General features: G+C 50.1%; 104 protein-coding genes and 1 other annotated feature (2 of these 105 only partly in view). Of the genes, 53 read left to right on the forward strand and 51 right to left on the reverse strand.

Features of this window, described 5'->3' with window-relative positions:
- Positions 1-336, reverse strand: the 5' end (the start) of a protein-coding gene (nfo, locus tag E2566_RS08810) for a deoxyribonuclease IV (RefSeq protein WP_107169810.1). It extends 510 nt beyond the left edge of the window; 336 of the gene's 846 nt are visible here — the first part of the coding sequence; it begins with the start codon at positions 334-336; its stop codon lies beyond the left edge, outside the window.
- A 78-nt stretch (positions 337-414) separates the two neighbouring features.
- On the reverse strand, positions 415-1488 hold the full coding sequence (locus E2566_RS08815; protein WP_107169809.1) for a YeiH family protein: 1074 nt from the start codon (positions 1486-1488) through the stop codon (positions 415-417).
- A 118-nt stretch (positions 1489-1606) separates the two neighbouring features.
- Between E2566_RS08815 and yieE the strand changes: the two genes are divergently transcribed.
- The 4 genes from yieE to E2566_RS08835 all read left to right on the forward strand — a co-directional run bounded on the left by yieE (position 1607) and on the right by E2566_RS08835 (position 7941).
- On the forward strand, positions 1607-2479 hold the full coding sequence (gene yieE, locus E2566_RS08820) for a DNA-binding transcriptional regulator YeiE (RefSeq protein WP_107169808.1): 873 nt from the start codon (positions 1607-1609) through the stop codon (positions 2477-2479).
- Between the two features lie 135 nt (positions 2480-2614).
- Positions 2615-4090: an amino acid permease gene (locus tag E2566_RS08825; protein ID WP_107169807.1), complete on the forward strand. Its 1476-nt coding sequence runs from the start codon at positions 2615-2617 to the stop codon at positions 4088-4090.
- 312 nt (positions 4091-4402) lie between these two features.
- A complete protein-coding gene (locus tag E2566_RS08830) occupies positions 4403-6526 on the forward strand; it encodes a TonB-dependent receptor (protein WP_107169806.1) in 2124 nt (707 codons plus the stop codon).
- 425 nt (positions 6527-6951) lie between these two features.
- Positions 6952-7941, forward strand: coding sequence for a 2-hydroxyacid dehydrogenase (locus E2566_RS08835; protein ID WP_107169805.1), 990 nt, complete (start codon positions 6952-6954; stop codon positions 7939-7941).
- A 492-nt stretch (positions 7942-8433) separates the two neighbouring features.
- On the opposite strand, the gene E2566_RS08840 is transcribed toward E2566_RS08835, so the two are convergent.
- Positions 8434-9354: an ABC transporter permease gene (locus tag E2566_RS08840; protein ID WP_233671778.1), complete on the reverse strand. Its 921-nt coding sequence runs from the start codon at positions 9352-9354 to the stop codon at positions 8434-8436.
- Between the two features lie 71 nt (positions 9355-9425).
- A complete protein-coding gene (locus tag E2566_RS08845) occupies positions 9426-10937 on the reverse strand; it encodes a sugar ABC transporter ATP-binding protein (RefSeq protein WP_107169803.1) in 1512 nt (503 codons plus the stop codon).
- A 265-nt stretch (positions 10938-11202) separates the two neighbouring features.
- Between E2566_RS08845 and E2566_RS08850 the strand changes: the two genes are divergently transcribed.
- Positions 11203-12291 carry an oxidoreductase gene (locus tag E2566_RS08850; RefSeq protein WP_107169802.1) on the forward strand — a complete coding sequence of 363 codons (1089 nt, stop codon included), beginning with the start codon at positions 11203-11205 and terminating at the stop codon, positions 12289-12291.
- Between the two features lie 66 nt (positions 12292-12357).
- On the opposite strand, the gene E2566_RS08855 is transcribed toward E2566_RS08850, so the two are convergent.
- The 6 genes from E2566_RS08855 to E2566_RS08880 all read right to left on the reverse strand — a co-directional run bounded on the left by E2566_RS08855 (position 12358) and on the right by E2566_RS08880 (position 17452).
- Positions 12358-12570: a KTSC domain-containing protein gene (locus tag E2566_RS08855; RefSeq protein ID WP_107169801.1), complete on the reverse strand. Its 213-nt coding sequence runs from the start codon at positions 12568-12570 to the stop codon at positions 12358-12360.
- A 220-nt stretch (positions 12571-12790) separates the two neighbouring features.
- Entirely contained in the window at positions 12791-13435 is a 645-nt protein-coding gene (locus E2566_RS08860; protein WP_107169800.1) for a glutathione S-transferase family protein, read from the reverse strand.
- A gap of 177 nt (positions 13436-13612) precedes the next feature.
- On the reverse strand, positions 13613-14458 hold the full coding sequence (fghA, locus tag E2566_RS08865; protein ID WP_107169799.1) for an S-formylglutathione hydrolase: 846 nt from the start codon (positions 14456-14458) through the stop codon (positions 13613-13615).
- 39 nt (positions 14459-14497) lie between these two features.
- The gene (locus E2566_RS08870) at positions 14498-15619 is read right to left on the reverse strand and encodes an S-(hydroxymethyl)glutathione dehydrogenase/class III alcohol dehydrogenase (RefSeq protein WP_165800656.1); all 1122 of its coding nucleotides are present in this window, start codon (positions 15617-15619) and stop codon (positions 14498-14500) included.
- 128 nt (positions 15620-15747) lie between these two features.
- On the reverse strand, positions 15748-16638 hold the full coding sequence (gene ptrR, locus E2566_RS08875) for a putrescine utilization regulator PtrR (protein WP_107169798.1): 891 nt from the start codon (positions 16636-16638) through the stop codon (positions 15748-15750).
- 559 nt (positions 16639-17197) lie between these two features.
- Positions 17198-17452 (reverse strand): hypothetical protein, encoded by a 255-nt coding sequence (locus tag E2566_RS08880; RefSeq protein WP_168444494.1) that lies wholly within the window; start codon positions 17450-17452, stop codon positions 17198-17200.
- Between E2566_RS08880 and E2566_RS08885 the strand changes: the two genes are divergently transcribed.
- From E2566_RS08885 to yeiB, 3 genes are all read left to right on the forward strand, one after another.
- Positions 17340-19028, forward strand: coding sequence for a methyl-accepting chemotaxis protein (locus tag E2566_RS08885; RefSeq protein ID WP_107169796.1), 1689 nt, complete (start codon positions 17340-17342; stop codon positions 19026-19028). The genes E2566_RS08880 and E2566_RS08885 overlap by 113 nt on opposite strands.
- A gap of 306 nt (positions 19029-19334) precedes the next feature.
- Complete coding sequence (gene folE / locus E2566_RS08890; protein WP_005967317.1) at positions 19335-19997, forward strand: GTP cyclohydrolase I FolE; 663 nt, start codon at positions 19335-19337, stop codon at positions 19995-19997.
- A gap of 139 nt (positions 19998-20136) precedes the next feature.
- Positions 20137-21312: a DUF418 domain-containing protein YeiB gene (gene yeiB / locus E2566_RS08895; RefSeq protein WP_107169795.1), complete on the forward strand. Its 1176-nt coding sequence runs from the start codon at positions 20137-20139 to the stop codon at positions 21310-21312.
- 8 nt (positions 21313-21320) lie between these two features.
- Here the strand turns inward: yeiB and sanA are convergent, their stop codons facing one another.
- Both sanA and rimO read right to left on the reverse strand, forming a co-directional pair.
- On the reverse strand, positions 21321-22100 hold the full coding sequence (gene sanA, locus E2566_RS08900) for an outer membrane permeability protein SanA (RefSeq protein ID WP_107169794.1): 780 nt from the start codon (positions 22098-22100) through the stop codon (positions 21321-21323).
- 304 nt (positions 22101-22404) lie between these two features.
- The gene (gene rimO, locus E2566_RS08905) at positions 22405-23718 is read right to left on the reverse strand and encodes a 30S ribosomal protein S12 methylthiotransferase RimO (protein WP_107169793.1); all 1314 of its coding nucleotides are present in this window, start codon (positions 23716-23718) and stop codon (positions 22405-22407) included.
- A 209-nt stretch (positions 23719-23927) separates the two neighbouring features.
- Between rimO and E2566_RS08910 the strand changes: the two genes are divergently transcribed.
- The 3 genes from E2566_RS08910 to E2566_RS08920 all read left to right on the forward strand — a co-directional run bounded on the left by E2566_RS08910 (position 23928) and on the right by E2566_RS08920 (position 26136).
- Positions 23928-24182, forward strand: a complete 255-nt coding sequence (locus E2566_RS08910; RefSeq protein ID WP_133169869.1) for a hypothetical protein — start codon at positions 23928-23930, stop codon at positions 24180-24182.
- Positions 24170-24751, forward strand: coding sequence for an ATPase (locus E2566_RS08915; protein ID WP_133169868.1), 582 nt, complete (start codon positions 24170-24172; stop codon positions 24749-24751). The genes E2566_RS08910 and E2566_RS08915 overlap by 13 nt, the downstream gene beginning before the upstream one ends.
- A gap of 221 nt (positions 24752-24972) precedes the next feature.
- Positions 24973-26136, forward strand: a complete 1164-nt coding sequence (locus E2566_RS08920; protein WP_107169791.1) for a PQQ-dependent sugar dehydrogenase — start codon at positions 24973-24975, stop codon at positions 26134-26136.
- Positions 26137-26167: 31 nt separating this feature from the next.
- Here E2566_RS08920 and E2566_RS08925 read toward each other — a convergent pair whose 3' ends face one another.
- Positions 26168-26785: a glutathione S-transferase family protein gene (locus E2566_RS08925; RefSeq protein WP_107169790.1), complete on the reverse strand. Its 618-nt coding sequence runs from the start codon at positions 26783-26785 to the stop codon at positions 26168-26170.
- A 141-nt stretch (positions 26786-26926) separates the two neighbouring features.
- Here E2566_RS08925 and E2566_RS08930 point away from each other — a divergent pair, with 141 nt between their 5' ends.
- The 4 genes from E2566_RS08930 to E2566_RS08945 all read left to right on the forward strand — a co-directional run bounded on the left by E2566_RS08930 (position 26927) and on the right by E2566_RS08945 (position 31016).
- Positions 26927-27772, forward strand: a complete 846-nt coding sequence (locus E2566_RS08930; RefSeq protein ID WP_107169789.1) for a MetQ/NlpA family ABC transporter substrate-binding protein — start codon at positions 26927-26929, stop codon at positions 27770-27772.
- 82 nt (positions 27773-27854) lie between these two features.
- Positions 27855-28871, forward strand: a complete 1017-nt coding sequence (locus E2566_RS08935) for a methionine ABC transporter ATP-binding protein (RefSeq protein WP_107169788.1) — start codon at positions 27855-27857, stop codon at positions 28869-28871.
- On the forward strand, positions 28864-29523 hold the full coding sequence (locus E2566_RS08940) for a methionine ABC transporter permease (RefSeq protein WP_107169787.1): 660 nt from the start codon (positions 28864-28866) through the stop codon (positions 29521-29523). Before E2566_RS08935 ends, E2566_RS08940 begins: the two co-directional genes overlap by 8 nt.
- A 287-nt stretch (positions 29524-29810) precedes the next feature.
- On the forward strand, positions 29811-31016 hold the full coding sequence (locus E2566_RS08945) for a serine hydrolase (protein WP_107169786.1): 1206 nt from the start codon (positions 29811-29813) through the stop codon (positions 31014-31016).
- On the opposite strand, the gene deoR is transcribed toward E2566_RS08945, so the two are convergent.
- The 3 genes from deoR to E2566_RS08960 all read right to left on the reverse strand — a co-directional run bounded on the left by deoR (position 31013) and on the right by E2566_RS08960 (position 34512).
- Positions 31013-31786 carry a DNA-binding transcriptional repressor DeoR gene (gene deoR, locus E2566_RS08950; protein ID WP_107169785.1) on the reverse strand — a complete coding sequence of 258 codons (774 nt, stop codon included), beginning with the start codon at positions 31784-31786 and terminating at the stop codon, positions 31013-31015. The two genes, E2566_RS08945 and deoR, sit on opposite strands and share 4 nt — an antisense overlap.
- A gap of 31 nt (positions 31787-31817) precedes the next feature.
- Complete coding sequence (gene deoC / locus E2566_RS08955; RefSeq protein WP_107169784.1) at positions 31818-32486, reverse strand: deoxyribose-phosphate aldolase; 669 nt, start codon at positions 32484-32486, stop codon at positions 31818-31820.
- A 337-nt stretch (positions 32487-32823) separates the two neighbouring features.
- Positions 32824-34512 carry an aspartate:alanine antiporter gene (locus E2566_RS08960; protein WP_107169819.1) on the reverse strand — a complete coding sequence of 563 codons (1689 nt, stop codon included), beginning with the start codon at positions 34510-34512 and terminating at the stop codon, positions 32824-32826.
- Positions 34513-34887: 375 nt separating this feature from the next.
- Here E2566_RS08960 and E2566_RS08965 point away from each other — a divergent pair, with 375 nt between their 5' ends.
- A complete protein-coding gene (locus E2566_RS08965) occupies positions 34888-35259 on the forward strand; it encodes an inner membrane protein YbjM (RefSeq protein WP_107169783.1) in 372 nt (123 codons plus the stop codon).
- Between the two features lie 75 nt (positions 35260-35334).
- On the opposite strand, the gene E2566_RS08970 is transcribed toward E2566_RS08965, so the two are convergent.
- Positions 35335-35601, reverse strand: coding sequence for a GrxA family glutaredoxin (locus E2566_RS08970; protein ID WP_107169782.1), 267 nt, complete (start codon positions 35599-35601; stop codon positions 35335-35337).
- Positions 35602-35843: 242 nt separating this feature from the next.
- Between E2566_RS08970 and nfsA the strand changes: the two genes are divergently transcribed.
- The 10 genes from nfsA to E2566_RS09020 all read left to right on the forward strand — a co-directional run bounded on the left by nfsA (position 35844) and on the right by E2566_RS09020 (position 45498).
- On the forward strand, positions 35844-36563 hold the full coding sequence (gene nfsA, locus E2566_RS08975) for an oxygen-insensitive NADPH nitroreductase (RefSeq protein WP_107169781.1): 720 nt from the start codon (positions 35844-35846) through the stop codon (positions 36561-36563).
- A 16-nt stretch (positions 36564-36579) separates the two neighbouring features.
- Positions 36580-37491: a 30S ribosomal protein S6--L-glutamate ligase gene (gene rimK / locus E2566_RS08980; protein ID WP_107169780.1), complete on the forward strand. Its 912-nt coding sequence runs from the start codon at positions 36580-36582 to the stop codon at positions 37489-37491.
- A gap of 280 nt (positions 37492-37771) precedes the next feature.
- Positions 37772-38251: a type III secretion system chaperone family protein gene (locus E2566_RS08985; protein WP_107169818.1), complete on the forward strand. Its 480-nt coding sequence runs from the start codon at positions 37772-37774 to the stop codon at positions 38249-38251.
- A gap of 367 nt (positions 38252-38618) precedes the next feature.
- Complete coding sequence (gene potF, locus E2566_RS08990) at positions 38619-39728, forward strand: spermidine/putrescine ABC transporter substrate-binding protein PotF (protein ID WP_014699624.1); 1110 nt, start codon at positions 38619-38621, stop codon at positions 39726-39728.
- A gap of 366 nt (positions 39729-40094) precedes the next feature.
- Positions 40095-41228, forward strand: coding sequence for a putrescine ABC transporter ATP-binding subunit PotG (gene potG / locus E2566_RS08995; protein ID WP_107169778.1), 1134 nt, complete (start codon positions 40095-40097; stop codon positions 41226-41228).
- A 14-nt stretch (positions 41229-41242) separates the two neighbouring features.
- Entirely contained in the window at positions 41243-42208 is a 966-nt protein-coding gene (gene potH / locus E2566_RS09000) for a putrescine ABC transporter permease PotH (RefSeq protein WP_107169777.1), read from the forward strand.
- Complete coding sequence (gene potI / locus E2566_RS09005; RefSeq protein ID WP_107169776.1) at positions 42205-43050, forward strand: putrescine ABC transporter permease PotI; 846 nt, start codon at positions 42205-42207, stop codon at positions 43048-43050. The genes potH and potI overlap by 4 nt, the downstream gene beginning before the upstream one ends.
- A gap of 207 nt (positions 43051-43257) precedes the next feature.
- Positions 43258-43710, forward strand: a complete 453-nt coding sequence (locus tag E2566_RS09010) for a YbjO family protein (protein ID WP_107169775.1) — start codon at positions 43258-43260, stop codon at positions 43708-43710.
- A 127-nt stretch (positions 43711-43837) separates the two neighbouring features.
- Positions 43838-44974 carry a 23S rRNA (uracil(747)-C(5))-methyltransferase RlmC gene (gene rlmC, locus E2566_RS09015; RefSeq protein WP_107169774.1) on the forward strand — a complete coding sequence of 379 codons (1137 nt, stop codon included), beginning with the start codon at positions 43838-43840 and terminating at the stop codon, positions 44972-44974.
- Positions 44975-45063: 89 nt separating this feature from the next.
- Complete coding sequence (locus E2566_RS09020) at positions 45064-45498, forward strand: hypothetical protein (protein ID WP_133169867.1); 435 nt, start codon at positions 45064-45066, stop codon at positions 45496-45498.
- Positions 45499-45550: 52 nt separating this feature from the next.
- On the opposite strand, the gene artJ (E2566_RS09025) is transcribed toward E2566_RS09020, so the two are convergent.
- The 5 genes from artJ (E2566_RS09025) to artP all read right to left on the reverse strand — a co-directional run bounded on the left by artJ (E2566_RS09025) (position 45551) and on the right by artP (position 49433).
- Positions 45551-46282 carry an arginine ABC transporter substrate-binding protein gene (gene artJ / locus E2566_RS09025; RefSeq protein WP_039300743.1) on the reverse strand — a complete coding sequence of 244 codons (732 nt, stop codon included), beginning with the start codon at positions 46280-46282 and terminating at the stop codon, positions 45551-45553.
- 274 nt (positions 46283-46556) lie between these two features.
- The gene (gene artM, locus E2566_RS09030; protein ID WP_048260655.1) at positions 46557-47225 is read right to left on the reverse strand and encodes an arginine ABC transporter permease ArtM; all 669 of its coding nucleotides are present in this window, start codon (positions 47223-47225) and stop codon (positions 46557-46559) included.
- A complete protein-coding gene (gene artQ, locus E2566_RS09035; protein WP_107169772.1) occupies positions 47225-47941 on the reverse strand; it encodes an arginine ABC transporter permease ArtQ in 717 nt (238 codons plus the stop codon). Before artQ ends, artM begins: the two co-directional genes overlap by 1 nt.
- Positions 47942-47952: 11 nt before the next feature.
- Positions 47953-48684 carry an arginine ABC transporter substrate-binding protein gene (gene artJ / locus E2566_RS09040; protein WP_107169771.1) on the reverse strand — a complete coding sequence of 244 codons (732 nt, stop codon included), beginning with the start codon at positions 48682-48684 and terminating at the stop codon, positions 47953-47955.
- 20 nt (positions 48685-48704) lie between these two features.
- Positions 48705-49433 (reverse strand): arginine ABC transporter ATP-binding protein ArtP, encoded by a 729-nt coding sequence (gene artP, locus E2566_RS09045; protein WP_280527918.1) that lies wholly within the window; start codon positions 49431-49433, stop codon positions 48705-48707.
- Between the two features lie 200 nt (positions 49434-49633).
- On the opposite strand from artP, the gene E2566_RS09050 reads away from it, so the two are divergent.
- On the forward strand, positions 49634-49957 hold the full coding sequence (locus E2566_RS09050; RefSeq protein WP_005967367.1) for a heavy metal-binding domain-containing protein: 324 nt from the start codon (positions 49634-49636) through the stop codon (positions 49955-49957).
- Positions 49958-50011: 54 nt separating this feature from the next.
- Positions 50012-50842 carry an N-acetylmuramoyl-L-alanine amidase gene (locus tag E2566_RS09055; protein WP_107169769.1) on the forward strand — a complete coding sequence of 277 codons (831 nt, stop codon included), beginning with the start codon at positions 50012-50014 and terminating at the stop codon, positions 50840-50842.
- On the opposite strand, the gene E2566_RS09060 is transcribed toward E2566_RS09055, so the two are convergent.
- The 4 genes from E2566_RS09060 to E2566_RS09075 all read right to left on the reverse strand — a co-directional run bounded on the left by E2566_RS09060 (position 50839) and on the right by E2566_RS09075 (position 56337).
- The gene (locus tag E2566_RS09060) at positions 50839-52275 is read right to left on the reverse strand and encodes a DUF2867 domain-containing protein (RefSeq protein ID WP_107169768.1); all 1437 of its coding nucleotides are present in this window, start codon (positions 52273-52275) and stop codon (positions 50839-50841) included. The two genes, E2566_RS09055 and E2566_RS09060, sit on opposite strands and share 4 nt — an antisense overlap.
- A 157-nt stretch (positions 52276-52432) precedes the next feature.
- Positions 52433-53458 (reverse strand): NADH oxidoreductase, encoded by a 1026-nt coding sequence (gene hcr / locus E2566_RS09065; protein WP_107169767.1) that lies wholly within the window; start codon positions 53456-53458, stop codon positions 52433-52435.
- A 138-nt stretch (positions 53459-53596) separates the two neighbouring features.
- Complete coding sequence (gene hcp, locus E2566_RS09070) at positions 53597-55249, reverse strand: hydroxylamine reductase (protein WP_107169766.1); 1653 nt, start codon at positions 55247-55249, stop codon at positions 53597-53599.
- Positions 55250-55437: 188 nt separating this feature from the next.
- Complete coding sequence (locus E2566_RS09075; protein ID WP_107169765.1) at positions 55438-56337, reverse strand: LysO family transporter; 900 nt, start codon at positions 56335-56337, stop codon at positions 55438-55440.
- A 310-nt stretch (positions 56338-56647) separates the two neighbouring features.
- Between E2566_RS09075 and E2566_RS09080 the strand changes: the two genes are divergently transcribed.
- Positions 56648-58312 (forward strand): ATP-dependent endonuclease, encoded by a 1665-nt coding sequence (locus tag E2566_RS09080; protein WP_107169764.1) that lies wholly within the window; start codon positions 56648-56650, stop codon positions 58310-58312.
- A gap of 112 nt (positions 58313-58424) precedes the next feature.
- Here the strand turns inward: E2566_RS09080 and cspD are convergent, their stop codons facing one another.
- The gene (gene cspD / locus E2566_RS09085; RefSeq protein WP_005967383.1) at positions 58425-58646 is read right to left on the reverse strand and encodes a cold shock-like protein CspD; all 222 of its coding nucleotides are present in this window, start codon (positions 58644-58646) and stop codon (positions 58425-58427) included.
- Positions 58647-59193: 547 nt separating this feature from the next.
- On the opposite strand from cspD, the gene clpS reads away from it, so the two are divergent.
- Both clpS and clpA read left to right on the forward strand, forming a co-directional pair.
- Complete coding sequence (gene clpS / locus E2566_RS09090) at positions 59194-59514, forward strand: ATP-dependent Clp protease adapter ClpS (protein WP_107169763.1); 321 nt, start codon at positions 59194-59196, stop codon at positions 59512-59514.
- A 29-nt stretch (positions 59515-59543) separates the two neighbouring features.
- Positions 59544-61817: an ATP-dependent Clp protease ATP-binding subunit ClpA gene (clpA, locus tag E2566_RS09095; RefSeq protein ID WP_107169762.1), complete on the forward strand. Its 2274-nt coding sequence runs from the start codon at positions 59544-59546 to the stop codon at positions 61815-61817.
- A 126-nt stretch (positions 61818-61943) separates the two neighbouring features.
- Here the strand turns inward: clpA and E2566_RS21970 are convergent, their stop codons facing one another.
- The 6 genes from E2566_RS21970 to trxB form a co-directional block, all read right to left on the reverse strand.
- Positions 61944-62216 carry a VOC family protein gene (locus tag E2566_RS21970; protein WP_338091623.1) on the reverse strand — a complete coding sequence of 91 codons (273 nt, stop codon included), beginning with the start codon at positions 62214-62216 and terminating at the stop codon, positions 61944-61946.
- A gap of 495 nt (positions 62217-62711) precedes the next feature.
- Positions 62712-62930, reverse strand: coding sequence for a translation initiation factor IF-1 (gene infA, locus E2566_RS09105; protein ID WP_002211347.1), 219 nt, complete (start codon positions 62928-62930; stop codon positions 62712-62714).
- A 113-nt stretch (positions 62931-63043) separates the two neighbouring features.
- Positions 63044-63748 (reverse strand): leucyl/phenylalanyl-tRNA--protein transferase, encoded by a 705-nt coding sequence (aat, locus tag E2566_RS09110; protein WP_107169761.1) that lies wholly within the window; start codon positions 63746-63748, stop codon positions 63044-63046.
- Positions 63749-63782: 34 nt separating this feature from the next.
- A complete protein-coding gene (gene cydC, locus E2566_RS09115) occupies positions 63783-65504 on the reverse strand; it encodes a heme ABC transporter ATP-binding protein/permease CydC (RefSeq protein ID WP_205942483.1) in 1722 nt (573 codons plus the stop codon).
- Between the two features lie 17 nt (positions 65505-65521).
- A complete protein-coding gene (gene cydD, locus E2566_RS09120) occupies positions 65522-67288 on the reverse strand; it encodes a heme ABC transporter permease/ATP-binding protein CydD (RefSeq protein ID WP_107169759.1) in 1767 nt (588 codons plus the stop codon).
- 236 nt (positions 67289-67524) lie between these two features.
- A complete protein-coding gene (gene trxB, locus E2566_RS09125; protein WP_107169758.1) occupies positions 67525-68487 on the reverse strand; it encodes a thioredoxin-disulfide reductase in 963 nt (320 codons plus the stop codon).
- Between the two features lie 583 nt (positions 68488-69070).
- Between trxB and lrp the strand changes: the two genes are divergently transcribed.
- The 6 genes from lrp (at position 69071) to E2566_RS09155 (ending at position 78176) form a co-directional block, all read left to right on the forward strand.
- Entirely contained in the window at positions 69071-69565 is a 495-nt protein-coding gene (gene lrp, locus E2566_RS09130) for a leucine-responsive transcriptional regulator Lrp (RefSeq protein WP_005967536.1), read from the forward strand.
- A gap of 114 nt (positions 69566-69679) precedes the next feature.
- A complete protein-coding gene (locus E2566_RS09135; RefSeq protein WP_107169757.1) occupies positions 69680-73090 on the forward strand; it encodes a DNA translocase FtsK 4TM domain-containing protein in 3411 nt (1136 codons plus the stop codon).
- A gap of 248 nt (positions 73091-73338) precedes the next feature.
- Positions 73339-73950: an outer membrane lipoprotein periplasmic chaperone LolA gene (gene lolA, locus E2566_RS09140; RefSeq protein ID WP_107169756.1), complete on the forward strand. Its 612-nt coding sequence runs from the start codon at positions 73339-73341 to the stop codon at positions 73948-73950.
- 7 nt (positions 73951-73957) lie between these two features.
- The gene (locus E2566_RS09145) at positions 73958-75301 is read left to right on the forward strand and encodes a replication-associated recombination protein A (protein WP_107169817.1); all 1344 of its coding nucleotides are present in this window, start codon (positions 73958-73960) and stop codon (positions 75299-75301) included.
- 104 nt (positions 75302-75405) lie between these two features.
- The gene (gene serS / locus E2566_RS09150; protein ID WP_107169755.1) at positions 75406-76701 is read left to right on the forward strand and encodes a serine--tRNA ligase; all 1296 of its coding nucleotides are present in this window, start codon (positions 75406-75408) and stop codon (positions 76699-76701) included.
- Between the two features lie 320 nt (positions 76702-77021).
- A complete protein-coding gene (locus E2566_RS09155) occupies positions 77022-78176 on the forward strand; it encodes an MFS transporter (RefSeq protein WP_107169816.1) in 1155 nt (384 codons plus the stop codon).
- Here E2566_RS09155 and E2566_RS09160 read toward each other — a convergent pair.
- Positions 78162-79103, reverse strand: a complete 942-nt coding sequence (locus E2566_RS09160) for a LysR family transcriptional regulator (RefSeq protein WP_107169754.1) — start codon at positions 79101-79103, stop codon at positions 78162-78164. The genes E2566_RS09155 and E2566_RS09160 overlap by 15 nt on opposite strands.
- A 274-nt stretch (positions 79104-79377) precedes the next feature.
- Here E2566_RS09160 and E2566_RS09165 point away from each other — a divergent pair, with 274 nt between their 5' ends.
- Genes E2566_RS09165 through E2566_RS09175 form a run of 3 tightly spaced genes read left to right on the forward strand, consistent with a single transcriptional unit; the run spans position 79378 to position 83408 of the window.
- Positions 79378-80682, forward strand: coding sequence for a cytosine permease (locus E2566_RS09165; RefSeq protein WP_107169753.1), 1305 nt, complete (start codon positions 79378-79380; stop codon positions 80680-80682).
- Between the two features lie 37 nt (positions 80683-80719).
- On the forward strand, positions 80720-81829 hold the full coding sequence (locus tag E2566_RS09170) for a DUF917 domain-containing protein (RefSeq protein ID WP_107169752.1): 1110 nt from the start codon (positions 80720-80722) through the stop codon (positions 81827-81829).
- A 10-nt stretch (positions 81830-81839) separates the two neighbouring features.
- A complete protein-coding gene (locus E2566_RS09175; protein ID WP_107169751.1) occupies positions 81840-83408 on the forward strand; it encodes a hydantoinase/oxoprolinase N-terminal domain-containing protein in 1569 nt (522 codons plus the stop codon).
- Between the two features lie 86 nt (positions 83409-83494).
- Here E2566_RS09175 and pflA read toward each other — a convergent pair whose 3' ends face one another.
- The 4 genes from pflA to ycaO all read right to left on the reverse strand — a co-directional run bounded on the left by pflA (position 83495) and on the right by ycaO (position 89907).
- A complete protein-coding gene (pflA, locus tag E2566_RS09180) occupies positions 83495-84235 on the reverse strand; it encodes a pyruvate formate lyase 1-activating protein (protein WP_005967552.1) in 741 nt (246 codons plus the stop codon).
- Between the two features lie 268 nt (positions 84236-84503).
- On the reverse strand, positions 84504-86786 hold the full coding sequence (gene pflB, locus E2566_RS09185) for a formate C-acetyltransferase (RefSeq protein WP_107169750.1): 2283 nt from the start codon (positions 86784-86786) through the stop codon (positions 84504-84506).
- A 57-nt stretch (positions 86787-86843) separates the two neighbouring features.
- Entirely contained in the window at positions 86844-87704 is an 861-nt protein-coding gene (gene focA, locus E2566_RS09190; protein ID WP_107169749.1) for a formate transporter FocA, read from the reverse strand.
- Between the two features lie 439 nt (positions 87705-88143).
- A complete protein-coding gene (gene ycaO / locus E2566_RS09195) occupies positions 88144-89907 on the reverse strand; it encodes a 30S ribosomal protein S12 methylthiotransferase accessory factor YcaO (RefSeq protein WP_107169748.1) in 1764 nt (587 codons plus the stop codon).
- A gap of 329 nt (positions 89908-90236) precedes the next feature.
- Between ycaO and serC the strand changes: the two genes are divergently transcribed.
- The 5 genes from serC to ihfB all read left to right on the forward strand — a co-directional run bounded on the left by serC (position 90237) and on the right by ihfB (position 95746).
- The gene (serC, locus tag E2566_RS09200) at positions 90237-91322 is read left to right on the forward strand and encodes a 3-phosphoserine/phosphohydroxythreonine transaminase (protein WP_107169747.1); all 1086 of its coding nucleotides are present in this window, start codon (positions 90237-90239) and stop codon (positions 91320-91322) included.
- An 81-nt stretch (positions 91323-91403) separates the two neighbouring features.
- Positions 91404-92693, forward strand: a complete 1290-nt coding sequence (gene aroA, locus E2566_RS09205) for a 3-phosphoshikimate 1-carboxyvinyltransferase (protein ID WP_107169746.1) — start codon at positions 91404-91406, stop codon at positions 92691-92693.
- A 209-nt stretch (positions 92694-92902) separates the two neighbouring features.
- Positions 92903-93580: a (d)CMP kinase gene (cmk, locus tag E2566_RS09210; protein WP_107169745.1), complete on the forward strand. Its 678-nt coding sequence runs from the start codon at positions 92903-92905 to the stop codon at positions 93578-93580.
- 116 nt (positions 93581-93696) lie between these two features.
- Positions 93697-95370: a 30S ribosomal protein S1 gene (gene rpsA / locus E2566_RS09215; RefSeq protein ID WP_107169815.1), complete on the forward strand. Its 1674-nt coding sequence runs from the start codon at positions 93697-93699 to the stop codon at positions 95368-95370.
- A 91-nt stretch (positions 95371-95461) separates the two neighbouring features.
- A complete protein-coding gene (ihfB, locus tag E2566_RS09220) occupies positions 95462-95746 on the forward strand; it encodes an integration host factor subunit beta (RefSeq protein WP_005967571.1) in 285 nt (94 codons plus the stop codon).
- A gap of 115 nt (positions 95747-95861) precedes the next feature.
- Here ihfB and hisIE read toward each other — a convergent pair whose 3' ends face one another.
- The 10 genes from hisIE to E2566_RS09270 all read right to left on the reverse strand — a co-directional run bounded on the left by hisIE (position 95862) and on the right by E2566_RS09270 (position 103453).
- Complete coding sequence (hisIE, locus tag E2566_RS09225) at positions 95862-96425, reverse strand: bifunctional phosphoribosyl-AMP cyclohydrolase/phosphoribosyl-ATP diphosphatase HisIE (protein WP_233671777.1); 564 nt, start codon at positions 96423-96425, stop codon at positions 95862-95864.
- 62 nt (positions 96426-96487) lie between these two features.
- Entirely contained in the window at positions 96488-97264 is a 777-nt protein-coding gene (gene hisF / locus E2566_RS09230; RefSeq protein ID WP_107169743.1) for an imidazole glycerol phosphate synthase subunit HisF, read from the reverse strand.
- Complete coding sequence (gene hisA, locus E2566_RS09235; RefSeq protein WP_107169742.1) at positions 97246-97983, reverse strand: 1-(5-phosphoribosyl)-5-[(5-phosphoribosylamino)methylideneamino]imidazole-4-carboxamide isomerase; 738 nt, start codon at positions 97981-97983, stop codon at positions 97246-97248. The genes hisF and hisA overlap by 19 nt, the downstream gene beginning before the upstream one ends.
- 6 nt (positions 97984-97989) lie before the next feature.
- A complete protein-coding gene (gene hisH, locus E2566_RS09240) occupies positions 97990-98580 on the reverse strand; it encodes an imidazole glycerol phosphate synthase subunit HisH (protein WP_107169741.1) in 591 nt (196 codons plus the stop codon).
- Complete coding sequence (hisB, locus tag E2566_RS09245) at positions 98580-99647, reverse strand: bifunctional histidinol-phosphatase/imidazoleglycerol-phosphate dehydratase HisB (protein WP_107169740.1); 1068 nt, start codon at positions 99645-99647, stop codon at positions 98580-98582. Before hisB ends, hisH begins: the two co-directional genes overlap by 1 nt.
- A gap of 15 nt (positions 99648-99662) precedes the next feature.
- A complete protein-coding gene (gene hisC / locus E2566_RS09250) occupies positions 99663-100736 on the reverse strand; it encodes a histidinol-phosphate transaminase (protein WP_107169739.1) in 1074 nt (357 codons plus the stop codon).
- Positions 100733-102061 (reverse strand): histidinol dehydrogenase, encoded by a 1329-nt coding sequence (gene hisD / locus E2566_RS09255; protein WP_107169738.1) that lies wholly within the window; start codon positions 102059-102061, stop codon positions 100733-100735. The genes hisC and hisD overlap by 4 nt, the downstream gene beginning before the upstream one ends.
- Before the next feature lie 5 nt (positions 102062-102066).
- Positions 102067-102966, reverse strand: a complete 900-nt coding sequence (gene hisG / locus E2566_RS09260) for an ATP phosphoribosyltransferase (RefSeq protein WP_107169737.1) — start codon at positions 102964-102966, stop codon at positions 102067-102069.
- A 49-nt stretch (positions 102967-103015) separates the two neighbouring features.
- Positions 103016-103137: a sequence feature (His leader region), on the reverse strand.
- Positions 103113-103160 (reverse strand): his operon leader peptide, encoded by a 48-nt coding sequence (gene hisL, locus E2566_RS09265; protein WP_106389040.1) that lies wholly within the window; start codon positions 103158-103160, stop codon positions 103113-103115. It overlaps the preceding feature by 25 nt.
- Before the next feature lie 143 nt (positions 103161-103303).
- Complete coding sequence (locus E2566_RS09270; RefSeq protein ID WP_168444499.1) at positions 103304-103453, reverse strand: hypothetical protein; 150 nt, start codon at positions 103451-103453, stop codon at positions 103304-103306.
- 334 nt (positions 103454-103787) lie between these two features.
- On the opposite strand from E2566_RS09270, the gene E2566_RS09275 reads away from it, so the two are divergent.
- From E2566_RS09275 to E2566_RS09285, 3 genes are all read left to right on the forward strand, one after another.
- Positions 103788-104651, forward strand: a complete 864-nt coding sequence (locus E2566_RS09275) for a hypothetical protein (RefSeq protein WP_107169736.1) — start codon at positions 103788-103790, stop codon at positions 104649-104651.
- Positions 104652-104740: 89 nt separating this feature from the next.
- Positions 104741-105043, forward strand: a complete 303-nt coding sequence (locus tag E2566_RS09280) for a hypothetical protein (RefSeq protein WP_107169735.1) — start codon at positions 104741-104743, stop codon at positions 105041-105043.
- A gap of 379 nt (positions 105044-105422) precedes the next feature.
- Positions 105423-106265, forward strand: coding sequence for an SDR family oxidoreductase (locus tag E2566_RS09285; RefSeq protein ID WP_107169734.1), 843 nt, complete (start codon positions 105423-105425; stop codon positions 106263-106265).
- 52 nt (positions 106266-106317) lie between these two features.
- Here E2566_RS09285 and E2566_RS09290 read toward each other — a convergent pair whose 3' ends face one another.
- The 3 genes from E2566_RS09290 to E2566_RS09300 all read right to left on the reverse strand — a co-directional run bounded on the left by E2566_RS09290 (position 106318) and on the right by E2566_RS09300 (position 111062).
- Positions 106318-108270 carry a methyl-accepting chemotaxis protein gene (locus E2566_RS09290; protein ID WP_107169733.1) on the reverse strand — a complete coding sequence of 651 codons (1953 nt, stop codon included), beginning with the start codon at positions 108268-108270 and terminating at the stop codon, positions 106318-106320.
- 400 nt (positions 108271-108670) lie between these two features.
- Positions 108671-109372, reverse strand: coding sequence for a response regulator (locus E2566_RS09295; protein WP_107169732.1), 702 nt, complete (start codon positions 109370-109372; stop codon positions 108671-108673).
- A gap of 85 nt (positions 109373-109457) precedes the next feature.
- Positions 109458-111062: an ATP-binding protein gene (locus E2566_RS09300; protein ID WP_107169731.1), complete on the reverse strand. Its 1605-nt coding sequence runs from the start codon at positions 111060-111062 to the stop codon at positions 109458-109460.
- A gap of 417 nt (positions 111063-111479) precedes the next feature.
- Here E2566_RS09300 and E2566_RS09305 point away from each other — a divergent pair, with 417 nt between their 5' ends.
- The 5 genes from E2566_RS09305 to citE form a co-directional block, all read left to right on the forward strand.
- The gene (locus E2566_RS09305; protein WP_168444500.1) at positions 111480-112850 is read left to right on the forward strand and encodes a 2-hydroxycarboxylate transporter family protein; all 1371 of its coding nucleotides are present in this window, start codon (positions 111480-111482) and stop codon (positions 112848-112850) included.
- A 130-nt stretch (positions 112851-112980) separates the two neighbouring features.
- A complete protein-coding gene (locus E2566_RS09310; protein WP_107171159.1) occupies positions 112981-113865 on the forward strand; it encodes a fumarylacetoacetate hydrolase family protein in 885 nt (294 codons plus the stop codon).
- A gap of 84 nt (positions 113866-113949) precedes the next feature.
- The gene (gene citC, locus E2566_RS09315) at positions 113950-115014 is read left to right on the forward strand and encodes a [citrate (pro-3S)-lyase] ligase (protein WP_107171158.1); all 1065 of its coding nucleotides are present in this window, start codon (positions 113950-113952) and stop codon (positions 115012-115014) included.
- Between the two features lie 23 nt (positions 115015-115037).
- Complete coding sequence (citD, locus tag E2566_RS09320; RefSeq protein ID WP_107171157.1) at positions 115038-115328, forward strand: citrate lyase acyl carrier protein; 291 nt, start codon at positions 115038-115040, stop codon at positions 115326-115328.
- On the forward strand, positions 115328-115343 hold the 5' end (the start) of the coding sequence (gene citE / locus E2566_RS09325; RefSeq protein WP_107171156.1) for a citrate (pro-3S)-lyase subunit beta. 860 nt of this gene lie beyond the right edge of the window; the window shows 16 of its 876 coding nt (coding positions 1-16); its start codon is at positions 115328-115330; its stop codon lies beyond the right edge, outside the window. Before citD ends, citE begins: the two co-directional genes overlap by 1 nt.

Below are 115343 nucleotides of genomic sequence, written 5' to 3' on the forward strand. Positions count from 1 at the left end.
GCTACCGGGGTGAAAATTCAGCAGGCTTAGCCCAAGCTGTTGGCAGCGCGACATTTCATCAATAAACGCGATGCGTGATTTTTCCAGCGCTTCGCTGTCCGGATGACCCAGATTAATCAGATAGCTGTCGTGGGGAAGAATCTGTGCCGATGTATAGGCGTACTGTTCACACGCGGCTTTAAAACGGTCAATAACCTCTGTGCTGAGCGGTGCAGCCTGCCATTGGCGCTGATTCTTGGTAAATAAAGCGAAAGCCGTCGCCTTTATTTCATGTGCGCGAATCACGGCCTGATCGACACCACCTGCTGCGCTAACGTGCGCCCCGATGTATTTCATGTTGGTCTCCTCGATAACGAAGACATTATGGCATCGTCGCTTAGGTTAATGAGACGTTAATGAGTAAATAATTTATCGTTAGCCGAATAAATGCGCGAAGAACAGATTGATTCCCGCTCCACCGATCACCAGCCAGATAAATAAGATCAGTGCCAGCAGCAGCGGTTTTGCTCCCGCCTGACGGATGGCGCTGAATCGGGTTGTCAGGCCCAACGCAACCATCGCCATGGTTAGCAGCACATTATCGAGTTGAACTAAATGGGCGACGAGCGTTGGAGGAAGTAGTTGGAAAGAATTGAAACCAGCTACGGCGATAAACCCCAGCGCAAACCACGGGAACATCAGTGGCATGTTCTTTTCTACATCACTTTTTGGTGTCGCTTTCTTCAGGTACAACCCAAGAATGAGAAGGAAAGGGGCCAGCATCATCACGCGTAGCATCTTGCTGATGACAGCGATGTTTTCCGTTGCGTTATCGACGGCATGTCCTGCGGCAACGGCCTGAGCGACTTCATGTATCGTGGAACCAAAGTACAGCCCGACGATTTGCGGTGTGACCGCAATCCAGTGATGTTCGAGGTTGAGCTGATAGAGCCACGGATACAAAAACATGGCTGTCGTACCAAAAATTACCACGGTGGAAACCGCGACGGCAATCGCATTGCTGGACGCTTTGACTACGGGAGCTGTCGCCATGATCGCCGCCGCACCACAGATACTGCTGCCCGCACCGATGAGAATCACGGTTTCATTGTCGAGCTTCAGCCAGCGCTTTCCTACCCAACAGGCGAGCAAAAATGTCAGCGTGACCACGCTGAGATCGACTGCAATGCCCGTAAAGCCCACGGCAGCAACCTGCTGCAAGCTGAGACGAAAACCATAAAGTATGATACCCCAGCGCAGTAAATGCTGTTTGACCCACTGCACGCCCGGATCGCACAGAGGATGACGCTGCGGATAAACGCTATTCCCCAGCACGATCCCGGTCAGGATGGCCAGTGTCAGCGAACCAGGTCCCCAGTGGGCGATTTTCGGAATATTTGCCAGCCAGAGAAGTGAAAAAGTTATTACACTGATTAACAGCAGGCCGGGGAATCGCCGTTTCGCGCCATCGGGCGGTGCTATCGTTGTTAATACCGTAGGAAGAGCCATGGATTTGCTGCCTATTCTGACCGTACCGAATTGAGAAGCCAGCTTATAATCCACAAGATTAAAAGAGAAATTGATTATATATTTATAACCTATAGATATTTCAGATAAAGAGCGCACTATGCATATCACGTTACGTCAGCTGGAAGTCTTTGCTGAAGTCCTGAAAAGTGGTTCAACAACGCAGGCCTCCGTTGTACTCGCCCTTTCTCAATCGGCGGTCAGCGCCGCTTTGGCGGATTTAGAAGGGCAATTGGGCGTTCAACTCTTCGACCGCGTAGGTAAACGACTCGTGGTTAATGAACACGGCCGTTTGCTTTATCCCAAGGCGCTGGCGTTACTTGAACAGTCAATCGAGATTGAACAGCTCTTCCGGCGTGATAATGGGGCGCTGCGTATTTATGCCAGCAGTACCATCGGGAACTATTTACTGCCTGCGATGATTGCCCGCTATCGCCATGATTACCCTGAAATTCCGCTTGAACTGCATGTCGGTAATACGAAAGATGTCATTACTCGCGTGTCTGAATTCAGTGTTGACTTAGGCTTGATTGAAGGACCTTGTCATCACCCTGATTTGATTACCCAACCCTGGCTGGAAGATGAGCTGGTGGTGTTTTGTTCTCCCGAACACCCACTCAGTCGGGGCGCGGTATCGTTAGCCGCGCTGGCGGATGCACATTGGATCTTGCGTGAACGCGGCTCGGGCACACGCGAAGTGCTTGATCATTTGCTGCTAACGCACCTGTCGCATTTTCATCTGGTGATGGAGTTAGGCAATTCCGAGGCGATTAAGCATGCGGTTCGCCACGGAATTGGCATCAGTTGCCTGTCGCGGCATGTGATTGCCGAGCAGTTGGCGGCAGGCTCGCTGGTAGAATTGAAGGTGCCATTGCCTAAGCTCACGCGTACCTTGTATCTGGTGCACCACCGGCAGAAACATCTTTCAAATGTGTTGCGACGTTTCCTGAGTTATTGCTGTGAAACGGTATAGCGGAGCTATTTTCTGCTGCTAATAATCGGGCGTGAGTTATTAACCTCTCTTATAACTCGACGATCTTAACTATTCAGAGCAAGGCTATTTGCTACAATCCCGCCTCGATTTTTAGCACGAGCATGCAGGATAACAATGGCTCAGCACGATATTCAACAAACTACACAGGGCGCACCGACCCTGCGCCGCGAACTAAAAGCGCGGCATTTAACGATGATCGCGATTGGCGGATCGATTGGAACCGGGTTATTTGTCGCTTCGGGTGCGACGGTTTCACAAGCGGGCCCGGGGGGCGCACTCCTGTCATATGCTCTGATTGGGCTGATGGTTTACTTCCTGATGACCAGTCTGGGCGAACTGGCGGCATTTATGCCGGTTTCTGGCTCGTTCTCTACCTACGGTTCCCGCTATGTTGAAGAAGGTTTCGGCTTCGCGTTGGGGTGGAACTACTGGTACAACTGGGCGGTGACCATTGCGGTCGATCTGGTTGCGGCACAGTTAGTGATGGGATACTGGTTCCCCGAGGTTTCGGGCTGGATCTGGAGCGCCTTGTTTCTCGCGCTGATGTTCCTGCTTAACTACATTTCCGTGAAAGGGTTTGGCGAAGCCGAGTATTGGTTCTCACTGATTAAAGTGACGACGGTCATTATTTTCATTGCCGTTGGCGTAATGATGATTACGGGTATCATGAGCGGTGCGGAAAATGCGGGATTCCACAACTGGCAAATCGGTGATGCGCCGTTTGCGGGAGGATTCTCCGCCATGATCGGTGTGGCGATGATTGTTGGCTTCTCTTTCCAGGGCACGGAACTGATTGGTGTCGCTGCGGGTGAATCTAAAGATCCAGGGAAAAATATACCGCGTGCGATTCGCCAGGTTTTCTGGCGCATCCTGCTGTTCTACATCTTTGCGATTCTGATTATCAGCTTAATCATTCCGTATACTGACCCGAACTTGCTGCGTAATGATGTAAAAGACATTACGGTCAGTCCGTTCACACTCGTGTTTGAGAATGCGGGACTGCTGTCTGCCGCTGCGGTGATGAATGCGGTTATCCTGACGGCGGTGCTGTCGGCGGGTAACTCCGGGATGTACGCCTCTACGCGTATGTTGTTTACACTGGCATCGGAAGGTAAAGCACCACGTATTTTCGCTAAGCTGTCGAAAGGCGGCGTGCCGCGCAATGCGCTGTATGCCACAACGGTGGTAGCGGCGCTGTGTTTCCTGTCTTCTTTGTATGGCAACCAAACGGTTTATCTGTGGCTGCTGAATACCTCCGGCATGACGGGATTTATTGCCTGGTTGGGGATTGCAATCAGCCATTATCGTTTCCGCCGTGGCTACGTGCTACAAGGGCATGACCTGAATCGTCTGCCTTATCAATCGCGTTTCTTCCCACTAGGACCGATCTTCGCGTTTGTACTCTGTCTGATCATTACGTTGGGGCAGAATTATCAGGCGTTTCTGGAAGATAAAATCGACTGGTATGGTGTGACGGCGACGTACATCGGTATTCCGCTGTTCCTGCTGATTTGGCTCGGTTATAAGCTGTATCGTGGAACGGGCTTCATCAAGTATCAGGATATGACGTTCCCAGATCATAAAGATTAATCAGGGTAATGCGGTCAATGCGGGCCGCTTTTTACCTCGATCTCTCCTCACGCCACTGATGAAACTTTTATCAGTGGCGTTTTCTTTCTTCAAACTCATCTTTTTGTATCAAATATTTTGAATGTCTTTGTTGCTGCCTGCGCCATCCTGATTATTTTCTATTCTTTCAATTAAGTGAGTTCTCACTGCGAAAATCGACATTTATAAACGGGAGTTAAACGAAATTAAAAACGCTAATAATTATCATTTACGTTTTTATGCATTCCTTTACACTATTTTTCGCAAAAAAATTCAATAAAATAACGAGGAATCATGAAAGGAAATTCTCTGATTAATCTCAAAAATGCAGTGGCTCTGGCACTAGCGGCAACCGCAGCAAACGCAGCAATGGCGGCAGATAACAATGATGTTCTGGTTGTCACCGCGAGCGGTTATGAGAAAAAATTGACGAATGCGCCAGCTTCCATCTCTGTCGTCAGCGAAGAAGAGCTCTCTCAAAAAAGTTATCACGATCTGGGAGAAGCGTTAAGCGGTGTAGAAGGCGTTGATGTACGTAGCGGAACGGGTAAAACCGGCGGCTTGGACATCAGTATCCGCGGTATGCCTAGTAGTTACACCCTGATCCTGATTGATGGTGTGCGTCAGAATGCCAGTGGCGATGCGACGCCGAATGGCTTTGACACCATGAATACGGCGGTGATGCCGCCATTGTCTGCCATTGAGCGTATTGAAGTGATTCGCGGGCCGATGTCGACGCTGTATGGTTCTGATGCGATTGGTGGTGTGGTCAACATTATCACCAAGAAAGACAGCAAGCAGTGGCGTGGCAGCGTTAACCTGTCGCATACGGTGCAAGAACACCGCAAGTGGGGTGACAGCTCCACGCTGGGGTTCTATACCTCCGGCCCGTTGGTGAATGACCAATTTAGTTTGGCATTGCGCGGTAATGTTGAGCATCGTCAGGCTTCTAGTGTGACCTCATTGAACAGCAATGGTGGTGATACTCGCATACCTTTCCCGACCAAGACTGATAACTACAATGTCGGTGGGAAGCTGAGCTTTAAAACCAGCGATGTGAATACCCTGTGGGTTGACGGTGATGTATCTCGCCAGACTTACGATAATAGCTATAGCCAATTAGGACCTATTGGGGTTACTGGCGGCGGTTATCGCGATGAGTTGCGTTTTGAGCGTAATAAGCTGGCGATAGGGCATGATACCGATCTGTCATTTGGTCGCTGGAGCTCAAACCTGTCATATACCATGACCGAGAACAAGGGACGTCTGCTGACACCACGTGTGTTGATTCCTGCCAACGCAACGCTTTCAGGTCGCGACCGCGAACTGAAAAATACTAATACGATCTTTGATACAATGCTGGTGTCGCCAGTAGGGGACGATCATTTGTTAACTGTCGGTGGACAGTTCTGGGACGCACGCCTTAAAGATGGGATTGTGCTGGCAAACAGTGGCGAGACGTTCGAACAAAAAAGCTGGTCGCTGTATGCGGAAGATGATTGGCAGTTACTTGAACCACTATCTCTGACGCTCGGTGCCCGCTATGAGAAACACGATAGCTTTGGTGGTCACCTGAGCCCGCGTGCCTATCTGGTATGGAATGTTGCAGATGACTGGACGGTAAAAGGTGGCGTGAGTACCGGTTACAAAACCCCTTCTTTGGCGCAATTGCATAACGGCGTGAGCGGTATTGGCGGGAATGGAACAACGAGTACCATTGGTAACCCGAATCTTAAGCCAGAAGAGAGCACCAATTTTGAAACGGGTGTGTATTACGAGAACGCGGCTAATGTGAAGGCGAATATTACCGGATTCGTCAACCATTATAAAAATGCCATTGATTCGGTTGAGATCAGTAATAGCTCAATCGGGACATATCGCAACATTGGCAAGGCCAGAACTCAAGGTGTAGAACTGGCAACGTCCTTCCCGGTATTCGTGCCAGATGTCACCCTTGCGTTGAACTACACCTATACGCATAGCGAACAAATCGGTGGGAACAACCCAGGCGCGGCGTTGACCACGACCGCTAAGCATATGGCGAATGCTCGCTTAAACTGGCAGATCGATGAGCAGTGGAATAGCTGGTTGGCGGCAGAATACCGAGCGAGTACGCCTCGTTTTACCAACAATTATGCGAATTTGAATGACGCTCAAAAGCTGGTATATGACGCGCGTGGCGCTGACCTGAAATCCTGGACGGTGGTGAATCTGGGTACGTCATATAAAGTCACGAAAGATGTTACGCTGAACGGTACAGTGAATAATCTGCTGGACAAGGATTTCTCTCAGGTACAGCGCTATACATCGGGCCGTAACACGTATTATGCCGGTGATTACTTTGGGAGCAGTTCCTTTACGACAGGCTATGTTATGCCAGGCCGTAACTACTGGATGTCAGTCAACGTAACCTTCTGATTGTCATCTTTCCCCGAAACGGATGTTCATTCGTTTCGGGGTGTTAACATGTTGTATCTTTAGACACCCTCGTCCACATTTCTGCTTCATTTCTCTTACGCTAATTCTGCCCACTTTTCACTGCCCATTTATCTTTTCTATTTCGATTATGGTTTACCGACCTATTTTTTGTGATATTTCTGAATATCGCCGATAACAATGTCGATGCGCGAAATTCATTATATTAGGTATTGTTAATTGCTTTAATGCTGACTACGCTTCACGTTACGGAGTGATGGATTTTCGATGAGATAGGTGATGTAACGTTATTAATACGTTCGTTGTTCTGTGTCATACAGAGAATTTAATTCATTAGTTTTGTATGAGAATACCTGTCGTGATTACCGATTGCGGAGTTCTTGATATCTGAAATCGTTAATCAGTGTATGAATAGCAACCAGGGCACGATGATGTTAAAAATTACCTTTTTGGATAAAGGCTCACTGCCGGAAACCATTTTCCTAAAAAAGACAAGTTTTAGGCGTCCACAATGCCGCCATGAATGGATTGAATATAGCTATACCTCTCCTGAACAAGTTATCGCCCGAGCGAAAGATACTCACGTTATCATCACGAATAAAGCACTATTAACGCGGGATACCTTAGTTGCGTTACCTGCGCTGAAGCTGATTGCCGTGACGGCAACAGGAACCGACAATATCGATCTTGCTGCCGCCAAAGAGCTGGGTATTACGGTCAAAAATGTACCGGGCTATTCTACGCAAGCCGTGTCTGAACACGTGATTGCCATGATGTTCGCGCTGAAACATAGCCTTATGGCCTGGTATCGCGATCAACTGAGCGATCGCTGGGCCAGCCAGTCGCAATTTGCTTATTTTGATCATCCGGTCAAGGACATTGCGGGTTCCACGTTGGGCATCATTGGTGCAGGTACGATTGGGCAGGAAGTGGCTCGTCTGGCGCAGGCGCTGGGAATGAAGGTGATTTTTGCCGAACATAGAGGCGTCTCGCAGTGTCGAGCCGGGTATTTACCGTTTGAGGATGTCCTGCGTCTGGCTGATGTCATTTCACTCAACTGTCCGCTAAATGCGAGCACGCAGCATCTGATCAATTCGGAGACGCTTGCGCTGTGTAAGCCAACTGCGTTTATTATTAACACCGCCAGAGGTGGGCTGATTGATGAGAACGCATTAGCTGCTGCATTGCTCGAGCGCAGCATTGCCGGTGCCGCGTTGGACTGCCTGACACAAGAGCCGCCGGAAAAAGAGAATCCCCTGATGGTGGCGGCCAAAACTCTGCCTAATCTTCTGATTACACCACATATTTCCTGGACGTCAGCCTCATCGCTGCAACTGTTGATGGAAAAGACGATTGAAAATATAGATGAGTATGTTCAGCAGAATGGGTACAAATAAGCGATAACTTGATTCAGCCGGGTATGAGGGAATATTGCCCGGCAGCGGGAATATGATATTCATCAAATTTAACTGTTTATCAAAATTTAATGTTTCATAGAGTGTCTCATTCGCGCTATACCCATAAAGAATGAAACTGTTACGTACAGGACGTAAAGTAAAACGTTATTATTCTCGTTCCACTGCAAGTGAGCTGCTCATTGGCGGCGTTCACTACCCGAATCACTTACTTACCTCGGTGGTTCGGGATTAAATGAAAAAGACTCAATCGCCTATCTCCGCTTTTCATCTTCCTTAAAATAGAATTATTCAGGCTATTTCTGTGATTATTCTTATTTTTAATGGGGGTAGTTAATTATTAATAATAATGACCGTACATAACGTAATAGCATGAGTACGGTGATATGTTCTGTGGAAAAACTGAGTAGATCAAGGGCGGAGTGGATTGTGCATCCGCCCACATTCGGGTGAAAGGGGCGGATGCGAGCAGTATCAGCGTTTCTGGATATACGTCATTGCCAGCGCGAGCGCCAGAACCAGACCTTTGATGATATCCATGGCGTAATAAGGAACGGAGAGCATCACCAGTCCATTCTGTAAGACGCCAAGGATGACGGCTCCGAGTAGCGTACCCAGCGCATTCGGTTTGCCGGAACCGGCTAGCGAGAACCCGATGTAGGCTGCGGCAACCGCATCCATTAAATAGCCGCCGCCAGCATTGACCTGTGAAGAGCCGATGCGTGATGCGAGTAGAATACCGCCCAGCGCCGCGAGTAGTGAGGAGAACACATATGCCTGTACTCGATAACGCGCAGTACGAATGCCCGCTAGTCGAGCGGCTTCCGGGTTGCCGCCAATCGCGTACATCCTGCGACCATGCTTGGTAAGGGACAGATAGAGCTGCACCAGCACCGTCACTGCCAGCATGATGACAACAATGACTGGCACTTGGCCCAGTGTGGCAAAGAATTCGGGAATGATGCCTTCCGCCATTTCGCCGCTGGGCAACACCATGTTCTGCGTGATGGAGCCGCCATAACTATATGTCATCGCCACGCCTTGAATGACGAACAGGCTGGCGAGTGTCGCTAGCATATCGGGAATTTTTAGCACAACGATGAGAAAGGCGTTGAATAGCCCGACCAGCGTACATAGCAGGAGCGTCAGAATAATCGCGCCAGTGGTGCCGAATCCATGCCAGACAAAGAGTGAAATAACCAGTGCATTGGCCAGTGACGCTGTCGACCCCACGGAAAGATCGAATCCACCTACGGAGAGCGAGATAGAGACGCCAATCGCAATCACCGTAACAATGGCGATAGAACGCAGAATATTGATGATGTTATACGGATCGAGAAAGTTGTCCGATGCCAGCCCGAAGAGGGCAATCAACGCGACAACCGTGATCAGCATGCCCCACTTATAGAGAAACTCGAAAACGTGGTGACGGAAGGGGAGCGCCCCGTTAGATGAAAGTGGGTGACTCACGCGGGAGTTCCTCCAGTTGAATATAAAAGTAGAGTTTCTTCGTCAATGTCAGCAGCGTTCAACTCTGCGACAATTCTGCCATCCCATAGTACGCAGATGCGATCGCAGAGTCCGACAAGTTCGGAGAACTCGCCTGACGCATAAATAATGCCTTTGCCCTGACGGGCGAGGTTGTCAATCAGCGTGAACAGATCCTGTTTGGCCTTGATATCCACGCCTTTGGTGGGTTCATCAAAAATCAGAACCTGTGCTTCGCTCCGTAGCCATTTGCCGATGGCCACTTTTTGCTGGTTGCCACCCGATAGGCGCGCCAGCTTTTGCGCCGGGCCTGTGGTGCGAACGGCAAGCTGTTCAACGATCTCTTTCGCCCAGCGCAACGCTTTGCCTCGGCTGAATAGACCCCAGCGAGAAAAGCTGTCGGTGGCGGTGATGCTGAGATTCATGGTGACGGATTCATCAATAAAAATGCCTTCTTTACGCCGTTCTTCCGGAACCAGCGCCAGACCTTGCTCTACGGACTGATGGGGCGAATGCGGCTTCCAGGGTTTACCGCGATATTCTCCCTGTACGATCTGGCAGGGTTCTGCGCCGAACAGCGCTTTACACAACTCGGTTTTACCCGCACCCGCCAGCCCGGCAATACCCAGAATTTCCCCTTTGCGCAGCGTGAGTGAAATATTGTGCAGCCGCGTTTCGTCGTGCAAACCGGTGACCTGAAGCAGCGCGTCGCCTGAAGGTGTGGCGCGGCGCGGTGGGAAGATATCGTCAAGTCGATGCCCCAGCATTCTTTCTACAATTTCCTCACCGCTCAGCCCCTGCATCGTGCCGCTGCTGACAAACTCACCGTCCCGCAGAACGGTCAATGTATCGCAGATTTCACTCAACTCATGGATACGGTGGGAAATAAACACGATACCCATTCCCTCTGCCTGTAACCGGCGAACCACCTGAAAGAGGCGCGCGCTTTCCGCTTGATCCAATGGGGCGGTGGGTTCATCTAAAATCAGGAAGCGGCATTCGTGGGATAACGCGCGGGCGAGCAGGATTTGCTGTTTCTCAGCCAGCGAGCAGGCATCCAGCCGTTGACGAACATTAAGGTGAACGCCAAGCTGATCGAGCAGCGTCTGCGCCTGACGGTATATCTGCGACCAGCTCAGCAGATGCCCGTCCTGCGCTAGCGTATCCAGCATAATGTTTTCCGCTACGGACAGCGTGGGAACCAGCGCGACATCGACTTCTTGCTGCACCAGATGAATACCGTACCGCTTGGCATCACGTGGCGAATGGACATCGACGGGTTTGCCGTTAATCAGAATATCGCCTTGATAATGATTGTAAGCACCCGACAAAATCGTCATGAGCGTGGATTTACCCGCACCATTTGCACCAGTCAGGGCATGAATCGATCCCCCTTCCAGAGTGAAATTAACCTGTTTGAGGGCGTGGAAACCAGAAAAGGAGATGGAAATGTTGCGCATTTCCAGCCGGCTTTGGGGGGTAGGCATCATGGTCGGTAACGCTCTTGGCGATCAAAGTCATGAAATAACGGAAAAGAAAGGTAGCATATATCCCGGAGAATTTAATACAGCTTCATGTCTTTGAAAGATGTTGGCTATGAACGAAAAGGCATAAATTAAGAAAAAAAGTTCTTAATCTGCCGTAATTAAGTGAATAAGATGACGTTATCAACAGGGTAGCGCAGAAGATTCATCTACCAGGCAAACATAAAATAGAGCCGTGCTCAAAAGAGAGCGCGGCGAGGAATAGTCAAACATGCACACAACAACCGTTCGCGTTCAGGTGGGGCCCGCCAACTACTTCTCTTTCTCTGGCGCGATCGATAAATTGCTGGAGTTTTATCCGCCAGAGGTATTGAAAAACGCACTGTGGATCTACGGTGAGCGGGCTATCGCCGCGGCGCGACCTTATTTACCCGCTGAGTTCGATGCGCCTTCAGCCCGACGCGTTCAGTTTGGCGCGCATTGCAGCGAGGGGGAAGTGGCAAAACTGGTCGCGCAGGCAGGCGAGGCATGTCAGGTCGTCATTGGCGTCGGCGGCGGGGCGGTGCTGGATACCGCGAAGGTTGCTGCGCGCCATATCGGCGTACCGCTGGTGGCGATTCCTACCATTGCGGCAACCTGTGCGGCCTGGACGCCGCTGTCCGTTTGGTATAATGATGCCGGGCAGGCATTACGCTTTGAAATTTTCACCGATGCCAACCATCTGGTGCTGGTTGAACCGCGGATTATGCTAGCCGCTCCGGTAGAGTATCTGCTGGCTGGGGTCGGAGATACGCTGGCGAAGTGGTATGAGGCTGTCGTTCTCAGCCCCCAACCTGAAACGCTACCGCTTTCTGTCCGTCTTGGTTTACAGACTGCGCTGGATATTCGCAATGTATTGTTGCAACAAAGTGCAGCGGCATTAGAAGCCGTCAAGCGTGGCGAGTTGACGCAGGATTTTCTGGATGTGGTGGATGCGATCATTGCCGGGGGCGGGATGGTTGGCGGATTGGGTGAGCGATATACCCGCGTAGCGGCGGCGCATGCGGTTCATAACGGCCTGACAGTGTTGCCGCAAACTGAACGTTTCCTGCATGGTACCAAAGTAGCCTATGGCATTCTGGTGCAGACTGCCTTGTTGGGCGATCGCGAAACGTTGCGCCAGTTGAAGGCGGCATTCAACGTTTTTGGTTTGCCGACATCGCTGGCTGAATTGGATGTAGATATTCACGACCGCGCTGCGCTTCAGGCCGTGATTGCCCGTACTTTGCAAACGGGGGAGTCTATCCACTATCTGCCATTGGCGCTAAATGAAGAGGTCTTGCTGGCGGCGTTTACTACCGTTGATGCTACCGAAGCATAGCCTAATGGGAAGAGAAGAGGCGGAGAGTCATCTCCGCTCTTAAAGACTATTCTGTATCTTTAAAAACTACTGTGTTTTCTCGTAGGCGAATGAATTTTTGATATAGCTGACGTAGTAGCGGTACTTCGTTTTGCTTGCCATTAACTCTTCATAAATCATGCGTGCTACGCCGCTGTAGAGATAGATGCTCCCATTGAGTAATTCGACTTCTAACTGACTTTTTTCTGCATCGTATCCGACTGAAAACAACTCTGTTGATGAAACTCGTTTTCTCTGCAAAATTAATCACTCCCAACGTATCAATACCGCGTCCTGACGATATACCATCTTTAGAACTTTATAACCACATTGTGTTATAGCTTGGAATATATCGGGGTTAAACAGCAGCATATCGTTATTAGATCATCAATAATCAGTAAACGCTCACAGAATTCTTGCTTCGCCGCTCATCGCGCGGTTTGTCATTCATCGCCAGTGAGACGATGTCTCGATCGTATCGTTAATCTTGAGCGAGTGCCTGCTGAAAACTTGGCTGGTTTTCTATTCGCTCAATGTACTGCTTGATATGTGGGTAACGGCTGAAATCCAAACGCGTCTTCGCCAAAACCAGCGGTACTGCCATTTGTATATCAGCACCGCTGAACGACTCACCGGCAAACCAGTCTTGTTTACTCAAATGTTGTTCGATGAACTGAAGTTGCGTGGTGAGACGTGGAACAATAAAGGCCTGCTCAATACTTTGTACAATTTTGCGTGCTATGGGCCGAATGAAGAACGGCATCGGTGCGGACTCTGTCTTCGCCAACACCAAACGCATCACCAGCAGTGGCATAAGCGAACCTTCAGCAAAATGCAGCCAGAAGCGATAATCCAGCAACGCTTGCCCGCTCTGTGGACGGAGCTTACCGTTGCCGTAAGTCTCAATCAGGTATTCCACAATGGCTCCAGATTCGGCAACCGTCAGTTCGCCATCGGTAATCACTGGCGATTTCCCTAGCGGGTGAACCTGTTTGAGGGCGGCCGGAGCGCTAAACGTTTTTGGGTCGCGCGTGTAGCGAACAATTTCATAGTCAACACCCAGCTCTTCTAGCAGCCAGGTGACACGAGTCGAACGGGATTTTTCGAGGTGATGAACGCGTATCATCCATTTCTCCTTTTTGTTTATCTTGGTTCCGTCATTCAGCACGGGGCAGGTGTGTGATCGTATTTTTTTGCGATTGCGTTCTAACAGCGAAGAGAAACCGCGCTCAGAGTGTACCTGAGCGCGGTTCTCAACGAGATAAGCATAGCACCATTATTCGCACAGCTATCGTGCGAACAACTATTCTTCAAACAGATACTGAGCGTGGAAGCGCAGGTGATCTTCGATGAAACTGGCGATGAAGAAATAGCTGTGATCATAGCCGGACTGTGTCCGCAGCGTGAGCGGCCATGCGTACTGGCTTGCCAATTCTTCCAGTTTCGCTGGTTGTAATTGGTCGGGCAGGAACTGATCGCAATCGCCCTGATCGACCAGTATTGGCAGCGTCTTCTGGCTATTTGCCAGCAAATGACAGCTGTCATACTGCAACCACTGCGTTTCATCCTCGCCGAGGTATGCGGTAAGCGCCTTGCGCCCCCAGGGAACCTGGCTTGGGTTAACGATCGGCGCGAACGCCGATGCCGAGCAAAATTGCTCAGGGTTGCGCAACGCCAGCATCAGTGCGCCGTGCCCGCCCATCGAATGTCCACTGATGGACTGGCGATTATTGACGTTAAAATGTTGCTGAACCAGCGCTGGTAATTCCGTACTGATGTAGTCATACATCCGATAATGTGCCGCCCAAGGTGCTTGCGTGGCATTCACATAGAATCCCGCACCTTGACCCAGATCGTACCCAGCATCGTCTGCTACGCCATCGCCGCGCGGGCTGGTGTCCGGCATCACCAGCACCAGACCCAGTTCGGCGGCAACGCGCTGTGCGCCAGCTTTCGTCGTAAAGTTCTCGTCGTTGCAGGTTAACCCAGACAGCCAGTAAAGTACGGGCGGCGGGGTGTCATCCTGTGTCGGTGGCAGATAAATGCTGAACGTCATTGCGGTGTTCAGCGCCTCTGACACATGGCGGTAGCGCTGTTGCCAGCCGCCAAACATACGGTGTTCTTCCAGCAGTTCCAGTGATGCGTTCATCGCTGTACAGCCTCCTTTTTATTCCTGACAGTGGCGCGATTAATCGAAATGAATCACGGTGCGAATCGATTTGCCTTCATGCATTAAATCGAATGCGGTGTTGATGTCGTCCAGCCCCATGGTGTGGGTGATGAAGTCATTCAGCGGGAATTCGCCTTTCAGGTAACGATCGACAATGCCCGGCAGTTGGCTGCGTCCTTTCACCCCACCAAAAGCAGAACCGCGCCATACACGACCCGTTACCAGTTGGAATGGACGGGTTGCGATCTCTTCGCCTGCGCCAGCGACACCGATGATGATGGATTCACCCCAGCCTTTATGACAGCACTCTAACGCGGAACGCATGACGTTAACGTTACCAATACATTCGAAGGAGAAGTCCACGCCGCCATCAGTCAGCTCAACAATGACATCCTGAATGGGCTTATCGTAATCTTTCGGGTTGATCAGGTCGGTAGCACCCAGTTTGCGTGCCAGATCGAATTTGCTGGTGTTGAGATCGATACCGATGATGCGTCCGGCACCCGCCATTTGCGCGCCGATAATGGCTGACAAACCAATGCCGCCGAGACCGAAAATCGCAACCGTATCGCCAGGTTTAACTTTGGCGGTATTCAGCACGGCACCCATACCGGTGGTTACGCCGCAGCCCAGTAGGCAGACTTCTTCCAGCGGCGCTTCTTTATTCACTTTCGCCAGTGAAATTTCAGGCACGACGGTGTGCTCTGCGAAAGTGGAGGTTCCCATGTAGTGGAAGATGGGTTGGCCATTTTTGGAAAAACGCGTGGTGCCGTCTGGCATCAGGCCTTTACCCTGCGTAGAGCGGATAGCCTGACACAGGTTAGTTTTCCCTGAACGGCAGAATTTACATTCGCCACATTCCGGGGTGTAAAGCGGAATAACGTGATCGCCAACGGCAACGCTGGTTACACCTTCACCAATGGCTTCTACAATCCCGCCGCCTTCATGGCCCAGGATGGCCGGGAATACGCCTTCAGGATCTTTGCCGGATAGCGTATAGGCATCAGTGTGGCATACGCCGGTTGCAACGATGCGCACCAACACTTCACCTTTCTGCGGTGGCATCAGATCCACTTCTTCAACCGACAGTGGTTGGTTTGGCCCCCAGGCGATGGCAGCGCGGGTTTTAATCATTTGCATGGTGATGACTCCTAATAGCATACGGTTATGGGTTGTAAGTTGCATGAGAGGACGCATGGGTTCATCGCTGCGTTGTGCTCTCGTGAAATGTGCTCTCGTAAAAAGGGTTGCTCAGGGAAAATAAGGTGTTATTCCTGCTGAGCGGGTGGTTCAATCATGCTGCACTGTTCAATGATAAGCTTTTTAAGCGCTTCAACGTTGGGGCCGAAAGCGTCACGCCGCCATACCAGCCAGGTGGAAACCGCCGCGATGTCGGGTGGTAATTCATGTATCTGAACGCGTGCGACGGCGGGCAGTGATTCAAGGACGGCATAGGGGAGTATGGCCAATCCGGCTCCGCTGGCCACACAGGCAAGCATGGCATGGTATGAGTGAATTTCTATGATCGTACCGGGCACAACGCCATCTTGTTTGAACCAGTTTTCGAGGATCTTTCTGTAAGAACAGCTAGGACGAAAGGCAAACAGCGTATCCTGGCTGGCATCCCGTGCATGGGCAATCGGTGAGTGCGCAGGGTCGGATATCAGCACGAGTCGCTCCGTAAAACATGCACACCCATTTAGCTCATCATAGACAACAGGACCATCGACTAGCGCTGCTGCCAATGTTCCCGCCCGCACACGCTCGATAATCTCCCCTGATGTTCCAGTATTCAGAGATAAAGAGACATTGGGGTAACGTTGGTGGTAAGCCGCTAATAGTGTGGGTAAGCGGGTCGCCGCAGTGCTTTCTGTCGATCCTAACGCGAAATTACCCGCGGGCTCGCCAGTGCGCGTCATGCTAATCGCTTCCTCGCTGAGCGCGAGAATGCGTTGTGCATAACATAAAAAATTGTGACCAATCGGCGACAGACGCAAACGCTGTTTCTCACGGATAAACAGATCGGTGCCCAACTCCAGCTCTAACTGACGTAGCCGCGTAGTCAGATTTGAAGGCACCCGATGAAGTTGCTCTGCGGCACGCGCGACGGAGCCTGTTTCGGCAACAAGACAGAACATACGGAGCTGGGTCAAATCCATGTCTTTCTCTTTTTGTAATGAACTATTATCTTATTATTCATTTTTTGTGAAGTGTAGCGGTAAGCTATGCATTTCGCAACTGGCTTACACCATGCTGATGTAAAACAACGCAGACCCTGCGGAGGGAAATGTGTCCTGAATGATGAAAATGACGGCCGTAATTATCATCAGGATTAATATCTGGGGGGAGAAAGAGAAGAAAGCGATAAAATGATCGCGGCCTAAATTAATAGCACCGCAAGCAATGATTGCCGCGAAGAAGGACATATTTTCTAAGAAAGAGAGCAGAATGAGAAAATAAGAATAATCACAGAAAAATAAAATCATATTTCCCACTGATAAAACAGTTAGGGAGGGGAAATAAATAGATAATTAAAATAAACAGTTAAATGTATAAGTAAATGATTGTAACCAAGCAATAGCCAAAAACTATCATCATTCTTTTTTTTGATCGCATTTGTTGATGCGAAAGCGTAAAGTGCCTGCCCAAAGTGCCGATAATGATGATGAATGGTAGGAACATCTTATCGTTATTGTAAGGAAGAGTATCTTTTTGTCATTAAAGGAAAATAACTCTAACTAATGAGAGCCTCTGCTCTTCATTAAATGACGTAACACCCGGCGTATTTCCAATTAAAAATGTGCAGCCATGTTGCAGAAAGCGCAGAGGAAAATCGCCAGATAATTTATAGGAGTTTTCTGTGAACTTTTTAAAAAATATCACCATCAGGGCAATGCTTTTAACAATATTGGGGCTGTTTCTGATTGTATGGGGTGGAGCTTCTTTCTTTACTTCCACTTCATTAAGCAGCATGACCAAGTTATTGGAATCCGGTGAAACTCAGCGTAAGAACGTAGAGATGCTGGTAAAAGGCAATGACCAGTATTTTCGTACGGTTACTCGTTTGTTGCGTTCGATGGATTTCCAGCAAACTGGCGAAACAGCGGAAGCAGAGAAAGTATTTACGTCCGCGACTACGGCATTTAAAAATACGTCAGATCAACTGGCTGCGTTTAAAGCGGTTGGGCATGTCGGTGTTGATAAAGAAACGGCAGACAACATGATCGCCGCGTGGACTCGCCTGCTGGATAACGGGTTGACGCCGATGCTGAACGCTGCGCGTGAGAACCGTCAGGAGGAATTCCGTCAACTTTTCCGTACAGCATACCCGCCGTTGAGCGTGGCGTTTGGCAGTAACATGGATAAATATCAGACAGCGATTATTTCATCGTCAGAGACGTCAATGAGAGAGGTCTACGGTCTGGTTGACTGGAGTAACTATATCCTGCTGGGTGCTGCGATTCTTGGGTTGTTCATCCTGTTGTTGACGGATCGCTATCTGGTTCACTATCTGGTCAAGCCGTTGAATATGATCAAAGGGTATTTTCAGGTGCTGGCTGCCGGACAGCTTGGCCACCCGATTGACGAGTTTGGTCGCAACTGTGCGGGACAGCTGATTCCTTACCTGAAAGAGATGCAGGGAAGTCTGGTTAATACCGTTTCCATTATCCGCGACAGTTCAGCATCGATTCATCAGGGCTCAAGCGAAATTAAAAGCGGTAACAACGACCTGTCCGCTCGCACCGAACAGCAGGCGGCCGCTCTGGAGCAGACGGCGGCCAGTATGGAAGAATTGAGCGCGACGGTGAAACAGAATGCCGATAACGTCCATCAGGCGACGAAGCTGGCGCAGGAGGCCTCCGTTGCAGCGAAGAAGGGCGGAGACGTCACCGCAGATGTGATGGCGACGATGGCGAGTATTACAACAAGTTCGAAGAAAATAGCTGACATCACCAGCGTGATTAACGGCATCGCTTTCCAGACCAACATTCTGGCGCTGAATGCGGCGGTAGAAGCCGCCAGAGCCGGTGAACAAGGTCGTGGTTTTGCGGTGGTTGCGGGTGAAGTTCGTAATCTGGCACAGCGCAGTGCTCAGGCGGCGAAAGAAATTGAAAGCCTGATTACAGAATCAGTTCAACGCGTCAATATGGGATCAAATCAGGTCACACAAACGGGTGAAGCGATGGATTCCATCATTTCCGCAATTACTCGTGTGAACGATCTGATGGGGGAAATTGCCTCGGCGTCGGATGAACAGAGCCGCGGTATTACCCAGATTGGTCAGGCGGTTACCGAGATGGATGGCGTCACGCAGCAGAACTCCGCACTGGTACAGGAATCTGCGGCGGCCGCGGCGTCGCTGGAAGATCAGGCTCGTCAGTTGACCGAAGCCGTATCGGTGTTCCAACTGTCTGCAACAGATGGACATCGTCGTCCTCAGCAACGTTTGGCAGAGAAAGCGCCAACTGCGCAGAAGCCGATGTTACTCGCAGCCGCAGCCGCTGGCGGTAAGAAAGGCAACGCTAACGACAACTGGGAAACCTTCTGATCATGTCATGACAAACGGCGTCGGAAGCGTGACAGCTGCAAAAGTCAGGCGATTTATCGTTAAAAGCACTGAGCGTATTTTCTCAGTGCTTTTTTATTTATCGCTAAATAGTCGTTTTTCTGTACGTATTCTTTGACCCCCGTTACTGCGCACAGACACATCCGCCGTGTTTGATAACTTGAATCTATTTCAACAATCATGACATACAATCGCTGGATAATCGTTACTCTCTCAACTAGAGTGTTGACGGCACTAGGGTCTGACTAAGACCTCGATAGATAGAGTTACACCTGCAGGAGAATAATAATGTCATCACTAAGTAAAGAAGCCGTTATGGTGCACGAAGCGCTGCTGGCACGCGGTCTGGAAACGCCGCTGCGCGGGGCGTTGTTGGATCGGGATACGCGTAAGCAACGTATTGCCGAGCATATGACGGAAATTATGAATTTGTTGAGTCTCGATCTGAGCGATGACAGCCTGGCTGAAACACCGACGCGCATCGCCAAAATGTACGTTGATGAAATATTCTCCGGTTTGGATTACGCCAACTTCCCTAAAATCACCATCATTGAAAACAAAATGAAGGTCGATGAAATGGTTACCGTGCGGGATATCACGCTGACCAGCACCTGTGAACACCATTTCGTGACGATCGATGGGAAAGCGACGGTCGCCTATATTCCGAAAGATGGCGTCATCGGGTTATCGAAGCTTAACCGCATCGTCCAATTTTTCTCGCAGCGCCCTCAGGTGCAGGAGCGTTTGACGCAGCAGATTTTGGTCGCGCTGCAAACGCTGTTGGGAACAAACAACGTTGCCGTCTCGATTGATGCTGTGCACTACTGCGTGAAGGCGCGTGGTATTCGAGATGCGACCAGTGCCACGACCACGACATCGCTCGGCGGGTTGTTTAAATCCAGTCAGAACACGCGTCAGGAATTTTTACGCGCGGTACGCCACCATAATTAAGCTCGCCCTTATTGGCGATGATGAAGCAAATAACATGCTGTCATCGCCAAATGGAGCGCTGCCAAATCAGCAAGTCTCTTCGCTTTTTCTCTATTTGTGCATACAATCGCTACTTCGATGATTTTAAAATGTAATTTGTATGCCTTCTCATTCACTATCGTCATCACATTCCGCTTCTTCACGGATCGTTACGCTGGATTTTGCACGCGGCGTCGCCATTTTAGGCATTTTATTGCTGAATATTACGGCGTTTGGTTTGCCCCATGCCGCATACCTAAATCCCGCCTGGCAGGGAAAGCCTGCGTTATCTGACGCTTTGGCATGGGCCGCGATGGATTTGCTTGCTCAGGTGAAATTTCTGACGCTGTTTTCTCTTCTTTTTGGTGCCGGGTTGCAACTGCTGTTATCTCGGGGATGCCGTTGGATACACGCACGGCTATTTTGGTTGCTAGTCATCGGTTTTATTCATGCCATTTTTCTGTGGGATGGCGATATTCTGTTTGACTATGCCCTGATCGGGCTGGTGTGTTACCACATCATTAGTCATGCGACGAGTAGTCGACAACTCATTATCATGGGCTCGCTTCTCTATATGGTGGAAATTGTCGTCCTGTTTGTGTTGAACCATATCTTGACGCTGCAACCGGGGCGATTCTGGTTGCCAAGCGTGGCGGATATCACCTATGAAACTTACTGGCGGACATTAGGTGGGCCCGAAGCATGGAAAAATCGTTTTGATCTCTTAACGGAAAGCCTTTTGTCGTTGGGGATGCAATATGCTTGGGTATTAGCGGGAACGATGTTGTTGGGGGCCGGATTGATGCGCAGCGGCTGGCTGAAAGGTGAGTTCAGTACCGCCCACTATCGCAAGGTTGCCCTATGGCTGATTCCGCTGGGCGTGGCAATTAACAGTATTGGCGTAGTGGGTCAGTGGCTGGTGGGTTGGGAATATCGCTGGAGCGGCTTGTTATTGCAGATTCCGCGTGAGCTGAGTTCACCAGTGCAGGCGGTAGGGTATCTTGCGCTGTGTTATGGTTTTTGGGCCACACTGTGTCAATGGCGAATAACGTATTGGATTACGGATATCGGGCGTATGGCGTTAACCAACTATTTGTTGCAGACGCTGATTTGCGTGGCGCTGTTTAACCAACTGGGCCTGTTTATGGCCTTTAGCCGCCTGCAACTGCTGGCACTGGTTCCTGCTATCTGGGCCGTCAATTTGGTCTTTTCCCACTACTGGTTACGTTATTTCCGTCAAGGGCCGCTTGAATGGTTATGGCGTAAACTCACCAATGCACTAGGGAAAACGGCGTAGGGAATACGTTACGGTGTGGTCTTCTCGTCCTGCTGCTTGGGGGCTGGTGCAGTTCTCATCAGTTGGTCAGGTTTAGCCTGACTCACTGGTGGAGTGAATACCTGTTCCGGCAGAACGGCAGGGTAGTCTGGCGCATCTTCTGGAATCTTATGCTCTGCTGGAATCGGTACCTGTGGTCCTAAAAAACGTGGCTCGCGTTTGAGAATATACAGATCGAACAGTGCGCCCAGACGCGCACCAAATTCACGAATTCGCACGGTCATCATATTTTTGGGGGAAGGCACGGCGTAACACTGTGCCTGAATGCCGAGGTGCAACGCGATGAATAATGCACGTTCACAGTGAAAACGCTGGGTGATGATGGTGAAATCGTTGGTATCAAATACTTTGCGCGTTCTGACGATGGAGTCCAGCGTGCGGAACCCCGCGTAGTCCAGCACAATATCTGAAGGCGGAACGCCAGCAGAGATCAAATCGCGGCGCATCGTCATCGGTTCATTATAACTTTGCAGCGCGTTATCACCACTTAATAACAGATAGCTGACCTTACCGCTGTTATAAGCGTTAATCGTTCCTTGCATGCGGAATAGGTAATACTGATTGAGCACGCCGGTACGGTAGTATTTTGCTGTTCCCAGCACCACGCCGACCTGGCGCTTCGGCAAGGTCTGAAGTTCATCATAAATAAAAGGCGCGGTTTTCCAACTGATCCAGCGATCGAGCGCAAAAGCAGAGAGCAGCAGTACGCCAATGAGGGCTAACAAACCGAATGTCAGGCGTTTCCACATGCTTATGCCTCGGGTAAGGCGAATAGACTCATCATGTCCCAAGGCTACTTTACCTGACAGGGGGACGCAAGACGCAGGCGAGAAACGGGTGGTTTATTGATTGAATTTTCAGCGTTCGGAGGGCGATGGTGTGAAAATAAAACGCCAGCCTTTCGGGCAGAAAAGCTGGCGTGATGGATAATACTGGTTACTTAGCCCGTTGTTAGGGGAAACACAGGGGGAGGTTCCCGCAGGGAGGCCTCACCCCTGTGGTCGCCCCGTGTATCTCGATCTTTAAACGATCAGTATAGGCGTAATGGACGCGTTAAACTCGGCTACCCCACAGATCGTATTCGTCTGCATGCTCGATTTTTACTTTGACGATGTCACCGACTTTCACGTCAGTTTCGCCGTTCAGGTAAACTGCGCCGTCAATTTCAGGGGCATCGGCCATGCTGCGGCCAATTGCACCTTCTTCATCGATTTCGTCGATCAGCACCAGCACTTCACGACCAATTTTGTCCTGCAAACGTTGGGTGGAGATCGCCTGCTGCAATTGCATGAAGCGGTGGAAACGTTCTTCTTTAACGTCTTCCGGCACCTGATCGGGCAATGCATTTGCCGACGCACCCTCGACTGGGCTGAATTTGAAACAGCCCACGCGGTCGAGTTTGGCTTCCTGTAGGAAATCGAGCAGCATCTGGAAATCTTCTTCCGTTTCGCCAGGGAAGCCGACAATAAAGGTCGAACGCAGCGTTAAGTCTGGGCAGATTTCACGCCAGCGCTTAATGCGTTCCAGCGTTCTTTCTACCGCTCCCGGGCGTTTCATCAGTTTTAGAATTTTCGGACTGGCGTGCTGGAGCGGGATGTCCAGATAAGGCAGGATTTTGCCTTCAGCCATTAATGGGATCACATCGTCTACGTGCGGGTAAGGGTAGACGTAGTGCAGACGCACCCACACGCCTAACGACGCCAGTTGTTCACACAGGCTGACCATGCTGGTTTTGACCGGTTGCCCGTTCCAAAAGCCAGTGCGTTGCTTCACATCTGCACCGTACGCCGACGTATCCTGAGAAATCACCAGCAGTTCTTTTACGCCGGCATCAACCAAACGTTTCGCCTCATCCAGCACCGAACCAATTGGACGGCTATCGAGATCGCCACGCATAGAAGGAATGATGCAGAACGTACAACGGTGGTTACAGCCTTCTGAAATTTTCAGGTACGCGTAATGACGCGGCGTGAGTTTTACGCCCTGCTCGGGAACTAAACTGGTAAACGGATTGTGCGTCGGTTTTGGGACATATTGATGCACGTGTGACAGCACTTGCTCATAGCTGTGCGGACCGGTAATTTCCAGAACTTTGGGGTGCACTTCGCGTATTTGATTTTCTTTGGCACCCAAACAGCCAGTTACGATGACTTTACCGTTCTCATTCAACGCTTCGCCGATGGCTTCCAGCGACTCTTGTACGGCGCTGTCAATAAAACCACAGGTATTGACGATCACCAGTTCAGCGTCGTCATAACGTGGCACGACCTGATAACCTTCAGTACGCAGTTCGGTCAGAATCCTCTCGGAGTCGACGAGGTTTTTCGGGCAACCGAGGGAAACAAAGCCGATACGTGGTTGTTGCATATTATTCGCTCACAAAATAAACAGAAAATAAAAACCGGAGGATTCTACACCATAGTTGATTGTCCTTACAGTCAGTGGTGTAAAACTCAGCATTTTATCGCTATTAGGGGGGCGTTTTCGTGGAAGGCGCTTCGCAAAGAGGCGCTAAATAACAAATGTGCGTAGAACGTTATGGTATACTTTTTCATCATTACCATGATTCAGGAGGCATGATGATGCAGCGAATTAAAGTTGTGCGAAAGCACCAGCGCAAAAGCAAAATTGATGATAATCGAACCTTGATGCAGGTCGGCGTCCGTGCCTCAAAGCAGGCGATTAAAGAAGCGTTAGATTCCGGGGTATCAATCGCTTATATCAAGGATGGGCGACTGGTCAGCCAAGCCCCTGATGGCACGCTCTCGGAAATTAAACCTGTAAACGGTCAGCCGCCTCTCAAGCTTAGGGAACTACTTTGCCGAGCTTGAGATTGGTTGCAGGCCCGAATGGGTCGGGTAAAACGACACTGACGAAAGAACTGCGAGAAACGTATGCGGTTCCTCTGGGGCAATACCTTAACCCCGATGATATTGCAAAACACATTGATCTACCGGCATTACTGAGCGGAAAAATTGATAAGACGCTGTTGCCTGATGAATCTGCTGCCAGACTGGCGCAGAAGATTTCTTTAGGTCTGAGAGAGGACTGGATTCGCGATCGACTTTCTTTTACCTATGAATCAGTGATGAGTCACAAAAGTCATCTTGAGTTTGTAACGTTGGCGAGAAAAAACGGCGATAAACCCTACCTCTACTACGTTTGTACATCAGACCCAGCACTCAACGGGGAGCGAGTTACTCAGCGTGTTGCATTAGGTGGACACAGTGTGCCAGAGGAAAAAATTTTTAGTCGTTATCAGCGTAGCTTGGCAGTGCTTTCTGAGATGATTAAGCTCTGTCATCGTGCTTACTTTTTCGATAATTCAACGACGACGCTGACATTTCTTGGTGAGGTGACGCCGGATGGCTTCCTTAGATGTCGTCGAAGAGTCGTTTGATAACGTGCAGCCTATGTGGTTGTACAAGAATGTGATGTCGTCGTGGGATGAAAACAAAATCAGGATGATTCAGCCGAGATAATCTAACTTATTCATTTCCGCTGCTTTAGCGTCTGGCCCTTCTGAATTTCTTCAATAAATGTAAACCTTGCTCCGTTTTTTTGCACAAACATCGCCTGCCACCTAAATTTACAGGACTTTTGTTGGATGGAGACAACGCTATGCCCGCTTGCTTGATGCCCCGTAATTCTGCTTCACACACCGTGTTAAAACGATTTTCTGTGGCGCCGCACTGGCTGCTTAGCGCAACGCTGCTATTTTCCAGCCAGCTATTGGCAGCGGAACCAAAGGTGACGGAATTGCAGGATAAGTTGGATCACCCATGGTCATTAGCGTTTTTACCGGAAGAACAGGGGATTCTGATTACAGAACGTGCTGGGAATTTACGCTTATGGAAAGCGGGCAGCGTGCTGTCTGCACCGATAACGGGTGTACCGAAGGTTTTTGCGAAATCACAGGGTGGATTACTGGAAGTCGCGCTATCACCGGAATTCGCGCAAAATCGGCGCATCTACCTGAGTTTTGCCGAAGAAGGAAGTGATGGTAAAGCAGGCACCGCTGTCGGTTATGGCAAACTTTCCGCAGATAATAAGCGATTAGAAAATTTCACGGTCTTCTTCCGTCAGGAACCGAAGCTGTCGACGGGTAACCATTTCGGCGGCAAACTGGCCTTTGATCAACAAGGGCATCTGTTTATTGCACTGGGCGAAAACAACGAGCGCCCGACCGCACAGGATTTGGATAAGCTACAAGGCAAGATTGTTCGCCTGACGGCGGATGGCAAGGTGCCGTCCGATAACCCGTTTGTGAATACGCCTAACGCACGGCCGGAGATCTGGTCTTACGGGCACCGCAATCCACAGGGGTTAGCGATTAATCCGTGGTCTGGCGTACTGTGGGAAAATGAGCATGGTCCGAAAGGCGGCGATGAAATCAACATCCCTAAAGCGGGCGCCAATTACGGCTGGCCGATTGCGACACACGGCATTAACTATTCCGGGTTGAAAATTCCAGAAGCGAAAGGAAAAGAGATCGCAGGGATGGTTAACCCTGATTTTTACTGGGAAAAATCACCGGGCATCAGCGGAATGGCATTCTATAACAGCGATCGTTTTCCTCAATGGAAGAATTCGGTTTTCATCGGTGCTCTAGCGGAGAAGAACCTGATTCGCCTGACGCTTGATGGTAACAAGGTCACCTCACAAGAGCGTTTGCTGGGCGATCGCGGTGAACGCATCCGCGATGTAAGGTTGGGGCCTGACGGCTATCTCTATTTGCTGACCGATCACGATAACGGCAAGTTGCTGAAAGTCGGATTGGAGTAAGTAATCAGGCACCTCACGGTGCCTGTTTCACTTAAGACAGCGGGATCATAACGTGTTTTTGATAAGCCGGGCGTTCGGTGAGTTGCTGATACCAGCGTTCCAGATGAGGATGTGCCTGCCGTTCAATTGGCATATTCAGCCAGCCGTAGACAACGCAGCCTAGCGGAATATCGCCAACGCCAAACCGATCGCCGGATAGCCACGGCTGATTAGCCAGAACGGCATCGACAATACCGAACAGCCGTTCGCACTCAACGATGCCTTTCTGTATCAACGCCATATCGCGTTTTTCTGGCGCGATGCGTACCATATTAATGAACACCGGACCGAAAGAAGACGCAAGCGAACTCGTCCAGTCCATCCATTTTTCGGCACCTGCTCGCTTGCCTGCATCGGCAAAGTACAGCGAATCTTGACCGTATTGCGCTGCTAAATAACGCACGATGGTATTAGATTCCCACAGTACTAGTTCGTCGTCCTGCAAGCAGGGGATAAGACCATTAGGGTTCATCGTCAGATAATCAGCATCCTGGTTACGACCAAATTGTCCGCCAGCCGCAATATGTTGATAAGGCAGCGCAAGTTCTTCTGCACACCACAAGACTTTCTTTACGTTGGTCGAATTATCACGACCCCAAATCGTTACCATATCTACCTCTTTCTTCGTTAAGTCATGCACGGCTATCCGCGACCGCCGATGAGAATAATGATATGCCTTTTTAGTCTTTATGATTTAACTTGTCATTCTTAATAATGACAGCAAGTTACATTCAGACAGGAAAGTTACACAATGAAATTGACGCATTCTGTTCGTGCCGCTCTGGGGATCACCCTGCTTGCCGCGGGCATGCAGTTGGCGATGGCTAACAGCGATCCGCAGACGATCACCTTTGGCGTGGCTCCGGGGCCGTATGGCGACATGGTGAATCTGGCGATCAAACCTGAGCTGGTGAAAAAAGGCTACAAGGTCGTGGTGCGTGAATTCAGTGATTACGTTCAGCCCAATTTGGCGTTGGCCAACGGTAGCATCGATGCCAACCTTTTCCAGCATACGCTCTATTTAGAAAAATTTGCCGCCGATAAAGGGTTAAAAATTTCGCCGCTGATCATCGTACCGACGGCCAGCATGGGCTTCTACTCGAAGAAAATCAAATCGCTGGATGAGCTGAAAAAAGGAGACGTGGTCACGCTCTCTAATGACGCCACCAATCTGGCGCGTGGTCTACGTTTCCTGCAATCGATGGGGCTGATTACGATTAAGGCTGATATCGATCCAACCAAAGCGTCTGAGAAAGATATTCTTGAGAACCCACGTGGGCTGGTTTTCAAACCGATGGAGGCGGCACAACTGCCGCGTACGCTGGATAGTGTGACGGCATCGCTGGTGAACGGTAATTTTGCGCTGGCATCCGGTATGAAACTGTCGTCGGCCATCAAGCTGGAAACGCTGGATGAGAACCTGAAAAATATTATTGCTGTGCGTACTGACGATCTCGATAAGCCATTTGTTAAAGATACCAAAGCGATTGTTGAATCACCTGCGTATGCTGCGGTGATCAACGATCCGGCATTGATGTATAGCCAGTTCCAAAAGCCTGAGTGGATGCAGGCGAAAACGCCAGCGCCTGCACAGTAAAGCTTCAGGTTGTACAACATACCATTTGGCCGGTCTATGACCGGCTTTCTTCTTTTCCGCTCTGGTCAGGAGTTTGCGGATAATGATCCAGTTAGAAGAGGTAAGCGTTGACTTCTCACACGGGAAGCAACCAGAAAATCGTGCGGTAGATAACGTATCGCTGCACATCCAGCGCGGAGACATTTACGGCATTGTCGGCACCAGCGGCGCGGGGAAAAGTACCCTGCTGAGAACCATTAATCTCTTGCAGCGTCCGACGTCAGGTCGTGTGCGCATCAACGATGTGCTCATCAGCGAATTAGCGGGGCAGCCGTTGCGGGAGCAGCGGCAAAAAATCGGTATGATCTTTCAGCATTTTAATTTGATGCAGACGCGTACCGTGACAGAAAACGTCGCGTTCAGCCTGAAAGCCGCCGGGAAATCCAACGCGGAAATTACTGTGCGCGTGCCGGAAATTCTGAATCTGGTCGGACTGGCGGATAAAGCGTCAGCGTATCCGGCGCAGCTCAGCGGTGGTCAGAAACAGCGTGTGGGCATCGCCAGAGCGATTGCCAACGATCCCGAAGTTTTGCTGTGTGATGAGCCAACCTCGGCGCTCGATTTGGAAACCTCCGCCGCGATTTTGGCGTTACTGAAAGAGATTAATGAGAAACTGGGTATTACCATCGTGCTGATTTCTCATGAGATGAGCGTGATTAAGGCCGTCTGCGATCGGGTAGCGGTGATGACGGGCGGTCGGGTTGTGGAAGAGGGCGATGTTTTCGATATCTTTGCTACGCCGCAGCACGCCTTTACGCGTCAACTGGTGTCCCATACGCTGGATCTCGCGTTGCCGCCACGTTTGTTGGTGGATTTGCAAGGCACATTATTGAAGATTCTGTTTGTTGGTGAATCGGCGGAGCAACCCGTGCTGTCGGACGTTGCGACGCGCTTCGGCGTATCCGTCAATATCCTGCACGGTAAGATCGAATACATCGGTAACCGTGCGTTAGGTATCCTCGTGGCACTATTGACCCATCCATCCGATCCTGGAAAAGTGGCGCAAGCGGTGGAGCATATTCAGATAAGAACGGCGAATGTGGAGGTGTTACATGGCTGATTTATGGATTGATCTGGTCGCAGCGTTCGGTGAAACGTTCCAGATGGTAGGGATCTCCACGCTGTTTGCCGTGATCGGTGGTTTACCGCTGGGGCTGCTGATTTACGTTACGGACAAGAATCTGTTCTGGCAAAACCGCGCCGTCTATCTGTTTGGCACGGTGTTGGTGAATATCATTCGTTCTATTCCCTTCGTTATTCTGCTGGTGCTACTGCTGCCGCTTACGCAGATTTTGTTGGGCAATACCATTGGTCCAGTGGCTGCGGCAGTGCCGATGTCGGTCGCGGCGATCGCATTCTATGCTCGTCTGGTGGATAGCGCACTGCGTGAAATTGATCCCGGCATCGTGGAAGCGGCTGAAGCGTTCGGCGCTAGCCCAATGCGTATTATCGGCACTGTGCTGTTGCCAGAGGCAAAAGCGGGACTACTGCGTGGCCTGACAATTACGTTGGTAAGTCTCATCGGCTATTCAGCGATGGCGGGCATTGTCGGCGGTGGTGGCGTGGGTGACTTGGCGATCCGTTTCGGTTATTACCGATACGAAACTGAGGTCATGGTGATTACCGTGATTGCGCTGGTTATTTTGGTGCAGGTGGTACAGACCTTAGGTGATTGGTTATCAAAACGTGCAGATAAGCGCGAACGCCGCTGAGGGTATTTTCATACGAGGCACGAGGCAATATTGAACGGCTATGGTTCCTCGTGCCAGTTGCTATTTTTTTGATGGCCTCGCCGTCTGTATTTTCAGATATTCCTTACTCCTTCCTAAGTCCCTTTTTTATCTGCATTTTTTTAGAAGCTTTCATATCTTTGACTATCTTTACAGAATGAACGGTTTTCATCTCAGGGATGACGCGTTACCTTTATATGTTACTAAAGTTTTCAAAACATATTGAAAATTAAGAATTTTTAACGACTGATGGACATTGCGGCGAACTCATGAAAACAACCCCTTTCCTGACCAGACTCACGTCTTTCTCTGTAGGTACAGTATTGCTTGTTGGCTTGGCGCCATTTACCTATGCGGAACAGTTGCCTGCGGTGCCGCAGATTGACGCCAAAGCCTTTATCCTGATGGATCACGCCAGCGGTAAAGTGCTGGCGGAGAGCAACGCCGATGAACGCCTTGATCCTGCCAGCCTGACCAAAATCATGGCGAGTTATGTGATTGGGCAGGCGATAAAATCCGGTAAAATTCGCCCGACGGATGAAGTGACCGTCGGAAAAGATGCCTGGGCAACCGGTAATCCAGCACTGCGTGGATCGTCACTGATGTTCCTTAAGCCGGGCGATCGCATCCCCGTTTCTGAGTTAAATAAAGGCATTGTCATTCAGTCAGGTAATGATGCCAGCATCGCACTAGCAGACTACGTAGCGGGCAGTCAGGATGCGTTTGTCAGCCTGATGAACAATTATGCGAAAGCACTTAACCTGACGAATACGCATTTCCTTACCGTGCATGGCCTCGATGCGGTAGGGCAGTACAGCACCGCGCGCGATATGGCGCTGTTAGGGCAGGCGCTGATCCGAGACGTGCCAGAAGAGTACGCGTTGCACAAGGAAAAAGAGTTCACCTTCAATAACATTCGTCAGCCTAACCGCAACCGCCTGTTATGGAGCACCAATCTGAATGTGGACGGCGTAAAAACAGGCCATACCAACGGGGCGGGACACAATCTGGTGGCCTCGGCAACGGAAGGTAATATGCGCCTGATTTCTGTGGTGCTAGGGGCGCAAACGGATGCCATTCGTTTTCGTGAAAGCGAAAAACTGCTCACATGGGGCTTCCGCTTTTTTGAAACGGTAACCCCAATCAAGGCGGATGCGCCTTTTACTACGCAACGGGTGTGGTTTGGCACGCAGAAAGAGGCACGGTTGGGCGTGGCGCAGGATGCCGCGCTGACCATCCCCAAAGGGCAGATGAAGAATCTAAAAGCCAGTTTCACGCTGAATCAATCGCAGCTTTCTGCACCGCTTACCAAGAATCAGGTGGTCGGTACCATCGATTTTCAACTGGACGGAAAAAGCATCGGACAACGCCAACTGGTCGCGATGGATGATATCCCCGAGGCCGGTTTCTTTAGCCGCCTCTGGGATTCGGTGATGATGAAGGTGCAGCAGTGGTTCGGTGGGTTATTCGGTTAATCCCCTGAGTGAATTAACTGAATGCCGTTGTTGGAGAAATAGCGTAGGTACTGTTCGTCCGGGGCGCTGTTGGAAATGACCGTATCAAACAGCGTCATCGGGCCAATGCAGGCGCGTTTTATCTGACCGAACTTGCTGCTATCTGCCACAATAATAATTCGCTGTGCGGTCGCCATCGCGCGCTGTTTCATGCCCAGTTCGGCAAAGTTAAAGCAGGTTGCTCCCGCGTTAAGCTCAATACCCGCCGCAGAAATAAACGCTTTATTCGGGCAGATGTTGTCCAGTTCGCTGCGCTGGTTGAGCGGGGTGAAGATCGCATTATCTGGATGGTATTCCCCGCCACATAAAATCACTCTACACGCCTTTTTTTCCTGTAGTGCTAAAAAGGTGTTCAGAGAGTAGCAGATCGCGGTAAAAGGCAGCTCATCAGATATCGCATCAATGATGAAGGGAATGGTGGTGCCACAATCGAAAAAAACGGTATCGTTTACCTCGACCAGATGGGAGGCGGCGACACCGATAGCCTGCTTTTCTTTTACGTGCTTGGTCTGTTGGTCGGAAACAAAATAGTGAGTGGTGCCGTTATTCTTCAGGTCACTGACAACGTAACCACCGAGCAGCATGACGCTGGTGGAATCTGCATTCAGATCGCGGCGCACGGTCATCTCCGATACGCCGAGTAGCTGTGCGGCGTCTTTAAGATGGAGTTTATCGGTTTTCTTTAATGCCTGAGCCAGTCTGCCGATTCGTTCGTCGCGCCGCGTTTCCATAAAATTCCCTGCTAGTAAGCTATTTTTGTTGTTAGTAGTTTCCTGCTGCGGCAGCATCACCTGAAACGATAGCAACGCCTGAACTTGTGCCGATACGAGTGGCACCCGCTTCAATCATTCGTTGTGCCGTTTGGCGATCGCGAACCGCGCCGGATGCTTTTACACCCATCTCGCTGCCGACGGTGTTGCGCATTAGTCGAACGTGCTCTTCGCGCGCGCCGCCGGTACTGAAACCGGTAGATGTTTTGACGAACGCGACGTCCAACTGATGGCACATTTCACACACCAGCACAATTTGTTCGTCATCAAGCAGACAGGTTTCCAATATTACCTTCAACGGTATAGCGGCGCAAACCTCACGCACGGCCTGAATATCTGCTTTGACAGCGTCAATCTTGCCGCTTTTCAGCCAGCCGACGTTAATCACCATGTCGATTTCCTGAGCGCCGGCGTCGATGGCGGCCTTGGCTTCAAAAGCCTTGCTGGAAGTCAGACCTGCCCCCAGAGGAAAACCGATAACGGAGCAGACGTGCACCGCCGATCCTTTCAGTTTCTCAGCGACTAAGGGAACGTAACCGGAATTAACACAGACGGCATAAAAATGATGTGCTATCGCTTCATCGCACAGCGTAATGATTTGCTGTTCTGTGGCATTGGCTGCCAGCAATGTGTGGTCGATATAGCGTGCATAGTCAGTCATGGCGAATCCTTAGTGATGTCGATAAAAATAAGATGCGACGATTATGACACTCAATGATTTTAATGTCACAAAAATAACAATGTAATTAAATTTTGTTATTTAAATAACAAATAATGAAATAAACCTGATAACAGCGGCATGGGAACGGGAAGAGGAGGCGGCTTTGAATTGTGTATATAAGAAAATAAAACGCCCATCGTTCTTGAACCTCAAAGGCGGGAACGATGGGCTTCCTCAATAAGGGGAATCAAAGAAAAGCAGTGGCACATATTCAGACTGTAGGTCAAAGAAAAAGTTCTGACCTTTTCGGAAAAAATTCACGATTTCTTACCTGTTTTTAGCCGGGTAATTCAGGCCAGATAACCACGATGAGTGAACCTGCTAATGTGAGTAATACGTTAGCGATGGCATAGGTACCCGCATAGCCGAGTGCAGGAATATTGCTTCGTGCCGTATCGCTGATGATCTCCATGGCTGGTGCGCAGGTGCGTGCGCCCATCATGGCACCAAACAGCAGCGCGCGGTTCATTTTTAGTACATACGCACCGAACAGAAAGCAAATCACCACAGGCACCAGGCTGACAATCAGCCCTGAAGCTAGCATCTGGATGCCGACGTCTCCCAGACTGCTGTTGATGGTGCTACCGGCACTCAGGCCGACACCCGCCATAAAGACCATCAGGCCAAATTCTTTGACCATATTGAGAGCGCCCTGCGGAATATAGCCAAAAGTAGGGTGATTGGCGCGCAGGAATCCCAGCATGATGCCCGCGAAAAGTAACCCGGCAGCATTACCAATGCCGAATGTGAAATTACTGAATTGGATTGTGATCAAACCGACCATGACGCCGATAACGAAAAAAGCGCAGAAAGCCAGTAGGTCGGTGACTTGGCTGTGGATAGAAATAAACCCGATTCTGTCAGCAATGCTTTTCACTCGACGGGCGTCGCCGCTGACCTGTAAGACATCACCTTTATTTAGCACGACGTTATCGTCAATCGGCATTTCAATCTGGCTGCGGACGATACGGTTAAGGAAGCAGCCGTGATCGGTCAGCTTCAACTGGCTCAGGCGCTTGCCGACGGCATTGTGATTCTTGACGACGATCTCTTCCGTCACGATGCGCATGTCTAGCAAATCGCGGTCGAAAACTTCCTTACCATCACGGAAATTGGAGTTCAAACGAGAGTGTGCATCGGGGTAGCCGACCAGCGCGATCTCGTCGCCGATTTGCAAGACAGCGTCGCCGTCGGGATTTGCCAAAATTCCGTTACGCCGAATGCGCTCAATATAGCAACCCGTCTGACGATAAATTCCCAACTCGCGTAAATTCTTGCCGTCCGCCCAGCCGACTAACTCAGGTCCGACGCGATAGGCGCGAATCACTGGCAGATATACTTTTCTTTGGCTATCCGCATCCAGCCCGCGTTCGCGAGCAATTTGCTGTGCGCTGGTGGGGAGATCCTGATGCTGGAGTTTAGGCAGATAGCGCGCACCAAAAATGAGGCTGACCAGCCCGACCAGATACGTCAGCGCGTAGCCCAGGCTCAGATGATCTTGCTCAATGCCGAGTTGGCTCCCCAAACTGGCGGTATTACGCAACGTGTCGCCCGCACCGACCAACACGGGTGTTGATGTCATGGAGCCGGCCAGCATTCCTGCGGTTAGGCCGATTCCCCAGCCAAAGAGTTTTCCTAAGCCTAACGCCAGTAACATGGCGCTACCGACCATCACCAGCGCGAGCATGAAATAATTTTTTCCGTCGCGGAAGAAAATAGAAAAGAAGTTCGGTCCGGCTTCCACTCCCACGCAAAAAATAAATAACATAAAACCGAGACTCAGCGCTTCGGTATTAATCGCGAAATGTTGTTGGCCGAGTAATAAAGAAACGACTAAAACGCCAATAGAATTACCAAGTTGTACTGGGCCGAAGCGCAACTTTCCCAGACAGAGTCCTAATGAAAGAACCACGAATAAAAGCAGGATGTAATTTCCGTTTAACAAATCAGCGACGTTTATATTCATGTAATGTAACTTGTTGTTTACCAGTAAGCTCTTGATATTATTCATTATAGCGGCTAGATTTAGCCATGAAATACATGAATTCCCGTGACGGCATGCAATACACGTCAGCTGAAAGGAATCAGCCTCATCAAGTATAATTTATCCGATAAAAATTGTTCAGTGTAATTATTGTTTAATTTAATGATTATGGTGGCGCTGTTGATAAAATACGGCGAGTTATTGTCTTTTTCTACGGACAACCCGTGCGTCGAATAAATCGTAGCGAAGCCTCATGTTTTCATATCGGGGAAGAGATATACCCATCATTTTTACCCTACCGCATGTTTTCGGTATCGGGTTGATGCAGGTTGGGAGGCATATTGAGAGGGGCGGTTTATGGCACGGAATAAAGGTTGGGTCGGCGCGGTTTGTTGTTTTCTATTGTTCACTATTGTGTTTCTAAGTCAAAAAATTGAAGTGTCGGATGCCGCAGTGAACGACGGACTGCGCGGTAGCCCTGGTATGTTACTTTTTCTGCTGCCGGGTATGATTGCCTGTCTTCTTTCTGCACGCGGTCGCTTGCTTTACCCGCTGTTTGGTGCGCTGGCGGCGATGCCGGTATGTTTACTGATGCTCCATTTGTGGAATACGCCGATGCGTTCTTTCTGGCAAGAGCTGGCTTATGTGATGAGCGCGGCCTTTTGGTGCGTATTGGGTTCACTGGGTGTACTGTGCTTACGTAGCCTATATCGACGCTACCTTCGCTGAATAGACGCTGAACACGCTGCTATAAAATAAAAAAGCGCGGACGTTCGCCGCGCTATTGTCTGACCTGTCTGATGATTATGACTGGAACAGGGACAAATGTTCTTTGGCATAGGCTTCAAAATCCGTGCAGCCGCCAATGTGTTTTTCATCCAGGAAAATCTGCGGTACGGTTTCAACGGGCTTTCCTACCGTTTTGGACAAATCTTCTTTTGAGATACCTTCTGCGTGGATGTCTACATAGCGGAAGCTGAAGTCATCACGCTGCTCGGCCAGTTTCTCTGCCAGTTCTTTCGCACGTACACAATAAGGGCAAGCTGGGCGCCCGAAAATTACAGCGAACATGTAAACTCCTTTGTAAAATTAGAAAAATACTCTCATTCTGAAAACGCATAGCGTGACGCTTGTTGTTGATAAGGTCACGGCCAAAAGTGTTACGGTTAATGAGGTTACTGTGAATGGCGCTACTATGCCCGCATTCATCGATGAAAAAAAGTAGTCATTACCTGTTACAACGATTTGTTCAATCTATTAGGTTACACCCGACGAACCAAATAGATGTACTTTACCGACTGAAGGATGCCAGTGTGACACCGACCATTGATTTGCTACAACGCCACCGTTCCATTCGTGCGTTTACGTCTCAGCCCGTAACGGATGAGCAACGCCATGCCATCATCACCTCCGCACAAAGCGCATCCAGCTCCAGCTTTTTACAATGCAGTTCGATTATCCGTATTACCGATTCTGCCGTGCGCGAAACGCTGGTTCACTATACCGGCGAGCAAACCTATGTAGCGCAGGCAGCAGAGTTTTGGGTATTTTGTGCCGATTTTCATCGCCATGTGGAGATCTTCCCCCAGGCAGAAACTGGGCTGATAGAGCAATTGCTGATTGGCTGTGTCGATACCGCTATCATGGCGCAGAATGCCTTGGTTGCTGCCGAATCGTTAGGGCTCGGTGGGGTTTTTATCGGTGGGATTCGCAACCGCATTGCTGATGTGACGCAGTTACTGCAATTGCCGACGCAGGTGATACCGCTGTTTGGCCTGTGTCTGGGGCACCCAGACGCCGAACCGTTGCTGAAACCGCGTATGCCAACAGCCATGATGTTGCATGAAAATGTTTATCAGCCGCTCGATCGCGATGTGCTGGCACAATACGATAAGCAAATGGTGGAATATTACCTACAGCGCACCGGTCGTCGTCGTGAAAGCTGGAGTGAACACGTTGAACTGACGCTGAAAAAAGAGTTACGTCCATTCATGCTGGACTACTTACATCAACAAGGATGGGCGATACGCTAGTATCGGTAGGATATTTATGAAGATAGCCATTCTGTCTCGTGATGGAGCGTTATATTCCTGCAAACGCCTGCGTGAAGCTGCTGAGGCGCGTAAGCATAGCGTTGAGATTATCGATCCACTTTCCTGCTATATGAATATTAATCCGGCGGCGCCGTCGGTGCATTACCGTGGACGCCGGTTGGATAAATACGATGCGATTATTCCGCGTATTGGCTCACAGATTACATTTTATGGCACGGCGGTATTACGCCAGTTTGAAATGCTGGGGAGTTACCCGCTGAATAATTCTGTTGCGGTGATTCGCGCCCGTGACAAACTTCATTCGCTGCAACTGCTTGCCCGTGAAGGGATTGATCTGCCGATTACCGGATTTGCCCACTCGCCGGATGATACTGGCGATCTGATTGCGATGGTAGGCGGTGCGCCGCTGGTCGTGAAATTGGTGGAAGGTACGCAGGGAATTGGCGTGGTATTAGCGGAGACGCGGCAGGCGGCAGAAAGCGTGATTGATGCATTTCGTGGGCTGAATGCACACATTTTGGTGCAGGAATACGTACGTGAAGCGCAGGGTAAAGATATTCGCTGTCTTGTGATCGGTAATCGAGTGGTTGCGGCGATAGAACGGCAGGCGAAGGCGGGGGAGTTTCGTTCAAATTTGCATCGCGGCGGGTCGGCGAATAACGTGAAAATTACGGCGCAGGAGCGTGCGATTGCTATCAAGGCGACGAAAACACTGGGGCTGAATGTGGCTGGGGTCGATATATTGCGCGCTAAACGAGGGCCGCTGGTGATGGAAGTGAATGCTTCACCGGGGTTAGAAGGGATTGAAACGACCACCGGTTTCGATATTGCAGGCATGATGATTGAGTTTATTGAGCAAAATACTCAGAAGCGTGTCGCAACATCGACAACAATAAGTAAAAGTTAGCTTTCTGAAACAGAGACTGCACCGTAAAATATGGCGTTTTCTGTTGGTGCGTTGCTGATAGGCGGCGTTCGCGACGGTGTATCGTCGCGCAGTAGAACGAGGAAAACGAGCCGTGGTGCGCTTTTATCATGGCATCGTTGCACAATATTCCGTAAGCTATGTGCCGCTTTTAAGATGGTTTCTGTTTTGAAACTGTTTCTGTTTTAACATCGTTTCTACGTGAACGGTGTTCTCTTTTCAATAACGCTGTCTTTACGGTGGCAAGTATGAGGCAAACATGATGGATTCACTCATCGTTCCGGATTTGGCTATGCTACGGCGGTGGCTGGATCAACTGAACATTCTGTATTTCGAATGTGATTCCTGTCAGGCGCTCCATCTTCCTCATATGCAAAATTTCGATGGCGTGTTCGATGCAAAAGTTGATCTAGTGGATAACGTGATTCTGTTTTCCGCACTTGCCGAAGTGAAGCCTAGCGCCCTGATTCCTCTGGTCGGCGATCTGAGCCAAATCAATGCCAGTTCCTTGACCGTCAAGGCGTTTATCGACGTTCAGGACGATAACCTGCCGAAGCTGATTGTTTGCCAGTCGCTTAGTGTTGCCGCAGGGATGACGTTGGAACAATTCAGGCATTTCATGCAGCAATCCGAAGAGCAGATCTCAATGGTGATCCTTGAAGCGAGCGCTAACAATCTGCTGTTTATCGGCGAGGAAGAAGAGGGCTCTGCTACACGAGTCACGACCTCACATTTGCATTGATACGGTTGCTGCCAACGGCAGCAATTGGTTTTACTTATTTTCCTTTCACCGCCATTTATTCTGGTTATTTCGCCTTATTGCCAGATATTTCTCTTTGTTTGTCGCTAAACGCCTTCATCACATCGACAAAATGTGAATAAATAATCGTTAAAACCCATTTTTTACGTTCAAGTATGGTGTGCATGATGTTGTGGGGTTATGCTTTATTCCTGTAAGCGACAGACTGTCGAATCAGGGCTATGTCTGTGTATGAGCGAATAAAAATCGGTGCATATTCATTCACCGATTTGATAGCGCGGCAGGACATGTTTTGTATCGGAACGATACATACTCCCACGATCACCCCCTTGTATGGAGGAAGGAACGGATGTTCACCCAACGTAAAAAATGGCTATCGGGTGTTGTTACCGGCTTGCTGATGGCCGCGTCCGTCACCGCATCTGCGGAAGAGAAAACGCTGCATGTTTATAACTGGTCCGACTATATCGCACCAAACACGTTAGCCAATTTCCAGAAAGAAACCGGTATTAAGGTCGTCTATGACGTGTTTGACTCCAACGAAGTGTTGGAAGGCAAGCTCATGGCGGGCAGCACGGGTTTTGATCTGGTGGTGCCTTCTGCCAGCTTCCTTGAGCGTCAGCTCTCAGCGGGAGTTTTTCAGCCATTAGACAAGAGTAAGCTACCGAATTACAAAAATCTGGACCCCGAGCTGATGAAGTTGATTGCCCAGCACGATCCCGATAACAAATATGCCCTGCCTTATCTGTGGGCGACCACAGGTATTGGTTATAACGTCGAGAAAGTCAAAGCGGCGTTGGGTGCCGATGCACCTGTTGATAGCTGGGATCTGGTACTGAAGCCAGAGAATCTGGAAAAGTTGAAAAGCTGCGGGGTTTCTTTCCTGGATGCGCCTGAAGAGATCTTTGCCACGGTATTAAACTATCAGGGTAAAGATCCGAACAGCACCAAACCGGGTGATTACAGCACGTCAGCGACCGATCTGTTGCTGAAACTGCGCCCGAGCATTCGTTATTTCCATTCGTCGCAATATATCAACGATCTGGCGAACGGCGACATCTGCGTTGCTGTAGGCTGGGCGGGCGATATCATGCAGGCGGGGAATCGTGCTAAAGAAGCGAAGAACGGCGTCAATATCCAATACAGTATTCCGAAAGAAGGCGCATTGGCATTCTTTGATGTCCTCGCTATCCCGAAAGATGCTAAAAATCTGGATGAAGCCTACGCGTTTCTGGATTACCTGATGAAGCCGGAAGTGATGGCTGAGATCAGTAACCACACCTATTACGCCAGCGGTAACCTGGCATCCTTGCCTTTGGTGAACGAAGAGATTCGTAACAACCCGGGTGTCTACCCGCCTGCGGATGTGCGTGCCAAAATGTTTACGCTCAAGGTGCAATCCCCTCAGATTGACCGTACACGTACTCGTGCATGGACTAAAGTTAAGAGCGGCAAATAGCCTTTTGGATCTGAAGGCCCTTTGGATCTGAAGGCCCTTTGGATCTGAATAGTGACCCAAGCGCTTGATGGTTGTTGGTTTCTGCAACCAGAGAATGGATGGGTATAAAATACTCTAAATAATTCAAGTTTCAGGCAGGCGGCAAGCGAAGGAGTCCCGATGAGCTTACTCAAGTAAGTGATTCGGGTGAGTGAACGTAGCCAACGCACATGCAATTTGAAGTATGACGAGTATTAATGTGGCAAAAAACAGGCGGAGATACCGCCTGTTTGCGCTCTATATTGTGTCACACCGCTGGATGCAAAAACGCCTCATCACGGCGGCAGCGGGGTGACTTGTTCTGCTTTTGCTGGAGAGCAATGCGAAGTGAATGACGCGATCCCACGCCCTCAATCAAAACCACAAAAAGCGGCTACGCCGCTGCTGGAAGTGCGTAACCTGACGAAGTCGTTTGATGGTCAGGCCGCGGTCGATGATGTCAGCCTGACGATTTATAAAGGCGAAATTTTTGCTCTGCTGGGCGCATCGGGCTGTGGGAAATCCACGCTGCTGCGTATGCTGGCAGGTTTTGAGCTCCCGACTCAGGGGCAGATTGTTCTAGATGGTCAGGATTTATCATTGGTACCGCCTTACCAGCGTCCTATCAATATGATGTTCCAGTCTTATGCGCTGTTCCCACATATGACGGTGGAAAAGAATATCGCCTTTGGCCTGAAACAGGACAAGCTGCCGCGTGCTGAAATCAAAGATCGTGTAGAAGAGATGCTGTCGTTGGTGCACATGCAGGAGTTCGCCAATCGTAAACCGCATCAACTTTCCGGCGGCCAGCGTCAGCGTGTTGCGTTGGCTCGTAGTCTGGCGAAACGTCCAAAACTGCTGTTGCTGGACGAACCGATGGGGGCGCTGGATAAGAAACTACGCGACCGCATGCAGCTTGAAGTGGTCGATATTCTGGAGCGTGTAGGTGCGACCTGTGTGATGGTGACACACGATCAGGAAGAAGCCATGACGATGGCAGGACGTATTGCCATTATGAACCGCGGTAAGTTCGTACAGATTGGCGAGCCGGAAGAGATCTATGAGCACCCGAATACACGCTTCAGCGCAGAATTCATCGGCTCGGTCAATATGTTTGAAGGGATATTGCAGGAGCGTCAGGACGAGGCACTGATCATCAAAAGCCCTGGGCTGGTGCATCCACTGAAAGTGGATTCGGATGTCTCGGTAGTGGATGGTGTACCGGTTTACATCGCATTACGTCCTGAAAAAATCATGTTGTGCGAAGACGTTCCGGCTGACGGCTGTAATTTCGCCGTGGGGGAAGTCGTGCATATCGCCTATCTGGGAGACTTGTCGATATATCACGTCAGGCTTAACAGCGGACAGATCATCAGCGCGCAGCTACAAAATGCCTATCGCTATCGTAAAGGCACACCGACCTGGGGAGATGAGGTTAGGCTGTGTTGGGATGCGGATAGCTGTGTGGTTCTGACGGTGTAGCGAGGAAGAATGTCATGACTTTATTTCCCGAACATCACACGGCGGAACCACCGGGCAAGGCCAGACTCTGGCTGCGTGTGCTGATGGCGCGCTGGCGTCAAAAACACGGGCGCAAGCTGGTTATCGCACTGCCGTATGTGTGGCTACTGCTGCTGTTTATGCTGCCGTTCCTGATCGTGTTCAAGATCAGTTTCGCTGAGATGGCACGTGCAATCCCGCCTTATACCGATCTGGTTTCCTGGATGGATGACAAGCTGGATATTTCCCTGAACCTTGGGAATTACCTGCACTTGTTGGACGATCCGCTGTATTTCGATGCTTATATGCAGTCGCTTCAGGTTGCGGCCGTATCGACGCTGTGCTGCTTATTTATTGGTTATCCATTGGCTTGGGCCGTTGCGCACAGTAAACCCTCAACGCGTAATATTCTGTTATTGCTGGTGATCCTCCCTTCATGGACGTCGTTTCTGATCCGCGTCTACGCCTGGATGGGGATTCTGAAAAATAACGGTATCTTGAATAACTTCCTGCTGTGGCTGGGCGTGATTGATGAACCGCTGATCATTTTGCACACCAATTTGGCGGTTTACATTGGCGTGGTGTATTCCTATCTGCCGTTTATGGTGTTGCCTATTTATACCGCGCTGACGCGGCTGGATTATTCGCTGGTGGAAGCGTCGTTGGATCTGGGCGCGCGGCCGCTAAGAACGTTCTTCAACGTGATCGTTCCGCTAACGAAAGGCGGTATTATTGCGGGTTCGATGCTGGTGTTCATCCCCGCGGTGGGGGAATACGTGATTCCAGAACTGCTTGGCGGGCCAGATAGCATTATGATTGGCCGTATCCTGTGGCAGGAATTCTTCAATAACCGAGATTGGCCGGTGGCATCTGCTGTCGCGATCGTCATGTTGTTGCTGTTGATTATACCGATTATCTGGTTCCATAAACATCAGAGCAAAACTGCGGAGGGTGAAGCGTGAATAATTTACCTGTTGTTCGCTCGCCGTGGCGTATTGTGATTTTGGTACTGTGTTTTACCTTCCTCTATGCGCCGATGCTGATGCTGGTGATCTATTCGTTCAACAGCTCCAAGCTGGTTACCGTATGGGCTGGATGGTCGACGCGCTGGTATATCGAGCTGTTTCATAATACGGCGATGATCAGCGCGGTGCTCTTGAGCCTGACGATTGCCGCCGCCTCGGCCACAATGGCTGTGATTCTTGGGACGATCGCCTCCGTAGTGATGGTGCGTTTTGGCCGTTTCCGTGGTGCCAATGGCTTTGCGTTTATGCTGACGGCACCGTTGGTGATGCCGGATGTGATTACCGGGCTGTCGCTGCTGTTGCTCTTTGTTGCCTTAGGTCATGCTATCGGGTGGCCAGCAGAAAGAGGAATGTTCACTATCTGGCTGGCGCACGTCACATTCTGCACCGCGTATGTCACCGTGGTGATCAGCGCGCGCCTGCGGGAACTGGATCGTTCGATTGAAGAAGCGGCGATGGATCTGGGGGCGAATCCGCTCAAAGTCTTCTTCATTATCACGGTGCCGATGATTGCCCCAGCGCTGCTTTCCGGTTGGCTGCTGGCGTTTACGCTGTCTCTGGACGATCTGGTTATCGCCAGCTTCGTGGCAGGGCCTGGCTCGACGACGCTGCCTATGTTGGTGTTCTCCAGCGTTAGAATGGGGGTTAATCCACAAATTAACGCATTGGCTTCTCTGATATTGTTAGTCGTTGGTATTATTGGGTTTATCGCCTGGTGGTTTATGGCAAGGGCAGAGAAGCAGCGCTATCGTGATATGCAAAAAGCGAGACGTGGCTGATTCGATTTCACTCCGTAATTTGTTAGCCTAGCGAAGATATCCAGCAACGCCGCCAGAGTATGGGGGCGTTGTTGTTTTATACGACTATCAAGTTTTATATCAGCACCACGTTTTATATTGGCATCGAATTTCATATTGATGCTGTATTTTTGGCCGATTATGGCTGCATGAAGGGAGAGCGTTGAAATTCTGTACACGAAGAAGGAAATGACGCAACGCAAAGTGTATGCCCCGGTGCCAGTGATGGTGGCGGGGATTGCGATTATTGCTACCCGTTTTTTGGGGATTGTGCTGCTGGTATGGGAGCTAGGGTTAAGCGATTTGAGCGGCTGGATTGGCAGCAACGCGGAAGCCTGGGATTCGACACTGGTATTATTGTTATCGCTTATTATTGTCGGCATTGAAATTCGTTGTGGTTTTGCCGTTTTGGCGGGTGTTAACTGGGGTCGATGGGGTTATGTGGCCTGCCAGGGGCTGGTGGTGTGTTACCTGCTTCTCGCATCCCTGAGCGAATTTATGCCAGCGATATTCCATATTTCAGGGGAAAATAACGCCGCCGTGCTGCATCAACTCCTGCTACAGAAGATCCCGGATCTTCTGGTGATGGTTTTACTGTTTCTGCCACGACGCAGTAAGCGCTTTTTTCTGCGCCAGAAATAGATATGTCTACCTCCTGAGCCATCTGGCTACTGGCGTCGCCCATGAGTAAGCGAAAAGGTCGCGGGGTGATGCCGTCAGGATGGTATAATCCTTTCATTCTGTATTTCTTCTTATAGTTAGATTGTTTATGCATTGTGCCCGCTACAGCACGGGAACCTGTCGTTCCTGCCAATGGTTGGAAAAAGCCTACCCACAGCAATTGTCTGATAAGCAGCAGCACCTTGAAAGCCTGCTGCAAGCGCACGCTGTGCAGCGTTGGTTGCCCGTGCAACCTTCTGCGCAGTCTGCATTTCGTAATAAAGCCAAAATGGTGGTGAGCGGCAGCGTGGAGCGCCCGCTGTTGGGAATGTTACACCGTGATGGAACGGCGGTAGATCTCTGTGATTGCCCGCTTTATCCGTCCAGCTTCGCACCAGTTTTCGACGTGCTTAAAGTTTTCATCGCTCGTGCGGGATTGACGCCGTATAACGTGGAACGCCGTCGTGGAGAGCTGAAATACCTGCTGCTGACGGAAAGTACGCAGCGCGGGACGTTCATGCTGCGCTTTGTCTTACGCTCGGAAACCAAGCTGACGCAGTTGTGTGCTGCATTGCCCTGGCTACAGCAGCAGCTGCCGCAGCTTGAGGTGATATCCGCCAATATCCAGCCGGTCCATCAGGCGATAATGGAAGGGAAAACGGAAATCATCCTGAGTGAAGCTGCCGCGTTGGCCGAACAGTTCAATCAGGTGCCGCTGTATATCCGTCCACAAAGTTTTTTTCAGACGAACCCGCAGGTGGCGGCCGCGCTGTATGCGACAGCACGCGACTGGGTTGCCGAGCTGAATATCACCAGCATGTGGGATCTGTTTTGCGGAGTAGGGGGTTTTGGCCTGCACTGTGCCTCCCCCGAGATGCGTTTGACGGGCATTGAAATCAGCGCCGAGGCGATAGCCTGCGCCCGCCGCTCTGCGGAGCAGTTAGGGTTGAGGCAGGTAGAGTTTCAGGCGCTGGATTCCACGCAGTTCGCGACAGGTAAAGCAGAAATTCCCGAGCTGGTGCTAGTCAACCCGCCACGTCGCGGTATCGGCAGTGAACTGTGCGCTTACCTGAGCCGGATGGCACCGGACTATATTCTCTACTCCAGCTGTAACGCTGAAAGCATGGCGAAGGACATGACGGAACTGGCGAATTACCGCGCGCTACGCGTGCAGCTGTTCGATATGTTCCCGCACACGGCGCACTATGAAGTGCTAACGTTATTAGTGAAATATAATATTGAATAAGAAAATATATTCGTCAAATAGAGAGGGATTTTATGATTGGTTTTTTTATTATTTTCATCTTTTTCATACTCCTCCTCACCTGGAATGTCATGTACGGTTTTGTTTATAGAAAGCCTCTCTTCATGATCGCTATTGGATTATGTTTTTGTTTTACAGGTGCCATTGTTATTTCTTCGTTTGATATATTGGAACCTCTGGAGATTTTTAAGGACGTAAAATTATCACTTTCCGTTGTTAATTATACCATTGCTGCTGCGGGAGGCAGTTTGATTGCTGGTGGACTTATGTTGAAAGCTCAGCACGCGGCACGAAATGAAAAAATAGCAGCGGAAAGAATCTTTTATCTTGAAGTCAAAATGGTAAATGAACTTATCAAATCTTTTGAAGAAAAAATGAAAAAGGCAGATAGCTTAGAGGCGAATGAATTTAAACAAAAATTAAGAGATGAAAAAATATTGATATATAAAATAATTTTCGAATTGCAAGAAAAGAAGAGAAAACTAGATAAGCTTGAATATGAATAAGTAGCAAGTACGTAAGCATTGGATGGTTTTACCACCCAATGCTTGTTTGACCTTATTGCGGGAACCATTTGTCGTTAATAGTTTTGTACGTGCCGTCGGCTTTGATGGCATCCAGCGCTTTATTCAGTTTTTCCAACAGCGCCTTGTCATCGGGACGGACGGCGATGCCTAATCCGGTGCCGAAGTATTCAGCGTCAGTTACATGCTCGCCAACTGTTGCTAACTCAGGGTTGGTCTTAATCCACTCGTTGACGACAGCGGTATCACCGAATACACCGTCGATACGGCCATTTTTCAGATCCAGTACTGCGTTCTGGTAGCTGTCATAAGAGACGGTTTGGACTTCCGGGTGCTTATCGTGCATGTATTTCTGGTGCGTCGTGCCGTTTTCCATACCAATACGTTTGCCTTTCATCGCGGCAAAGTCGCTGAATTTCCCTTTTTGCGCGATAACGACAGCGGAGTTGGCGTAGTAGGGCTGGGTGAACGCCACCTGCTTGCTGCGCTCTGGTGTGATATCCATACCGGAAATCACCGCGTCATAGCGGCGGAATTTCAGTGCGGGGATCAGGCTGTCAAACGCCTGATTGGTGAACGTACAGGTCGCTTGCATTTGTTTGCACAGCGCTTTCGCCAGATCCATATCAAAACCGACAATTTCGTTGCTGGCATCCAGTGACTCAAAGGGCGGGTAGGTGGCTGATGACGCAAAACGGATGGTGTCTGCCGCGGTAGCGCTGAAGGTGATTCCTGCTAGTAAGGTGGCGAGCACTAATTTTTTCATTACCTACTCCTGTCTGTTTTTCTTATAAAATAGTTACGCGGAAACATTCCGACGTCATGGCGATTACCATGCCATTAATTGAATTTGTATGCAATTAAAATGATTAATAAGTCGATTTTTTGCATGTTTCTACAGCAGCAGGCAATAAAAATTTCCGGGAGAAATTTTTAACGTTGCATGAGCAACGGCCCGTAAGGCGGCGGACAGGGATGGCACGCCATAAAAAAAGCAGGCTATCAAAGCCTGCTTTCTAAGGGGTGAAGTGCGGTAAGTATCAGTTACGGCGTTCGAATACCAGCGAACGGCGTTCAACCCAGCGCATCAATAATGTCAGTAAACCGTTGACACACAGATAGATAATTCCGGCTGCGCCAAACACCATCACATCATATGTCCGGCCGTACATCAGTTGGCTATAACCCATGACTTCCATCAGCGTGATGGTATAAGCCAGCGACGTACTCTTAAATACCAGCACCACTTCGTTTGAATAAGAAGACAGCGCGCGTTTAAATGCGAACGGCAGCAAAATGCGTAATGTCTGCTTCTGATTCATTCCCAGAGCGGCGCAAGATTGCCACTGTCCGGCAGGAATAGCTTTTACTGCTCCGTAGAACAACTGTGTGGTATACGCCGCGCTATTGAGTGCCAGCGCCACCATCGCACACAGCCACGGTTGTGACAGCAAGCTCCACAGCCAGGGGATTTGCTGGATAGAGGTAAATTGCCCGGGGCCGTAGTAAATCAGGAAGATTTGCACCAGCAGCGGCGTGCCGGTAAACAGCGTAATGTAGCCTTTCGCCAACAGCGATACGACAGGCGTTTTGAGCGTCAGCACGACAGTCAGCAGCAGTGACAGCACCAGCGCCACGACAATCGAGACGGCAGTTAATGTCAGGCTGGTATGCAGACCTTTTAATAGCTCAGGTAAATAAGCGAGCATCAGGATGGTCTCCGCTCAAAACGCGTGGTATGTAGGTCAATGCGTTTCAGCACATACTGACTTAACAGCGTAATCACCAGATAGATAGCCGCCGCGACGACGTACCAGGTGAAGGGTTCCTGTGTCCGTGTAGCAATGCTTTTGGTTTGCAGCATCAGATCGTTAACGCTAATCAGCGAAACCAGCGCGGTATCTTTCAGCAATACCAACCACTGATTACCTAATCCCGGGAGGGCATGACGCCACATCTGCGGCATGATCAGACGGAAAAAGATCGCGGATTTACTGAGCCCCAGCGCCTGACCTGATTCCCATTGTCCCTGTGGTACCGCTTTTAGCGCGCCACGCAGCGTTTGGGATGCATAGGCCGCATACAGCAGCGCCAGTGCAATTACGCCACACAGAAATGGGCTGATTTCAAACATGCCGATATCCAGTTTTACTGGAATCTGCACAATCCAAAGATTCAGGGTAAAGCCGTCCGCCAACATCAACAGCAGTTGGGAAGACCCGAAATAGATAAACAGCACCACCAGAATTTCTGGCAGGCCGCGCAATAATGTGACGACCGCTGTACCCGTCCAGCTAACGATTTTCCAGCGGACGGTTTCCCAAACGGCAAACAGCATCGCCAGCACAAGGCCGAGCACCAGTGCACAAACGGCAAGGCCGACGGTCATCCCGGCGGCGCTTGCAAGAGGTTGAAATTCAATCATTGAGCGTCAGATTACTGCTGGAACCATTTTTTGTAGATGGTTTCGTAAGTACCATCCTGCTTGATTTTGTTGAGCGCATCGTTGAATTTTTTCAGCAGCTCATCGTTATTCTGGCGCACGGCGATGCCCAGACCGATACCGAAGTAACCTTTATCCGTCACGCTTTCACCAACGGAGGCCAGCGTATCGTTCTGCTTCAGCCATTCATTAACCACGGCGGTATCGCCGAAAACTGCATCCAGACGACCGTTTTTCAGGTCCAGTACCGCATTCTGGTAGCTATCGTACGGCACGGTTTTGATATCGCTGTGTTTTTCCATCAGGTATTTTTGGTGAGTGGTGCCATTTTGCACGCCAACACGCTTGCCTGTCAGCGCCGCAACGTCGGCAACTTTCCCTTTCTGGGCGATAAACAGAGCGGCGTTATCATAGTAAGGTTGCGTGAATGACACCTGCTGCTGACGCTCTGGGGTGATATCCATTCCTGCGATGACGGCTTCAAAACGGCGGAATTTCAGACTAGGGATCAGGCTATCGAACGCCTGATTGCTGAACGTGCAATTTGCCTGCATTTCTTTGCACAGTGCATTAGCCAGATCGATATCAAAACCTTGAATCTGGTTATTGGCATCGACAAATTCGAACGGAGGGTAGGACGCTTCAGTCGCGAAACGAATGGTGTCTGCGGCGTTGGCGGATACGGTACCCGCGGCGAATAAGGCTGCAATAATCAATTTTTTCATTATCATTTTCCTGATAGTAATCAATGTGACAAATAACCAGCGAATTCAGGCGTCTGCGGCTGCGTAAAGTGCGTCGCATCCCCTTGTTCAACGATGCGGCCATTTTCCATATAAACGACTCGGCTAGCCGTTTTACGGGCAAATTCGACTTCGTGGGTCACGATCACCTGCGTAATACCGGTCTGCGCCAACTCACGGATGATGTTGACGACCTGTGCGGTAATCTCAGGGTCCAAAGCGGCAGTAGGTTCATCAAATAACAGAACCTGAGGTTCCATCATCAGCGCACGGGCAATAGCAACACGCTGCTGCTGCCCGCCAGAAAGATGAAGAGGAAAGCGATCGGCAAAATCATTGAGGCGCAGACGTGTCAGCAGCTTGTCCGCACGCGCTCTGGCTTCTTCTTTACTCAGCCCCAGCACGCGGCAGGGCGCTTCAATCAGATTCTGCGCCACGGTCAGATGCGGCCATAAATTGTATTGCTGGAACACCATCCCGACGTTCTGACGCAATTCACGGATTGCGCTGTCGGACGGCGTACGCTGAAAATCAAACTGATTACCGGCGATGGAAAGCGTGCCAGAGCGTGGCATTTCCAACAGATTAAGAACGCGTATCAACGAGCTTTTGCCCGCTCCGCTAGGACCGAGAAGAACCAGCGTTTCACCCGCAGGACACTCTAAGGTGATATCAAATAGCGCCTGGTATGTGCCGTAGAAACAGTTAATGCCGTTTAGTTGAATACTCATGCGTAAGAATTGAATAGACATTGATGCGGCGAATGTTAACGTTGGCAGAATAGTTATGCAATCACCGTGGGTTAAAATTTGCCAATAAGCGATTTGTTGGTTAAATAATAGCACAAAATAATGGCTTACGGCTTAGGGACACGGTTTCCCATTGCAGGCATTCGCTGAGCCGTACTGATATGCAGTAATAAGGAGACAACATGCAATTATCCACCACCCCGAATCTGGAAGGTTTCACCATTACTGAATACTGTGGCGTCGTGACGGGCGAAGCCATTCTGGGGGCGAACATCTTCCGTGACTTTTTCGCCAGTATTCGTGATGTCGTCGGTGGCCGTTCCGGTGCCTATGAGAAAGAGCTGCGTAAGGCACGGCAGATTGCGTTCAAAGAGTTGCAGGAACAAGCTGAAGATTTAGGCGCGAACGCCATTGTGGGTATTGATCTCGACTATGAAACCGTTGGGAAGGATGGCAGCATGCTGATGGTGACCGTCAGCGGTACGGCGGTAAAGGTTCGCCGCTAGCCGGTGAAAGGATAACGATAGGTGGCGGAAAATCAGCACAATAGCGGAATAACAATGTTGAAATGGGCGAGTTGCATTGCGTTGGCGCTGTTGGCGGGGTGCCAATCTGTCTCTTCCTCGTTGCAGGAACAGAATAATTATGTGCTGGAGACCGTATTGCAGTCGCGTGCTCAGGAATCTCGTATCCGTTTTTTGGTGATTCACTACACGGCAGAAGACTTTGCCACCTCGCTGAATATTCTAACGGACGAGCACGTCAGCGCTCATTATCTTATTCCTGCGCACCCTCCATTACAGCACGGCAAGCCGCTTGCGTGGCAATTGGTACCCGAATCTCAGGCTGCCTGGCATGCGGGAGCCAGTAGCTGGCGCGGGTTTAGCCGATTGAATCATTCCTCGATCGGTATTGAGATCGAAAACGCGGGTTATCAGCGCACCTTGACGGGCTATACGTGGGCGCCGTTCACCGGCTCGCAGATTCAGCTCGTGACCGCGCTCGCCCGCGATATTGTCGAACGTTACCAAATTGCGCCGCAGAACGTGGTGGCGCACAGCGATATTGCTCCACAGCGGAAACAAGATCCCGGGCCGCTTTTTCCCTGGCAGGCGTTAGCTCAGGCGGGCGTTGGTGCCTGGCCGGACGCACAGCGCGTGGCGTTTTATTTGAATGGACGGCAGCCGATGCAGCCAGTAGATGAAGCCGTGCTATTGGAAAAGCTGGCGCGTTATGGTTATTCGGTGCCGGAAACGATGACGGCGCGTGAAAAGCGGCAGGTGATTGCCGCTTTTCAGATGCATTTTCGACCTGATAACTATCAAGGTCAGCCAGATGCGCAGAGCGAAGCGATTGTCGACGCGCTGCTGGAAAAATACGGCAGCCGCTAAACCGTTTCCTTCTCTGCTAATTTCGCAATACGCGCCGCCATGCCACGGAAGATAAACAGGTGAGCGGGCATCATCAAAAACCAGTAGACCAGTCCGTTAAATCCAGAAGGATGCCAGCGGGCGCGGACATCCACGGTTCGATGAGTGCCTTTGTCCGTGATAGTAAAGTTGAGTTTCCCCAGCCCCGGTGCTTTCATGCCGAATAGTAGCACCAACTGACGCTGCGGTTTGATCGAGATAACTTTCCAGCCATCAATCTTGTCGCCCACTTCCAGCGTCGGGCGATCGGGGCGTCCATAAGTTACGCTGTTGCCGCAAAGATCGTCCAGCCGGGCGCGGATGTTCCACAGTGTATTCGCGTAAAAGTAGCCTTCTTTGCCGCCGACCTGCTGGATGACTTGCCAGAGCGACTGACTGGAGGCTGACGTCTCCATCGTATGGCCCGCCTGTTTAGGGTAAAAGCCGTAATTTGGCTTCCAGCGCGCGCGGACTTCGGTGTCATCTCCCCAGTCGGCCTGCTGTACGCTCTCCATTTCGCTTTGCAGCGTGAGGCGTACGGCGTCATCAAAGCTCATCAATTGTTGTGGAATCAACGTCTGTAGTGCGTGCCCATCGGCCTGTAAATCGTGCTTTAACCCTTGAATCAAGGCGCGGGCGATGGACGGGGGAACCGAGGTCACCAGATGCAGGAACCAGACAGACACCAGATGCGTTGGCATAGGAACGGGGATCAGCAATCTGCGTTTGCCGCTGATCTGAATGAAGCGTTCGAACATGGTTTGATAGCTGATGTATTCGGGGCCTGCGGCATCCATGATGCGATTTTCTGTCGCCGGGTGATGCACAATGTCGATGAGATAAACCAGCAGGTTTTCCAGCGCAATCGGCGACGATTTAGAGCGCACCCAGCGCGGCGGCGTCAGTATGGGCAGGTTATAGACCATATCGCGCATGATTTCGAACGCTGCCGACCCGGCGCCGATAATGATGCCCGCGCGTAGCTCCGTGACGGGAATGCCGCTACTGCGTAATACATCACCCGTGATCTGGCGCGCCAACATGTGCGGTGAGGTGTCATCTTTCGCCTGAAGCGAGCCCAGATAGATAATCTGTTTTACGCGGCTGGAGGCCAGCGCCAGCAGAAGATTCATGGCAGCCATGCGCTCTCTGGCGACGAAATCTGCGCCGTCGCCCATGCTGTGCACCAGATAATAGAGCGTCTCTGCGCCCCACAGGCCATCAGGCAGGCTTTCTGGCTTGGTGAGGTCAACCTGCTGGCAGTCAACGCCTGGCCAGTTACGTGATGCAAGGGATTCGGTATTCCGACCAGCAGCGATCACTCGGTTGCCCTGCTTGCTCAATCGCTCGGTTAAATGGCGGCCAATGTAGCCAGTTGCGCCCAGAATCAGGATCGGGGCTGAAGGAGATGTCATGCGCCAGCGGCTCCACAGCAAAATATAACCATGGCTTACTATAACGGGGAAAAAGAAGAAAGTGAGGAAAAGTGTGCGGCAACAGGGGGATATTTAACACGACCTACCTGCCCGATAGCCGTCGCTATCAGGCAGAAGGGGGTAAAACGGGAGGGGATCAAGCCAGAACGGTATCGCCTTGCAACTGGCAGCTACAGGCCAGAACATAACCTTGCTCAATCTCGGCAGGCGTCAGCGTCATGGTACTGCTGGTGGTGTAATTGCCAGACAGCACACGGGTTTTACAGCTCCCACAAACACCGGCGCGACAGGCGGCAAGAACCTGCACCTTATTCGCTTCGAGTGCGGCCAGCAGGCTGATACCCACCGGCACACGTAGGTTCTTCAGCGGACGGCTGATGGTTAGCGTGAGTTGGTCGGCATCTTCATCCACGACGTCATCCGTCGGGCGGAACTGCTCTTTAAAGATACGGTTGGAAGCCACGCCAAGCTGCTGACTCAGGGTTTCAATCTGGTTCATGTATGGCGCTGGGCCGCAGGTCATCACGGTGCGGTTGGTGATATCCGGCACACGTTCGACCAGCAGGTCACTGCTGATACGTCCGGCAAGGAAACCGGGCGCAGCGTCAAATTCTGCCATCAGCGTAAGATGCAGTTGCTGCGGATAACGCTGCACCAGATCTTGCCATTCGTTGGCGAAAATCACCTGCTGCGGGTTGCGTACGTTGAAGATAACGTGGATATCGGTTTGCGGTTTGTTTGCCAGCAGCCAGCGGCACATCGACATAATCGGCGTGACGCCACAGCCTGCTGCGGCCATCAGGTAGCGATCGCTGACTGCGTTGGTACAGGTAAATTCGCCCTGAGCATCGGACAGCCACAGATAATCACCGACTTTTAGCGTTTGAGTCAGCCAGCGGGAACCGACGCCGTCATCCAGCCTTCTCACCGTCAAGGTAATGAAACGGCTGAGGCCCGGAGAAGATGAGATCGTATAAGCCCGTAGCGTCTCCTCGCTGTTAGCAATGCTGACAAGTGCATACTGACCCGGCTGATACGGATAAAAATCATGATTAACCAGTGATATCGTCCAGACATCCGGCGTTTCCTGGGTAATCGAGTGCACCTGCATACGGTTAGAACAAAGCGGTGTCGGCCCAGCGTGTGGTACTGGCATCGTCATAGTCAATCTCCATAACAAACGGATACGGTGAAGCGTGTAAAGATAGCGGCCCATAAAAAAGGGGCTTAGCGTGAGGCATCAATGCCGATACCTCACGCTGTGTGACGAGGAACGCGCTCCTCCGTCCGCATTGATTCATCAAGCGGCCAGAATGGTGTTCATGTCTTGTTCAACGGTGGTAATCGCCCGCATACCGAATTTGTCGTTCAGAATGGCAAGCAGATTGTCCGTCAGGAAGCCCGGTGCAGTTGGCCCGGTGTAGATGTTCTTCACGCCGAGAGACAGCAGGGTAAGCAGGATGACAATCGCCTTCTGTTCAAACCATGACAGCACCAGACTCAGCGGCAGGTCGTTGACGCCACAGCCTAATTTTTCCGCCAGTTTGACGGCCAGAATAATGGCCGCGTAGGCATCGTTACATTGGCCGACATCCAGCAGACGTGGCAAGCCTTCCAGCGTACCGAAGTCCAGTTTGTTGAAACGGTATTTACCGCATGCCAGCGTCATGATCAGGCAATCTTGTGGAACGTTCAGCGTGAAGTCGGTGAAGTAGCTACGTTCTTCACGGCTGCCATCACATCCGCCAACGAGGAAGACGTGGCGCAGTTTTTTCTGTGCAACCAGGTCGATCACCGTATCGGCTGCGCTCAGCAGCGTTTCACGCCCAAATCCGACGGTGATCATGTGCTCGATTTCGCTGTACGGGAAGCCAGCCAGACCCTGAGCCTGTTTGATAACCGGGCTGAAATCGTCACCTTCCAGATGGTTCACGCCCGGCCAGCCGACGATGCTGCGCGTCCAGATACGATCGCCGTAGTTACCTACGTTAGGATCGATAATGCAGTTAGACGTCATGACGATCGCGCCAGGGAATTTGGCAAACTCAGTCTGTTGGTTCTGCCAGCCGCTGCCGTAGTTACCTGCCAGATGCTTGAATTTTTTCAGCTCTGGGTAACCGTGTGCCGGCAGCATCTCGCCGTGTGTATAAATATTCACGCCGGTGCCGTCGGTTTGCTCCAGCAGCATGCGCAGGTCTTTCAGATCGTGACCAGAAATCAGAATGGCTTTACCGGCAATCGGACGCACGTTAACAGAGGTCGGCTGTGGGTGGCCGTAAGCATCGGTTTCGCCCCGATCGAGGATTGCCATGACGTTGAAGTTCATTTTACCGATGCCCATCGCGTTGTTCAGCAGGGTATCAACATCGGCTGGCTGTGTGCCCAGCCACGCCATGAAAGCATGATATTCGGCATAGAGTGCGTTGTCATACTGACCGAGAACGTGGGCGTGCTCCATATAGGCTGCTGCACCTTTCAGGCCGTAGAGGTTAAGCATACGTAAGCCGTGAACGTCATCACCGATGATGGCTTTATCGCTATCCAGCGCAAATTCTTCCGCCTGTTGCAGTAAGGTCGGAATATCGTTGCCAGCGAGTTGCAGTGCTGCCATTGGGTGATCGACGGTTGCCGTGGCATCGTGCAGACGGCAGCGAACCGCCAGCGATTCGCGCAGAGTGATGGCTTCCTGTGCGTAGCCAATAATACGTTGGGAATCGAAGTTAACGTTGGTCAACGTAGAGAAGAAGGCGCGTGGCGCAAAACTGTCGACATCATGATCGATAATATCCAGCTCGCGTGCTTTCAGCGCCCAGGCAGAAAGCCCTTGCAACACAGCGACCAGCAGGTCTTGCAGATCGGAGGTTTCTGCGGTTTTACCGCACATGCCCTGCGCGTAAGAGCAGCCGTTTCCAACAGGGGTACGAATCGTTTGTTCACATTGCACACAAAACATAATGACTTCCTTTTTTAAGTTGCATTTAAAATGCTTGTTTAAAGCATAGTGTCAGCCGAGGCAGGTAAAAAGGCTTTTTTACTGCAACTTTAGGTAAATTTGATTTAGCGCAATTTTGATGATGGGCAATGAAAATCACTCTCAATCACGGCCCATAAACGAGAGTGAAAACGGTAAAGCGTAGGCTCTTATGAGGTAAAGAACGCCATCAATATGGGGGCGGCGAGGCTTAATAAAAAACCGTGTACGATAGCAGCCGGAACGATATCGACCCCCGCGCCGCGCTGTAAAACGGGCAGGGTGAAATCCATCGATGTTGCGCCGCAAAGACCCAATGCACATGAGCGATTGCGCTGCGCCAAGGTCGGAATCAGCATAATTGCCAACAGCTCGCGGGCCAGATCGTTGAAAAATGCCGTACTGCCGATGACGGGCCCGAGGGCGTCGGTCAGCAGAATGCCAGATAACGAATACCACCCGTAGCCGGATGCCATCGCCAGGCCCGTTTTCAGCGGCAGTCCCAGAAGCCACGCGGCAAGCAGGCCGCCACCGAGTGCGCTGATACCGACGATGAGCGCAATGACCAGCCCGCGACGGTTTAACACGATTTGGCGCAGCGTCATTCCGCTGTTACGCAGTTGAATACCGACCAGAAATAGCAGAAAAATCAGCGCGTACTCACTGCCTTTGCTGGCGTAGGCGAATCCTGACCATTGTGTTAATCCCAGTAAAAATCCACCGCAGACGACGCCGCAGAGCGTGAACGATTCAAGAATCATACGCAGGCGGGAAAATGGGGCGGCGTTTTTAAATTTGCTGTGCCATACGCTACGTTTTTCCCACAGCCACAGTGCAATGCCGTTTGCGGCGAGAATGCAAAAAGCGAAGACGGCCGTGTAGCGAAAAATCAGTAACAAATTGCTGCTGAGATCTTCCAGAAAAGACAGGCTCATTCCCATCAAAAACAGAATAACGTACACCATCCAACCCAGTAGTTGGTTAACCCACTGTAATGCTTTTTTGGCATGTAGCGGCACCAGATAGCCAATGATGAGCGGTAGTAAAATAATTAACAATCCTGAATACATCACAGAATCGGCGTCCTTACGCGAGAAAAATGGTGTTAACCCGTATGTTAGCGTTACCGGGGTTGTTGTTATCAGACCATGGGGCTTTCTTCTTCATTTCTACCCCGACAAATGCTGGCTCGGAGGAAATGTAAACCGTGAGTGGGCAACCGTCGTGGGATTCATCGGCTACACTTGGCGGGAAGAAACACGATAATCTATTAAAATTAAACAAATTATCGGGGTGAGTAAAGCGTTGTTTGGCAGGATATTCTGCATGATGGCTATCCTGACAGCAGAAAACCGTAGGCAGTCGCTACAGGAGATATGGATGCATCTGGAAAGTATTGAAATCCTGGGATTTCGGGGAATCAATCGTCTGTCGCTGGTACTGGACGAAAATAATGTGCTGATTGGTGAGAACGCCTGGGGGAAATCCAGCCTGCTGGATGCGCTTTCGCTGCTGCTGGCACCCACATTACCGCTTTATCATTTTGATATGCAGGACTTTCACTTCACGCCGGGGGATGAAAACAGTCGGGAAAAGCATCTTCAGGTTATTTTCACCTTTTGTGAGACAGCCCCTGGTCATCATCTCTCTCCTCGTTATCGCTCGCTGGGCCCTGTTTGGGTTGAGGGCGATGCGTCGCTACACCGCGTTTTTTATCGGCTTGAAGGGGAAGTGGACGAAAGTCAGTCAGTTTTCACGTGGCGCAGCTTTCTGGACGCCGACGGGCACCCGATACCGCTGGATGATATTGACGAACTGGCCAGAGAAATCATCCGCCTGCATCCGGTGTTGCGGCTACGCGATGCGCGCTTTATGCGGCGTCTGCGTTCGGGGACGTTGGCGGCGACGTTAGATAACAGTAATGAAAAACTGGCTCAGCAGTTTGAGCAACTGATGCGAGAGCTGGCGCAAAATCCGCAGAAATTGACGGATAAAGAGCTGCGTCAAGGTTTGGTAGCAATGCGGCAACTGCTGGAGCACTATTTTTCCGAGCAGAATTCCACGGGTAACGACCGCCGTCATCATCGTCATGCGCGAACACACAATGGTAAATCGTGGCGATCGCTGGACAATATCAACCGCCTGATTGCCGACCCCAATAGCCGCAGTCGCCGGATTATTCTGTTGGAGCTATTCTCCACGCTGTTACAGGCAAAAGGGTCCGTAGCGTTGCATCCTCATGCTCGTCCGCTTTTGCTGATTGAAGACCCGGAAACCCGCCTGCACCCGATCATGCTGTCAGTCGCCTGGGGGCTCCTGATGCAACTGCCACTCCAGAAAGTGACGACGACCAACTCTGGGGAGTTACTGTCTCTGGTGCCGATGGAGCAGGTGTGTCGTTTGGTGCGGGAATCTTCACGCGTTGCAACCTATCGGATTGGCCGTCAGGGAATGAGTGCTGAGGACAGTCGACGTATCGCTTTTCACATTCGTCTGAATCGACCGGCTTCGCTTTTTGCCCGTTGTTGGCTGCTGGTGGAAGGGGAGACAGAAGTCTGGATGTTGAATGAGCTGGCACGCCAGTGTGGTCATCATTTTGAGGCGGAAGGGGTGAAAGTGATTGAGTTTGCCCAGTCAGGCATCCGGCCATTGTTGAGATTCGCACACCGTATGGGAATCGAATGGCATGTTCTGGTCGATGGCGATGATGCAGGGAAAAAATACGCGGCGACGGCGAGAAGCCTGCTATCTGCACAGAATGAGAGCGAACGCGATCATCTGACCGTCTTGCCTGCATCAGATATGGAGCACTATATGTACCGCGAGGGATTCAGTCAGGTTTATCACCGTATTGCGCAATTGCCGGAGAAAGTACCGCTGTCGATGCATAAAATCATCATCAAGGCGATCCATCGTTCATCCAAGCCTGATTTGGCGATTGAAGTCGCGCTGGAGGCGGCGGCAATGGGCAGCGATGCAATCCCTCCGCTCATTCGTAGCATGTTCTCTCGTGTGCTGTGGCTGGCGCGTGGGCGGGCCGATTAATATTATGCCAAGATAAAAATGCCGTTCAGTATAGTGAACGGCATTTGTCGCATTATATTTTTTACTGTTTAGCGTCGTGTATTCTGAGTAGAAGTGTAGGGTGTGGAAGGAATCAGGATATGGCCTCGACGATTTGTGGGACGATCAGGCAAGCATGATTGCCTTTCGGCCCCTGATGTACGTCAAACCTGACAACCTGTCCGGCTTTTAGCGTTCGGTAGCCATCCATCTGAATAGTTGAGTAGTGTGCGAAGATATCGTCACCGCCCCCTTCTGGACAGATAAAACCAAACCCTTTGGCATTATTGAACCATTTAACAGTACCTGTCTCCATGCATTGACATCCTTCGCAAGAGTATTCTTTTTCAGTAAGGTGTGGTTATTTGGTTACTACGGATACGAATTGATTAAAACCCCATCAATTCATCCGTACACTTTAGTGAAATCGATCTCGACGTCAAGCAATCTACCGTGGGGTAGGTGAGGGAGTTTGTCAAAGTTTGATGCAGATAACGCTATTGCCTTACCCGCGAGCGCGGGGTGTAATCAAGATATCGAGTGTTGGCCTTGAATTTTACTTTCTGGGAACCATTTATTCCCTCAGGTGGTAAAATAAAAAGTAGACGTGCTACTGTGAATGTAGAGATACCTGTAATGTCGATCGTTTAAGGATCGAGATACCGGGGCTACCACGGAGCGAGGCATCCCTACGGGAGCCTCATCCCCGTGTTTCCCCCTAAAACCAGACTTAAATGGCCAACATTAAGAGATACCCGTCATCTTTCAAGTCGCAGGTGCGCCTTTCCTGCTTCTCTGATTTATTGGTAATAAACAGACCAATGTCGTGAGTCACGGCATTCGTTACATGATGTGGATAGAGAATGGGAAACAACAGCACGTGGTCACAATCTGAGAACCTGACCGCTGATAAACAGAAAGAGCAATTGCAGCCGCCATCCATGTATAACGTGGTGTTGAATAACGATGATTACACCCCGATGGAATTTGTTATTGACGTTCTGCAAAAGTTCTTTTCTTATGATATTGAACGTGCCACACAGCTTATGTTAACTGTGCATTATCAGGGTAAAGCAATTTGTGGCGTATTCAGCGCTGAAGTGGCTGAGACCAAGGTCGTACAAGTCAATCGTTATGCCAGAGAAAACGAGCACCCGCTGCTCTGTACGCTGGAAAAAGCCTGAAGTCAGGCGATTTATTGGGAGAGGTGCCTATGCTCAATCAAGAACTGGAACTCAGTCTCAACATGGCTTTCGCCAGAGCGCGTGAGCACCGACACGAGTTTATGACCGTGGAGCACCTGTTGCTGGCTCTGCTCAGTAATCCTGCCGCGCGTGAAGCGTTGGAAGCCTGTACGGTAGATTTAGCCGCACTGCGTCAGGAGCTGGAAGCCTTCATTGAACAGACCACACCAACATTACCGCAGAGTGACGATGAGCGCGAAACTCAGCCGACGCTTAGCTTCCAGCGCGTATTGCAACGCGCCGTCTTTCATGTGCAGTCTTCTGGCCGCAGTGAAGTGTCAGGTGCCAACGTTTTGGTCGCCATTTTTAGCGAACAGGAATCTCAGGCCGCCTACCTGCTGCGCAAGCATGATGTTAGCCGCCTGGATATTGTGAACTTTATTTCTCACGGCACGCGTAAAGAAGAAACCGATCAGGCGCCAAACCCTGAAAGTCCCGTCAATGAAGAACAGGCAGGAGGGGAAGATCGTATGGAAAACTTCACCACCAATCTGAATCAACTGGCTCGCGTTGGCGGTATCGATCCGCTCATTGGCCGGGATAAAGAACTGGAGCGCACGATTCAGGTGTTATGCCGCCGCCGTAAGAATAACCCGCTGCTGGTTGGCGAGTCCGGTGTGGGCAAAACCGCCATTGCTGAAGGGCTGGCCTGGCGTATTGTGCAGGGCGATGTACCGGAAGTGATGGCGGAGTGCACCCTGTATTCACTGGACATCGGTGCGCTGCTGGCCGGCACCAAATATCGCGGTGACTTTGAAAAACGATTCAAGGCGCTGTTGAAACAGCTGGAGCAGGATAAAAATAGCATCCTGTTCATTGATGAAATCCACACGATTATCGGTGCGGGTGCTGCATCAGGTGGTCAGGTTGATGCCGCAAATCTGATTAAACCGCTGCTTTCCAGCGGCAGAATTCGCGTCATTGGATCTACCACCTATCAGGAGTTCAGCAATATCTTTGAAAAGGATCGGGCGCTGGCGCGTCGTTTCCAGAAAATCGATATCACTGAACCTAGCGTGGAAGAAACCATCCAAATCATCAATGGTCTGAAGCCGAAATATGAGGCTCACCATGATGTTCGTTATACCTCGAAAGCCGTTCGTGCGGCGGTAGAACTGGCGGTGAAATATATCAATGACCGCCACCTGCCGGATAAAGCCATCGATGTGATTGATGAAGCGGGCGCGCGCAGCCGTCTGATGCCAGCCAGCAAACGTAAGAAAACGGTCAACGTGAGTGATATCGAATCCGTTGTCGCGCGTATCGCCAGAATTCCAGAAAAAACGGTTTCTGCCAGCGATCGTGATGTGCTGAAGAACCTCAGCGATCGCCTGAAAATGCTGGTGTTTGGACAGGATAAAGCCATTGAAGCGCTGTCTGAGTCTATCAAAATGAGCCGTGCAGGATTGGGTCAGGAGCGTAAACCGGTAGGTTCCTTCCTGTTCGCTGGCCCTACGGGGGTCGGTAAGACGGAGGTGACGCTGCAATTGGCGAAAGCGCTGGATATCGAGCTATTGCGCTTTGATATGTCCGAATACATGGAGCGTCATACGGTCAGCCGCTTGATTGGTGCGCCTCCAGGCTATGTCGGCTACGATCAGGGCGGTTTGCTGACGGATGCGGTGATCAAACATCCTCATGCGGTGCTGTTGTTGGATGAGATCGAAAAAGCGCATCCCGACGTCTTTAACCTGCTGCTACAGGTGATGGATAACGGTACGCTGACGGACAATAATGGCCGTAAAGCGGATTTCCGTAATGTCATTGTCGTTATGACCACTAATGCGGGCGTGCGGGAAACACAGCGTAAGTCCATCGGTATCATTCATCAGGACAACAGTTCGGATGCGATGGAAGAGATCAAGAAAGTGTTTACGCCAGAATTCCGTAACCGCCTGGATGGTATTATCTGGTTTAACCATTTGTCGACCGACGTTATCCAGCAGGTTGTTGATAAATTTATCGTTGAACTTCAGGCGCAGCTGGATGCGAAAGGCGTATCGCTGGAAGTCAGTGATGAAGCGCGTAACTGGTTGGCGGAGAAAGGCTACGACAAAGCGATGGGTGCCCGACCTATGGCGCGCGTGATGCAGGAAAGCCTCAAGAAACCGCTGGCCAACGAGCTGCTATTTGGTTCGCTGGTGGATGGGGGCTCTGTCACGGTGGAACTGGATAAAGAGGCGCAACAGCTGACGTATGGCTTCCAAAGTGCGCAGAAGCGTAAAGCGGAAAGCGTTAATTAATCGATACTGCGTGTTGTCTAAGAGGGATGCTGATGCATCCCTTTTTTATTGGGTGCGCCGACGACAATTGATATCTATTGTTATAGAACATCGGGAGCAATGAACCCAGCTACAGGTCTCCTCTGGTTAGGAAATATTGCTTGTATCCGTCGCGCAGACTCTCAATCGGTGCCCATCGGGATCTATGGCAACAAAGGTATAACCGAACTCAAGATTGATTGGTTCGAGTGCAAACTTTACGCCTAATTCTTTCCATTCCTGATATATCGTGTCTACATCATCGGGGGTGACATCGGACAGGCAAATTTCAAACCCACCAAATTGGGCTTGAGGTTTTGGATCAATTCCTGATTTAGACTGAATGCCTAAAATAAACTCGGGGGAGAGGGGGGAAAACAGAGAATTCTTCGTAGGTTTCTAACGGTTCTGATTTTAATATTTTCTTGTAAAATTCAGTGCTTAATGAAACATCTTCAACATAAATGATTAAGCTATTTGGTTTAAACATGTCACGTCCTTATATGAGCATTTCATCAATCATATCGTTAATTTATATCCATACTAACTATACTCGTCATACTTCAAGTTGCATATGCGTTGGCTACGTTCAAATACTCGCCCCGAAGGGCCAACGCTTCGCGTTGTTCAAAACGTTAACGTTTTGTCCTGAAACTCGAATTATTTGGAGTATATATGCCAATTATCTTTGAAAAAGAGAGGGTTTTATTTGGCGCGATCGTTTAATCAGGATTGAAAGGCGATGGGCAAGATGACGCTAGCGTGAAGGTAGGGACGGAAAATATCCCAAAAAACAAAAGCCCTTGCCATGAAGGAAAGGGCTGGAGAAGGAGTCACATCCTCATTTATCGCTGTTATCAGCGATGAGCGAACCGGTTAACGGCTGCGGAAGACAATGCGGCCTTTACTCAGGTCGTACGGGGTTAACTCTACAGTGACTTTGTCACCCGTCAGGATGCGGATATAGTTTTTACGCATTTTACCGGAGATATGAGCGGTAACCACGTGCCCGTTTTCCAATTCAACGCGGAACATGGTGTTGGGCAGCGTATCAAGCACGGTGCCTTGCATTTCAATATTGTCTTCTTTGGCCATCGAATCCTCTAGGTCTAACTACCTTTATTTTTTAACCGCAAGATAATGCCGAAAAACCGACATTATGTAAAGAAGCGTTCACGTTTGGAGCGTTATTTACCCGGTTTCCTTTGTCACTCTGCCGGTTCTGCAAGCTGTTGTGGTAACCAGCAGCCCTCATCGACAGCGATATCCTGCCACTGGGAAAGCAGTTGCAGAAAGCGATCTCGGGGAATTTCACTTACGCCCAGTGAGGCGGTGTGAGAATTTAACACCTGACAGTCAATCAACTGACCGCCATGGCGAATAAAATGCTGCTGAAACACCAGCAGCGCGTATTTTGAGGCGTTATCCATACGGCTAAACATTGACTCGCCGCAAAATAATCGACCTTGTTCAATACCATATAGCCCACCAACCAGTGCGCCATTGTGCCACACTTCGACGGAATGTGCTTTCCCAACCTGATGAAGCTGGCGATAAGCTGAAATGATATCCGGCGTAATCCAGGTGCCATCATGATGTTCGTGCGCACAAGCGTGAATGACATCATCAAATACCTGATTTAGCGTGGCGATAAAAGCGTGGCGCTTCAGAAATTTTTTCATACTACGGCTGAGGTGAAATTTGCCGGGAAACAGGACTGCACGCGGGTTCGGAGACCACCATAAGATCGGTTCTCCGGGGGAGAACCAGGGAAAAATTCCCTGTCGGTAGGCCGCTTTTAGCCGGGGAACAGAGAGATCGCCGCCAATGGCCAGCAGGCCATTGGGGTTATCCAGCGCATGGTTCGGGTCAGGAAACTGAAGCGAGTGAGACGATAGCTGATATAGGCGCATGTTTTTCAAACGTTGTGTTGCAACGACGCTTGCCTTAAACGTGTTGGCGGAATTGCCAATAACGACCTTGTTGTGCCATCAAAGCCTGATGGCTGCCCTGTTCGATCACGTTACCATCGTCCAGAATACAGATGCGATCCATCGATTCTAAACCGTATAAGCGGTGGGTAATAACGATCAGCGTCTTATTGGCACAGTGCTCACGGAGCAACTGTAGAATACGTTTTTCTGTTTCTGCGTCTAGCCCCTCGGTAGGTTCATCCAGCAGAACTAATGGTGCGTCGTGTAGTAATGCACGAGCTAAAGCAATGCGCCGCTGCTCACCCCCGGAAAGCTGACGACCGCCTTCTCCCAGCCAGGCATTCAGCCCCTCGTTTTCTAGCAGTTTTTCTAACCCAACTTGTTGTAACACCTCTGCCAGTTTTTCGTCCCGTGCAGTCGGTGCTGCCAGTAACAGGTTCTCACGCAGCGTTGCGCTGAAAATATGTACGCGCTGTGGTACGACACTCATCATGGCGCGAAGATCGCCTTCCTGCCAATTAGCAAGCGGGTGCCCATTGAGCGTAATGTCCCCGTATTCACAATTCCATGCCCGAGTCAGCAATTGTAATAGCGTAGATTTTCCGCATCCGGTGCGCCCAAGCAATGCCAGGTGTTCGCCTGCCTGAATCGAGAGCGTGATATTCCGCAGCACGGGCTGTGGCTGGCCGGGATAAGTGAAGCCGACATGTGAGAGTTCGATTGAGGCCGTGCGCGATGTCTCTGGTCCACGGTCAGGGAACGTGACGTCGATGGGCTGGTGAATAATTTGATCGACCCTAGCGGCGGAAGCAATAACTTGTCCCATATGCTGGAAGGCTACTGTGACGGGAGCCAGCGCTTCGAAGGCGGCAAGTGACGCGAACACGAACAGGGCGATGAGTGCACCGGGCTGTGGGTTGCCGCCAACACCATCGGCGGCGAGCCACAGAATCAGCGTAACGGTCAGCCCACTGCATAAAATCATCACCGCCTGAGATAATCCAGTAAGATTGGCCTGCTGACGCTGGCGACGCAGCCAGTTAATTTCCACCAGTGCCAGCTGTTGACGGACACGATCGAGTGCGCCAAAAACGGTTAACTCCGCCTGACCTTGCAGCCAGGTGGTTAACTGAAGACGGTATTGTGCACGCAGTGCGGTCAAATCCTGCCCGATGCCGTTACCTGCGCGGTAAAACAGAATAGGCAGACAGAGTAAGAGCACCAGCATGATAGCCCCAAGCGTTAGAGCTAATGCGGCATCAATGAAACTCAGACCGTAACAGACGATGAGAATGACGACAAAGGCGCTGACAATAGGCGAAATAACACGAAGGTAGAGGTGGTCAAGTGTATCAACGTCCGCCACGAGTCGGTTTAGCAGCTCAGCCTGACGAAACTGTGCCAGCCCGCCGGGAGAGAGCGGCAGAATGCGAGAAAAGGTGAAAACGCGCAGACGCAGCAGAACACGGAAGGTTGCATCATGGCTGACGACTCTTTCGCCATAACGTCCGGCGGTACGCGCGATAGCGGCACCCCGCACGCCTGCCGCAGGGAGCATATAGTTAAACGTGAGTAACCCGACAATACCTGCCAGTGCGGCTCCCGCGAGAAACCAGCCGGATAGGGCGAGCAAACCGATGCTGGCCAGCAAAGTGGCGATTGCCAGCACCACGCCCAAACTTAAGCGCCAAATATGCTGACGATAAAGTGCCAGAAAGGGTTTTAATACTCGCATCGTTTTTATCTGAGCCATTACAGCGCCCCCTGTCGTTGTGCCAGCAGTGCCGCGAAGGGACCTGCTTCGGCGCGAAGTGTTTGATAATCCCCCTGCTGAACCAGTCGACCTTCTTCCATCACCCAAATTGCGTCATAGTCGGTGATATCGTTGAGCTGATGCGTGACCAGTAGCGTGGTCTGAGAACGTGCTGCTGTGTTCAGCGCGCTCATAACCAACTCCTCGCTGTGGGCATCAAGGCTGGCTGATGGCTCATCCAGCAGTAATAAGTTGCAAGGGTGGATAAGGGCACGGGCAACGGCGACGCGTTGCGCCTGCCCGACGGACAAGCGGGCTGCGCCATCACCGAGCGTTGTTTCCAGACCCTGTGGGAGTTGCGGCAAAAATTCCTGTACATACGCGTGTTCAATCGCATATTGCAATTCCAAAGGACTGGCCTGCGGATTACCCAGCAGAATATTGCTGCGCAGCGTTGGTTCCGGCAAGTGGGGATTTTGCCCGACCCAGCTCAACTGTTTACGCCACGATTCAGACGTGAGTGAGTTGAGTGCTTTGCCATTGACGGTTAATGAACCGCGATAGGGCAGGAATCCTAATAGCGCATTAAGCAGTGAACTTTTTCCTGCTCCGCTGATACCGACTAACGCGATACGTTCGCCTGCGCGGATATCGAATGTTAACGGTTGGGTTAACGGCGTGCCATTGGGGGAGAGGACAACCAGATCTTCCGCGCGGACAGCAATGGCGGTATCGCTGCTGAATTCATATGTGCCAAAGCCTACTGATTCGCCTTCCTCGGCTAAAAAGGTTACCAGGGATTCCGCTGCGCCAATAGCTTGAGCTTTGGCATGGTAAAAGGTGCCGAGATCGCGTAAAGGTTGAAAGAATTCCGGTGCCAAAATAAGGACGAGAAAACCGGCGAAGAGCGTCACGCCCATTCCATAATGACCAAAATCGAGTTCTCCGAGATAAGAGAAACCGAAATAGACGGCGACAACTGCGATAGAAATGGAGGCGAAAAATTCCAGCACGCCCGAGGAGAGAAATGCCATGCGCAGCACTTCCATGGTACGGCTACGGAAATCTTCGGAGGCATGGCGGATTTGTTCGGTTTCAGCCTGACCGCGATGAAACAGGCGTAGCGTTTCCATTCCGCGTAGGCGATCGAGGAAGTGTCCGCTTAGGCGAGCCAACGCCAGAAAGTTACGCCGGTTGGCATCCGCTGCGCCCATACCGACCAATGCCATAAACAAAGGGATGAGCGGTGCGGTGAGAAACAGAATCAGTCCTGCGGCCCAGTTGATCGGAAAGAGGGTGATCAAAATAAGCAGCGGGATCAGCGCGGCAAGATACATTTGCGGTAGATAGCGGGCGTAATAGTCCTGCATATCATCCACCTGCTCAAGAATCATCGTTGCCCAACTACCCGCGGGTTTACCCTGAACCCAGGCCGGGCCGAGCTGCTGTAATCGATCCAGTACCAGCTTACGAATATGCTGTCGAACCGCTTGCCCGCAAAGAAAACCGACACGCTCGCGTAACAGGCTATTAAGCGCACGCAGAATAAAGGTGGCGATCAGCAGAAGGAAAGGAGAGAACAGGGATTCTCGGGGGGCATGCTCGATGATCAAAGCGTGGAGCAGAGTGGCTAAGAGCCAGGCTTGTGCGACGATTAGCGCGCCGCTCAGGAATCCGAGCAGCAGTGAAAGCCGTAACCAACGTTGTGCCAGCTTACTTTGCTGTTTCAGCCAAGCGGTCAGTTCTTGCTGTCTGGTTTTTTTCATCGGGCACCAGTTCGTTATGTTGCAGAAGTGGACTTAACAGAAAATAACGCTTATGTAACTGTTAGGTAACAAAATTATCTTCTATCATGCAGAATGTCGTCATGTTACCGCGACAGGGGCGCGCTGAAAACGAAAAGGAGAGGGGAAATCGGTGAGACGATCAATTTTTGTGTTGCGGCAGGCAAATCGGAAGGAAGAAAACGGAACGGCTGCTGCCGCTCCGTTCTCGCATCGTACTACTTGCTGATGGTGAGCCCATCCAGGTAACGTTCAGCATCCAGCGCAGCCATACAGCCTGTACCGGCAGAGGTAATGGCTTGACGGTAAATATGATCCATCACGTCACCTGCGGCAAAGACGCCAGGAATGCTGGTTTGTGTCGCGTTGCCATGAATACCGGATTGCACTTTGATATAACCGTTTTCCAGTGCCAGTTGGTCGCCAAACACGGCGGTATTCGGGCTGTGGCCGATAGCGATAAACACGCCAGCCAGCTCAAGCTCTTCTGCCGCGTCGCTCTGTGTATCGCGGATACGCACGCCGGTTACGCCCATATCATCACCCAGCACTTCGTCCAGCGTACGGTTAGTATGCAGGATGATGTTGCCGTTTTTAACTTTGTCCATCAGACGGTCGATCAGAATCTTTTCTGAACGGAACGTCTCGCGACGGTGAATCAAATGCACTTCCTCAGCGATATTAGACAAATACAGTGCTTCTTCTACGGCGGTATTCCCGCCGCCAACGACGGCAACTTTCTGATTCCGATAGAAGAACCCATCACAGGTTGCACAGGCGGAAACGCCTTTGCCTTTAAACGCTTCTTCAGACGGCAGGCCAAGGTAGCGAGCCGATGCGCCCGTAGCGATGATCAGTGCATCACAGGTGTATTCGTCGCTATCGCCAAATAGACGGAATGGACGGTTCTGCAAATCAACACGTTCAATATGATCAAAAATCACGTCGGTATTGAACTTGGTCGCATGTGCGTGCATACGCTCCATCAACAGCGGGCCGGTTAAATCGTCGGCGTCGCCTGGCCAATTTTCAACTTCAGTCGTGGTCGTCAACTGACCGCCTTTTTCCATACCCGTGATTAATACTGGCTGTAAATTCGCGCGTGCAGCATACACTGCGGCAGTGTAGCCAGCTGGGCCTGAGCCCAGAATCAATAACTTGTGATGTTTAACGGTACCCATGCTTTCCTCATTTCATGACGGCGAATGATGTTCATATAACCAGCCTTTACGACCAACTCGTTTCTTTAACGACGAACATATCTACCACGAACAATGAGAACGATTGTAAGGAAATTACAAGAGTAAAAAAAGTATGCAGAAAAGTTGCTAGCTATTTGTTTAATCGTTAATGGCGATGGAGATAATAAATTGCTGAAAAATCAGCCACATTCATAAGTAAAATGATTGAACCCACCTCGGCAGATGGCTCTGGCTTATCGAATCTGGCAGTTTCTTCTGATTTTCGTTGTTTTACTTTGACAATCGGCTGTGCATTTGCGAAAACATCTGGGTAAGAGGAAATTTTTTGTATGTGAACAGTTAAAAGCTCGGCTTTTTATTCGTTTTTGCGCAGGCAGGCCTTTAGGCCACGGATATGACGTGATGGTCTTCTTCGTTGGTTAGTAATACGTGGGGCGAGAACGGGAAGTTAATGACTGTTGATAGACAAAATAAGCAGCGTGTCTTCTTTAAGGGTAACTCTGATACATGAGGTCTATCGGGGTAAAGCGGGTGCAGGGAAAAGTGAAGAGAGACAATAATAATGGTAGACACTAAAAAGCGACCAGGAAAAGATCTCGATCGTATTGATCGTAACATCCTGAACGAATTGCAAAAAGATGGGCGTATTTCCAATGTCGAGCTTTCCAAACGTGTTGGGCTGTCGCCGACACCGTGTCTGGAGCGTGTGCGTCGTCTGGAAAGACAGGGTTTCATTAATGGCTACACAGCGCTGCTAAACCCGCATTATCTGGATGCGTCACTGCTGGTTTTTGTTGAAATAACGCTAAACCGTGGTGCGCCTGATGTGTTTGAACAGTTTAATTCTGCGGTGCAGAAGTTGGAAGAGATTCAGGAATGCCATCTGGTTTCCGGCGATTTTGACTACCTGTTGAAAACGCGTGTTCCGGACATGTCCGCTTACCGTAAACTCCTGGGCGAAACGCTGCTGCGTCTGCCGGGTGTAAACGACACCCGTACATACGTGGTGATGGAAGAAGTGAAGCAAAGTAACCGTCTGGTCATTAAGACTCGATAAACGCGTGGGTGCAAAACCCGATAAATTCAGCTACACTCCTGTGAATTTATACAGTCCCAGCGCCGGGTTTTCTCGGCGCTTTGTCATAAACCTTACAGGCCCCTGGAGAGACTCTTGAGCCAGGAATATACAGAAGATAAAGACGTTACCCTGAAAAAACTCAGTGGAACACGTCGTTTGCTTGAAGCGATTTTAATCGTTGTGGCACTTTTTGCGGTTTATCTCAGTGCCGCATTGCTCAGTTTCAGCCCTTCCGATCCCAGTTGGTCGCAAACTGCGTGGCATGAACCTATCCATAACCTTGGCGGTGTGGCGGGTGCCTGGTTGGCCGATACGCTGTTCTTTATTTTTGGCGTTCTAGCCTATGCTATTCCGCCGATCATGCTATCCCTGTGCTGGGCGGCTTTCCGTCAGCGTGATAACCATCAATCTATTGAATATTTTACTTTTTCGCTTCGTCTGATTGGAACGTTGGCGCTAATCCTGACTTCTTGTGGTCTGGCTGCGCTGAACATTGACGATCTCTACTATTTTGCTTCCGGTGGCGTATTGGGAAGCCTGTTGAGCAGCTCAATGATCCCGCGTTTTAACAGCATGGGCGCGACGCTGGTTCTGTTGTGCGTGTGGGGTGCTGGGCTAACGCTGTTTACTGGCTGGTCATGGCTAACCATTGCCGAAAAAATTGGCGCTGGAGTGTTGGGCTGTCTGACGTTCATGTCAAACCGCTCGCGTCGCGATGAAGAGTATCGTGAAGAAAACGATCGTGAAGAGGATGAGAACGATGTGCTTAACCTGCATCACGATGACGCATCAGATGAGGCGACAACACAACTGCGTGATGACGATGACGTCCTGTTTTCTGCACCTTCTGTTGCTAATGCCGTACACGATACGATGGCAGATCGCACGATAGAAGAGGGATCACCTTCAACGGAAAACGTGCCAGCCGCTACACAACCGATACTCTCAGCAGAAAGGCCCGCGGCAGCATTGTCTGACGCACCATTGTCTGGCTCTGTGTCGCCAATTGTCCCCTCTGAGAGCGACTCGACGCCGACGCTGTATTCGTTTGAGGTTCCTGAATCGCCTATAACGACGCCAGGCCCCCATGGCAGTGCGTCTATTCCTTACGGGAATGCTTACGAGAATCATGTTGTACCGCCGATCGTAACGCCATCAGTGATTCAACCGTTTGCTGAGCCAGCACAATCTGCACGCGATACCGATTTCAACGCGAATAACACCTTTATGCCAGCGTTTAGTGCTGATGCGGATGAGAACCCGCAGATTAAACGCGGTGTAGGGCCGGAGCTGCCGCGCCCTAATCCGGTACGGATTCCTACTCGCCGCGAACTGGCGTCATATGGAATAAAACTACCGTCGCAGCGGCTGGCCGAAGAACAAGCAAGGTTACAGGCTCAGAGCAATAGCGCAGAGACGGAATTGACGAACGACGTGTATCAGGAAGAGACACCGGATGATATCGCCCAGCAAGAAAATGCGTTACAACAAGCGTATTTGGAGCAGCAGCGTCAGCGTTATGGCGACGAGTATCCGTTACAGGAAGACGATGAAGACGCACTCCTACAAGCGCAGCTAGCCAGCGATTTCGCTGCACAGCAGCAGGCTCGTTATGACGCCCGCGCGTCACAGCCTGATGAGATAACGCCTGTACCGACAGTATCGCCTGCGGGCAGTGAGTCGGTTCGTCCAACACCCGTGGCACCACATAACGCCTTTTCGTTTTCGCCGTTTAGCGTAGAGAATGAGCGCGAATCTGAACCGCATGTTTTTAGCGAGTCCCCGTATTCACCGCCGTCTTATCGCCCAGAACCCGCGCTTCCGCCGATGCATGCTGGTGAAGATGAGGACGACGACGATGAGCACGCTCCGCTGATGTTTGGCCAGCCTGTGCAACCGCCGTCAGCGCCTGTTGAGGCTGTAAAACAGGAAAATGCGGCGGCGCCAGCGCATCATCCGGCAATGGATGGCCTGATTCATCCGTTCCTGATGCGTAACGAACAACCGTTGCAGAAGCCAACTACGCCACTGCCAACGTTGGACTTGTTGACCCCTCCACCGGCAAGTGAAGCACCTGTTGATAATTTCGCGTTGGAACAAACCGCTCGATTGATTGAAGCGCGTCTGGCTGATTTCCGGGTAAAAGCGGATGTCGTTGACCACTCTCCAGGGCCGGTTATCACGCGCTTTGAACTAGACTTGGCTCCGGGTGTTAAAGCCGCGCGCATTTCGAATCTATCACGCGATTTGGCTCGTTCATTATCGGTTGTCGCGGTGCGTATTGTTGAAGTGATTCCCGGTAGGCCGTATGTCGGGCTGGAATTGCCGAATGCGCATCGCCAGACCGTTTATCTGCGAGAAGTGCTGGACTGTGACGCGTTCCTGGATAATCCTTCGCCGTTGTCGATCGTCTTGGGGAAAGATATCGCGGGTGAACCCGTGGTTGCCGACCTGGCGAAAATGCCGCACTTGTTGGTTGCCGGTACTACAGGGTCGGGTAAGTCGGTCGGCGTCAATGCCATGATCATCAGTATGTTGTATAAAGCCACGCCGGAAGACGTGCGCTTTATCATGATCGACCCCAAAATGCTTGAGCTCTCGGTGTACGAAGGCATTCCACATTTGCTGACGGAAGTCGTAACCGACATGAAAGATGCCGCAAATGCGTTACGCTGGTGTGTTGGCGAAATGGAGCGCCGCTACAAGCTGATGTCGGCGCTTGGCGTGCGTAATTTGGCGGGATACAACGAGCGGGTCATGACGGCAAATGCGATGGGACGTCCGATTCCCGATCCGTTCTGGAAGCCGGGCGACAGTATGGATATGACACCACCAGTGCTCGAAAAGCTGCCATATATTGTCGTCATGGTCGATGAATTTGCCGACCTGATGATGGCGGTAGGTAAGAAGGTTGAAGAACTGATTGCTCGACTGGCGCAAAAAGCGCGAGCTGCGGGTATTCACCTGGTACTGGCGACGCAACGTCCTTCAGTTGATGTGATCACCGGGCTTATCAAAGCGAACATTCCGACGCGTATCGCGTTTACTGTTTCCAGCAAGATCGATTCACGGACTATCCTCGATCAAGGGGGCGCTGAATCGCTCTTGGGTATGGGGGATATGCTGTATATGGCCCCTAACTCCTCGATTCCCGTCCGCGTGCATGGCGCTTTTGTACGCGATGAGGAAGTGCATGCCGTGGTCCAAGACTGGAAAGCGCGGGGTCGCCCTCAATATATCGATAATATCGTCAGCGGTGGCGATGATGGAGAAGGTGGAAGCCTCGGCCTTGATGGCGATGAAGAACTCGATCCACTGTTCGATCAGGCGGTAGAGTTTGTGGTTGATAAGCGCCGCGCATCCATTTCCGGCGTACAGCGTCAGTTCCGAATTGGCTATAACCGCGCTGCGCGAATTGTTGAGCAAATGGAAGCGCAGGGCATCGTCAGTTCTCCTGGACATAATGGTAACCGTGAGGTACTGGCGCCACCATCAATGGAATAACAACGCGGTATCCGTTGACATCACTCCATCATAAGGGCTGCGTGTGCAGCCCTTATGCAAAGAAGCGTAAAAGCGCTAATAAGCAGATAATTCACCTATCACTGTCCGAGTGGGTTCAGATAACATAGATTCATAAATCACAGTGCCTCACAAGTAACCGTGATCTACAAAGAACATCGACGCAACATTAAGCGTTTGGCCTTGATAGACAAGGCCTGTTATATCAGGAAATTCAAAGGATTATGCGTATGAAAAAGTGGTTAGCTATCAGTTGCCTGATTACGGGAATGACGTCAACCGCTGTCTATGCGGACGCAGCAAAAGATTTGCAGGGGCGCCTTAATAAAGTAAACAGTTTCCACGCAAACTTCAGCCAGACCGTCACCAGCGCGGATGGCGCAGCGGTGCAGGAAGGAGAAGGTGAACTGTGGTTAAAACGCCCTAACTTATTTAACTGGAAAACAACATCACCCGATGAAAGTGCATTGATCTCTGATGGAAAAACACTCTGGTTTTACAATCCGTTTGTTGAGCAGGTCACGGCAACCTGGTTGAAAGATGCAACAGGCAACACGCCGTTCATCCTCATTACGCGTAACGATACCAGCGACTGGGATAAATACGATGTGCTTCAGAAAGGCGATAATTTCGAACTTACGCCGAAGTCAGCCAGCGGCAATCTAAAGCAGTTCGCGATTAATGTGACGACAAACGGCACGATCAAACAATTTACCGCGACGGAACAAGATGGGCAACGCAGTACCTATGTGCTGAAAAATCAGCAAAACGGCGCTGTTAATGCCGCTCGGTTTACGTTTACGCCACCGAAAGGCGTCACGCTGGACGATCAGCGTCAGTGAGGCCAGCGTGAGTAACCTGTCACTTGATTTTTCCCATAATGAATTCCAACCGCTGGCCGCGCGTATGCGGCCAGCAACATTGGCGCAGTATATCGGTCAACAGCACCTGTTAGGTGTTGGTAAACCACTGCCACGAGCCATTGAGGCAGGGCAGTTGCACTCAATGATTCTTTGGGGGCCGCCAGGAACGGGAAAAACGACGCTGGCAGAATTAATTGGGCATTACGGGCAGGCGGATGTCGAGCGTATTTCTGCCGTAACGTCCGGCATCAAAGAAATTCGTGAAGCGATTGAACGCGCTCGGCAAAATCGTAATGCGGGTCGCCGCACTATCCTGTTTGTCGATGAAGTTCATCGTTTCAACAAAAGCCAGCAGGATGCGTTTCTGCCACATATCGAAGATGGAACGATCACCTTCATTGGCGCGACAACGGAAAACCCTTCTTTTGAACTCAATTCTGCCTTGTTATCGCGCGCCCGCGTCTATCTGCTAAAAGCATTAACGGCAGAAGATATCGAACAGGTGTTATTACAGGCGATGAGTGACCGCGAGCGCGGATATGGTGAGCAGAATATTCAGCTGCCTGCTGAAACGGGTCGAATGCTGGCAGAGTTGGTCAATGGGGATGCCCGACGTGCGCTGAATAGTCTGGAAATGATGGCGGACATGGCAGAGATTGATGCGCAGGGTATGCGTGTCCTGACGCCGGCTCTCCTCAATGAAATCGCAGGTGAACGCAGTGCCCGTTTTGATAACAAGGGCGATCGCTATTACGACCTGATTTCGGCTTTGCATAAATCGGTGAGAGGCTCTGCGCCGGATGCGGCACTTTATTGGTACGCGCGAATCATTACCGCTGGCGGCGATCCGTTGTATGTTGCACGACGACTGTTGGCGATTGCTTCTGAAGATGTCGGCAATGCCGATCCGCGTGCGATGCAAGTGGCGATCTCTGCCTGGGATTGTTTCACCCGCGTTGGCCCGGCAGAGGGGGAGCGTGCGATTGCACAGGCTATCGTTTATCTGGCCTGCGCCCCTAAAAGTAACGCGGTATACAGCGCTTTCAAAGCGGCAATGCAGGATGCTCGCGATAAACCTGACTATGATATCCCCGAACATTTGCGCAATGCACCGACTCGGCTGATGAAAGAAATGGGTTTAGGGGCAGAGTATCGATACGCGCACAATGAACCTAATGCCTATGCGGCGGGTGAGAGCTACTTTCCGCCTGAAATGGCGGATACGCACTATTATGCGCCTACCTCGCGCGGCCTTGAGGGCAAAATTGGTGAAAAGCTCGCCTGGCTTGCGACTCAGGATCAAAATAGCCCGACAAAACGCTACCGTTGAACTAAGCGTTGCGGTAAGGTTATCAAGGTATTTTCTGAAGCTGGCGCGCCTAGCGCGCCGTGTTCGCCATCATTTCATTTGATAATCATAAGCACAGGATTAGCATGCTCGATCCCAATTTACTGCGTAATGAGCTAGACGCAGTCGCCGAAAAGTTACTGGCTCGCAGAGGCTTTAAGCTGGATGTTGAGACCCTGCGTAAGCAGGAAGAACGTCGTAAAGTATTGCAGGTAGAAACCGAAAACCTGCAAGCAGTGCGTAACTCCCGATCGAAAGAGATTGGTGCAGCGAAAGCACGCGGTGAAGATATCGAGCCTTTGCGTCGTGAAGTTAACACACTAGGCGAAAAACTGGATGCTGCGAAGGCAGAGCTGGATCAGTTGCAGAATGAAATTCGCGATCTGGCGTTAACGATCCCGAACCTGCCAGACGACGCAGTACCGCTTGGTAAGGATGACTCGCAAAACCAGGAAGTTACCCGCTGGGGTGAGCCACGTAAATATGATTTCCCCGTGCGCGATCATGTCGAACTCGGCGAGATGGCTGCCGGACTGGATTTTGCCGCCGCGGTGAAATTAACCGGTGCGCGTTTTGTTGTGATGAAAGGACAGATCGCTCGTCTGCATCGTGCACTTTCCCAGTTCATGCTGGATTTACATACGCAGCAGCACGGTTATCAGGAAGCGTATGTGCCTTACCTGGTAAACCATGCCACGTTATACGGTACGGGTCAGTTGCCTAAATTTGGCGAAGATCTGTTCCACACCAACCCTTTAAGCGAAGAAGCAGAAAACAGCCAATATGCGCTGATCCCGACGGCTGAAGTTCCGCTGACGAACCTGGTGCGTGACGAGATTCTCGATGAAGAATCCTTGCCATTGAAAATGACCGCACACACGCCGTGTTTCCGTTCTGAAGCGGGATCGTATGGCCGTGATACGCGTGGGTTGATTCGTATGCACCAGTTTGACAAGGTTGAACTGGTACAAATCGTCCGCCCTGAAGATTCCATGCAGGCGCTGGAAGAATTGACGACTCACGCTGAAACCGTGCTGCAACTGCTGAAATTACCTTATCGTAAGGTCTTGCTGTGTACGGGTGATATGGGTTTTGGCTCCACCAAAACTTACGATCTGGAAGTCTGGTTGCCGGCGCAGGACACGTACCGTGAAATCTCTTCTTGTTCAAACTGTTGGGATTTCCAGGCGCGTCGTATGCAGACTCGCTGCCGTAGCAAGTCCGACAAGAAGACCCGATTGGTTCATACGTTGAACGGTTCTGGTCTGGCAGTTGGCCGTACGCTGGTGGCGGTTCTGGAAAACTACCAGCAGGCTGATGGCCGTATTGAGATTCCTGAAGTGCTGCGTCCGTATATGGGCGGGCTGGAATTTATTGGTTAATCGCCGATGACCTGAAAAAAGCGCCCGTTTAAAGGCGCTTTTTTTACGCCTCCGGTTCGGTAATATTTTTTCATCGTAAAAATAGCTTCTCTATCTTAAACAACCTGTACGACTTAATTTTAAAGTTAAAACTGATTTAAAATCAATTGAGTAGATTCTTTCTGTTTTCAAGCGTAGCGGTATTCCTGTGGGCGTTGATGAATACTTTCAATCCATAATTTGGGAAAGGACTTTTAGCACTTTTTGCCCGGATTGACTTTTATATACGCAGTGTCATGATGCGCTCACTCTTCTCCGGTTGTTTGGTTATCCACTTCGCTATGTCTGCTTATTCCCGCCCAGTGCTGTTATTGCTCTGCGGACTTTTGCTGCTGACGGTTTGTATTGCGGTATTAAATACTTTAGTTCCACTTTGGTTAAGTTATCAGGCTCTGCCCGTCTGGCAGGTGGGCCTGGTTGGTTCATCCTATTTCGGTGGCAATCTGGTTGGAACGCTATTAGCCGGTAAATTAATCAAACTTTATGGGTTTAACCGCAGCTATTATCTCGCAGCTTTATTATTTGGCGTTGCGATTGTCGGGCTTGGTATTTCTACGGATATTGGCAACTGGTTATTCTGGCGTTTTCTTGCTGGGATAGGCTGTGCATTGATCTGGGTTGTGGTCGAAAGTGCCTTGCTGTGTAGCGGAACATCGACGCAGAGGGGTCAACTGCTGGCTGCTTATATGATCGCTTATTACCTTGGTAGTGTGATTGGGCAACTGCTGCTTGGTGTATTGCCTACGTCATTATTGAGCGTGCTGCCGTGGATGGCTGCATTAGTTATTTTAGCCGTATTGCCATTGCTGTTTACTCATCTCCCGACTCCACCAGAACAGCACGAAAAACCTGTCAATATGTGGAAAATGCTGACATATCGCAGTGCGCGTTTAGGCGTACACGGCTGTATTATTTCCGGCGCAATTCTAGGTTCGTTGTATGGCTTGATGCCGCTGTACCTCTCCCATCAGGGAATGAATGATGCGCAGGTTGGATACTGGATGGCGCTGTTGATCAGCTCAGGTATCATCGGCCAATGGCCTATTGGGCGCATGGCGGATCGTTATGGCCGATTGTTGGTTCTTCGGGTGCTGGTTTTTGTGGTGATTATCGGTTGTATTGCCATGCTAAGTATCAGCCACTATGCCATGGCTCCGTCACTGTTCCTGCTGGGATGCGCAGGATTTACGCTGTACCCCGTTGCTATGTCGTGGGCATGTGAAAAAGTGAGCCCTGATGAACTTGTGGCAATGAATCAAGCGTTGCTCCTCAGCTACACGCTTGGCAGCCTTTGTGGGCCAAGCGTTGCTGCGGTATTGATGCAGAGTTACTCCGATCGATTGCTGTTTGTACTGATCGCGGTCATTGCTATGATCTACTTGATGCTGTTGCTCAGAAAAGTCAACCACCATCCAACGCCATTAGCTGCCGCCTGAGTTAGCGGTTTCGAGGCTGGCTAGTGAACTTTGTCCTGCTTCGACCATGTTATTCCATAGCGCTTCGGCTACTGGGCTAAGGCGCTGTTTTGCGTTTCGCACCAGATAAAATATGCTGGTTAGCCCGAGTTTTTCTGGTGAAATGGCTGTAAGCTGCCCATTTTCAACCCATTTGGCTGCGTAGTGGTCGGGAAGAAAACCAACATGTGTGCCCGCTAACAAGAGTAATAAACTGCCTTCTACGTTCCATGCTGTATTTTGCAGACCTTTCTTTGCTACTGGGCCTAGCTGTTTACTAATTTCGTGCAGTGCGTGGCCGCCAATCAGTAATCTGTTCGGATTAAGTGTCCCATCTTGCCACTCTTGTTCTATCCTTGCCGCATTTTCCGACGCGGAATAAAAATAGCTTTTCTCGACAAAAACAGGTTGGAAATAGATATCTGCTGGAACATCATCCGGCAAGACGCTAAGAATAATATCGATATGCCCATTTTTTAAACGTTCCATCAGCGGGGTGTAATCACCTATTTCCAACTCAACGGCGACGTCAGGGCTCTGAATGTACAACTGCCCAATCGCGTTGGAGATAACTTTAGCTGGGTGAGTGACGGTGTTATCCAGGCAACCAATGCGAGCTTCGCCAATGAGTTGATGTTTTATCCTGGCTAATCTATTTGCAAAATCATCCAATGTAGCAATAACGGATTTGGCTTCCTGATAGACGACCTCGCCTTCCGTTGTGAGAGCAAATCCTCCACGTCCACGTTCACACAAAACAAGCCCAAGCGTGTCTTCAAGGCGAGACAAGTAGTGGCTAAGGACTGGCTGGCTTAAACCCGTTGCCACCTGTGCATTAGTAATCCCTTGCTTTTCAACGATTTTACAAAAAAGTTTTAACCAGCGAATCTCCAGCTTATCTAAGCGCATAGCATTTCCTTCGCATACATTACATATCTGAATGTTAACATCAAAATATATCTGTATTAATCGATATGAAACCCATTTATCTTGTTGTCACGCCACATCATTGATGTGGTCGCCACAAAAAAGTGTGGTTTTATGCGTCACATCAGGGTCTCTTATAAGCATAATGGTGTTGTTAGCTTGCTGGCGACACCATTGTTCTATACGTCGTCAGACAACCTCTATAAAATATCAGAACGCTAAAATAATTATTTGCTGTTTATTTGATGGAGGGGTTATGTCTCAAGGGAATGCTGTGCCTGAAAAACAACCACAGGGTCGGCAAATCTATGATTACGAATATGAACCTGTGCCTGCCGAAGCCAGAAAAAGTTGGTATGTCATTGCCTTAATATGGCTGGCAATGGGAATTGATATATCGGGTCTTTTCCTCGGTGCTTTCTTAAGTGGCGGGTTACCTTTTTCTCATGCCGTCAGTGCCACACTTATCGGATCTGCCTTTTTAGGCGTGCTGGCAGCATTATGTGCTAATGTCGGCTACGGCAGTGGATTATCAACAACCTTACTCAGTATTTCCGTTTTTGGACGCCTTGGTGGAAAAATCATCGGTGTTTTCTCCGCTGTCTCATTGATTGGTTGGTTTGCCTTTCAACTCGATTTCTTTGGTGTAATGCTGCAAAAGGCACTCCTACATTATCAATTTGAACCAGGTCGTTTTCTTATTTTAGTCTTTGGTATGGTGCTAATGACCTCTACTGCTATTTGGGGAGTCAGGGCATTGGGGAAACTGAGTATATTCAGTGTCCCGCTCATGTTGATATTGATAATTACAGGTCTGGTTCTGGCGGCCAATAACCACCCTGAAATACCTATTCCGATAATTAAAGCGCCAATTAGCATGGGGAGCGCGATTTCCTATGTTGTCTCTATCTGGATAGTCTCGGCAGTAATGTCGCCGGATATTGCTCGCTATGCTAAAACTCGTAAAGATGCGCTTCTTGGTGCAGGGCTAGGCTTCTTTTTAGGTAATAGTTCAACGATAGTCGTTGCATTAATTCTGACTCACTTGGTGGGTACAGAGGATTTGGTGGAAGTGTTCTTCAGTATTGGTTTGGGTATGTCCGCTATTGTGGTGCTTATTTTTGCTCAGTGGACCACAAACAGTACTAACCTTGTTTCTGCATCACTGGGATTATCCGTTGTTATTCGAGCGCTATCACGGCCAACATTGGTTGTGTTAATGGCTATTGTTGGGTTGCTGTTAGCGTATAACGGCATGATTAATAATTTTACTCAATTCTTGTCATTGCTCGGCGTATTGATTTCCCCTATCGCGGGTGTCTATCTTGTCGAATATTATTTTATTAAGTCCTCGCGCTTGCAGAAAAATGTATCAGAAGCATCATTCTTGAATGTGGCGGCGGCTATATCTTGGTCACTTGGCAGTATTGTGAGCCTGTTAACCTCCCCAGATTTTTTCGATTTATTTACGATAAGCTCAATCTCTGCCTTGGATGGCGTAATTGTGAGTATGGTGATTTATATCGGCATACATAAAATTTTTCCTCAATTGGCAGATTGAACGTGTTACGCAGATAACACGAGATCTTGGATAGGGTATGTCTCGTTATATTAATGAACAAGCAATTGATGATATAGCACTAGGGGCTGCTGTTCTTGGTACTGGAGGCGGCGGCGATCCGTATGTCGGTTCCTTAATGGCAAAATATGCATTAAAGACGGCGACGACAGTATCTATATTCAGTTTAGATGAAATCAACGATGACGATGTGTTTGTGCCTTGTAGCATGATAGGTGCAACGACGGTTGTTGTAGAAAAAATAATGTCAGCGAACCAATTTGTTCAGGCATTTGATGCGATGGAGAAGGTACTTGAGCGACCTATATCCGCAACATTTCCAATCGAGGTTGGCGGCATTAACTCGCTAATGCCGTTTGTCGTTGCGGCTAAAAAAGGGCTGCCGGTTATTGATTGTGACGCAATGGGGAGAGCCTTCCCCGAAGCACAGATGGTGACCTTTTTCCTTGATGGTTTACCTTCGGCACCCAATACGCTGGCTGACGAGAAAGGTAACTCGGTTATCCTTAATCCGATTGATGGTGTGTGGTCTGAACGGTTAGCCAGAGCCATTACAGAACAGATGGGGGCCGCCTGTGCGATGTGTGATTATCCGCTCCGTGGGCACGAACTAAAGCGTAGCGCGATTAAAGGGACGCTGACACTAGCGCAGAATATCGGGAAAACATTGCGGGAGTCTCATCAGTCGGGTAGCCATCCGGTACAGTCTCTGCTCACCGTGTTGAATGGTCATATCGTTGCATCAGGAAAGATTGTTGATGTTGCTCGGCGCACAACCGGCGGCTTTGCTCGAGGTAAAGTAGTGCTGGATGGCATGGGGAGCGACAAAGGCGAATCGTTTACGGTGCTTTTCCAGAATGAGCTCTTGCTGGCTTATCGTTCTTCACAGACGGCAGAACCTACGCAGGATAATCTGCTGGCCGTCGTGCCTGATTTAATCTCCATAGTAGATAGTGAAACCGGACGTCCGATCATCACGGAACATTTACGTTATGGGCAACGAGTCGATGTTATTGCCTATCCGTGCAATGACAAATGGCGAACGACGAAAGGGATTGACGTTGCGGGGCCGGGGTATTTTGGTTATCCGGTGCAGTATGTGCCGATAGAACAGCTTGCAAATCGCTGAGGCTTTCCCGATGTTACATAAAAATGATTACCGACTCGGGATTGATGTCGGCGGTACCAACACGGATGCGGCAATTTTAGATGCGAATCTGCACTGTGTTGCGACAGCCAAATGTCCTACCAGCCTGGATATCTACAGTGGTATAGAGCGGGCGATTGCTGAGGTATTGGCTAAGTCTGGCATCGCGTCGCAGCATATTCGCTATGCGATGTTGGGCACAACCCAATGTACCAATGCGATTGTTGAGCGGAAGGGTCTGGATCGCGTCGGATTATTGCGCCTGAGTCTGCCAAGCAGCGATAGCGTCCCACCGCTGTTTGGCTGGGATGATGAGTGGCAAAAGACATTAGGCGAACATTTCTACCAGATTCATGGCGGCTATGAGTTTGATGGCCGAGAGATCCATCCCGTACTACAGAATGAAGTACTCGCGGTTTGTGACAAGATGCGCGGGCATGTCGATAGCGTGGCGATCTGTGGCGTATTTTCTCCAGTAAATAGCGAGCAGGAATTGCAGGTTGCCCAGTGGGTGAATGCAGTATTACCGGATGTCTCCTTGTCGTTATCTCACCGGATAGGCAGTACGGGGTTACTGGAAAGGGAAAACGCGACCATCCTGAATGCATCGTTGCAAAGTACCGCGAACCGCTTTGTTAACGGCTTTACGCAAGCGCTAGTTCGGCACGGGATTAACGCTACGCCGTTCTTCGGGCAAAATGATGGCACATTGATGTCCGAGAGCATGGTGAAGCAATATCCCATTTTGACGATGGCCTGTGGGCCAACGAACTCGATTCGCGGGGCATGCCACCTTTCGGGATTGGATAATGCGCTGATTATCGATGTCGGCGGCACAACAACGGATATTGGCGTCTTGGTGAATGGCTTCCCGCGTGAATCGGCAATTGCTGTTGAAGTCGGCGATGTACGGACGAATTTCAGAATGCCAGACATTATTTCTATCGGTATTGGTGGCGGAACCTGCGTGCGGCAGTCTCAGGATGGGACGCTCACCCTTGGGCCTGACAGCGTTGGCTATCGTCTTCTTGAACAGGGCGTCAGTTTCGGCGGGGAAACGTTAACGCTCAGCGATATTATGCTGCAACTTCATCGTGAGCGATGGACATCAGCGCTTTCTCATCCGCTACCCGAGTTGGATAAAGCGCTTTGCCAGCAAGTTTATCGTCAGATGATTGATAACGTGGAAAGTGCTATCGATCGGATCAAATCGTCAAGGGCGGCTATTCCCGCAGTGCTTGTTGGCGGTGGAAGTATTTTGTTGCCTGAGGTTTTATCTGGCATCAGTCAGGTTGTGCGTCCGCTGAACTTCGATGCGGCAAATGCGGTGGGTGTTGCGTTAGGGAAGGTTGGGGCGCAGATCGAGCGTGTGGTTAAAATGCCGGATCACGATCGTGAAAAGGTAAAAAGCGAATTGCAGCAGCAAACTATTTGTCTGGCTGAAGAGACGGGCGCTATGTCGGGCAGCGTTGAAATTATCGACTATCAGGAAATTCCTTTGGCCTATCTGCCAGGGAATGCGGTACAGGTGAAAATCAAAGCGGCAGGTAATCTGGCTTAGCACCGCATAACGATTTAGTGATGTTAGTCTGCTGAAATGAAAATAGCGCGCCGTGAGCGCGCTATTTTTGCAGAAAGCGTCCGAGATTAGTAGATGACCTTGTGACCGTAACTTTCAAGAATTGATTTAACGCGATCCATTGTATCGGCCTTCGGCGGTTTAACACCGTCTAATTTGTACTCTTCGCCCATTGCGATCCACTTGTGTTTACCAAGCTCATGATAGGGCAGAAGTTCAATTTTCTCGATGTTCGTCATATCCTTCGTAAACTCGCCCAGTTTATGCGCGGACGCGTCGTCGTCAGACCAGCCGGGCACGACCACATAACGTATCCAGGTACGCTGGTTACGTTTTGCCAGATAACGAGCGAAGTCCAGAGTACGATGATTCGATACGCCAACTAAATTCTGATGTATATCATCGTTCATTTGCTTTAAATCGAGCATCACCAAATCGCTGACGTCCAATAGCTCGTCAATAACGGGGTCGTAACGGCGCACGAACCCATTGGTGTCCAGACAGGTATTGATACCTTCTGCCTTACAGGCGCGGAACCAGTCGCGCACAAACTCGGCTTGCAGTATGGCCTCACCGCCTGATGCGGTTACGCCGCCGCCGGATGCATTCATAAAGTGGCGATAAGTCACGACTTCTTTCATGAGTTCTTCCACTGTCACTTCTTTGCCGCCGTGTGTATCCCAGGTATCACGGTTATGGCAATACAGACAGCGCATCAGGCAGCCCTGGAAGAAGATGATGAAACGGATGCCTGGGCCATCGACGGTGCCGCAGGATTCAAAGGAGTGGATGCGACCGATTACTGACATTGCGAGGTTTTCTCCAAATTTGACCGGACAATAGCGGTCTTTATGAGCGCAGTCATGAGAAAGTTGGCATCGATCTGGCAGACGTTTCTGACAGAAGAACACCGTGTGACAGATGCTGCGTCGAATCTGTTTTGCAAGCCATCCACAGAGTGGGGCAGCATAGCTGGCTGGCAAAACAGGCTAACAATTTGAACGACAAGCAAGGGTAAGAAAAAGGCCCCACTGACGTGGAGCCTTTATTTTACGCCTTTTCAGACAGCCATGGAAATTAGATTGACTGTGTGAAAGTACGGGTAATAACGTCTTGCTGCTGTTCTTTCGTCAGTGAGTTGAAACGCACTGCATAGCCAGATACACGGATAGTCAACTGCGGATATTTTTCCGGGTTTTCCATCGCATCAAGCAGCATTTCACGGTTCATGACGTTGACGTTTAAGTGCTGGCCACCTTCGATGCTGGCTTCATGATGGAAATAACCATCCATCAGACCTGCAAGGTTAGCTTTACGCACGTTATCGTCTTTACCCAACGCGTTAGGTACGATGGAGAAGGTATAAGAAATACCATCTTTCGCGTAAGCAAACGGCAGTTTGGCAACAGAAGTCAGAGACGCAACAGCACCTTTCTGGTCACGACCGTGCATTGGGTTAGCACCTGGTCCGAATGGTGCACCTGCACGGCGACCGTCTGGGGTATTACCTGTTTTCTTACCATATACCACGTTAGAGGTGATGGTCAGAACAGACTGCGTCGGGGTTGCGCCACGGTAGGTATTCAGTTTCTGAATTTTCTTCATGAAACGTTCAACTAGGTCGCAAGCCAGTTCATCTACGCGAGCATCGTTGTTACCGAATTGCGGATATTCGCCTTCGATATCAAAGTCGATAGCCAGGCCATCTTCATCACGAATCGGCTTAACTTTGGCATATTTGATGGCAGACAGGGAGTCAGCAGCAACAGACAGACCCGCGATACCACACGCCATGGTACGGAACACGTCACGATCGTGCAGTGCCATCAGCGATGCTTCGTAGCTGTATTTGTCATGCATGTAGTGGATGACGTTCAGCGCGGTGACATATTGCTTAGCCAGCCAATCCATGAAGTGATCCATACGATCCATCACTTCGTCGAAGTTCAGAACGTCGCCTTTGATTGGTTCTGATTTAGGACCAACCTGCATTTTCAGTTTTTCGTCCACGCCGCCATTGATCGCGTACAGCATGGTTTTCGCCAGGTTTGCACGAGCACCGAAGAACTGCATTTGTTTGCCAACGATCATCGGGCTTACGCAGCAAGCAATCGCGTAGTCATCGTTGTTAAAGTCAGGACGCATCAGATCGTCATTCTCATATTGCAGAGAAGAGGTATCGATGGAGACTTTAGCTGCATAGTTTTTGAAGCTCTGCGGCAGTTTCTCAGACCACAGAATGGTCATGTTTGGCTCTGGAGACGGCCCCATGGTGTACAGGGTGTTCAGGAAGCGGAAGCTGGTTTTGCTCACCAGTGTACGACCATCCAGACCCATACCAGCCAGAGATTCTGTCGCCCAGATTGGGTCACCAGAGAACAGCTCATCGTACTCAGGTGTACGCAGGAAACGTACCATGCGCAGTTTCATGACCAGATGGTCAATCATTTCCTGAGCTTCTTCCTCAGTGATTTTGCCTGCAGCCAGATCGCGCTCAAGGTAGATATCCAGGAAGGTAGAGACACGTCCGAAGGACATTGCCGCACCATTCTGTGATTTCACCGCAGCCAGGTAGCCAAAGTAAGTCCACTGCACGGCTTCCTGAGCCGTCGCAGCTGGGCCAGAAATGTCACAGCCATATTTAGCGGCCATTTCTTTAATTTGGCTCAGCGCATGGTGCTGATCGGCAATTTCTTCACGCAGACGGATTGTTGCTTCCAGATCTTCGCCGTTTTCCAGTTTAGTTTGCAGAGAAGTGAACTGAGCAAACTTGTCTTTCATCAGATAGTCGATACCGTACAGCGCAACGCGACGATAGTCACCGATGATACGGCCACGGCCATAAGCATCTGGCAGACCAGTCAGAACGCCAGACTTACGACAACGCAGGATATCTGGGGTGTAAACATCGAACACGCCTTGGTTGTGCGTTTTGCGATATTCAGTGAAGATTTTTTTCAGTTGAGGGTCCAGTTCACGGCCATAAACTTTACATGAACCTTCAACCATTTTGATGCCGCCGAACGGAATCAACGCACGTTTTAACGGCGCATCAGTCTGAAGACCAACGATCTTTTCCAGACCTTTGTTGATGTATCCCGCGTCGTGAGACGTGATAGTCGCAGCAACATGGGTATCAAAATCAACAGGGGCGTGAGTACGGTTTTCCTGTTTGATGCCTTCCATGACGCTGTCCCACAGCGTTGAAGTCGCTTTGGTTGCGCCAGCCAGGAAAGACTCATCACCTTCATACGGCGTGTAGTTTTTCTGGATAAAGTCACGAACGTTGACGTTATCCTGCCATTCACCTTTGCTAAAGCCTTGCCATGCATTGGCCAATTTTTCATTCAGCTCGGTCATTTTACACCTACCTTTGATATGGATTTCTTAAAACCCGACGTTGCGGCCGATTGCACCTTAGTGGTGCTTGTCTCCACCGCGCAAATAAATTACCCAATATGTTAAACCGACCATTACGCCGCCGCCGATGATGTTCCCTAGGGTGACGGGAATCAGGTTATCGGTAATGAAGTGGCTAACGGTTAAATGTTCAAACTGAGACGGCGCCATGCCAATGGCATTCCAGAATTCCGGGGCCGCAAAATTTTTGATAACGATGCCCATAGGAATCATGAACATGTTGGCGATGCTGTGCTCAAAACCGCTGGAAACGAACATGGCGACAGGCAGAATCATGGCAAACATTTTATCGGTAAGCGTACGGCCAGAATAACTCATCCACACCGCCAGACAGACCAGCAAGTTTGCCAGGATACCCAGACACAGCGCTTCAACGAATGTATGTTCAAGTTTGTGTTCAGCTGTTTGCAGAACGTTCAGACCCCACGCACCGTTTGCGACCATATGCTCTCCCGAGAACCAGATAAGTCCAACGAAGAAAAGCGCGCCAATCAGGTTGCCGACATAAACATTAGCCCAGTTACAGGCTAGTTGTTTCCAGGTAATACGTCCACTGGCTTTGGCAATCACGATGAGAACGGTTGAGGTGAACAGGTCTGCGCCGCAGACGACAACCAACATAAGGCCAAGGGAGAAGCAAATGCCCCCGATCAATTTCGCGATACCGAAAGGAATCGTCGCTGTCCCTGTGGTGGCCGTAATATAAAAGACGAAGGCGATCGAAATAAATACACCCGCAGTGATCGCTAAATAAAACGTCGTGCACGGTTGTTTGGTAGCTTTATAGACTCCGGCGTCTTCAGCAACTTTTGCCATCGCAGCCGGGAGTAATAGAGTAAAGGGGTTGTCAGCTTTCACACTAACTCTCTCTTAAAAATTATCAGCGTTGAGATACTAACAAAGCAGTATACGGTAAAATTTGACGTGGATCATATTGCAAGAAATTAACAGGTCAGAAAGCAGGGTGGGATAGGGCGATTTAGTGCTTAATGTATTGAATTTTATAATAAAAAAATATTTTAAATTTTATAAAAAGAGTTGAATGGCATACGTTAAACCTACCGATTTAGCGTTAATAAAAATCACGTTTTGTAGAATTTCAGTACCACCTTGTCGATGTAATTTAATTAAAACTTCACCATTTAATAACAATGTTCTGATTATGCATTACGAATAATAAATATTGCCCTTTGGATAATAAAATAGCCCTTTAAAATAAAGGGCTATTCGTCGGTGACTATTTGCACGCGATCGCACTCATCGATATAAGACGCGTGCTGACTTCATCATCCTGGCATTATTTTGCTTGCCAATAACGACGTTTCGCCTGTTGCAGTTTTTCATAGGCTGCCAGCAGCGACTGGTGCGCAGGTAAAGAAGTAAAGGTGTCATCGACAGCAAACAGACCATAGAAGCACGCTTCGCCAGCAACGGCGGCACTGGCGGCATCGACGGTCTCACTGCCGTACATTTTGGTAAAGGCATCGTAATATTCTGCCGGATCGCGCTCAGGCTCTTGCGCCAGTAACAGCAGCGTTTGCAGGCAACGGTAGTAGTTGCTGCGCTGTGCCGTAAAGACGGAATCGTTGAAGTCCTGCGTCCACTCTGTCCAGCTTAACGCCTGATCCAGATCGCCGCCGGCCAGTGCCAGCATGGCTTTTAGTTCGCCAACGCGCAGCGTAAACCAGCCATTATCTTTGCCGGTGGCAATGCCGAGCAGCTCGCGTACGCGGGTGAAATCGTCCAGCCCTTCGTCATCCAACTGTTGCAACAGCGCCAGATAGTCTTCTTGTTCCCATTTGCTGTCAGGCAGCGCCAGCAGCGTGTCACGCAGGTGAGCGCCCATGCTGTTATTGGCTAACAACAGATCGTCGGCAGGGTAGATGTCTGACATTCCCGGCACAATGATGCGGCAGGCATAAACAGACAGATGCTCATAGTCAGCAATGTAGACTTCTTTATCTTCCTGCTTGAAGATCGCCATCAACGTAGCGAATTCTTCTTCCGTCGACCCTTTAAAGCTCCAGTCGGCAAATTCATAATCTGCTTCTTTCTTGAACATATCCCAGGAGATCAGACCGCTGGAATCGATAAAGTGGGTTTCCAGATTCGCGTGCTCGGCCACTTCTTCATCATCAAACGTTGGTGGAGTAAACACATCCAGATCTTTCAAACCGCGGCCTTGCAGCAGTTCGGTAACGGTACGTTCCAGTGCCACGCCGAAATCAGGGTGCGCGCCGAAGGAGGCAAAACAGGTACCGTTAGCAGGGTTAAACAGCACCACGCAGATGACCGGATATTTCCCGCCCAGCGAGGCATCGTAAGAGAAAATCGGGAAGCCTTCTTTTTCCAGTGTCGCAATCGCTTCGACCACGCCTGGGTAGCGGTTTAGCACCTCTTGTGGAATTTCTGGCAGGCTGATGGATTCTGCAATGATGCGATTTTTGATACTGCGTTCAAACACTTCTGATAGCCCCTGAACGCGGGCTTCGTTGGCCGTGTTACCTGCGGACATCCCATTAGAGACGTACAGGTTACCGATGATATTCATCGGAATATAGACGGTTTGCTGATCGGACTGGCGGGTAAACGGCAGCGCGCAAATGCCTCTGTCGACATTGCCAGATTGCAGATCGATCAGATCGCTAGCGCTCAGTTCCTGTTCAGGATCGTAGAACTGGTGCAGGCGGGCATCCAAAATCCCTTCCGGCAGGGCATCGTCTTCTGGAATAGGGAACCATTTTTCATTTGGATAGTGAACAAAATCACCGTTAGCGATCGTTTTGCCGAGGTAGAAGTCAGCAAAGAAATAGTTGGTGGACAGACGTTCGAAATACTCGCCTAACGCAGAAGCCAGAGCCGCTTTCTTACTGGCACCTTTGCCGTTAGTAAAGCAAAGTGGGCAATCGCGGTCTCGGATATGGACAGACCAGACGTTTGGCACCGGGTTCAGCCATGACGCTTCTTCGATGTTAAACCCCAGGTCCTGGAGTTGCTGTTGAAAACGGGCGATGGAATCTTCCAGGGCGGCGTCTTTGCCTGGGATAAACGTTTGAGTCATGGTGTTCACTCTTGTCGAGATTAGCGGAAGCGGCATGATACGGATTTTTCTGTCTGGACTCTATTTATTCATAACAGATCGGCAACAGTGAAAAAGTACAGGCTGAGTAACGTGCCGTTTTGCATGATGAAAGCGCAATAAGCGTTGCAGCCGCGATGGACGAGTGATAAAACCGATAGCAGGGTAAAAGTAGTGTGGTTATGGCGGTCGTTCCGTTATAACTACAATCGTGTAACAGCGGTGTTTTTATAATCGGCAGGTTTATAAAAATGACATTTGTAACAACGGTGATAAAAACAGTCGCTATTTTTCAGGTGTGGTGAGGGGAAATGACTCAGATTTTTAATTTTAGCGCCGGTCCAGCAATGCTGCCGGTTGAAGTACTACGTCGTGCTGAACAGGAATTATGTAATTGGAATGGCCTGGGTACATCGGTCATGGAAATCAGCCACCGTAGTAAAGAGTTTATGCAGGTTGCCGCTGAATCCGAACAAGATCTGCGTGACTTGCTGAAAATCCCCTCCAACTACAAAGTGCTCTTTTGCCACGGCGGCGCTCGTGCGCAGTTTGCGGCAGTGCCGTTAAATCTTCTGGGTGAGCGTTCAACGGCGGACTACATCGACGGTGGATATTGGGCTCACAGCGCAATCAATGAGGCAGAAAAATACTGCACGCCTAACGTGATTGACGTGAAAACGCGTGTAGGCGATTTGCGCGGTGTTAAGCCAATGCGTGAATGGCAATTGTCTGATGACGCTGCGTTTGTACACTATTGTCCAAATGAGACGATTGACGGCGTTGCGATTGAAGAAGAACCCGATTTCGGCGATAAAATTGTGGTTGCCGACTATTCTTCCAGCATCCTGTCCCGCCGCATTGATGTCAGCCGTTATGGTGTAATCTACGCCGGCGCGCAGAAAAATATCGGCCCGGCCGGTCTGACGTTGGTTATCGTGCGTGAAGATTTGCTGGGTAAAGCGCGCCGCGAGCTGTCATCGATTCTGGATTACAAGATCCTGGCGGACAATGACTCCATGTTTAACACGCCGCCGACCTTTGCCTGGTATTTGTCCGGCATGGTCTTTAAATGGCTGAAAGAGCATGGCGGCTTGGCTGAAATGGAAAAACGTAACCAAGAGAAAGCCGATCTGCTGTATAGCGCGATTGACGGTAGCGACTTCTATCGTAATGACGTCGCGGTGGCGAATCGCTCTCGTATGAACGTGCCATTCCTGCTGGCGGATTCTGCACTGGATAAAGTCTTTCTGGAAGAGTCGGTTGCTGCTGGCTTGCACGCATTGAAAGGCCATCGTGTTGTAGGCGGCATGCGCGCTTCTATCTACAATGCTATGCCGTTGGAAGGTGTGAAAGCGCTGACTGAATTTATGGCTGACTTCGCGCGTCGCCACGGTTAATTAAGACCGCCCTTCGATACATTTTGATCAGCCCCGGCCTTTCCGGGGTTTTTATGTCCACGTTGAAAGAATAGGCTTTACATGCAGGAATCCCTGACCCTACAACCCATCAAGCTGATTAACGGTACCCTTAACCTTCCAGGATCAAAAAGCGTCTCTAATCGTGCGTTGTTACTGGCCGCCTTGTCTGAAGGCAAAACCCGGCTCACTAATCTGTTAGACAGTGACGATGTTCGCCACATGCTTACTGCGTTAACGGCGCTAGGCGTGGAATATCATCTGTCATCTGACCGAACCGTCTGTGAGATTATCGGTCTGGGAGGCGCGTTTACGGCAACACAACCGCTGGAACTGTTTTTAGGGAATGCGGGCACCGCGATGCGCCCGCTGGCTGCGGCTCTGTGTCTGACGGTTGGCGATATTGTGCTCACAGGCGAACCTCGAATGAAAGAGCGTCCGATCGGGCATCTGGTCGATGCACTACGCCAGGGTGGGGCAAAAATCGATTATCTGGAGCAGGAGAACTACCCACCGCTTCGTCTGCACGGTGGTTTTCAGGGCGGTGAAATCAGCGTAGATGGTAGCGTATCCAGCCAGTTTTTGACTGCACTGTTGATGACGGCGCCTCTGGCCGTGCAGGATACGCAAATCAGCATTCAGGGCGATCTGGTTTCTAAACCGTATATCGATATCACGCTGCATATGATGAAAGCGTTTGGTATTGAGGTGCGTAACGAGAATTACCAGCGCTTCTTTGTCACAGGTCGCCAGCAGTACCGCTCACCGGGTAATTATCTGGTTGAAGGCGATGCGTCGTCGGCTTCTTACTTTCTGGCGGCTGCGGCGATCAAAGGCGGTGTTGTACGCGTGACTGGCGTAGGCCGTAATAGTGTACAAGGTGATATTCGCTTTGCTGATGTCCTGGAAAAGATGGGCGCGACCGTGCGCTGGGGTGAAGATTATATCGAATGCGAGCGCGGCGAGCTGCGCGCGATCGATATGGATATGAACCACATCCCTGATGCTGCAATGACTATCGCTACAGCGGCACTTTTTGCCCAAGGCGGTACGACCACGCTGCGTAACATTTATAACTGGCGCGTGAAAGAAACTGACCGTCTGGCAGCCATGGCGATTGAATTACGTAAAGTGGGGGCGGAAGTTGAAGAGGGTAACGACTATATTCGCATTACGCCGCCTGCGAAACTGAAAGCGGCAGAAATCGGTACCTATAACGATCATCGTATGGCGATGTGTTTCTCGCTGGTAGCGCTGTCGGATACGCCAGTCACAATTCTCGACCCGAAATGTACGGCTAAAACTTTCCCTGACTACTTCGAGCAACTGGCGCGTCTCAGCGAGCTTGCTTAATTCCTTTCTAAGGCACGGTTTCCGTGCCTTTTCTCCCATTCTACGCGCTATTTTTTCTTTTGAACTTGCGTACCACGTTCAGAGAATGTCTTATTTTTCCCGCCATTCCGGCATTAGGGTAACCTTTCTCTGTATTGATGCGTATAATAAGGCTCCGTAACGCCATAAAACGGCGTAAGCGGAACTTCCCAGTATTAAAGGAGAGAGAAATGACGGTGATGGCACCGGTAGTTACGGTTGACGGACCGAGCGGCGCAGGCAAAGGTACTTTGTGTAAGGCATTGGCTGAGGCTTTACAATGGAACCTGCTGGACTCGGGAGCTATCTATCGTGTTTTGGCTCTGGCAGCGTTACACCACCATGTAGACATCAGCTCAGAAGACGCGCTGGTTCCGCTTGCTTCTCATCTTGATGTACGTTTTATTGCAGAAGATGGGCAACTGAAAGTTATCCTTGAAGGCGAAGATGTTAGCCACGAAATTCGTACCGAAGCGGTAGGTAATACGGCTTCTCAGGCGGCGGCTTTCCCACGCGTTCGTGAAGCATTATTACGTCGGCAGCGTGCTTTCCGTGAGGCGCCGGGGCTGATTGCCGATGGCCGTGATATGGGAACCGTGGTCTTTCCTGACGCACCTGTGAAGATTTTCCTGGATGCCAGCGCGGAAGAACGAGCACAACGCCGCATGCTACAGTTGCAGGGAAAGGGCTTTAATGTTAACTTTGAACGTCTTTTATCTGAGATAAAGGAACGGGACGAGCGCGATCGTAGCCGCCCTGTTGCGCCGTTAGTGCCTGCTGCCGATGCGTTGGTGCTGGATTCAACGGAAATGACGATCGATGAAGTGATAGCGCGCGCGTTGGCTTATGCCCGCGAAATTTTAGCGTAATCACAGAAAACTGAATTTTTACCTCGCTGTAAGGATGCACAGCGGGGCATGTTAAACAACCCCATCGAGCAGGATGCCAGATGGACGTTAAATTGAAACCCTTAAGATTATCAAACATGACTGAATCTTTTGCTCAACTCTTTGAAGAATCCCTGAAAGAAATCGAAACCCGTCCTGGTTCCATCGTACGTGGTGTTGTTGTTGCTATTGATAAAGATGTCGTACTGGTTGACGCCGGTCTGAAATCTGAATCTGCCATTCCGGTAGAGCAATTCAAGAACGCACAGGGCGAACTGGAAATTCAGGTTGGTGATGAAGTTGACGTTGCTCTGGACGCTATCGAAGATGGCTTCGGTGAAACGCTGCTTTCTCGCGAAAAAGCTAAACGTCATGAAGCATGGCTGACGCTGGAAAAAGCTTACGAAGAAGCTGCAACGGTTACTGGTATTATCAACGGTAAAGTTAAAGGCGGTTTCACTGTTGAGCTGAACGGCATTCGTGCGTTCCTGCCAGGTTCTCTGGTAGACGTTCGTCCGGTTCGCGATACGCTGCATCTGGAAGGCAAAGAGCTTGAGTTCAAAGTTATCAAGCTGGATCAGAAACGCAACAACGTTGTTGTTTCTCGCCGTGCAGTTATCGAATCTGAAAACAGCGCTGAGCGCGATCAACTGCTGGAAAACCTGCAGGAAGGCATGGAAGTTAAAGGTATCGTTAAGAACCTTACTGACTACGGTGCATTCGTTGATCTGGGCGGCGTTGATGGCCTGCTGCATATCACTGATATGGCTTGGAAACGTGTTAAACACCCAAGCGAAATCGTCAATGTGGGCGACGAAATCACTGTTAAAGTGCTGAAATTCGACCGCGAGCGTACCCGTGTGTCTCTGGGTCTGAAACAGCTGGGCGAAGATCCATGGGTCGCTATCGCTAAGCGTTACCCAGAAAGCACGCGTCTGACTGGCCGCGTAACCAACCTGACTGATTACGGCTGCTTCGTTGAAATCGAAGAAGGCGTTGAAGGTCTGGTACACGTTTCCGAAATGGATTGGACCAACAAAAACATCCACCCATCCAAAGTTGTTAACGTTGGTGATGTAGTGGAAGTTATGGTTCTGGATATCGATGAAGAACGTCGTCGTATCTCTCTGGGCCTGAAACAGTGTAAATCCAACCCATGGCAGTTGTTCGCAGAAACCCACAACAAGGGCGACCGCGTTGAAGGTAAAATCAAGTCTATCACTGACTTCGGTATCTTCATCGGTCTGGACGGCGGCATCGACGGTCTGGTGCACCTGTCCGACATCTCCTGGAATGTGGTTGGCGAAGAAGCCGTTCGCGAATACAAGAAAGGTGATGAAATCGCCGCTGTTGTTCTGCAAGTTGACGCAGAGCGCGAGCGCATCTCTCTGGGCGTGAAACAACTGGCTGAAGATCCGTTCAATAACTACCTGTCTGTTAACAAGAAAGGTGCTATTGTTACTGGTAAAGTTACAGCTGTTGACGCCAAAGGTGCTACAGTTGAATTAGCGGATGGCGTAGAAGGCTACCTGCGTGCTTCTGAAGCCTCTCGCGATCGCGTTGAAGACGCAACGCTGGTACTGAACGTTGGCGACAGCGTTGAAGCGAAATATACCGGTGTTGATCGTAAGAACCGCGTTGTTAGCCTGTCTGTCCGTGCGAAAGACGAAGCTGATGAGAAAGATGCAATCGCAACTGTTAACAACAAGCCGGAAGAAAACAATTTCTCCAGCGCGATGGCAGAAGCGTTCAAAGCAGCTAAAGGCGAGTAATCACAACGGTAGAATGAGCAATGTAAGTTGCTCATTCTTGTAACGGTAGTCAGTTATCCTGGCTATTGATAGCCACGCATTTGGAGGCGCTATGACCAAGTCTGAACTTATTGAAAGGCTTGCTGGACAGCAATCTCATATCCCGGCCAAAGTGGTTGAGGATGCAGTGAAAGAAATGCTTGAACAAATGGCGTCTACGTTAGCCGAAGGCGACCGTATTGAAATCCGTGGGTTTGGCAGTTTTTCACTTCACTACCGTGCACCGCGTGTAGGTCGTAATCCGAAAACAGGTGATAAAGTTGAGCTGGAAGGTAAGTACGTCCCTCACTTTAAGCCAGGCAAGGAACTTCGCGACCGCGCTAATATTTATGGCTAATTATTAGTCCTAGATACCAGCCTTATAAAAGCACCCATTTGGGTGCTTTTTTACATTTATCGATATTGTCTTTTCGCGTAACGCGTTACCAATTACTGATAACGCGGGGAACGGCTTATTTATTGTGACGTTCTTTCAGGCGATTGATGATAGTCGCCAGATCTAAATCCTGATCCTGTAACAGCACCAGCAGGTGATACATTAAATCCGCCGCTTCGTTGGTCAGCTCTTCACGGTCATGCACCGTTGCCGCTAATGCCGCTTCCAATCCTTCCTCACCGACTTTTTGCGCAATGCGCTTAGTGCCGCTGGCGTATAGGCGTGCGGTGTAAGAGCTATCCGGGTCGGCATGCTTGCGCTCGGCCAACAGTTGCTCTAACTGATAGAGGAATGTCCAGTCGCTGGCAGCAGGCGAGAAACAGCTGCTGGTGCCCAGATGACAGGTTGGCCCGATAGGATTAGCCAGGATTAGCAACGTGTCGTTATCGCAGTCTGGCGTGATAGAAACGACATTGAGGAAATGGCCGGAGGATTCGCCTTTCGTCCACAACCGCTGCTTGGTACGCGAGAAAAACGTAACCTTGCCGCTCTCTTCGGTAGCCTGCAACGCGTCCTGATTCATGTAGCCCAGCATCAGTACTTCACCGGATACTGCATGTTGCACGACAACCGGCAGCATACCATCCGTTTTTTCCCAATCGAGTTGGTTTCGTTGTTCGTCGTTTAGAAAGCACTCTTTGCTTAACACACTCGAATCTCCACACCTTGTTGCTTAAGATATTGTTTCAGTTCGCCAATATTAATAATTTGCTTGTGAAACACCGATGCTGCCAGCGCGCCATCCACGTGGGCGGTTTGGAACGCATCCAGAAAATGCGCCATGGTGCCTGCGCCACCGGAAGCAATCAGCGGAACGTTGCAGACATCACGCACCAGATTTAACTGGTGTAAATCATAGCCGTTGCGTACGCCGTCCTGATTCATCATGTTCAGGACAATCTCACCCGCACCGCGCTTTTGCACTTCTTGTACCCAGTCCAGTGTTTCCCAGGTGGTGACCTTGGTTCGCGTTTCATCACCCGTATATTGGTTTACATGATAGCGGCCAGTAGCAGTATCATGCCAGGTATCAATCCCAACGACGATGCACTGCACGCCATAGCGATCGGCCAGTCGAGTAATTAACTCAGGGTCGGCCAGCGCCGGTGAGTTGATGGAAATTTTATCTGCGCCGAAAGAGAGAATCTGGCCTGCTTCTTCCACGCTTTTAATCCCGCCCGCCACACAGAAGGGAATATCAATCACTTCCGCAACGCGGGATACCCAGCTTTTGTCGACCACGCGACCGTCGGAAGAGGCGGTGATATCATAAAACACCAGTTCATCAGCGCCTTCTTGCGCGTAGCGCTGCGCTAGCGGCACGATGTCACCGATGATTTCGTGGTTGCGGAACTGAACGCCTTTGACGACCTGACCGTTACGCACGTCCAGACAGGGAATTATCCGTTTTGCCAGCATGAAATCGCCTCCGTGACATTAAATTTACCTTCTAACAGCGCACGTCCCACGATAACGCCCTGCACGCCACTGCCGCGCAAATTGGCGATATCAGTCAGATTACCGATGCCGCCGGATGCCTGAAAGGCAATCTGCGGGTAGCGTTGGCTGATTTCACGATAGAGCTCGACGTTGGAGCCGCTCAGCGTGCCGTCACGGGAAATATCGGTGCATAGAACGTGTTTCAGACCGAAGGGCAAATATTGTTCGACGACCTGCTCAAGCGTAGCGTCCGAATTTTCCTGCCAGCCGCTGATGGCGACGAACTTGGTGCCGTTGGCATCGATACGCACGTCCAGCGCCAATACCAGCGCTTCTGCGCCGTAGCGAGTGAACCATTGTTGGACGAGTTCTGGCTGCTTAACTGCGGTGGAACCGATGACGACACGGCTGGCACCGGCTTTTAGTAACGCTTCTACGTCCTGCTCAGTGCGGATACCGCCGCCAATCTGAACGGGTACGCTAACGCCAGCTAACAGTGTTGTTAATAGGGGAATCTGGCGGGCGGATGGATCTTTTGCTCCGGTCAAATCCACTAAATGCAGCACGCCAGCCCCTTGTTGCTGGTAATCCTGTAAACGGGGGAGCGGATCGCTGCCGTATTGGCGCTGTTGGCCATAATCACCCTGATGCAGGCGGACAACCTGTCCATCGATCAGATCTAATGCGGGAATAATCATGACGCTCTACATCTCCAGAAAATTTTTCAGCAACTGCGCGCCCGCAGCACCAGAACGCTCAGGGTGGAACTGCACGCCAAAGAAATTATCTTTCTCCAGCGCAGCGGTGAAGGCTTCGCCGTAGTTGGCTTGTGCAATCGTGTTTCCGCAAACCGGCATGGCGTAGCTGTGAACAAAATAGAAATAAGCGCCATCATCGATATCACGGAACAAACGATGCCCTGCTTTCGGCGTCACCTGATTCCAGCCCATATGCGGCAGCGGCAAGCCGTGATCAATCATCTTTTTCACGGGAGCATCGACAATCCCCAGCGTGGGGATGCCACCGTTTTCGTCGCTGTTTGTGCCCAGCAACTGCATGCCGAGGCAAATACCGAGAACGGGCTGGGTACAGGCCTTGATCAACGCAATCAGGTCACGCTCTTCCAGTTGATTCATTGCCGCCTGCGCAGTGCCAACGCCGGGCAGAAATAACTTATCCGCTTGCAGGACAATTTCGGCCTCGCGGCTGACAACGGGCGTATACCCTAGTCGCTGTACGGCATAGGTCACCGAAGAGAGGTTGGCACAGCCGGTATCAAGAATGACGACCTTCATCAGAGCACTCCTTTCGAACTCGGCAGCGTATCACCCTCAACGCGAATTGCCTGACGCAGCGTGCGTCCGAAGACTTTAAACAGGCTTTCCACACGGTGATGATCGTTGCGCCCTTTGGTTTTCAGGTGCAGCGTACAGGCCATTGAATAAGACAGTGAACGGAAGAAGTGTTCAACCATTTCCGTACTCAGATCGCCAACGCGCTGGTAGCTGAACTCTGCTTTATATTCCAGATGCGGACGCCCTGAAATATCCAACGCACAGCGTGCCAAGCACTCATCCATCGGCAGAACGAAACCAAAACGGCCAATCCCGCGTTTGTCGCCCAATGCTTTATTCAGGGCTTCGCCCAGTGCTAAACCGGTATCTTCTACCGTGTGGTGATCGTCAATGTACAGATCGCCTTTCACTTCAATGTTCATGCGGAAACCGCCGTGCGTGGCGATTTGATCCAGCATGTGATCGAAGAAACCGACGCCGGTGTTAATTTTGCTGCCGCCTTCCTGATCCAGCCAGACGTTCACATCAATCGCGGTTTCACGCGTGACGCGGTTGACGTGCGCATGGCGGTTACGCTTGGTCAACTGGTTGGTGATCGCTTGCCAGTTCAGCCCGCCACGCTGGTAGAGCAGGCCGGCGATTCCCATATTTTGTGCCAGTTGGATATCGGTCTGGCGGTCGCCGATGACGTAGCTATTCGCCACATCCATCAGGCCGTTGTTCAAATAGGCGGTCACCAGTTCGGTTTTTGGCTTGCGGCAGGTACAGTTATCTGCTGGCAAATGCGGGCAAATCAGCACTTGCTCAAAATTGATGCCCTGAGATGTCAGAATTTGCATCATCAGATTGTGCGGCGGATCGAAAGTTTCCTGTGGAAAGCTCTCGGTGCCCAGCCCATCCTGATTCGTAATCATCACCAGCGTATAACCAGCCTTTTGCAGCGCCAACAGCGAGGGAATGACATCTGGTTCCAGCGCCAGTTTATCCAGACGGTCAACCTGAAAATCCTCAGGTGGTTCAGCAATTAATGTTCCGTCACGGTCGATAAAGAGGTATTTCTGGCCCACGTGAGCTCCTTAAAATTAAGCGTTGATGCCCGGCAATGATTGTAATGCAGCAACAACGCGTTCACATTCGTAGCGGTTGCCGATAGTAATGCGCAAACAGCCTGCGAGGCTGGGTTGCTTGTTTTGGTCACGTAGAATAATGCCCTGATCCCACAGCGTTTTAAATACCGCAGGGGAGGCGGTAAAGCGCACCAGCAAGTAATTACTCTCGCTGTGGAATACTTCTTCAATGCAGGGAATATTTTTCAGGGTATCGTTTAACCAGCGGCGATTGGCGGTAACCTCTGCAACATTCGCCTTCATTTTGGCGATCCCTTCGTGGCTCAGCGCCTGCGCGGCGATATCCGCTACCGGGGTGGATAGCGGATAAGGGGCAATGACTTTAAGAAGGAGTTGAATCACTTCAGGGTTTGCCAGCGTAAAGCCACAGCGCAACCCGGCGAGTGAAAAGGCTTTGGACAAGGTACGCAGAATCACTAAATGAGGAAACTCGTCCAACCAATCAGCGGTTGTCGCCTGCGGACAGAATTCAATATAGGCTTCATCGATAACGACCAGCGCTTTTCCCTGTGCTAATGTGAGTAATTGACGTAAATCTTCCCGTGCAATCAGGTTGCCGGTCGGATTATTCGGGCTGCATACGTAAATGACTTTGGTGCCATCCAACTGTGCCTCAATTGCCTCAAGATCCAACTGCCAGTCTGATTTGCTTGCCGCCGTGCGGCGTTCCACACCAAATGTTTCGGCGCTGACGGCGTACATGCCGTAAGTGGGAGGACAGAAAAGAATCGCGTCTTTCCCCGGCTCGCAGAACGCGCGGATCAGCAGCTCGATCCCTTCATCAGCCCCACGGCTTACCAGAACCTGTTCCGGCTGAACACCCGCATACTCGGCGTAGCGGTTGATGACCAGTACCGGCTGACATTCTGGATAGCGGTTCAACGTTTGCAACGTTAACTGAAATTCCGGTGCTTCAGGATATTCATTGGCATTCAGCCAGACATCGCCGTTACCGCCCAGACGGCGGGCAGATTGATATGGGGTCAACGCACGGACATTTGCACGTGCCAGTTCTTCAATGCTGCTCATGCTTGCTCCTTCAGTGCTGCAACACGCAGGGTAACGGCGTTTTTGTGGGCGGTCAGCTGTTCGGCCTGTGCCAAGGTTTCTATTGTCGGTGCCAATTGCAGTAACCCCTGCGGCGTGAGCTGCTGTACGGTCATGCGCTTCTGGAAATCGGCCAGCCCCAAGCTTGAATAAGTCGAGGTATAGCCATAGGTCGGCAGAACGTGGTTAGTACCAGAGGCGTAGTCGCCAGCGGACTCCGGCGACCAGTCGCCAAGGAACACAGAACCGGCGCTGGTGATGTTATCAACCAGTGATTCGGCATCGCGTGTTTGGATGATCAGGTGCTCTGGGCCATATTGATTGCTGATTTCAACACACTGCGCCAAATCACGCGCGACGATGACGCGGCTGCTGGCAAGTGCCTGACGTGCGATGTCTGCACGAGACAGCAGGGTGAGCTGCTCTTCAACGGCATCCGACACGGCTTTTGCCATTGTCGCGTCTGGTGTAAGCAGAATGACCTGTGAATCTGGACCGTGCTCTGCCTGCGACAGCAGGTCGGAGGCGACAAACGCTGGCGTCGCGCCGCTGTCGGCGATCACCAACACTTCGGATGGGCCGGCGGGCATATCAATCGCTGCGCCGTCAAGCTGCTGGCTAACCTGACGCTTGGCTTCCGTCACATAGGCGTTGCCGGGGCCAAAAATCTTATCCACTTTCGGCACGCTCTCGGTGCCAAATGCCATCGCAGCAATCGCTTGCGCGCCACCAAGCTGAAAGACTTCTTTAATGCCGCACAGCTGTGCAGCGTACAGTATTTCATCGGCAATCGGCGGCGGTGAACACAGCACCACACGACCGCAACCAGCGATGCGTGAAGGTGTTCCCAGCATCAGCACGGTTGACGGTAGCGGAGCCGACCCACCCGGAATATACAGGCCAACAGTCGCGATAGGACGAGTGAGCTGCTGGCAACGTACGCCCGGCTGCGTTTCGATATCGACAATCGGCAGTTTTTGCGCGTTGTGGAATGTCTCAATATTACGCACGGCGATGGCCATTGCCTGTTTTACTTCATCACCCAGACGGGCGGACGCTGTGGCAATCTCGGCATCGGTGACGCGAATCGCATTTACCTGAACCTTATCGAACTGTGCACTGTAGTCGCGTAACGCGCTATCACCACGGCTTTTTACGTTTGCCAGAATATCACTCACGACGGCGCTAATGCGGTCTGAGGCGGAAATGGCCGGACGTGTCAGCAACTGACGCTGCTCTTCTGCTGAACAGCGCTGCCAGTCAACGATCGTGCTGAAACTGCCGATGCTTTTGGTGTTGTCAGCCATCGCTATCACTCCATCATTTTTTCAATAGGTAGGACCAGGATAGAGCTGGCGCCTAACGATTTCAGCTTTTCCATGGTTTCCCAGAACAGCGTTTCGCTGCTGACCATGTGCATTGCAACACGGCTTTGATCGCCAGCCAGTGGCAGGATGGTTGGGCGTTCGGCACCTGGCAGCAGGGCAATGACTTCTTCCAAACGTTCGCTGGGCGCGTGCAGCATAATGTATTTGGATTCACGCGCCTGAATCACGCCTTGCATGCGGGTCAGTAATTTATCGATCAGTTGCTGTTTCTCGGCCGGCATTTCGCCGTCGCGTTGAATCAGACAGGCTTTGGAGCGGTAAATGACTTCGACTTCGCGCAGGCCGTTGGCTTCCAGAGTGGCGCCGGTTGATACCAAATCGCAGATGGCATCGGCCAGACCCGCACGCGGTGCCACTTCGACGGAACCGTTAAGCAGACAGGATTTGAAATTGACAGATTTTCTGTCGAGGTATTGTTTGAGCAGGTGAGGATATGAGGTGGCGATACGTTTGTTTTGCAGGCATTCAGGGCCGGTATAAGCCTCATCCAGCGGCATCGCCAGCGACAGGCGGCAACCGCCAAAGTCCAGCCGGCGCAGCGTGAAATAACGTGGATCTTCGCCCTGTGCACGACGATTTAACAACTCTTCTTCCAGCACATTTTCACCGATGATACCCAGGTCGACCACGCCATCCATCACCAGGCCAGGGATATCGTCATCACGCACGCGCAGGATATCAATCGGCATATTTTCTGCGAACGCGATCAGGCGCTGTTGCTGTAAGTTGATTTTGATACCGCAGCGTGCCAGCAGCTCACGTGAATCGTCGCTCAGGCGGCCTGACTTCTGCATTGCTATCCGTAAACGTGTTTTATCCAGCATGGAAACCTCATTAACCTGTCAAATTTAAATTTTTGGAAATAGAGCGCGCATAAAAAAACCCTCGGAAGATGATCTTCCGAGGGCTCTCTTTGTGTTCTGCGCCACTGGAAGATCTGAACGTCTTCCAGCACCAACTGCCCGAAAGACTAATCAGGATGATGGTGATGATGGTGGTTAAACAGAACGCGTGTCATAAGATGTCTCTTTGTTGTGTCAGTATTTATTAAACGAATATCGGTTTGTCTGTCGAATAACCTAAACCATGTGCGGGCTGTTGTGCAACATTTTTTTAGCAGTTCTGGGAAGTTCGTTTTGGTTGGTAGTATCACCAGCATAATCACGTTGGATATCGGCTCTTGATAGGCAGAAAACCTGTTGAAATCGGGTCGATTCCGTCAATACGGGGATAAAAGCCGTTTACTCTGTAGGTGTAGGTGTAGGTGTAGGTGTAGGTGTAGGTGTAGGTGTAGGTGTAGGTGTTAATCACAGATCCCTTGCAAGGGAGAACAGCAGAGGAAAAAGGTATCGACTGTGGGATTGGGATGGCTCGGTGTGTCGCTGGCTCTAACACATTGAAAATATATTCATGCTAATAAATATTATTTCATATGATTTTTTTTGACTCAATTAAATATCGATTAACGATGACTGGTAATCATTATGAAATAATGAAGGTTTTATGTTTCTCTATATATCATTTTATTTTTTAATCGGAAAATATTTGATTTCTATTTGGTTGGTCGTAGTATGTTTTAGATTTTAGAGGTAATCGAATCCCAATATTGCTACGTGCATTTTATCGCTAACTAATGGAGTGTTACATGAATGGTATCGGTAATATAAGTTTATTTACGATGCTGCAACGTGCAGGGAGTCAATACTTTAATGCAAATGTTAGTCGTTCCTTTAATCTAAGTCAGGTTATTTCTTCCAATCAAGGTGGTATTGGCGTAAAAGTGTCACTATCGGATGAATCAATATATAAAAACCTAATCACAAGCATTCAAACTAATACGGTTGAAAGTATTGATGGCATGAATAAAAAAGGAATTAAAGAAATCTGGGAGATTGTCGCAAATGGTAAGGGAAACGCGGAGGCAGATTATCTAAAGGATAGCCCGAAAAGTGATGATGAAGCCCGATTAGCCTTGGCCAAACAAGCGGCGGATTATGTCGCTTCTGGTGAGAACGGGCGTAATCCCTTTGAAGGTGTTGAGAGAAAAACGCTATCGGCAATCGCCTATGATGAGTCTGGCTCCTTTACGACATCGGAGCGTTATGCCGCTTATCTTCAGCTAGGGAAACAAGATAATTCATTTGAAAATTCTGTTTATTCAGCAACATCGATGGGGTTAGACGGTGATGACATTGTCGCATTGAAATCTAAACTCATCTTAATATCAGGAATGAGTGATGCTGAAAAGTCTGCGAAGGGCATCACTCAAAGCGCTATTGACCTCAATGAATTTGAACTCGCGGAAATGGAATCAAAAGCGGAAAAAATATATCAAGGATTGAAATATGACAATCTTAAGCCAGATATTACGTATGATTTGTTGGCAGCAGTGAAAAATGCAGACGGAAACTTTAGTTGGCAATCTCAATCTTCGCTGACACTGTTTTTCGCTATAAAGTCAAATGATGAAATACCTGCAATAAATAGCATGATTTACATAGCAGAGTAATTTTTATTGGATGGTGCAGAGCTGAATGTTTTTTCCGCTCTGCAATCAGTCGTAAAATCACAGTCGATAATAAATACAAGGAGATAAAAATGAAAAATCATCTACGTTTCTGGTTGTTGGGTGGGGTGCTGGTTCTGCCAGCGATGGTCGTGGTGGCCGATGCTACCGCAGCGACAACCAGAAAAGCAGAAATTAAATACTCGGTCTATGGTGGAGAAGCGCTAACAAAAGTTGCTCAGGAATGGAATGCGACATTTCCTGATTTCGTCGGGAAAGGCGCGACTCAAAACGGCAGCTTTCCGATGTATAATGCCTATAGCCAATATTCTACAAGTGTGACGTACCGGAACACCAGTGGTGAAATATGTAAATTTACCGCCGGTATGTATTAAATAGTACTGGCCCTACTTTTAGCTCATCAGCAGAAAAAATAACACCGAATGCCTATTGTTCTATTAGTATTTACCCCAGATATAGTCAGCCGTATGAATTTACTATGAATATATCAATGTATTAGTAGGTAGTCTCGTTTATATGCACGTTGGGGTAGTGTTTTCAGTATTGCCTCAACATTTGCGTTTTAAACGGATATCGCCCGATAGGATTCTGTTTCAATCTGTTATTCCTTTTTTCATTAAATATTGCCATCATCTCACTAAATAGGGTGTGTATGCAGAATGCGATCACCTGGCGTGTGTCGTTAACGCTTCTATCTGAAAATGCCAGAGCAACCTAATATGAGATGATATGCCATAGAGAGAAGAGCCGCAGATGAAAAAAGTATCGATTGTGGGATTGGGTTGGCTAGGGATGCCGTTGGCTCTGGCGCTGAATGGGCACGGCTACCACGTGGTGGGAACGAAAACCACGCCTGATGGTGTTGAAGCCGCGCGGATGAGCGGGATTGAATGCTATCAATTGGCTCTGACGCCTGAACTGGAATGTGACGCTGACGAGCTTGGCGCATTACTACAGGTTGACGTATTAATTGTGACGCTACCCGCCAGCCGAACGGCGGAAGGGGGCGAGGGGTATGCGCAAGCGGTACAGCAGTTGGTGAACATGTCCCGCGTGTATCATGTCCCGCGTATCATTTTTACCAGTTCAACCTCGGTCTATGGCGAGGGCCGCGGTGCAGTAAGAGAAACCTCTCCGCTACAGCCGACGACGGTAGCAGGGAAGACGCTGGTGTCCCTTGAACAGTGGTTGCAACATTTACCGGATATCTCCGTGGATATCTTGCGCCTTGCGGGACTGGTCGGTGGCGATCGCCACCCTGGACGTTTCCTGGCCGGAAAAATCAACCTGCCGCGCGGCAATCATGGTGTGAATCTGGTCCATCAGGAGGATGTGCTGTCGGCGATCCTATTGCTGCTTAAGCTACCGAACGGAGGGCATGTCTATAACCTGTGCGCGCCGGAACATCCTGCCAGACTGGACTTTTATCCTGAACAGGCACGCAGATTACAGGTATCTCCGCCGCAGTTTGCACCGGTGACCGATAGCTCGCAGGGTAGGATTGTTGATGGGCAGCGTATCTGTCATGAGCTTGGGTTTGACTATCAGTATCCTAATCCTTCAACGATGCCGCTGAATGAGTGTTTACCGCGTTAAGAACTCGCGTTGTGATGCGCCCGGATGCGCGAGGCTATCCGGGCGGGAGGCGTTAGAAGGATGTCCAGTCGCTTTCTGATGAAGGCGTTTTTTTGTCTGTCGTTGACACGCGTTTTGGCAACGCGTGGCGTGGCGTTGCAGGTGACGCGAGTGAGGCTGCGCGATTGTCGGATTGAGACACGCGGAAGTGCTCAAGTAATCTTTCTAACAGCACGGCCTGCTCTTCCAGCGAATTGGCGGAAATAGAGGATTCCATCACCAGCGAGGCGTTTTGCTGTGTAGTGGTGTCGAGCTCGCTGATAGCCTGCGCGATTTGCCCAATACCCCGGCTCTGTTCCTCAGAAGCGGATGAAATTTCCCCCATAATGTCGTTCACGCGGGAAACGGAATCGACGATTTGCTCCATGGTTTCTCCGGCAACGGCAACAAGATGGCTACCCGCATTGGTGCGTTCGACCGATTCTGATATCAGTGCTTCGATGTCTTTGGCTGCCTGAGAGCTGCGCTGCGATAAACTGCGTACTTCGCCTGCGACCACAGCAAAACCACGACCTTGTTCACCAGCGCGAGCGGCTTCAACTGCGGCGTTCAGCGCCAGAATGTTGGTCTGGAAGGCAATGCTATTGATGACTGTGGTGATATCGGCAATTTTCCTGGAACTGGCTGCGATATTGTCCATCGTCGTCACCACCTGTTTCACGACCTCGCCGCCTTTAAGCGCATTTTTGGAAGCATCGGCTGCGATCTGGCTGGCATGCTTGGCATTGTCGGCGTTGTTTTTCACCGTTGAGGTGAGTTCTTCCATACTGGCCGCGGTTTCAACGACTGCCGCCGACTGTTGCTCGGTGCGTGACGACAGATCGCTATTGCCTGTGGCAATTTTACTTGCCGATTGGCTGACGCTGCCTACGCTGTCCCGTACTTCGGAAATAACGTGGCGTAACTGTTCATTCATTGTCCCCATTGCGTGGGTGAGCCTTCCCAGTTCATCGTGGCGATCGGTATGAATCGTCGTGGTTAGGTCGCCACTGGCAATGCGTTCTGCCAGCGCAAGGTTATGGATGATGGGTCTGGTGATAATCCGGGTAATATAGATTGAAATGATGATACCGATAATGACGGCAATGAGGCCGATAATCATCGTGATGGTGGCAGAGTTATAGGCTAATTCATCGTTTTTCGCCTTGATAATGGCAGTGAGCGCGTTGATGTCCGAGCTGCTTTTTGTTCCTGCTCTCATGACCAGATATTCTGCTTTTTTCACGTCATCGAAAGCGGTGTAATAGTCAGCATTAAGCTGTTGGTATTGTTTAATGTTGTTTCGTAATGCATCAGCCAGATCTTTCAGGTCGGCAGGTAAAATCGGTAATGCCTGGTAGGCTGATTCCGTCTCTGCATAACGCGCATTCAGCGCAGTTAATGTTTTCTCATCTTTTGTTATTTGCAGCTCATAACTCAGCTTTTGCACTTCACTTAACAAGAAAGCCTGTTTGCTAATAGCGTAATAAGCCTCATTATCGGGGAATGCGCTGGTGTTATGAATGGTCTGAGCTATACGCTCTAATGTAGCTTGCGTGTGCAGTTGATTCACTTTCCCCTGAATCTCAACCGCTTTTTGTGTTGCAACGGACATGGCGGAGACTGCTGTCTGAAAACCTTCTAAATTTTCTTTTAAGCTGTTGATGTGGCCTAATTCATCGGTGCTCCAGGCCAGCGTTTTTGCACTGTCTGTTAAGTCCGTGGCGCTTTTAACAAATTTAGCCAGAATGTTTTTTGTATTTTCATCGGGTGCGTAGAAATATTTAACACGATTTATCTTTGCCTGAAAGACCTCAATGTTTACGCTATAAATAAGATTCGTTTTCTCATAAATATCTCGAATAGCAATGAATCTGTTCATACTAAGCGATGAGGCAATAATCACGAGTAATAAAATAATGCCAAATCCCGCATACAGTTTATGTGCAATTTTTGTGTTACGAATTCGACTAGCAAGATGCTGCATTATAACTCTCCATGTATGACGCTTTTTAGTAAAAAAATGACTACGATTACACTTTTACCTACTAGGAGTTATCGGGCTTTGTTATCCCTATGTTAGTGTCAACGTCGGGGATAATAACGTTCTGTGATGAGCATCAAGATGGACTGTGCAAATGCATAGTTTTTTATGTAAATACTGCCAAAATAACGTAGCTTACTGATTATTTAACGATTTATTTGTTGACTAAATATCACTAACGTATTGGTGCCAGCCCTGACGCAATATCAGGGCTAAAAGGCCAAATGTGACTATGTTGTCTAACTGGCACCCGGCGTTTATTTTGGTGCGGGTGGATGTTTGCTATTCCTCATTTTGTACGTGCGCTCGTTGCCAGAAACACATCGCTGAGTGGTTGCCTCACCTAGTTGGCGATCTTTGTACGGTATAACCGACGCGGATGACCAATTTTGCCGTAACGCATTTCGATATCGAGGAACTGGTTCTCGACGCAGAATTCAAGATAGCGGCGCGCCGTGGTTTTACTGAGTCCTGTCTTTTCGACGATATCGTCGACGGAATACAGTGTCTCGTCGCTATCATTGGCAAAAATCTGTTTGATCAATCCCAGCGTGTTCTCCTCAATACCTTTTGTGGAGGCGGAGGGGACCGCGCCAGACGATTGCAACTGATAGAGAATATCGACATTCTGCTGATCGACAACTTTGTATGTGTGCTGGGTCTTTACAAATTGAATAAAGCGCTCCAGCGAAGAACGCAGTCGTGGGTAAGAGAGTGGTTTGATTATGTAGTCAAAAGCCCCGCAGCGAATCGCCTGAGCGCAGGTATTCATATCGCTGGCGGCGGTAATAAAAATGACGGAACAGTCCATTCCTTTGAGTAATTGGCTTTCAATCAGCGAAACCCCTTCACCATCGGGCAAATAGTTATCAAGCAGGATAAGACGCGGTTTATGCTGCTGAAGGAGCTTTTTGGCTTCAAAAAGCGTAGCGGCAATGCCGACGACATGCAGATTGAAGTTTTTTTCAATAAATTCAGCATGAATATTTGCCAGCTTACTTTCATCTTCAACGATTAAAACATCGAAATGTTCAGTGTGCTGCATGGTATGAATCCCTGTTAGTATCTGAAAGATAAGTAAAATATAGCGCCCGTTATACTGCGATCTGCCTAATCTACGGCAACGCGAATTATTTAGGATCTAGCGGTATAAATAGGGAAAATATGCTGCCATTCGGCTGGTTGGCCGAAACTTCAATGATTCCCCGGGCCTGATTAACGTAGCTGGCGACCAGATGCAGTCCTAGCCCGTGATCGCCTTGTGTTTTACTGGTCACGCCCATTTCAAACAGGCTATCGGCAATCGCCGGCTCGATCCCTGTTCCCTGATCGGCGACTTCAATAACCAGCTCTTGTTCGCTGTCATAAATGTACACTTCGACAGGATAATGCGGCGTAATCATGGCCAATGTGGCTTCCATCGCGTTATCCAGCAAATTACCAATAATGGACATCAGCTCCGTTTCACTCAGTGCGGCAGGAATATGGGTGAGCTGGCAGCGTGGGTCGAAAACAATCTCAATGCCTTTTTCTCGCGCTGTCGCGTACTTGCCCAGCAGCAGCCCGCACAGCGCGGGCGAACAGAAACGACGGGAAACAAAGTCCAGCACCACCTGTGCGCTTTCTGACTGTGCCTCAATATATTTGATGGCTTCGTCGTAGCGTTTTAAGTGCAATAGTCCGGCCAGCGTTGCGGTCCAGTTCAACTGCTCATGCCGCAGAATGCGCAGGCTGTTAGCGTAGCGTTTCACCTGGCTGAGCTGCATGCTGAGCGTATGAATGTCGTTTTTACTGCGGAAGCTGATCACCCAGCCTTGAAGCTCATCTTCCAGCATAATTCGTACCCGGCTGGCAATCACCGTGGCGTGGTTAAAACGACAGACTTCATCGTGGGTATCGCTGCTCCACATCGCTTCGCCAGAAAAGAAGGGCACGGGTTTAATGACGTCATCGACAGGTTTCCCACGTAATAGATGAGAAGGGGCGCTCAGCCCGAGGATCTCTTTGGCAGCATGGTTAATGGCGGCAATGCGGTGCTGTTTGTCGATCGCGATGACCCCTTCGTAGATCGACTCGAGTAATGCTTTCTGCTGCCTGACCAGCATGCGGATCTCAAGGGGTTCGAGGCCAAACATCTGTTTTTTCAGATTACGTGAGAACCACCAGGAGAAAACAAACAGTGCGACAAACATCGCCAGAATGGCCAGCAGAATACGCGCCAGTTTACTGAACGTTAGGCTATCGATGTGAGTTTTCAGATAGCCCACGGAGACAATACCGATCACCTGACCATCAGCAATAATGGGTGCTTTACTGCGTAGTGAGACGCCGATACTGCCGTGGCGCACGGTGATAGCGCTTTTTCCCGCTAATACGTCGAAATTGTCTCCACCGACCATCTGTGTGCCGACGAGTTGATCATTTTCCGCATACTCGGAATGAAACAGGTGGCGCGCTTGATTATCACCGATCACGATATAACTTGCATCGCTGCGCTGTTTTAATTGCTGAGCGAGGGTATATATCTGTTTGATATTTCTATTTTTCACCGATTCAACCAAGGTTGGAATGATGGCGATCTCTCTGGCCTGCACCTGTGCTCGTGTACCCAATTCCGAATAGAGCTGTTTATCGATATCATGATAATAATAGATACCCGTCATTAGCAGTAGCGAAGAGAAGAAGACGATCAAATAGATAAATAATTTGATATGAAAGGAAAGTCTCAATCTCATGATACACGTGAGCCTGTGGGTTAACTAAAAAGTGACTGAATTTATCATGAATGCTATTAAGAATGGACTGAGATAAAAAGACTTGTGAGCAATAACACGTTTAAATATGTTGTTACCAATAAGGCGATGGAAATAAATAGATAAAATTAAACGACTCTGTTTTGTTTAATAAACAACTTAATTACTTTTCATCAACATAATCATATCTAGGAAATAAAAACCATAAACACCATAGAAACCTTAAAATTTATCGTGAGTGTAAAATCATCTAACTGCCTATCTAATAAACAAATTATTAATATAAACCATAAAAACCATAAACGCCTTTAAAACTCAATTTTTAATTTGAAGGTAATCACATAATAATATTCACCAGCTCTTTATGATGCGCTGACAAAATAAAACGAGGGCTGGGTTATGAGTACGACTGATGATTCATATATTGTTGTAAATAATGAAACGGCTGGGAAGGTTTCATTAAAAGAGAAATGGTGGCACATTCTGGATACCTATAAAGTCGGTATTATTCCCGTGCCGCTGTTTGTGCTGGCAGGGGTATTAATCGGTATCGACTGCCTGAATGGCAAACTGCCAAGTGACATCGTTGTCATGGTGGCAACGCTGGCATTCTTCGGGTTTGCCTGTGGTGAATTTGGCAAGCGTTTACCGATTATCGGCAAGATGGGGGCGGCGGCAATCTGTGCAACCTTTATCCCTTCGGCGATGGTGCATTATGGCCTGCTACCAGACGTTGTCGTTGAATCCACGACCAAGTTCTACAAAAGTACCAACATCCTGTATCTCTATATCTGCTGTATTATTGTCGGCAGCATAATGAGCATGAATCGGCAGACGCTGATTCAGGGTTTCCTGCGTATTTTTTTCCCTATGTTGTGTGGTGAAGTTGCGGGAATGCTGGTGGGTATGGGCGTGGGTATTGCGCTAGGCCTGGACCCGTTCCAGATATTCTTCTTCCTGATTCTGCCTATTATGGCGGGTGGGGTGGGTGAAGGTGCAATCCCGCTGTCTATCGGCTATGCCGCGATCCTGCATATGGATCAAGGTGTCGCTCTGGGGCGCGTATTACCTATCGTGATGTTGGGTAGCCTGACGGCGATCATCATTGCCGGTATTCTGAATCAGTTGGGTAAACGCTATCCACACCTGACTGGTGAAGGTGAGTTGATGCCGAATAAAGGTAATAGTCTGGGCAACGGTGAGAGCAGCGCACCTGCTTCTGCCTTTAGCGGTAAAGCCGATGTGACGACCATTGCTTCTGGCGCGCTGCTTGCCATCCTGCTGTACATGATCGGTATGCTGGGCCACAAAGTGATTGGCCTGCCTGCACCAGTTGGGATGCTGTTTGCCGCTGTGTTGGTGAAATTGGCTCACGGTGTTTCACCGAAAATGCTGGAAGGTTCCCAGGTCGTTTATAAGTTCTTCCAAACGTCGGTAACGTACCCGATTCTGTTTGCTGTTGGCGTGGCAATTACGCCGTGGCAGGAATTGGTGAATGCCTTTACGATTCAAAACCTGCTGGTGATTATTTCTACTGTTGTGACGTTGGTTGCGACTGGCTTCTTTGTCGGTAAAAAGATCGGCATGCACCCGATTGATGTTGCCATTATTTCCTGCTGCCAGAGTGGGCAGGGTGGTACTGGTGATGTCGCAATTCTGACAGCAGGTAACCGCATGGTGTTGATGCCATTTGCGCAGATTGCCACACGTATCGGCGGTGCGATTAATGTTTCGATTTCACTACTGATACTCGCCAACTTTTTAGTCTGATGTCATTGAGGAAATAAAAAGAGTCTGAGCTAAAGAAATAATGTTTCGAGACAGACGGCATTGAAAACTCACATGAGTTAACGAAATAAAACCGCTATTACACGTAGGTTTATTTTGCACAGGAAATATTATGAAACTTGCAAGCTATCGTTATAACGGTAAGGACAGTTACGGCATTTATACGGCAACGGGGTTAATCGATCTCGGCAGTAAAATTGGCCACCTTTACCCCGATCTGAAAACATTGCTGGCGCAGAATGCGTTACCTGTTGCACATGAATTTAGTACGAATGTGTCGGATATCCCAGTTGCAGATGTGACATTCCTACCGGTTATTACCACACCAGGGAAAATATTGTGCGTAGGTATGAACTATGCCGCTAAGCGTCAGGAATTTAATGAACTGAATCCTGCGCCAACATTATTTGTGCGTTTTGCGGATTCACAAACTGGACACGCGACACCCGTTATCAAACCGCATTATTCCAGCGAATTTGATTATGAAGGAGAACTGGCGGTCATTATCGGTAAAGGTGGGCAACATATTTCTCGGGATGTCGCGCTCTCTCATGTCGCAGGCTACAGCTGCTACATGGATGGCTCTGCGCGTGACTGGCAGCATAGCTGGTTTACCGCGGGCAAAAACTGGCAGAAAACCGGTGCGTTCGGCCCCTGCTTAACCACCACGGATGAAATTCCCGATCCGCATGTGCTGGCAATTCGCACGTATCTGAATGGCCGCATGGTACAGGATGACAATACCAGCAGCATGATTCACAAAGTCGCTGAATTGATTGAATACATCAGTACCTTCACCGAACTGAGTGCGGGCGATGTGATCATCACGGGCTCGCCGGGCGGCGTGGGTAAAAAACGCAATCCGCCGCTGTTTATGAACGCAGGTGACTGTATTGAAGTTGAAATCGAAAACATTGGCCACTTGCGTAACACAATAGTGGATGCCGCGGTGCCAGTGAAATCGGTTCCGACTGTTGCCGAAGTCGCTGTGCACTAAGTTCAGGTGCCTGGCGTGCTGGTGTGAAAACCGGCACGCCTGCAATGAATGTTCTAACTAATTCGAGTCGCAGGAAGAACCGTGATGTATGCCAATGATTCCGTCTTTTTTGACACGCTGGATGTGCGCCTTCGGGAACAGGAGAGGGACGGAGTACGACAGTTCCTTGCGCACTGCCAGCTCGGCATGGATGACGATATTGACATCGTTGTTGTGGGTAAACGGGGCGGGCGATTGATCGCCTGTGCGGGTCTTGCCTCCAACACCATTAAGTGCGTTGCGGTCGATCCTGAATTCAGACACCTCAATCTTGGCGTGCAGGTAGTGAATGAAGTGATGCAACAGGCGGCGCAGCGCGGCTTGTTTCACCTGTTTCTCTATACCCGACCGGAAAATGTCGACGTCTTCCGGGGATGTGGTTTTTACCCGCTGGTGTGCTATCAGGACAGTGCGGTGCTGATGGAAAACACACCGATTGGCATTCAGCAATATTGTCAGTCTTTGGCGACGTTTGCGCAGCCCGACGTGCTCGCGACGCAGGCAGAGAAAAAGATTGGTGCGATTGTCATGAACGCGAATCCTTTCACGTTAGGCCACCGTTACCTGGCGGAACATGCGGCGCAGTCGTGCGATTGGCTGCACGTATTCGTGGTACGGGAAGACGTTTCTTTTTTCCCGTTTAGCGAGCGTCTGAAGATGGTACAGCGCGGTGTGGAGCATATTCAGAATCTGACGGTACATACCGGTTCGAATTACATGATCTCTAAAGCCACGTTCCCCGGTTATTTCCTGAAGGAAGAGAAACTCATAACTCGCGCTCATGCGGCACTGGATTTGATCATTTTCAGGAAATACATCGCGCCAGCACTCGGTATTACCCAGCGCTTCGTCGGCACAGAACCCTTTTGCCCGGTGACGTATCAGTACAATCAGGATATGCACTACTGGCTGGAGAAAGACCAGACGGTGTCTTCCCCGGCGCTCAGCGTGATTGAAATTGAGCGGAAACGGCAACCCTCAGGATTAGCCATTTCCGCCTCAGAAGTCAGGAAATTACTCAAACTCCGGCAGTACAGCCGTATTCGGGACATCGTGCCACCCTCAACCTTTGAGCATTTACAGCACTATTACGAACCCGAGTACGCATAATTAAAATTAATCAGGATAAATCTATGAAGATTGTTAAGGAGTCCCTGGCGGGCACCTTTGAGTCCAGCGATTTGCTGGTCAAAGTGGCACCGGCAGAGGGGAAGCTCACCGTGGTTATCAACAGCGAAGTCATTAAGCAGTTCGGTCATCAAATTAAACAGGTCGTGGATGACACGCTGAAAGCGCTGGGTGTAGAGGAAGGGACGATCATTGTGGATGACAAAGGCGCATTGGATTGTGTCATCCGCGCTCGCGTGCAAAGTGCGGTATTGCGCGCCACAGACGGACAGCAGATAGAATGGGAGATATTATAATGAATAAGCTTCGCC

Origin of the sequence: Pectobacterium punjabense (assembly GCF_012427845.1) — a bacterium.
Lineage (GTDB): Bacteria > Pseudomonadota > Gammaproteobacteria > Enterobacterales > Enterobacteriaceae > Pectobacterium > Pectobacterium punjabense.

Excerpts from the sequence above, each read along its gene's own strand:
- citC (WP_107171158.1), top strand. The coding sequence starts at position 113,950 with ATGTATGCCAATGATTCCGTCTTTTTTGACACGCTGGATGTGCGCCTT.
- folE (WP_005967317.1), top strand. The coding sequence starts at position 19,335 with ATGTCATCACTAAGTAAAGAAGCCGTTATGGTGCACGAAGCGCTGCTG.
- E2566_RS09075 (WP_107169765.1), bottom strand. The coding sequence starts at position 56,337 with ATGTATTCAGGATTGTTAATTATTTTACTACCGCTCATCATTGGCTAT.
- artP (WP_280527918.1), bottom strand. The coding sequence starts at position 49,433 with ATGAGTATTCAACTAAACGGCATTAACTGTTTCTACGGCACATACCAG.
- pflA (WP_005967552.1), bottom strand. The coding sequence starts at position 84,235 with ATGTCAGTAATCGGTCGCATCCACTCCTTTGAATCCTGCGGCACCGTC.
- E2566_RS09305 (WP_168444500.1), top strand. The coding sequence starts at position 111,480 with ATGAGTACGACTGATGATTCATATATTGTTGTAAATAATGAAACGGCT.
- E2566_RS08960 (WP_107169819.1), bottom strand. The coding sequence starts at position 34,512 with ATGAATATAAACGTCGCTGATTTGTTAAACGGAAATTACATCCTGCTT.
- E2566_RS09155 (WP_107169816.1), top strand. The coding sequence starts at position 77,022 with ATGTCTGCTTATTCCCGCCCAGTGCTGTTATTGCTCTGCGGACTTTTG.
- hisG (WP_107169737.1), bottom strand. The coding sequence starts at position 102,966 with ATGCTGGATAAAACACGTTTACGGATAGCAATGCAGAAGTCAGGCCGC.
- hisIE (WP_233671777.1), bottom strand. The coding sequence starts at position 96,425 with ATGCTGCCGGTTGTCGTGCAACATGCAGTATCCGGTGAAGTACTGATG.
- E2566_RS08935 (WP_107169788.1), top strand. The coding sequence starts at position 27,855 with ATGATCCAGTTAGAAGAGGTAAGCGTTGACTTCTCACACGGGAAGCAA.
- E2566_RS08965 (WP_107169783.1), top strand. The coding sequence starts at position 34,888 with ATGGCACGGAATAAAGGTTGGGTCGGCGCGGTTTGTTGTTTTCTATTG.
- E2566_RS08925 (WP_107169790.1), bottom strand. The coding sequence starts at position 26,785 with ATGGTAACGATTTGGGGTCGTGATAATTCGACCAACGTAAAGAAAGTC.
- E2566_RS09170 (WP_107169752.1), top strand. The coding sequence starts at position 80,720 with ATGTCTCGTTATATTAATGAACAAGCAATTGATGATATAGCACTAGGG.
- cydC (WP_205942483.1), bottom strand. The coding sequence starts at position 65,504 with ATGCGAGTATTAAAACCCTTTCTGGCACTTTATCGTCAGCATATTTGG.
- E2566_RS08910 (WP_133169869.1), top strand. The coding sequence starts at position 23,928 with ATGATGATGCAGCGAATTAAAGTTGTGCGAAAGCACCAGCGCAAAAGC.
- potH (WP_107169777.1), top strand. The coding sequence starts at position 41,243 with ATGACTTTATTTCCCGAACATCACACGGCGGAACCACCGGGCAAGGCC.
- E2566_RS08860 (WP_107169800.1), bottom strand. The coding sequence starts at position 13,435 with ATGATACGCGTTCATCACCTCGAAAAATCCCGTTCGACTCGTGTCACC.
- rlmC (WP_107169774.1), top strand. The coding sequence starts at position 43,838 with ATGCATTGTGCCCGCTACAGCACGGGAACCTGTCGTTCCTGCCAATGG.
- yeiB (WP_107169795.1), top strand. The coding sequence starts at position 20,137 with ATGCCTTCTCATTCACTATCGTCATCACATTCCGCTTCTTCACGGATC.
- E2566_RS09080 (WP_107169764.1), top strand. The coding sequence starts at position 56,648 with ATGCATCTGGAAAGTATTGAAATCCTGGGATTTCGGGGAATCAATCGT.
- E2566_RS09295 (WP_107169732.1), bottom strand. The coding sequence starts at position 109,372 with ATGCAGCACACTGAACATTTCGATGTTTTAATCGTTGAAGATGAAAGT.
- cydD (WP_107169759.1), bottom strand. The coding sequence starts at position 67,288 with ATGAAAAAAACCAGACAGCAAGAACTGACCGCTTGGCTGAAACAGCAA.
- artJ (WP_107169771.1), bottom strand. The coding sequence starts at position 48,684 with ATGAAAAAATTGATTATTGCAGCCTTATTCGCCGCGGGTACCGTATCC.
- E2566_RS09290 (WP_107169733.1), bottom strand. The coding sequence starts at position 108,270 with ATGCAGCATCTTGCTAGTCGAATTCGTAACACAAAAATTGCACATAAA.
- E2566_RS09280 (WP_107169735.1), top strand. The coding sequence starts at position 104,741 with ATGAAAAATCATCTACGTTTCTGGTTGTTGGGTGGGGTGCTGGTTCTG.
- hisA (WP_107169742.1), bottom strand. The coding sequence starts at position 97,983 with ATGATTATTCCCGCATTAGATCTGATCGATGGACAGGTTGTCCGCCTG.
- E2566_RS08850 (WP_107169802.1), top strand. The coding sequence starts at position 11,203 with ATGCACACAACAACCGTTCGCGTTCAGGTGGGGCCCGCCAACTACTTC.
- cspD (WP_005967383.1), bottom strand. The coding sequence starts at position 58,646 with ATGGAGACAGGTACTGTTAAATGGTTCAATAATGCCAAAGGGTTTGGT.
- rimK (WP_107169780.1), top strand. The coding sequence starts at position 36,580 with ATGAAGATAGCCATTCTGTCTCGTGATGGAGCGTTATATTCCTGCAAA.
- sanA (WP_107169794.1), bottom strand. The coding sequence starts at position 22,100 with ATGTGGAAACGCCTGACATTCGGTTTGTTAGCCCTCATTGGCGTACTG.
- ptrR (WP_107169798.1), bottom strand. The coding sequence starts at position 16,638 with ATGGATTTGACCCAGCTCCGTATGTTCTGTCTTGTTGCCGAAACAGGC.
- aroA (WP_107169746.1), top strand. The coding sequence starts at position 91,404 with ATGCAGGAATCCCTGACCCTACAACCCATCAAGCTGATTAACGGTACC.
- E2566_RS09050 (WP_005967367.1), top strand. The coding sequence starts at position 49,634 with ATGCAATTATCCACCACCCCGAATCTGGAAGGTTTCACCATTACTGAA.
- serC (WP_107169747.1), top strand. The coding sequence starts at position 90,237 with ATGACTCAGATTTTTAATTTTAGCGCCGGTCCAGCAATGCTGCCGGTT.
- E2566_RS08845 (WP_107169803.1), bottom strand. The coding sequence starts at position 10,937 with ATGATGCCTACCCCCCAAAGCCGGCTGGAAATGCGCAACATTTCCATC.
- rpsA (WP_107169815.1), top strand. The coding sequence starts at position 93,697 with ATGACTGAATCTTTTGCTCAACTCTTTGAAGAATCCCTGAAAGAAATC.
- E2566_RS09285 (WP_107169734.1), top strand. The coding sequence starts at position 105,423 with ATGAAAAAAGTATCGATTGTGGGATTGGGTTGGCTAGGGATGCCGTTG.
- cmk (WP_107169745.1), top strand. The coding sequence starts at position 92,903 with ATGACGGTGATGGCACCGGTAGTTACGGTTGACGGACCGAGCGGCGCA.
- E2566_RS08970 (WP_107169782.1), bottom strand. The coding sequence starts at position 35,601 with ATGTTCGCTGTAATTTTCGGGCGCCCAGCTTGCCCTTATTGTGTACGT.
- deoC (WP_107169784.1), bottom strand. The coding sequence starts at position 32,486 with ATGACTGACTATGCACGCTATATCGACCACACATTGCTGGCAGCCAAT.
- E2566_RS08930 (WP_107169789.1), top strand. The coding sequence starts at position 26,927 with ATGAAATTGACGCATTCTGTTCGTGCCGCTCTGGGGATCACCCTGCTT.
- E2566_RS09165 (WP_107169753.1), top strand. The coding sequence starts at position 79,378 with ATGTCTCAAGGGAATGCTGTGCCTGAAAAACAACCACAGGGTCGGCAA.
- E2566_RS08945 (WP_107169786.1), top strand. The coding sequence starts at position 29,811 with ATGAAAACAACCCCTTTCCTGACCAGACTCACGTCTTTCTCTGTAGGT.
- E2566_RS08920 (WP_107169791.1), top strand. The coding sequence starts at position 24,973 with ATGCCCGCTTGCTTGATGCCCCGTAATTCTGCTTCACACACCGTGTTA.
- E2566_RS09175 (WP_107169751.1), top strand. The coding sequence starts at position 81,840 with ATGTTACATAAAAATGATTACCGACTCGGGATTGATGTCGGCGGTACC.
- trxB (WP_107169758.1), bottom strand. The coding sequence starts at position 68,487 with ATGGGTACCGTTAAACATCACAAGTTATTGATTCTGGGCTCAGGCCCA.
- E2566_RS09010 (WP_107169775.1), top strand. The coding sequence starts at position 43,258 with ATGACGCAACGCAAAGTGTATGCCCCGGTGCCAGTGATGGTGGCGGGG.
- hisC (WP_107169739.1), bottom strand. The coding sequence starts at position 100,736 with ATGAGCAGCATTGAAGAACTGGCACGTGCAAATGTCCGTGCGTTGACC.
- artM (WP_048260655.1), bottom strand. The coding sequence starts at position 47,225 with ATGCTCGCTTATTTACCTGAGCTATTAAAAGGTCTGCATACCAGCCTG.
- E2566_RS08815 (WP_107169809.1), bottom strand. The coding sequence starts at position 1,488 with ATGGCTCTTCCTACGGTATTAACAACGATAGCACCGCCCGATGGCGCG.
- fghA (WP_107169799.1), bottom strand. The coding sequence starts at position 14,458 with ATGAACGCATCACTGGAACTGCTGGAAGAACACCGTATGTTTGGCGGC.
- pflB (WP_107169750.1), bottom strand. The coding sequence starts at position 86,786 with ATGACCGAGCTGAATGAAAAATTGGCCAATGCATGGCAAGGCTTTAGC.
- E2566_RS09020 (WP_133169867.1), top strand. The coding sequence starts at position 45,064 with ATGTACGGTTTTGTTTATAGAAAGCCTCTCTTCATGATCGCTATTGGA.
- hcr (WP_107169767.1), bottom strand. The coding sequence starts at position 53,458 with ATGACGATGCCAGTACCACACGCTGGGCCGACACCGCTTTGTTCTAAC.
- lolA (WP_107169756.1), top strand. The coding sequence starts at position 73,339 with ATGAAAAAGTGGTTAGCTATCAGTTGCCTGATTACGGGAATGACGTCA.
- potF (WP_014699624.1), top strand. The coding sequence starts at position 38,619 with ATGTTCACCCAACGTAAAAAATGGCTATCGGGTGTTGTTACCGGCTTG.
- lrp (WP_005967536.1), top strand. The coding sequence starts at position 69,071 with ATGGTAGACACTAAAAAGCGACCAGGAAAAGATCTCGATCGTATTGAT.
- aat (WP_107169761.1), bottom strand. The coding sequence starts at position 63,748 with ATGCGCCTATATCAGCTATCGTCTCACTCGCTTCAGTTTCCTGACCCG.
- rimO (WP_107169793.1), bottom strand. The coding sequence starts at position 23,718 with ATGCAACAACCACGTATCGGCTTTGTTTCCCTCGGTTGCCCGAAAAAC.
- E2566_RS09310 (WP_107171159.1), top strand. The coding sequence starts at position 112,981 with ATGAAACTTGCAAGCTATCGTTATAACGGTAAGGACAGTTACGGCATT.
- E2566_RS09300 (WP_107169731.1), bottom strand. The coding sequence starts at position 111,062 with ATGAGATTGAGACTTTCCTTTCATATCAAATTATTTATCTATTTGATC.
- clpS (WP_107169763.1), top strand. The coding sequence starts at position 59,194 with ATGGGAAACAACAGCACGTGGTCACAATCTGAGAACCTGACCGCTGAT.
- ihfB (WP_005967571.1), top strand. The coding sequence starts at position 95,462 with ATGACCAAGTCTGAACTTATTGAAAGGCTTGCTGGACAGCAATCTCAT.
- E2566_RS08840 (WP_233671778.1), bottom strand. The coding sequence starts at position 9,354 with ATGCTGATCACGGTTGTCGCGTTGATTGCCCTCTTCGGGCTGGCATCG.
- hisH (WP_107169741.1), bottom strand. The coding sequence starts at position 98,580 with ATGAAGGTCGTCATTCTTGATACCGGCTGTGCCAACCTCTCTTCGGTG.
- clpA (WP_107169762.1), top strand. The coding sequence starts at position 59,544 with ATGCTCAATCAAGAACTGGAACTCAGTCTCAACATGGCTTTCGCCAGA.
- yieE (WP_107169808.1), top strand. The coding sequence starts at position 1,607 with ATGCATATCACGTTACGTCAGCTGGAAGTCTTTGCTGAAGTCCTGAAA.
- E2566_RS09055 (WP_107169769.1), top strand. The coding sequence starts at position 50,012 with ATGTTGAAATGGGCGAGTTGCATTGCGTTGGCGCTGTTGGCGGGGTGC.
- artJ (WP_039300743.1), bottom strand. The coding sequence starts at position 46,282 with ATGAAAAAATTAGTGCTCGCCACCTTACTAGCAGGAATCACCTTCAGC.
- hisD (WP_107169738.1), bottom strand. The coding sequence starts at position 102,061 with ATGGCTGACAACACCAAAAGCATCGGCAGTTTCAGCACGATCGTTGAC.
- E2566_RS08870 (WP_165800656.1), bottom strand. The coding sequence starts at position 15,619 with ATGCAAATGATTAAAACCCGCGCTGCCATCGCCTGGGGGCCAAACCAA.
- E2566_RS09160 (WP_107169754.1), bottom strand. The coding sequence starts at position 79,103 with ATGCGCTTAGATAAGCTGGAGATTCGCTGGTTAAAACTTTTTTGTAAA.
- E2566_RS08825 (WP_107169807.1), top strand. The coding sequence starts at position 2,615 with ATGGCTCAGCACGATATTCAACAAACTACACAGGGCGCACCGACCCTG.
- E2566_RS08985 (WP_107169818.1), top strand. The coding sequence starts at position 37,772 with ATGGATTCACTCATCGTTCCGGATTTGGCTATGCTACGGCGGTGGCTG.
- E2566_RS08940 (WP_107169787.1), top strand. The coding sequence starts at position 28,864 with ATGGCTGATTTATGGATTGATCTGGTCGCAGCGTTCGGTGAAACGTTC.
- E2566_RS09275 (WP_107169736.1), top strand. The coding sequence starts at position 103,788 with ATGAATGGTATCGGTAATATAAGTTTATTTACGATGCTGCAACGTGCA.
- artQ (WP_107169772.1), bottom strand. The coding sequence starts at position 47,941 with ATGATTGAATTTCAACCTCTTGCAAGCGCCGCCGGGATGACCGTCGGC.
- E2566_RS09060 (WP_107169768.1), bottom strand. The coding sequence starts at position 52,275 with ATGACATCTCCTTCAGCCCCGATCCTGATTCTGGGCGCAACTGGCTAC.
- deoR (WP_107169785.1), bottom strand. The coding sequence starts at position 31,786 with ATGGAAACGCGGCGCGACGAACGAATCGGCAGACTGGCTCAGGCATTA.
- hisF (WP_107169743.1), bottom strand. The coding sequence starts at position 97,264 with ATGCTGGCAAAACGGATAATTCCCTGTCTGGACGTGCGTAACGGTCAG.
- serS (WP_107169755.1), top strand. The coding sequence starts at position 75,406 with ATGCTCGATCCCAATTTACTGCGTAATGAGCTAGACGCAGTCGCCGAA.
- ycaO (WP_107169748.1), bottom strand. The coding sequence starts at position 89,907 with ATGACTCAAACGTTTATCCCAGGCAAAGACGCCGCCCTGGAAGATTCC.
- E2566_RS08880 (WP_168444494.1), bottom strand. The coding sequence starts at position 17,452 with ATGCTGCTTAATGAAGTGGAAGTAAAGAAAGAAGCTCCACCCCATACA.
- infA (WP_002211347.1), bottom strand. The coding sequence starts at position 62,930 with ATGGCCAAAGAAGACAATATTGAAATGCAAGGCACCGTGCTTGATACG.
- E2566_RS08835 (WP_107169805.1), top strand. The coding sequence starts at position 6,952 with ATGAATAGCAACCAGGGCACGATGATGTTAAAAATTACCTTTTTGGAT.
- citD (WP_107171157.1), top strand. The coding sequence starts at position 115,038 with ATGAAGATTGTTAAGGAGTCCCTGGCGGGCACCTTTGAGTCCAGCGAT.
- E2566_RS08830 (WP_107169806.1), top strand. The coding sequence starts at position 4,403 with ATGAAAGGAAATTCTCTGATTAATCTCAAAAATGCAGTGGCTCTGGCA.
- hcp (WP_107169766.1), bottom strand. The coding sequence starts at position 55,249 with ATGTTTTGTGTGCAATGTGAACAAACGATTCGTACCCCTGTTGGAAAC.